The organism is Psychroflexus montanilacus (assembly GCF_020164535.1).
In the GTDB taxonomy this organism is placed as follows: Bacteria; Bacteroidota; Bacteroidia; order Flavobacteriales; family Flavobacteriaceae; genus Psychroflexus; species Psychroflexus montanilacus.
On record NZ_JAIQZC010000002.1, the window covers coordinates 57,672 to 173,014 of the forward strand.

Annotated in this window: 111 protein-coding genes, 4 tRNA genes and 2 pseudogenes (2 of these 117 cut by a window edge); 64 read left to right on the forward strand and 53 right to left on the reverse strand. The window is 36.3% G+C overall.

Annotated features, from left to right (window positions below; genetic code table 11):
• The 4 genes from LB454_RS07020 to LB454_RS07035 all read left to right on the forward strand — a co-directional run.
• On the forward strand, positions 1 to 322 hold the 3' portion of the coding sequence (locus tag LB454_RS07020) for an SRPBCC family protein (protein ID WP_224463934.1). It extends 152 nt beyond the left edge of the window; 322 of the gene's 474 nt are visible here — the last part of the coding sequence; the start codon falls outside the window, past its left edge; its stop codon occupies positions 320 to 322.
• Between the two features lie 6 nt (positions 323 to 328).
• A complete protein-coding gene (locus LB454_RS07025) occupies positions 329 to 1,027 on the forward strand; it encodes an SDR family NAD(P)-dependent oxidoreductase (protein WP_224463935.1) in 699 nt (232 codons plus the stop codon).
• An 89-nt stretch (positions 1,028 to 1,116) separates the two neighbouring features.
• Complete coding sequence (locus LB454_RS07030) at positions 1,117 to 2,424, forward strand: cryptochrome/photolyase family protein (RefSeq protein WP_224463936.1); 1,308 nt, start codon at positions 1,117 to 1,119, stop codon at positions 2,422 to 2,424.
• Positions 2,425 to 2,443: 19 nt separating this feature from the next.
• Positions 2,444 to 3,901 carry an FAD-binding domain-containing protein gene (locus LB454_RS07035; RefSeq protein WP_224463937.1) on the forward strand — a complete coding sequence of 486 codons (1,458 nt, stop codon included), beginning with the start codon at positions 2,444 to 2,446 and terminating at the stop codon, positions 3,899 to 3,901.
• Here the strand turns inward: LB454_RS07035 and kdsB are convergent.
• Together kdsB and LB454_RS07045 are read right to left on the reverse strand one after the other, a co-directional pair.
• Positions 3,898 to 4,638: a 3-deoxy-manno-octulosonate cytidylyltransferase gene (kdsB, locus tag LB454_RS07040; protein ID WP_224463938.1), complete on the reverse strand. Its 741-nt coding sequence runs from the start codon at positions 4,636 to 4,638 to the stop codon at positions 3,898 to 3,900. The two genes, LB454_RS07035 and kdsB, sit on opposite strands and share 4 nt — an antisense overlap.
• Before the next feature lie 18 nt (positions 4,639 to 4,656).
• Positions 4,657 to 6,096 (reverse strand): ATP-dependent DNA helicase, encoded by a 1,440-nt coding sequence (locus tag LB454_RS07045; RefSeq protein ID WP_224463939.1) that lies wholly within the window; start codon positions 6,094 to 6,096, stop codon positions 4,657 to 4,659.
• A 115-nt stretch (positions 6,097 to 6,211) separates the two neighbouring features.
• Between LB454_RS07045 and LB454_RS07050 the strand changes: the two genes are divergently transcribed.
• The 7 genes from LB454_RS07050 to aat all read left to right on the forward strand — a co-directional run bounded on the left by LB454_RS07050 (position 6,212) and on the right by aat (position 11,617).
• Positions 6,212 to 6,856 carry a hypothetical protein gene (locus tag LB454_RS07050; RefSeq protein WP_224463940.1) on the forward strand — a complete coding sequence of 215 codons (645 nt, stop codon included), beginning with the start codon at positions 6,212 to 6,214 and terminating at the stop codon, positions 6,854 to 6,856.
• Positions 6,856 to 7,653, forward strand: a complete 798-nt coding sequence (locus tag LB454_RS07055; protein WP_224463941.1) for a DUF3822 family protein — start codon at positions 6,856 to 6,858, stop codon at positions 7,651 to 7,653. The genes LB454_RS07050 and LB454_RS07055 overlap by 1 nt, the downstream gene beginning before the upstream one ends.
• A 3-nt stretch (positions 7,654 to 7,656) precedes the next feature.
• On the forward strand, positions 7,657 to 8,208 hold the full coding sequence (locus LB454_RS07060) for an RsmD family RNA methyltransferase (RefSeq protein ID WP_224463942.1): 552 nt from the start codon (positions 7,657 to 7,659) through the stop codon (positions 8,206 to 8,208).
• A 69-nt stretch (positions 8,209 to 8,277) separates the two neighbouring features.
• Complete coding sequence (locus LB454_RS07065) at positions 8,278 to 9,150, forward strand: flavin reductase family protein (protein ID WP_224463943.1); 873 nt, start codon at positions 8,278 to 8,280, stop codon at positions 9,148 to 9,150.
• Between the two features lie 2 nt (positions 9,151 to 9,152).
• Positions 9,153 to 9,527, forward strand: a complete 375-nt coding sequence (locus LB454_RS07070; RefSeq protein WP_224463944.1) for a DUF3127 domain-containing protein — start codon at positions 9,153 to 9,155, stop codon at positions 9,525 to 9,527.
• A gap of 86 nt (positions 9,528 to 9,613) precedes the next feature.
• Complete coding sequence (locus LB454_RS07075) at positions 9,614 to 10,966, forward strand: short-chain fatty acid transporter (protein WP_224463945.1); 1,353 nt, start codon at positions 9,614 to 9,616, stop codon at positions 10,964 to 10,966.
• A 3-nt stretch (positions 10,967 to 10,969) separates the two neighbouring features.
• Entirely contained in the window at positions 10,970 to 11,617 is a 648-nt protein-coding gene (gene aat, locus LB454_RS07080) for a leucyl/phenylalanyl-tRNA--protein transferase (protein WP_224463946.1), read from the forward strand.
• A 2-nt stretch (positions 11,618 to 11,619) separates the two neighbouring features.
• On the opposite strand, the gene LB454_RS07085 is transcribed toward aat, so the two are convergent.
• Positions 11,620 to 11,967 carry a tRNA-binding protein gene (locus LB454_RS07085; protein WP_224463947.1) on the reverse strand — a complete coding sequence of 116 codons (348 nt, stop codon included), beginning with the start codon at positions 11,965 to 11,967 and terminating at the stop codon, positions 11,620 to 11,622.
• Between the two features lie 125 nt (positions 11,968 to 12,092).
• Here LB454_RS07085 and LB454_RS07090 point away from each other — a divergent pair, with 125 nt between their 5' ends.
• The 6 genes from LB454_RS07090 (at position 12,093) to LB454_RS07115 (ending at position 17,392) form a co-directional block, all read left to right on the forward strand.
• Positions 12,093 to 13,199 carry an alkene reductase gene (locus LB454_RS07090; protein ID WP_224463948.1) on the forward strand — a complete coding sequence of 369 codons (1,107 nt, stop codon included), beginning with the start codon at positions 12,093 to 12,095 and terminating at the stop codon, positions 13,197 to 13,199.
• Between the two features lie 73 nt (positions 13,200 to 13,272).
• A complete protein-coding gene (locus LB454_RS07095) occupies positions 13,273 to 13,911 on the forward strand; it encodes a flavin reductase family protein (RefSeq protein WP_224463949.1) in 639 nt (212 codons plus the stop codon).
• Positions 13,911 to 14,048, forward strand: a complete 138-nt coding sequence (locus LB454_RS14140; protein WP_224463950.1) for a DUF2256 domain-containing protein — start codon at positions 13,911 to 13,913, stop codon at positions 14,046 to 14,048. The genes LB454_RS07095 and LB454_RS14140 overlap by 1 nt, the downstream gene beginning before the upstream one ends.
• Positions 14,027 to 15,337, forward strand: coding sequence for a DASH family cryptochrome (locus tag LB454_RS07105; protein ID WP_224463951.1), 1,311 nt, complete (start codon positions 14,027 to 14,029; stop codon positions 15,335 to 15,337). Before LB454_RS14140 ends, LB454_RS07105 begins: the two co-directional genes overlap by 22 nt.
• A 204-nt stretch (positions 15,338 to 15,541) precedes the next feature.
• The gene (locus tag LB454_RS07110) at positions 15,542 to 17,080 is read left to right on the forward strand and encodes a cryptochrome/photolyase family protein (RefSeq protein ID WP_224463952.1); all 1,539 of its coding nucleotides are present in this window, start codon (positions 15,542 to 15,544) and stop codon (positions 17,078 to 17,080) included.
• 51 nt (positions 17,081 to 17,131) lie between these two features.
• Positions 17,132 to 17,392, forward strand: coding sequence for a hypothetical protein (locus LB454_RS07115; RefSeq protein ID WP_224463953.1), 261 nt, complete (start codon positions 17,132 to 17,134; stop codon positions 17,390 to 17,392).
• 57 nt (positions 17,393 to 17,449) lie between these two features.
• Here the strand turns inward: LB454_RS07115 and pyrF are convergent, their stop codons facing one another.
• The 8 genes from pyrF to LB454_RS07155 all read right to left on the reverse strand — a co-directional run bounded on the left by pyrF (position 17,450) and on the right by LB454_RS07155 (position 27,824).
• The gene (gene pyrF, locus LB454_RS07120) at positions 17,450 to 18,262 is read right to left on the reverse strand and encodes an orotidine-5'-phosphate decarboxylase (protein WP_224463954.1); all 813 of its coding nucleotides are present in this window, start codon (positions 18,260 to 18,262) and stop codon (positions 17,450 to 17,452) included.
• Between the two features lie 7 nt (positions 18,263 to 18,269).
• Positions 18,270 to 19,346 carry a peptide chain release factor 1 gene (gene prfA, locus LB454_RS07125; protein ID WP_224463955.1) on the reverse strand — a complete coding sequence of 359 codons (1,077 nt, stop codon included), beginning with the start codon at positions 19,344 to 19,346 and terminating at the stop codon, positions 18,270 to 18,272.
• Positions 19,347 to 19,427: 81 nt separating this feature from the next.
• On the reverse strand, positions 19,428 to 20,486 hold the full coding sequence (locus LB454_RS07130) for a DUF3078 domain-containing protein (RefSeq protein WP_224463956.1): 1,059 nt from the start codon (positions 20,484 to 20,486) through the stop codon (positions 19,428 to 19,430).
• A gap of 6 nt (positions 20,487 to 20,492) precedes the next feature.
• Positions 20,493 to 21,668: an AIR synthase related protein gene (locus LB454_RS07135; protein WP_224463957.1), complete on the reverse strand. Its 1,176-nt coding sequence runs from the start codon at positions 21,666 to 21,668 to the stop codon at positions 20,493 to 20,495.
• An 86-nt stretch (positions 21,669 to 21,754) separates the two neighbouring features.
• On the reverse strand, positions 21,755 to 23,944 hold the full coding sequence (locus tag LB454_RS07140) for a glutamine synthetase III family protein (protein WP_224463958.1): 2,190 nt from the start codon (positions 23,942 to 23,944) through the stop codon (positions 21,755 to 21,757).
• Between the two features lie 107 nt (positions 23,945 to 24,051).
• Positions 24,052 to 24,999: a calcium/sodium antiporter gene (locus LB454_RS07145; RefSeq protein WP_224463959.1), complete on the reverse strand. Its 948-nt coding sequence runs from the start codon at positions 24,997 to 24,999 to the stop codon at positions 24,052 to 24,054.
• A gap of 71 nt (positions 25,000 to 25,070) precedes the next feature.
• On the reverse strand, positions 25,071 to 26,561 hold the full coding sequence (locus LB454_RS07150) for an OmpP1/FadL family transporter (RefSeq protein ID WP_224463960.1): 1,491 nt from the start codon (positions 26,559 to 26,561) through the stop codon (positions 25,071 to 25,073).
• Positions 26,562 to 26,594: 33 nt separating this feature from the next.
• Positions 26,595 to 27,824 (reverse strand): hypothetical protein, encoded by a 1,230-nt coding sequence (locus tag LB454_RS07155; RefSeq protein ID WP_224463961.1) that lies wholly within the window; start codon positions 27,822 to 27,824, stop codon positions 26,595 to 26,597.
• Between the two features lie 101 nt (positions 27,825 to 27,925).
• Between LB454_RS07155 and proS the strand changes: the two genes are divergently transcribed.
• The 7 genes from proS to LB454_RS07190 all read left to right on the forward strand — a co-directional run bounded on the left by proS (position 27,926) and on the right by LB454_RS07190 (position 33,693).
• Entirely contained in the window at positions 27,926 to 29,404 is a 1,479-nt protein-coding gene (gene proS / locus LB454_RS07160) for a proline--tRNA ligase (protein WP_224463962.1), read from the forward strand.
• A 63-nt stretch (positions 29,405 to 29,467) separates the two neighbouring features.
• Positions 29,468 to 29,539 (forward strand) — tRNA-Glu (locus tag LB454_RS07165).
• Positions 29,540 to 29,573: 34 nt separating this feature from the next.
• Positions 29,574 to 29,645: transfer RNA gene (locus tag LB454_RS07170), tRNA-Glu, on the forward strand.
• 27 nt (positions 29,646 to 29,672) lie between these two features.
• Entirely contained in the window at positions 29,673 to 29,924 is a 252-nt protein-coding gene (rpsT, locus tag LB454_RS07175) for a 30S ribosomal protein S20 (protein ID WP_224463963.1), read from the forward strand.
• A 117-nt stretch (positions 29,925 to 30,041) separates the two neighbouring features.
• On the forward strand, positions 30,042 to 31,070 hold the full coding sequence (locus LB454_RS07180; RefSeq protein WP_224463964.1) for a Fe(3+) ABC transporter substrate-binding protein: 1,029 nt from the start codon (positions 30,042 to 30,044) through the stop codon (positions 31,068 to 31,070).
• A 6-nt stretch (positions 31,071 to 31,076) separates the two neighbouring features.
• Positions 31,077 to 32,714: an ABC transporter permease gene (locus LB454_RS07185; protein WP_224463965.1), complete on the forward strand. Its 1,638-nt coding sequence runs from the start codon at positions 31,077 to 31,079 to the stop codon at positions 32,712 to 32,714.
• Positions 32,698 to 33,693 carry an ABC transporter ATP-binding protein gene (locus LB454_RS07190; RefSeq protein WP_224463966.1) on the forward strand — a complete coding sequence of 332 codons (996 nt, stop codon included), beginning with the start codon at positions 32,698 to 32,700 and terminating at the stop codon, positions 33,691 to 33,693. Before LB454_RS07185 ends, LB454_RS07190 begins: the two co-directional genes overlap by 17 nt.
• Here the strand turns inward: LB454_RS07190 and LB454_RS07195 are convergent, their stop codons facing one another.
• A complete protein-coding gene (locus LB454_RS07195; protein WP_224463967.1) occupies positions 33,694 to 35,070 on the reverse strand; it encodes a sugar transferase in 1,377 nt (458 codons plus the stop codon).
• A gap of 137 nt (positions 35,071 to 35,207) precedes the next feature.
• Between LB454_RS07195 and lnt the strand changes: the two genes are divergently transcribed.
• The gene (lnt, locus tag LB454_RS07200; RefSeq protein WP_224463968.1) at positions 35,208 to 36,785 is read left to right on the forward strand and encodes an apolipoprotein N-acyltransferase; all 1,578 of its coding nucleotides are present in this window, start codon (positions 35,208 to 35,210) and stop codon (positions 36,783 to 36,785) included.
• 1 nt (position 36,786) lies between these two features.
• Here the strand turns inward: lnt and LB454_RS07205 are convergent, their stop codons facing one another.
• Complete coding sequence (locus tag LB454_RS07205) at positions 36,787 to 37,515, reverse strand: CDP-alcohol phosphatidyltransferase family protein (protein ID WP_224463969.1); 729 nt, start codon at positions 37,513 to 37,515, stop codon at positions 36,787 to 36,789.
• An 88-nt stretch (positions 37,516 to 37,603) separates the two neighbouring features.
• Here LB454_RS07205 and LB454_RS07210 point away from each other — a divergent pair, with 88 nt between their 5' ends.
• Both LB454_RS07210 and LB454_RS07215 read left to right on the forward strand, forming a co-directional pair.
• Positions 37,604 to 38,671, forward strand: a complete 1,068-nt coding sequence (locus LB454_RS07210) for a putative type IX sorting system protein PorV2 (RefSeq protein WP_224463971.1) — start codon at positions 37,604 to 37,606, stop codon at positions 38,669 to 38,671.
• A 51-nt stretch (positions 38,672 to 38,722) separates the two neighbouring features.
• Complete coding sequence (locus tag LB454_RS07215) at positions 38,723 to 40,801, forward strand: M1 family metallopeptidase (protein WP_224463972.1); 2,079 nt, start codon at positions 38,723 to 38,725, stop codon at positions 40,799 to 40,801.
• Here the strand turns inward: LB454_RS07215 and LB454_RS07220 are convergent.
• On the reverse strand, positions 40,798 to 41,322 hold the full coding sequence (locus LB454_RS07220; RefSeq protein ID WP_224463973.1) for a DUF7935 family protein: 525 nt from the start codon (positions 41,320 to 41,322) through the stop codon (positions 40,798 to 40,800). The genes LB454_RS07215 and LB454_RS07220 overlap by 4 nt on opposite strands.
• A gap of 138 nt (positions 41,323 to 41,460) precedes the next feature.
• On the opposite strand from LB454_RS07220, the gene LB454_RS07225 reads away from it, so the two are divergent.
• The 3 genes from LB454_RS07225 to LB454_RS07235 are packed head-to-tail and all read left to right on the forward strand — an operon-like array spanning position 41,461 to position 45,069.
• A complete protein-coding gene (locus LB454_RS07225; RefSeq protein ID WP_224463974.1) occupies positions 41,461 to 43,779 on the forward strand; it encodes an ATP-dependent helicase in 2,319 nt (772 codons plus the stop codon).
• Positions 43,779 to 44,414 carry a potassium channel family protein gene (locus LB454_RS07230; protein WP_224463975.1) on the forward strand — a complete coding sequence of 212 codons (636 nt, stop codon included), beginning with the start codon at positions 43,779 to 43,781 and terminating at the stop codon, positions 44,412 to 44,414. The genes LB454_RS07225 and LB454_RS07230 overlap by 1 nt, the downstream gene beginning before the upstream one ends.
• Before the next feature lie 37 nt (positions 44,415 to 44,451).
• Positions 44,452 to 45,069, forward strand: coding sequence for an L-threonylcarbamoyladenylate synthase (locus tag LB454_RS07235; protein WP_224463976.1), 618 nt, complete (start codon positions 44,452 to 44,454; stop codon positions 45,067 to 45,069).
• Between the two features lie 59 nt (positions 45,070 to 45,128).
• On the opposite strand, the gene LB454_RS07240 is transcribed toward LB454_RS07235, so the two are convergent.
• The gene (locus LB454_RS07240; protein WP_224463977.1) at positions 45,129 to 46,142 is read right to left on the reverse strand and encodes a M20/M25/M40 family metallo-hydrolase; all 1,014 of its coding nucleotides are present in this window, start codon (positions 46,140 to 46,142) and stop codon (positions 45,129 to 45,131) included.
• Positions 46,143 to 46,546: 404 nt separating this feature from the next.
• Between LB454_RS07240 and LB454_RS07245 the strand changes: the two genes are divergently transcribed.
• The 3 genes and pseudogenes from LB454_RS07245 (at position 46,547) to LB454_RS07250 (ending at position 48,082) form a co-directional block, all read left to right on the forward strand.
• A tRNA-Ser gene (locus LB454_RS07245) sits at positions 46,547 to 46,631 on the forward strand.
• Positions 46,632 to 46,870: 239 nt separating this feature from the next.
• A pseudogene (locus LB454_RS14145) lies at positions 46,871 to 47,134 on the forward strand (Arm DNA-binding domain-containing protein); the annotation flags it as partial.
• 57 nt (positions 47,135 to 47,191) lie between these two features.
• Complete coding sequence (locus LB454_RS07250; RefSeq protein WP_322962847.1) at positions 47,192 to 48,082, forward strand: site-specific integrase; 891 nt, start codon at positions 47,192 to 47,194, stop codon at positions 48,080 to 48,082.
• Between the two features lie 83 nt (positions 48,083 to 48,165).
• Here the strand turns inward: LB454_RS07250 and LB454_RS07255 are convergent, their stop codons facing one another.
• Positions 48,166 to 48,765 (reverse strand): hypothetical protein, encoded by a 600-nt coding sequence (locus LB454_RS07255; protein ID WP_224463979.1) that lies wholly within the window; start codon positions 48,763 to 48,765, stop codon positions 48,166 to 48,168.
• 1,471 nt (positions 48,766 to 50,236) lie between these two features.
• Between LB454_RS07255 and LB454_RS07260 the strand changes: the two genes are divergently transcribed.
• The 4 genes from LB454_RS07260 to LB454_RS07275 all read left to right on the forward strand — a co-directional run bounded on the left by LB454_RS07260 (position 50,237) and on the right by LB454_RS07275 (position 54,232).
• A complete protein-coding gene (locus LB454_RS07260; protein WP_224463980.1) occupies positions 50,237 to 50,812 on the forward strand; it encodes a beta-class carbonic anhydrase in 576 nt (191 codons plus the stop codon).
• A 393-nt stretch (positions 50,813 to 51,205) separates the two neighbouring features.
• Positions 51,206 to 52,666, forward strand: a complete 1,461-nt coding sequence (locus tag LB454_RS07265) for a potassium/proton antiporter (protein WP_224463982.1) — start codon at positions 51,206 to 51,208, stop codon at positions 52,664 to 52,666.
• Positions 52,667 to 52,671: 5 nt separating this feature from the next.
• Positions 52,672 to 53,223 (forward strand): hypothetical protein, encoded by a 552-nt coding sequence (locus LB454_RS07270; protein WP_224463983.1) that lies wholly within the window; start codon positions 52,672 to 52,674, stop codon positions 53,221 to 53,223.
• A gap of 511 nt (positions 53,224 to 53,734) precedes the next feature.
• Complete coding sequence (locus tag LB454_RS07275) at positions 53,735 to 54,232, forward strand: hypothetical protein (RefSeq protein WP_224463985.1); 498 nt, start codon at positions 53,735 to 53,737, stop codon at positions 54,230 to 54,232.
• A 206-nt stretch (positions 54,233 to 54,438) separates the two neighbouring features.
• Here the strand turns inward: LB454_RS07275 and LB454_RS07280 are convergent, their stop codons facing one another.
• The gene (locus LB454_RS07280; protein WP_224463986.1) at positions 54,439 to 54,843 is read right to left on the reverse strand and encodes a hypothetical protein; all 405 of its coding nucleotides are present in this window, start codon (positions 54,841 to 54,843) and stop codon (positions 54,439 to 54,441) included.
• Between the two features lie 110 nt (positions 54,844 to 54,953).
• Here LB454_RS07280 and LB454_RS07285 point away from each other — a divergent pair, with 110 nt between their 5' ends.
• From LB454_RS07285 to LB454_RS07295, 3 genes are all read left to right on the forward strand, one after another.
• The gene (locus tag LB454_RS07285) at positions 54,954 to 55,133 is read left to right on the forward strand and encodes a hypothetical protein (protein ID WP_019037760.1); all 180 of its coding nucleotides are present in this window, start codon (positions 54,954 to 54,956) and stop codon (positions 55,131 to 55,133) included.
• 87 nt (positions 55,134 to 55,220) lie between these two features.
• Entirely contained in the window at positions 55,221 to 55,997 is a 777-nt protein-coding gene (locus tag LB454_RS07290; RefSeq protein ID WP_224463987.1) for an RNA polymerase sigma factor, read from the forward strand.
• Positions 55,998 to 55,999: 2 nt separating this feature from the next.
• Positions 56,000 to 57,097 (forward strand): hypothetical protein, encoded by a 1,098-nt coding sequence (locus tag LB454_RS07295; RefSeq protein WP_224463988.1) that lies wholly within the window; start codon positions 56,000 to 56,002, stop codon positions 57,095 to 57,097.
• A gap of 345 nt (positions 57,098 to 57,442) precedes the next feature.
• Here LB454_RS07295 and ltrA read toward each other — a convergent pair whose 3' ends face one another.
• The 3 genes from ltrA to LB454_RS07310 all read right to left on the reverse strand — a co-directional run bounded on the left by ltrA (position 57,443) and on the right by LB454_RS07310 (position 60,276).
• Entirely contained in the window at positions 57,443 to 58,705 is a 1,263-nt protein-coding gene (gene ltrA / locus LB454_RS07300) for a group II intron reverse transcriptase/maturase (RefSeq protein WP_224463990.1), read from the reverse strand.
• A 937-nt stretch (positions 58,706 to 59,642) separates the two neighbouring features.
• Positions 59,643 to 59,984 carry a HepT-like ribonuclease domain-containing protein gene (locus tag LB454_RS07305; RefSeq protein WP_224463991.1) on the reverse strand — a complete coding sequence of 114 codons (342 nt, stop codon included), beginning with the start codon at positions 59,982 to 59,984 and terminating at the stop codon, positions 59,643 to 59,645.
• Complete coding sequence (locus LB454_RS07310; RefSeq protein ID WP_224463992.1) at positions 59,974 to 60,276, reverse strand: nucleotidyltransferase domain-containing protein; 303 nt, start codon at positions 60,274 to 60,276, stop codon at positions 59,974 to 59,976. Before LB454_RS07310 ends, LB454_RS07305 begins: the two co-directional genes overlap by 11 nt.
• A gap of 235 nt (positions 60,277 to 60,511) precedes the next feature.
• On the opposite strand from LB454_RS07310, the gene LB454_RS07315 reads away from it, so the two are divergent.
• The gene (locus LB454_RS07315) at positions 60,512 to 61,567 is read left to right on the forward strand and encodes an IS110 family RNA-guided transposase (protein WP_224463993.1); all 1,056 of its coding nucleotides are present in this window, start codon (positions 60,512 to 60,514) and stop codon (positions 61,565 to 61,567) included.
• Positions 61,568 to 61,933: 366 nt separating this feature from the next.
• On the opposite strand, the gene LB454_RS07320 is transcribed toward LB454_RS07315, so the two are convergent.
• Positions 61,934 to 63,079 carry an ATP-binding protein gene (locus LB454_RS07320; RefSeq protein ID WP_224463994.1) on the reverse strand — a complete coding sequence of 382 codons (1,146 nt, stop codon included), beginning with the start codon at positions 63,077 to 63,079 and terminating at the stop codon, positions 61,934 to 61,936.
• 252 nt (positions 63,080 to 63,331) lie between these two features.
• Between LB454_RS07320 and LB454_RS07325 the strand changes: the two genes are divergently transcribed.
• Entirely contained in the window at positions 63,332 to 64,891 is a 1,560-nt protein-coding gene (locus tag LB454_RS07325; protein ID WP_224463995.1) for an IS1182 family transposase, read from the forward strand.
• 107 nt (positions 64,892 to 64,998) lie between these two features.
• Here LB454_RS07325 and LB454_RS07330 read toward each other — a convergent pair whose 3' ends face one another.
• Complete coding sequence (locus LB454_RS07330; protein WP_224463996.1) at positions 64,999 to 65,511, reverse strand: hypothetical protein; 513 nt, start codon at positions 65,509 to 65,511, stop codon at positions 64,999 to 65,001.
• A 181-nt stretch (positions 65,512 to 65,692) separates the two neighbouring features.
• Here LB454_RS07330 and LB454_RS07335 point away from each other — a divergent pair, with 181 nt between their 5' ends.
• Together LB454_RS07335 and LB454_RS07340 are read left to right on the forward strand one after the other, a co-directional pair.
• Positions 65,693 to 66,199, forward strand: coding sequence for a hypothetical protein (locus tag LB454_RS07335; protein ID WP_224463997.1), 507 nt, complete (start codon positions 65,693 to 65,695; stop codon positions 66,197 to 66,199).
• A 582-nt stretch (positions 66,200 to 66,781) separates the two neighbouring features.
• Positions 66,782 to 67,750 (forward strand): IS110 family RNA-guided transposase, encoded by a 969-nt coding sequence (locus tag LB454_RS07340; RefSeq protein WP_224463999.1) that lies wholly within the window; start codon positions 66,782 to 66,784, stop codon positions 67,748 to 67,750.
• A 129-nt stretch (positions 67,751 to 67,879) separates the two neighbouring features.
• On the opposite strand, the gene LB454_RS07345 is transcribed toward LB454_RS07340, so the two are convergent.
• From LB454_RS07345 to xerA, 7 genes and pseudogenes are all read right to left on the reverse strand, one after another.
• Positions 67,880 to 68,851, reverse strand: a complete 972-nt coding sequence (locus LB454_RS07345) for a hypothetical protein (protein ID WP_224464001.1) — start codon at positions 68,849 to 68,851, stop codon at positions 67,880 to 67,882.
• A gap of 159 nt (positions 68,852 to 69,010) precedes the next feature.
• A complete protein-coding gene (locus tag LB454_RS07350) occupies positions 69,011 to 69,868 on the reverse strand; it encodes an alpha/beta hydrolase (RefSeq protein WP_224464002.1) in 858 nt (285 codons plus the stop codon).
• A gap of 172 nt (positions 69,869 to 70,040) precedes the next feature.
• A complete protein-coding gene (locus LB454_RS07355; protein ID WP_224464004.1) occupies positions 70,041 to 70,211 on the reverse strand; it encodes a hypothetical protein in 171 nt (56 codons plus the stop codon).
• A gap of 5 nt (positions 70,212 to 70,216) precedes the next feature.
• Positions 70,217 to 71,317, reverse strand: a complete 1,101-nt coding sequence (locus LB454_RS07360) for an MBL fold metallo-hydrolase (protein WP_224464005.1) — start codon at positions 71,315 to 71,317, stop codon at positions 70,217 to 70,219.
• Complete coding sequence (locus LB454_RS07365) at positions 71,310 to 72,149, reverse strand: type 1 glutamine amidotransferase domain-containing protein (RefSeq protein ID WP_224464006.1); 840 nt, start codon at positions 72,147 to 72,149, stop codon at positions 71,310 to 71,312. Before LB454_RS07365 ends, LB454_RS07360 begins: the two co-directional genes overlap by 8 nt.
• Before the next feature lie 113 nt (positions 72,150 to 72,262).
• Positions 72,263 to 72,805 carry a Crp/Fnr family transcriptional regulator gene (locus tag LB454_RS07370; RefSeq protein ID WP_224464007.1) on the reverse strand — a complete coding sequence of 181 codons (543 nt, stop codon included), beginning with the start codon at positions 72,803 to 72,805 and terminating at the stop codon, positions 72,263 to 72,265.
• A 65-nt stretch (positions 72,806 to 72,870) separates the two neighbouring features.
• A pseudogene (xerA, locus tag LB454_RS07375) lies at positions 72,871 to 73,997 on the reverse strand (site-specific tyrosine recombinase/integron integrase).
• Between the two features lie 64 nt (positions 73,998 to 74,061).
• Between xerA and LB454_RS07380 the strand changes: the two are divergent.
• The 3 genes from LB454_RS07380 to LB454_RS07390 all read left to right on the forward strand — a co-directional run bounded on the left by LB454_RS07380 (position 74,062) and on the right by LB454_RS07390 (position 75,730).
• Positions 74,062 to 74,439, forward strand: a complete 378-nt coding sequence (locus LB454_RS07380) for a hypothetical protein (RefSeq protein WP_224464008.1) — start codon at positions 74,062 to 74,064, stop codon at positions 74,437 to 74,439.
• A 651-nt stretch (positions 74,440 to 75,090) separates the two neighbouring features.
• Positions 75,091 to 75,339 carry a hypothetical protein gene (locus tag LB454_RS07385; protein WP_224464009.1) on the forward strand — a complete coding sequence of 83 codons (249 nt, stop codon included), beginning with the start codon at positions 75,091 to 75,093 and terminating at the stop codon, positions 75,337 to 75,339.
• Positions 75,311 to 75,730, forward strand: coding sequence for a hypothetical protein (locus tag LB454_RS07390; RefSeq protein ID WP_224464010.1), 420 nt, complete (start codon positions 75,311 to 75,313; stop codon positions 75,728 to 75,730). Before LB454_RS07385 ends, LB454_RS07390 begins: the two co-directional genes overlap by 29 nt.
• A 106-nt stretch (positions 75,731 to 75,836) precedes the next feature.
• Here LB454_RS07390 and LB454_RS07395 read toward each other — a convergent pair whose 3' ends face one another.
• Positions 75,837 to 77,396, reverse strand: coding sequence for an IS1182 family transposase (locus LB454_RS07395; protein ID WP_224464012.1), 1,560 nt, complete (start codon positions 77,394 to 77,396; stop codon positions 75,837 to 75,839).
• Between the two features lie 229 nt (positions 77,397 to 77,625).
• Here LB454_RS07395 and LB454_RS07400 point away from each other — a divergent pair, with 229 nt between their 5' ends.
• The 3 genes from LB454_RS07400 to LB454_RS07410 all read left to right on the forward strand — a co-directional run bounded on the left by LB454_RS07400 (position 77,626) and on the right by LB454_RS07410 (position 79,471).
• Complete coding sequence (locus LB454_RS07400) at positions 77,626 to 78,030, forward strand: hypothetical protein (protein WP_224464014.1); 405 nt, start codon at positions 77,626 to 77,628, stop codon at positions 78,028 to 78,030.
• Between the two features lie 149 nt (positions 78,031 to 78,179).
• Entirely contained in the window at positions 78,180 to 78,863 is a 684-nt protein-coding gene (locus tag LB454_RS07405) for a hypothetical protein (protein ID WP_224464015.1), read from the forward strand.
• A gap of 182 nt (positions 78,864 to 79,045) precedes the next feature.
• Positions 79,046 to 79,471 (forward strand): hypothetical protein, encoded by a 426-nt coding sequence (locus tag LB454_RS07410; protein WP_224464017.1) that lies wholly within the window; start codon positions 79,046 to 79,048, stop codon positions 79,469 to 79,471.
• Between the two features lie 411 nt (positions 79,472 to 79,882).
• Here the strand turns inward: LB454_RS07410 and LB454_RS07415 are convergent, their stop codons facing one another.
• Positions 79,883 to 80,062 carry a hypothetical protein gene (locus LB454_RS07415; protein WP_224464019.1) on the reverse strand — a complete coding sequence of 60 codons (180 nt, stop codon included), beginning with the start codon at positions 80,060 to 80,062 and terminating at the stop codon, positions 79,883 to 79,885.
• Between the two features lie 130 nt (positions 80,063 to 80,192).
• Complete coding sequence (locus LB454_RS07420) at positions 80,193 to 80,756, reverse strand: DUF6642 family protein (RefSeq protein WP_224464020.1); 564 nt, start codon at positions 80,754 to 80,756, stop codon at positions 80,193 to 80,195.
• 199 nt (positions 80,757 to 80,955) lie between these two features.
• Between LB454_RS07420 and LB454_RS07425 the strand changes: the two genes are divergently transcribed.
• Positions 80,956 to 81,231, forward strand: coding sequence for a YciI-like protein (locus LB454_RS07425; protein WP_224464022.1), 276 nt, complete (start codon positions 80,956 to 80,958; stop codon positions 81,229 to 81,231).
• 326 nt (positions 81,232 to 81,557) lie between these two features.
• Complete coding sequence (locus tag LB454_RS07430; protein WP_224464023.1) at positions 81,558 to 82,010, forward strand: ribonuclease H-like YkuK family protein; 453 nt, start codon at positions 81,558 to 81,560, stop codon at positions 82,008 to 82,010.
• 44 nt (positions 82,011 to 82,054) lie between these two features.
• Here LB454_RS07430 and LB454_RS07435 read toward each other — a convergent pair whose 3' ends face one another.
• Positions 82,055 to 83,104 carry an endonuclease/exonuclease/phosphatase family protein gene (locus tag LB454_RS07435; RefSeq protein ID WP_224464026.1) on the reverse strand — a complete coding sequence of 350 codons (1,050 nt, stop codon included), beginning with the start codon at positions 83,102 to 83,104 and terminating at the stop codon, positions 82,055 to 82,057.
• Positions 83,105 to 83,296: 192 nt separating this feature from the next.
• Here LB454_RS07435 and LB454_RS07440 point away from each other — a divergent pair, with 192 nt between their 5' ends.
• The gene (locus LB454_RS07440) at positions 83,297 to 84,076 is read left to right on the forward strand and encodes an HAD-IIA family hydrolase (RefSeq protein ID WP_224464027.1); all 780 of its coding nucleotides are present in this window, start codon (positions 83,297 to 83,299) and stop codon (positions 84,074 to 84,076) included.
• 567 nt (positions 84,077 to 84,643) lie between these two features.
• Here LB454_RS07440 and LB454_RS14150 read toward each other — a convergent pair.
• The 8 genes from LB454_RS14150 to nusB all read right to left on the reverse strand — a co-directional run bounded on the left by LB454_RS14150 (position 84,644) and on the right by nusB (position 88,968).
• The gene (locus LB454_RS14150) at positions 84,644 to 84,874 is read right to left on the reverse strand and encodes a GIY-YIG nuclease family protein (RefSeq protein WP_224464029.1); all 231 of its coding nucleotides are present in this window, start codon (positions 84,872 to 84,874) and stop codon (positions 84,644 to 84,646) included.
• A 112-nt stretch (positions 84,875 to 84,986) separates the two neighbouring features.
• Positions 84,987 to 85,060, reverse strand: a tRNA-Asp gene (locus LB454_RS07450).
• A gap of 84 nt (positions 85,061 to 85,144) precedes the next feature.
• The gene (locus LB454_RS07455; protein ID WP_224464032.1) at positions 85,145 to 86,074 is read right to left on the reverse strand and encodes a DUF58 domain-containing protein; all 930 of its coding nucleotides are present in this window, start codon (positions 86,072 to 86,074) and stop codon (positions 85,145 to 85,147) included.
• Between the two features lie 66 nt (positions 86,075 to 86,140).
• Positions 86,141 to 86,458, reverse strand: a complete 318-nt coding sequence (gene trxA, locus LB454_RS07460) for a thioredoxin (protein ID WP_224464034.1) — start codon at positions 86,456 to 86,458, stop codon at positions 86,141 to 86,143.
• Positions 86,459 to 86,553: 95 nt separating this feature from the next.
• Positions 86,554 to 87,114: a thioredoxin family protein gene (locus tag LB454_RS07465; protein ID WP_224464036.1), complete on the reverse strand. Its 561-nt coding sequence runs from the start codon at positions 87,112 to 87,114 to the stop codon at positions 86,554 to 86,556.
• A gap of 82 nt (positions 87,115 to 87,196) precedes the next feature.
• Complete coding sequence (gene yajC / locus LB454_RS07470; protein ID WP_224464038.1) at positions 87,197 to 87,502, reverse strand: preprotein translocase subunit YajC; 306 nt, start codon at positions 87,500 to 87,502, stop codon at positions 87,197 to 87,199.
• A gap of 5 nt (positions 87,503 to 87,507) precedes the next feature.
• Entirely contained in the window at positions 87,508 to 87,981 is a 474-nt protein-coding gene (locus tag LB454_RS07475; protein ID WP_224464041.1) for a DUF1573 domain-containing protein, read from the reverse strand.
• A gap of 45 nt (positions 87,982 to 88,026) precedes the next feature.
• Complete coding sequence (gene nusB / locus LB454_RS07480; protein WP_224464042.1) at positions 88,027 to 88,968, reverse strand: transcription antitermination factor NusB; 942 nt, start codon at positions 88,966 to 88,968, stop codon at positions 88,027 to 88,029.
• 183 nt (positions 88,969 to 89,151) lie between these two features.
• Between nusB and LB454_RS07485 the strand changes: the two genes are divergently transcribed.
• Positions 89,152 to 90,912: an ABC transporter ATP-binding protein gene (locus LB454_RS07485; protein WP_224464045.1), complete on the forward strand. Its 1,761-nt coding sequence runs from the start codon at positions 89,152 to 89,154 to the stop codon at positions 90,910 to 90,912.
• Between the two features lie 75 nt (positions 90,913 to 90,987).
• Positions 90,988 to 91,383 carry a PUR family DNA/RNA-binding protein gene (locus tag LB454_RS07490; protein ID WP_224464047.1) on the forward strand — a complete coding sequence of 132 codons (396 nt, stop codon included), beginning with the start codon at positions 90,988 to 90,990 and terminating at the stop codon, positions 91,381 to 91,383.
• Between the two features lie 64 nt (positions 91,384 to 91,447).
• On the opposite strand, the gene LB454_RS07495 is transcribed toward LB454_RS07490, so the two are convergent.
• Genes LB454_RS07495 through LB454_RS07505 form a run of 3 tightly spaced genes read right to left on the reverse strand, consistent with a single transcriptional unit; the run spans position 91,448 to position 93,364 of the window.
• On the reverse strand, positions 91,448 to 91,936 hold the full coding sequence (locus tag LB454_RS07495) for a hypothetical protein (RefSeq protein WP_224464049.1): 489 nt from the start codon (positions 91,934 to 91,936) through the stop codon (positions 91,448 to 91,450).
• Positions 91,926 to 92,462, reverse strand: a complete 537-nt coding sequence (locus LB454_RS07500) for an FMN-binding protein (protein ID WP_224464050.1) — start codon at positions 92,460 to 92,462, stop codon at positions 91,926 to 91,928. The genes LB454_RS07495 and LB454_RS07500 overlap by 11 nt, the downstream gene beginning before the upstream one ends.
• 2 nt (positions 92,463 to 92,464) lie before the next feature.
• Positions 92,465 to 93,364, reverse strand: a complete 900-nt coding sequence (locus tag LB454_RS07505) for a DUF6607 family protein (protein WP_224464051.1) — start codon at positions 93,362 to 93,364, stop codon at positions 92,465 to 92,467.
• Between the two features lie 114 nt (positions 93,365 to 93,478).
• Here LB454_RS07505 and LB454_RS07510 point away from each other — a divergent pair, with 114 nt between their 5' ends.
• Positions 93,479 to 95,608 (forward strand): TonB-dependent receptor plug domain-containing protein, encoded by a 2,130-nt coding sequence (locus LB454_RS07510; protein WP_224464052.1) that lies wholly within the window; start codon positions 93,479 to 93,481, stop codon positions 95,606 to 95,608.
• Between the two features lie 5 nt (positions 95,609 to 95,613).
• Positions 95,614 to 97,026 (forward strand): HmuY family protein, encoded by a 1,413-nt coding sequence (locus LB454_RS07515; RefSeq protein WP_224464053.1) that lies wholly within the window; start codon positions 95,614 to 95,616, stop codon positions 97,024 to 97,026.
• Positions 97,027 to 97,098: 72 nt separating this feature from the next.
• Here LB454_RS07515 and LB454_RS07520 read toward each other — a convergent pair whose 3' ends face one another.
• Complete coding sequence (locus tag LB454_RS07520; RefSeq protein WP_224464054.1) at positions 97,099 to 97,824, reverse strand: energy transducer TonB; 726 nt, start codon at positions 97,822 to 97,824, stop codon at positions 97,099 to 97,101.
• A gap of 185 nt (positions 97,825 to 98,009) precedes the next feature.
• Positions 98,010 to 98,591: a LolA-like protein gene (locus tag LB454_RS07525; protein ID WP_224464055.1), complete on the reverse strand. Its 582-nt coding sequence runs from the start codon at positions 98,589 to 98,591 to the stop codon at positions 98,010 to 98,012.
• Between the two features lie 225 nt (positions 98,592 to 98,816).
• On the opposite strand from LB454_RS07525, the gene LB454_RS07530 reads away from it, so the two are divergent.
• Both LB454_RS07530 and LB454_RS07535 read left to right on the forward strand, forming a co-directional pair.
• The gene (locus tag LB454_RS07530; protein WP_224464056.1) at positions 98,817 to 99,695 is read left to right on the forward strand and encodes an AraC family transcriptional regulator; all 879 of its coding nucleotides are present in this window, start codon (positions 98,817 to 98,819) and stop codon (positions 99,693 to 99,695) included.
• Positions 99,696 to 99,837: 142 nt separating this feature from the next.
• Positions 99,838 to 99,996: a hypothetical protein gene (locus LB454_RS07535; RefSeq protein WP_224464057.1), complete on the forward strand. Its 159-nt coding sequence runs from the start codon at positions 99,838 to 99,840 to the stop codon at positions 99,994 to 99,996.
• 17 nt (positions 99,997 to 100,013) lie between these two features.
• Here the strand turns inward: LB454_RS07535 and cydB are convergent, their stop codons facing one another.
• A complete protein-coding gene (cydB, locus tag LB454_RS07540) occupies positions 100,014 to 101,051 on the reverse strand; it encodes a cytochrome d ubiquinol oxidase subunit II (RefSeq protein ID WP_224464058.1) in 1,038 nt (345 codons plus the stop codon).
• Between the two features lie 8 nt (positions 101,052 to 101,059).
• A complete protein-coding gene (locus LB454_RS07545) occupies positions 101,060 to 102,439 on the reverse strand; it encodes a cytochrome ubiquinol oxidase subunit I (RefSeq protein WP_224464059.1) in 1,380 nt (459 codons plus the stop codon).
• A 159-nt stretch (positions 102,440 to 102,598) separates the two neighbouring features.
• Here LB454_RS07545 and LB454_RS07550 point away from each other — a divergent pair, with 159 nt between their 5' ends.
• The 5 genes from LB454_RS07550 (at position 102,599) to LB454_RS07570 (ending at position 111,145) form a co-directional block, all read left to right on the forward strand.
• A complete protein-coding gene (locus tag LB454_RS07550) occupies positions 102,599 to 102,982 on the forward strand; it encodes a hypothetical protein (protein ID WP_224464060.1) in 384 nt (127 codons plus the stop codon).
• Between the two features lie 45 nt (positions 102,983 to 103,027).
• The gene (locus tag LB454_RS07555; protein ID WP_224464061.1) at positions 103,028 to 105,325 is read left to right on the forward strand and encodes a TonB-dependent receptor domain-containing protein; all 2,298 of its coding nucleotides are present in this window, start codon (positions 103,028 to 103,030) and stop codon (positions 105,323 to 105,325) included.
• Positions 105,326 to 105,520: 195 nt separating this feature from the next.
• Entirely contained in the window at positions 105,521 to 106,849 is a 1,329-nt protein-coding gene (locus LB454_RS07560; protein ID WP_224464062.1) for a TolC family protein, read from the forward strand.
• The gene (locus LB454_RS07565; protein WP_224464063.1) at positions 106,839 to 107,909 is read left to right on the forward strand and encodes an efflux RND transporter periplasmic adaptor subunit; all 1,071 of its coding nucleotides are present in this window, start codon (positions 106,839 to 106,841) and stop codon (positions 107,907 to 107,909) included. Before LB454_RS07560 ends, LB454_RS07565 begins: the two co-directional genes overlap by 11 nt.
• A 5-nt stretch (positions 107,910 to 107,914) precedes the next feature.
• A complete protein-coding gene (locus tag LB454_RS07570) occupies positions 107,915 to 111,145 on the forward strand; it encodes an efflux RND transporter permease subunit (protein WP_224464064.1) in 3,231 nt (1,076 codons plus the stop codon).
• Positions 111,146 to 111,444: 299 nt separating this feature from the next.
• Here LB454_RS07570 and LB454_RS07575 read toward each other — a convergent pair whose 3' ends face one another.
• The 5 genes from LB454_RS07575 to LB454_RS07595 form a co-directional block, all read right to left on the reverse strand.
• Positions 111,445 to 112,701: an NAD(P)/FAD-dependent oxidoreductase gene (locus tag LB454_RS07575; protein ID WP_224464065.1), complete on the reverse strand. Its 1,257-nt coding sequence runs from the start codon at positions 112,699 to 112,701 to the stop codon at positions 111,445 to 111,447.
• 115 nt (positions 112,702 to 112,816) lie between these two features.
• Positions 112,817 to 113,500 (reverse strand): aspartate/glutamate racemase family protein, encoded by a 684-nt coding sequence (locus tag LB454_RS07580; RefSeq protein ID WP_224464066.1) that lies wholly within the window; start codon positions 113,498 to 113,500, stop codon positions 112,817 to 112,819.
• A gap of 114 nt (positions 113,501 to 113,614) precedes the next feature.
• The gene (locus tag LB454_RS07585; RefSeq protein WP_322962853.1) at positions 113,615 to 113,974 is read right to left on the reverse strand and encodes a zinc ribbon domain-containing protein YjdM; all 360 of its coding nucleotides are present in this window, start codon (positions 113,972 to 113,974) and stop codon (positions 113,615 to 113,617) included.
• 90 nt (positions 113,975 to 114,064) lie between these two features.
• Complete coding sequence (locus LB454_RS07590) at positions 114,065 to 114,802, reverse strand: carbonic anhydrase (protein ID WP_224464067.1); 738 nt, start codon at positions 114,800 to 114,802, stop codon at positions 114,065 to 114,067.
• A 37-nt stretch (positions 114,803 to 114,839) separates the two neighbouring features.
• A protein-coding gene (locus LB454_RS07595; protein WP_224464068.1) for a c-type heme family protein crosses the window boundary here: on the reverse strand, positions 114,840 to 115,343 show its 3' portion. The gene runs 498 nt beyond the window's last position; the window shows 504 of its 1,002 coding nt (coding positions 499-1,002); its start codon lies beyond the right edge, outside the window; it ends in the stop codon at positions 114,840 to 114,842.

Genomic DNA, 115,343 nt, shown 5'->3' on the forward strand with positions numbered 1-115,343 from the left:
TCAACTTCTACAATACAATGTAACACCACTTCCAGGGTTCAAAACAAAATGGGTAACTGAAATTACACATGTAGAAGAGCCAAATTATTTTGTGGATATTCAACTCTACGGACCATATGCTTTATGGCATCACAAGCATTTTATACATGAAATTGAAGGTGGTGTTGAAGTAGAAGATTTAGTTCACTACAAAATACCCTTTGGTGCACTAGGCCGGTTGATGCACCCATTAGTTGTGAAACCCAAATTGAATAAAATTTTTAAAGCTAGAGAAGCTAAAATGATCGAAAAATTCGGTCATTTTGAAAATCAAAATAAATAACAAGTTATGAAAAAGAATATTTTACTTATCGGAGGATCTAAAGGTATAGGCTTAGAAATCGTAAAAGAACTAAGTCCCAACCACAATGTGATTGTGGCCTCAAGATCCGATGAAAACTTAGCAGATTATGATGTGACGTATCATAAATTTGATGCGCTTACAGATGATATTGCAGATTTAGATTTGCCAGACACACTAGATGGATTTGTATACTGTCCAGGCAGCATCAATTTGAAGCCATTCAAGATGATGAAACCAGACGTGTTTGAAGAAGACTTTCAACTTAACTTTATGAGTCTAGTGAAAACAACTCACGGGGTTCTTTCTAAATTGAAAAACTCTGAGCAAGCTAGTATTGTCTACTTCAGCACGGTTGCAGTCCAAACTGGAATGCCATTTCACACGAGTGTAGCTGCCGCCAAAGGAGCGATTGAAGGTTTTGCAAGATCCCTTGCTGCTGAATATGCTCCTTCTTTTAGGGTGAATGTCATTGCACCATCACTTGTAAATTCTCAACTAGCAGGCAAATTGTTGGGTAGTGACAAGAAGAAAGAAAAAATGGATGAAAGACACCCATTAAAGCGTGTAGGAGAACCAGCAGACATTGGTAAAATTGCCAGTTTTTTACTATCAGATGATTCTACCTGGATTACTGGACAAGTTCTTGGTGTAGACGGTGGTATGGGAAGTCTGAATGTAAGTTAGATGTCAATTAAAGTTTTAAAAAATCTTCTTGCAAGTTAACTATCTTGTAAGAAGATTTTTTATGTTTAAACAAACCTAAAGTTAATAAGATGAGTGATAAAGTAAGAGTGTTTTGGTTCCGAAGAGATATGCGTCTAGAGGATAATGTGGGTTTATATCACGCATTGTCTGGAGATTTTCCAGTTTTGCCTTTATTTATCTTCGACAAGCACATTCTCGATGAATTGCCAAAAGATGATGCTCGGGTCACGTTCATCCATGATGAATTGCAAAAAATGCGGTCCCATCTTCAGGATAATTTCGGCTCTTCGATTGCTACTTATCACGACACTCCAGAAAATGCTATCCATCAGGTTATAGAAGATTATGAGGTGGAAGCTATTTATACCAATAGAGATTACGAGCCTTATGCTTACAAGCGCGATGCAAAAATCAATGCGCTTTTAGCTGAAAAAGGAATTGAATTTCACGACTTCAAGGATCAGGTTATTTTTGAAAAAACAGAAGTCGAAAAAAATGATGGCGGCATGTATCTGGTTTTTACGCCATATATGAAACAATGGAAAAAGGAGTTTCAAAACATAGAAGTGAACCCCTTCCCTTCTGAGGATATACTCGATAATACTTATAAAAATACAAGATTACCCAATGTGTCTTTAGCTGATATGGGGTTTGAAAGGTCTTCTATAAAAGTTCCTGATTATAATTTGGATAAAGATCTTCTAAAAAATTATGAAGACACCCGCAACCTTCCTGCTGTTGAAGGAACTTCAAGGCTAAGTCCGCACCTTAGATTTGGGACTATAGGGTACAGAAAAGTCGTCAAGAAGGCCTTATCCGTAGAAAATGAAACCTTCCTGGATGAATTGATCTGGAGAGAATTTTACAAGGCGATACTACATCATTATCCAGAAACGCAAAACAGGGCGTTCAAACCCAAATACGATCGCATCCAATGGCGCAACGACGAAGCTGAGTTTGAAAAATGGAAAAAAGGGGAAACGGGCTATCCTATTGTGGATGCGGGCATGCGACAGCTCAATAAAACAGGCTGGATGCACAATCGGCTACGAATGGTCGTGGGTAGTTTTCTTTGCAAGCATTTGTTGATCGACTGGCGCTGGGGGGAAGCTTATTTTGCTGAAAAGCTTTTGGATTACGAAATGTCTTCCAACGTAGGAGGCTGGCAGTGGGTTGCAGGCTCTGGTGTTGATGCTGCTCCATACTTTAGAGTTTTCAACCCTTATTCTCAAACCGACCGTTTTGACAAAGACAAGACCTTCATAAAAAAATGGGTGCCAGAAATGGATACAGCTAAGTATCCAGAGCCAATGGTAGAACACAGACTGGCAAGAGAACGTTGTTTAGAAACCTACAAAGAGGCAGTTAAAAAATAAAAGTTATGAAGAGGTTAGGATGGTAAATGTAGTATGGCTAAAGCGAGATTTGAGAATACACGACCACGCGCCGTTATATGAGGCTCTACAAAAGCAACACCCTGTACTCCTTTTATACATTTTCGAACCCCTATTGTTGAAAGATCCGCATTATAGCGAACGTCATTTTAGATTCATCAAAGAATCTCTTCATGAACTTCAAAGTGAATTAGCAGCATATCAAACTCAGGTGCTGGTTGTAAAATCTTCTGCTGAAGAAGCCTTCCGAAAGATGCATTCGCAGTTAAAAATTAAAACGGTTTTTTCACACCAAGAAACAGGCTTACACCTCACTTTCCAAAGAGATAAAAGACTGAAGAAAATGTTTGCTTCAGAAAAAATTCAGTGGAAAGAATTCATCAATAATGGCGTAATTCGCGGATTAAAAAACCGAAAAACATGGGTGAACTCCTGGGAAACTTTCATGACCCAAGAACCAATTTCCTTTTCACCAAGTCCTGGACAATTTGTGGATTCTCAAACCATCCAAAAGCTTAAAGGTCATTTTGAAGACGAACGTCTTCATGTAGAAAGAGATACAAATTTTCAGAAAGGAGGCCGAAAGACGGCCTTACGTTACCTCAAAAGTTTCCTGGAAGAACGCTACCCCAATTATCAAAATCACATTTCAAAACCGCTTTTAGCCAGAAAATCTTGCAGCCGATTGTCGCCTTACATCGCCTGGGGTGTCTTATCCATGCGGGAAGTGATTCACGCTTCTATGGAAATTGAAAACCAGACAAAGCATAAGCAGGCTCTCAGTCAGTTTCAATCCAGGTTGCGCTGGCAGGCGCATTTCATTCAGAAATTCGAAATGGAATACAAAGCTGAATTTCAAAATTTCAATGCTGCCTTCAATGTCCTGAAACATCCTAAAAACCATACTTTGGTCCAAGCCTGGAAAAAGGGACAAACAGGTTTTCCTTTGGTAGATGCGAGCATGCGTTGTTTAACTCAAACGGGATATCTCAATTTCAGAATGCGAGCGCTTTTAGTATCATTTTTTACACACTTGCTATGGCAAAAGTGGCAGGATGCCTCAGAACATCTGGCGAGTTTATTTTTAGATTTTGAGCCTGGCATCCATTATCCACAATTGCAAATGCAGGCTGGTACTACTGGTATTCACACCTTACGAATCTACAACCCCGTCAAAAATTCCTACAAACACGATCCTGAAGGCGATTTTATTCTGAAATACGTTCCAGAACTGAATTCGATTCCTAAAGAATTTGTACACGAGCCATGGAAACTAACTAGCATGGAACAGGCCATGTATAATTTTGAATTGGGCAGGGATTACCCAGAGCCTATCGTCGATTTAGAATCTTCTCGTCAACAGGCCTCCGATGCAATCTGGAAAATCATCCAATCTGAAAGATCCAAAGTTGAAGGTAAGAAAATCCTAAAACGTCACACCATAAGAGGGAGTCATTAACTAAATCTGAGTCTAGCTTTTTCAAGATCTTCTGGGGTATCAATTCCAATACTCACTTCCTGAGTTTCTACCATTTTAATGGTTTTTCCATTTTCCAAATAACGAATGCATTCTATCTTTTCTGCAGCCTCCAACGGACTCATTGGCAAGTTATAAAATGCCATCAAGGCTTCTTTTCTGAAGGCATAAATGCCTACATGCTTAAAATAATCAACATCAAACTCTTTAGCTCTATGGAATGGAATAGCTGATCTGGAAAAGTATAGCGCAAAGTTATTCAAATCAGTGATTACTTTCACATGATTTGGATTGATAATATCTTGTTCGGTAGTTAATTTCACCTTCAATGAAGCTAAATCTATATGCTTTTCTTTGTCAGTTTCAAAAACATTCAACAACTGACTTAAAGCCTTTTTATTAATAAAAGGTTCGTCGCCTTGAACATTAATAACAATATCAACATTCATATCTTGAACAGCCTCTGCAATGCGATCGCTTCCACATTCATGCTCTTTTTGACTCATGATAGCCTGACCTCCGTGCTTTTCAATTTCAGAAAAAATGATTTTGGAGTCGGTTACGACATAAACTTCATCAAATAATTGAGTAGATCTTGCTGCTTCATAAGTACGGACAATAACAGGCTTTCCTGCTAAATCCTGCATCAGCTTCCCAGGAAACCTAGAAGCTTCGTAACGGGCAGGAATCATGGCTATAACTTTGAATGGTTTTGACATATTGAAATAAATTAATCTCTAATTCTCTAATTGTTTTTCGGTAAAAAAATCATCTTTAAAACCAATTAAATACAGTTTTTCTTTTGCTCTGGTACAAGCTGTATACAGCCATCTTAGATAATCTTTTGTGACTCCATCTGGTAAATACGGCTGCTCTACAAAAACGGTGTCCCATTGTCCCCCTTGTGATTTGTGACAGGTTATTGCATAACTGAATTTTACCTGAAGAGCATTAAAAAATGGATTTTGCTTTACTTTTTGAAACTTCTTGTATTTGGAGGTGATGTCTTCGTAATCTTTCATCACTTCCTGGTAAAGTTCATTGGACTTTTCGTAAGGAAGCGATGGTGAGTTTAAGGTTAAGGTATCCAACATAATCACCGTTTCAAAAGGCTTCATTTTAGGGTAGTCTACCATCTGGACTTTAACTTCTGCAAACCTGAATCCATAAAGCTCCTTTAAACCAAAAATCTCCAGAATTTCTACGATATCTCCGTTGGCAATAAATCCAGCATCACTTTTCGGCTTAACCCAAAAGTAATTGTTCTTGACCACCATCAAGAAATCACCAGGGGCAATTTCATCTTCCCGAAGAAGAATCCTACTTCGGATTTGTTGATTGTAAAGGTTGGCTCTTTTGTTGGATCTCACGATGATGGCAGTCTCTTCATGGCCCAGATTATCATAAGCTTCATTGATGGCATCTAGGATCTCATATCCATCCACAAGTCTCACCATATCGGCTTTTTCTGATAATTCAAATTTAAAATTTTCAAAATCTTCATCCTCGATGGTTTCCCGGATCTTGGTAGCATTCAAAAGTATGCTACTTTCCAGTTTTTGCCTGACTACCTCATCCAACTCTACAGGAATCACATCCATCTGGTAATGATTAGTTAGAGTTTTTTCATCTAGAGCTGGACTCAAATTGGATTTCACAGGGGGCAGTTGAGCGGTGTCTCCAATAAAAATCAATTTACAATTGTCTCCAGAATAGACGTATTCCATAAGATCATCCAATACAGAACCTCTATTGAAAAGCTGATCTCCGCTTGGAAAATCTGGAATCATTGAGGCTTCATCGACTATAAAAATGGTATTTTTATGCTTATTGACTTGTGGAACAAATTCAACTCCGCCGCCGCTAGTGCTTTTAGGCTGATAAATTTTACGATGAATCGTTTGTGCATATTGATTGCTATAATTGGAAATCACCTTAGCAGCTCTTCCCGTAGGCGCTGCCAAAATCACTTTCTTTTTAGCTTTCCAAATATTTTTAACCAGAGTTCCAATGATCGTGGTTTTCCCTGTTCCTGCATAACCTTTCAATAAAAAAATACGATCTACGGATGTTTCTAAGACAAATTTAGACAAAAGCTGAAGCGTAAGATCCTGCTTAGGTGTGGGTGAGTGTCCAAAATCAGTTTTGAGTGCTTTGTAAAACTCCTGGTTATCCATAAAAGGGGTTGTGATTCTTAAAATTCAAATATAAGCACGATTTTTTTGTGCTAATCTTTTGTGATTGAAAAAAAATTGTAGTTTTGCTTATATCAAAAATTCTTAATTTCAAGTTATGAAGATCGTAATACAAATTGTTCTTTGGGTTGTTATCGGCGTTTTAGGCTACTTTACATACCATGCAGTCTACGGACCAGTAGAATTCAATAAAATAAGAGACGAACGCTATATAGATGTTGTCGAAAAGATGAAGGATATTCGTGACGTGCAATTGGCTCACAAAGAAATTGTGGGGGATTTTGAAGACAATTTTCCAGATTTAATTAAATTTATTGATACTGCTCAGTACGTAATTACCCAAAGAAGAGATACAACATTTCTTGATGAAGAGTACAGAAAAACTTACGGTGTAGATCAATATATTGAAGACATTGTCATTGACACTCTAGGTTTTGCTTCTGTAAAAGACTCCATTTTTGGATCTTCAGACAGGTATAAGAATTTGATGTATATTCCAAATACAGATAATAAAGAATTTGAAATTGAGGCAGGTTTCTTAACAGATGAAGATACTAAAATTCCAGTTTTTGAAGTAAAAGCTTCCAAAGACATCATACTTGCTGACCAACCTAGGGATTTGGTTATACAGGAAAAACAAACTAAATCTGTAGATGGCGTAGATGGCGCTTACATTCAGGTTGGTTCTATGAAGCAGCCAAAAACTAACGGAAACTGGCCAAAAAACTTTGGTGATAATTAATGAGTGAAAACTTTTCATACAAAACTAATAGACTATCCATCTTCATTTTACAAGATGGATTTTCTTTTTTAGTGAAGAATGAAAATTCTACTCCCCTTGCTTTTGAAAATTTCAAACTTGGAAAGTCTGCTTCTGCTTCAGAATTGCTTAAGTTGTTGAGAAGTAAAATTCATACTGAATTTATTCAAAGAGAAGAAGTTCGGGATCTTGAAGTCCTTTATGGAAATCCACAATTCACTGTGATTCCTCAAGAATACTTCGATGAATCTCAGCTTCCTCATTATTTAAAATACAATTCCAAACTCATTGAAGGTGATGATTTCTCTTTTGATGAAATTTCGTCAATACAAGCCAATACCGTTTACATTCCTTATGTAAATATTAATAATTATCTTTTCGAAGTCTTTGGGAGCTTTGAATTTACACATGTGCTCACAGGCCTCATCAATAAGGGGTTCAAAAAAAGTCAGGATATTGATGAATATATTTACGTACATGTGAGCCATCAGATGATATATTTTACAGCATTCAAAAATCAAAAAATGCTTCTATCCAATGCTTTTTCTTTTGAAACTGCAGAGGATTTTGCTTATTACATTTTATTTACGATTGAAGAATTAAAATTCGATCGTGAAAATATGACTATAGGGTTTAGTGGTAAATTTTTCAATACCGAAAAAAATACAGCACTTACAATTCTTTCTACTTACCTTAGGCATATTTCATTTTTAAATGAAATAGCACCCGAATCCTTAGAAAATCAAGAAGGTTTTCAAGAGCATTTTAATCTTTTATAACTTATGAGAATTGTATCTGGACGTCTGAAAGGACGAAGAATTATAGCCCCAAAAAAACTTCCTGTAAGGCCTACAACCGATATGGCTAAGGAGGGTCTTTTTAACATATTGAACAACAGACTTCGCTTTCAGGAAATTGAAGTCATAGATTTATTTGCTGGCATTGGCAGTATTTCTTTTGAATTTATTTCCAGAGGAACAGAACGCATCACAGCGGTTGATACAAATTATGACTGTATCAAATTTCTTACTAAAACCTGCGATGATCTTGACTTAAGCCTTCACATCATTAAAAGTGATGTGTTTGATTTTCTAGAAAAAACTCCTCTAAAAGCTGATCTTATATTTGCAGATCCTCCATATGATTTACCGGTTGAAGAATTCGAAACAATAGAAAACACAGTAAGAGAAAGGTCACTTTTAAACGAAGATGGACTATTAATCATCGAACATTCTAAGCATATGAGTCTGGAACATATCTCTACATTTTCAGAACAACGAAGATATGGGAATTCGATATTTAGTTTTTTTAGGTTTAATGTGGTCAATAAATAACTTTTGAAGTGAACTTACTTCAGAAAAGAATTTTCAAAACAGATTAATTACCTTTGTAAAAATTCAGATATGAAAAGCTTTTTGCCTTCAGAATTGGAAACTAAACATGTCTATGGAATGCTTTCAGGCTCGGTTGGCCCACGTCCTATTGCCTTTGTGAGCAGTGTAGATGGGAATGGAAATCCAAATTTGTCACCATACAGTTTTTTCAATGTCTTTAGTGCAAACCCTCCAATTTTAATTTTTTCACCCGTAAGACGGGTTAGGGACAACTCTATAAAGCACACTCTAGAGAATGCTTTAGAAACTAAGGAAGTTGTCATCAACGTAGTAAACTGGGATCTTGTCCAACAAGTTTCTTTATCCAGTACAGAATACGAGCAAGGTGTAAATGAATTTGAAAAATCGGGTTTAACAATGCTGGAATCGGATCTGGTAAAACCTCCCCGAGTCAAGGAATCTCCTGTTCAATACGAGTGTAAAATTAACGATACGATTGCTTTAGGCGAAGAAGGAGGTGCAGGCAATCTAGTCATTGCAGAAGTAGTAAAAATCCATATTAGAGAAGATTTGTTAGACGAAGGTTTGCACATCGATCAACATAAAATAGATTTAGTATCTAGAATGGGAGGTAATTGGTACTCCAGAGCAAACCAAGGCATGTTTGAAGTAGAAAAACCTTTGCAAAGGAAAGGAATTGGTGTAGACCAATTGCCAAAAGCAATTCGGCTGAGTTCTATTTTAACCGGCAATGACTTAGGAAAACTTGGAAATATTGAAGAACTACCCAACCCTACTAAAGTTCAACAGTTTATTACTGAGCATGATTTGGGACATTTCATAGAAGAAAGCTCGGATAAACGAATCCATCTTATCGCACAAGAATACATAGAAAAAAATGAGCTTGAAAAAGCTCTGAATATATTACTCGCAAAACAATAATTATGGAAGTACAAGGAAAAATTAAAGTATTAGGAGAAACCAAGGAATTTGGTAGTAATGGTTTCAGAAAGAGAGAAATGGTCGTAACCACAGAGGAACAATATCCTCAGCATATTTTGATTGAGTTTGTTCAGGACAAAACAAACTTGCTGGACAATTTCAATGTTGGACAAAATGTAAAGGTGGGAATCAACCTGAGAGGACGTGAATGGGTAAGCCCTCAGGGAGAAACCAAATACTTCAACTCACTGAATGGTTGGAGAATAGAAAATGTAGATCAAAACAGTTCTGCAGGTTCACCTCCTGTACCACCATCCGATCAGTTTGAACCAGTTCAAGATTTAAACGATGATGACGAAGACGATTTACCCTTCTAAATGATTTCCAATTTTATAAATTCACAGCTCTAGACATGCTAGAGCTTTTTTTATTTTTACTTTACCATATTTAAAATTCAAGCTGCTTGATTTCCAAACTGGAATTATTTTTTGCCAAGGTTCTCCCCTCTCCTTTTACGCTAAGTATTGGGCTTACATTGGTTACCCTTATACTGGCGTTTCTCTTTGGTAGCTTTACTGGAGAACATTCTCAAGTGGTCGCTACACTGGAAGCTTGGCAAGCCGGGCTTTGGAATAAAAATCTATTGGTTTTTGGTTATCAAATGATGCTGATTTTAGTTCTAGGTCACGTGTTAGTCTTAAGTACACCGGTCAATAGACTCTTAGAATTTATTACTAAAGGTGCCACAAATACTAAAAGTGCTGTGGTTTTGGTAAGTATCAGTACCATGCTAATGGGATTTTTCAACTGGGGATTGGGATTGATTTTTGGAGCTATTCTGTCTAGAAAGATTGGAGAAAAATCGGCAAGAGAAAACCTGGATATCAATTATCCTTTAATTGGAGCTTTAGGTTATTCGGGGATGATGGTTTGGCACGGTGGTATTTCTGGATCTGCTCCTTTAAAAGCTGCAGAAGAAGGACACTTGCATTCGATCATGAGTAAAATTCCTTTAGACTTCCCTTCAGAATTATCTACTGCTGAAACCACCTTCAGTGTGAGCAATCTCATTATTTTTGGAGTGATTATAATAGTAGTTCCCTTTATTTTCAGAAATATTAAGCGTAGATCAGCTTTAAAATTTGATACCTTAACACTTAAAAATGAAGCAGTATCAAATTCCGAAGAAAAGAAAGTGCATCCGCTGGAAAGAAACAGAGTACTGCCATTAATCTTCGGAGGACTTCTTACGCTTTGTTTTTTCATCGTCTATTTTCAAAATATCTTGGAGCTAAATCTTACTCCCAATATGCTCAATTTTTTGATGTTGGGCCTGGGTATTTTGTTTCATCAATCTATTACCCGGTATTTAACATCTCTGGCAGAAGCCATTAAAGGCGCTTCTGGTATTTTAATTCAATTTCCTCTGTATTTTGGAATCATAGGAGTAATGAAAGAGAGTGGTCTGGCAGTAAGTTTTGCTCAGTTTTTTATTAGTATTTCTACCGAGACCACACTTCCCATTTACACATTCATTAGTTCTGGGATTGTAAATATTTTTGTGCCTAGTGGTGGCGGACAATGGGCTATACAAGGACCAATTGCACTAGAATCTGCTTTAAAACTTGGGGTACCTTTGCCAAAAATCATCATGGCATTAAGTTACGGAGATCAGGTCACAAATATGCTCCAGCCCTTTTGGGCTTTACCACTTCTCGCTATAACCAAGTTAAGGGCGAGTGACATTTTCCCATTCACTTTTTTATTATTTATCATTGGCAGTATTATCTTTATAGCTGGCTTACTTTTATTTTGAAACATGTATAAACTAACGAAAGACATTATATTTCCACATCCCAAATTTGCTGACGAAAAAGGCTTACTTGCCTTTGGAGGCGATCTGAGTTTAGAACGTATTAAAATTGCTTATGAAAATGGAATTTTTCCATGGTATGAAGAAGGACAACCTATTTTATGGTGGAGCCCGGACCCTAGAATGGTGTTGTTTCCAGAAAATTTGAAAATTTCAAAATCTATGAAGAAGCTTTTTAAGGAAAAAGCATTTAAAGTAACCTACAACAAGCATTTTGAATATGTCATGCGCAAGTGCGCAAACATAAATAGAGACAAGCAAGAGGGTACCTGGATCACAGGAGATATGATTGAAAGTTATATCAACTTACATGAAGCAGGCATGGCCAAATCTATTGAAGTCTGGAAAGATGATGAAATTGTTGGTGGACTTTATGGTATATTACTCAAGGAAAAAAAAGTATTTTGTGGCGAAAGTATGTTTACTGAAGTTGACAATGCTTCCAAATATGGCTTCATCACTTTAGTAAAAAACATGGAGAAAAACGGCATTACTTTGATCGACTGCCAGGTGTATACTAAGCATCTTGAAAGCCTTGGCGCAGAAGAGATAAGCAGGCACAATTTTCTGACTATTTTGAACTCTAAAGCTTAGAACTAAGAAATCTTTGTTCCGTTTGCAATTTTGTGGTCTGGAGATAAAAGTGAAGTTCCAACTTCTTCATCTACACCTGCGAGCACTAGACATTCGCTCATCAAGGTTGCAATTTGTTTGGGTGGGAAATTGATCACAGCTATGATTTGTTTTCCATGGAGTTTCTCTGCAGCATAAAGAGTTGTGATTTGAGCTGAAGAGCGTTTTATGCCTAATTCCCCAAAGTCAATTTCAAGCTTTAAGGAAGGCTTTCTTGCTTCTTTAAACAATTCAGCTTTGATAATTGTTCCAACACGTATATCAACCTTTTGAAAATCAGACCAACTTAAATTTGACTCAGTATTTTTCATTCTTTAACTCTGTTTTAAAGTATAGTTTTTATCTATATCGAAATCAAGTAAAAGTAATCTTCTTTTATAATTGCCTTAACGAAGTAGATTTCAATAAACATTAAGTTTACAAAAAAAAATAGATTATGAGTCAACAAGCCTTATTAAAACCCATAAAAATGGGAGATTTAGAATTGAAAAATAGAGTTATCATGGCTCCAATGACTAGAAATAGAGCCGATAATGAACACAATGCACCTACAGATTTACATGCTGAGTATTATAAGCAACGTGCAAGTGCAGGATTGATCATAAGTGAAGGATCTCAGGTTTCTTATGAAGCCAGAGGTTATATCAACACTGCTGGTATTCATCTACCAGAACAGATTGAAGGCTGGAAAAAAGTTACAGAAGCTGTTCATAATGAAGGTGGAAAGATTTTCGTTCAATTATGGCATGTAGGTAGAATTTCTCACCCAGATTTTCATGATGGAGAAAAACCAGTGGCGCCAAGTGCAATTAATGCTAACGCACAATGCTATACTGAAGAGGGTTTTAAAGACACGGTAGAGCCTAGAGCCATGACGACAGAAGAAGTCAAACTTACTGTTCAAGACTTCAAAAGAGCGGCTAAGAATGCAGTGGATGCAGGTTTTGATGGTATTGAGATTCATTCTTCAAACGGTTACCTGATCCACCAGTTTTTTAATAAATCTTCCAATCAGCGAACTGATGAATATGGAGGTTCCATTGAAAATAGAGCTAGAATTCTTTTTGAAATTATTGAAGCTACTAAAGTATATTTTCCAGAAAACAGAATTGGTTTACGTTTAAATCCTTCACTAGATGGAATTTTTGGAATGGAAGCCGATGAAGAAACGATTCCTACTTTTGAGTATATTGTTAAAAAGCTAAACGATTATGATCTGGCTTATGTTCATTTATCTGAACCATTTAATGATGTGAGTGATAAAGATTATCTTGTTAGCAATATTGCTGAACACTTCAGACCTTTATACAAAGGAAATTTAATGATTAACGCAGGGTTTGACCAAAAGAGTGGTAATAAAGTAATTGAAGAGGGTAAAGCAGATATGGTCGCTTACGGAAAATTATTTATTTCCAATCCAGACCTTCCTATCCGTTTTGAAAAAAATGCTGAACTCCAGGATTGGGATCAGGATACTTTTTATGCCCCTGGCAAAAAAGGATACACAGATTATCCAAAACTTGAAGAAGAAAAAGCTTCGTAATTTTGTTTAATTTTTAACAGTAAAAGTTTAAACAATAATTAATTTTAGGTCGATTAATCATCGACCTTTTTTTATGCCTCATTATACCAAAGACGATATCATCAATTTACCAGGATTGGAACGCATGCACCTTATTAATTCCTGTGGTGGCGTAAAATCTGCTAATCTAATAGGAACGATTTCAAAGCAAGGGATCACCAACTTAGCAGTTTTCAATTCAGTGATACACTTGGGCAGCAATCCGCCCATGTTGAGTTTTATGCTAAGACCTACAACGGTAGAAAGGCATTCTTACAACAATTTTAAAGAAAAAAGTCATTTTACAGTAAATCACATTCATGAAAGTTTTGTGGATAAAGCGCACCAAACATCAGCTAAATATGATGAAGATGTTTCAGAATTTAAAGCAGTAGGATTGACTGAAGACTACATCGATGGTTTTGAGGCCCCTTTTGTGAAAGAGTCTAAAATCAAGATGGGCTGCACATACGTGAACGAATATTTTATCAAGGAACATGGCTGTCGCCTAATCATAGGAGAGATTCAGCATCTTTTAGTGGAAGATGGCATACAGGGAAAAGATGGATTTTTAGATTTAACACAGGCAAATTCAGCAGGAATTATCGGCCTTGATGGCTATGTAAAAACTGAACTTATCGAAAGATTTGAATATGCAAGACCAAATAAGAAATTGAAACCTTTGAATAAATAATGGCACATAAAAAACCACATTTACCAGAGAAAATTTGTGCCACTTGCGGTTTACCATTTGCCTGGAGAAAAAAATGGGAGAAGAATTGGGATAACGTCAAATATTGTAGTGAAAAATGCAGAAGAAACAAGACATAAACATCGTATGGTTTAGAAACGACCTGCGTACCAAAGATCAAAAATCTCTTTACGAAGCCTGCCAGCAAGACGAACAACTTATTGGCGTCTATTGCTTCGACCCCAGACATTATGAGACTACCAAATATGGGTTCAAAAAAACTGAAAAATACAGAGCCAAGTTTTTGATAGAATCTGTTACTCAGCTTGCTTCCAACTTGGAGACGCTTAACATCAGCCTTAAGGTAGAGCATGATGAGACAGCGAAAATTTTTGAAAAATTAGCTGAAGAATACAGAATCAAAACTGTTTTTTTTCAAACCGAATGGACAGATGAAGAAAAGCAAGTAGAAACCGAAGTAAAATCAGTGTTGACCAACACAGATTTTATCGATCATTACAATCAGTTTCTGTTTCACCCAGACGATGTGCCTTACGATGACTTCAGTCAAATTCCAGAAGTGTATACCAACTTTAGGAAAAAATGCGAGAAACAAAGTCAGATTAGAGAAGAAATCCCAGTACCAGAGCCACGTTCAAAAGACAATTTGCTTGACATTACTACCACCATTCCGAGTCTCACAGAGCTTGGTTTGGAAGAATTTGAAGTCGATGAGCGCTCTGCATTTCCTTTTCAAGGAGGTGAAGATTCTGCGTGGAAGCGCTTGCAAGACTACTTCTGGGACACCAAAAAGCTGCAATATTACAAGAAAACCAGAAACGGATTATTAGGTACAGACTACAGCTCCAAATTTTCGGCCTGGTTGGCTAATGGAAGTATTTCAGCGGTTTCCATTTACCATGAGGTAAAAAGATTTGAAAAGGAAATCAAGAAAAATCAGGACACATACTGGCTTATTTTTGAGCTGATTTGGAGGGATTATTTCAAATACATTTCCTTAAAACACGGCAATAAAATCTTCCAACTCGGTGGTGTATTGAACAAAGATTACGACTGGGGAACTCATGAAAAAGCCCTGAATCAATGGATCAACGGCAATACGCCAGAGCCATTCGTCAATGCAAATATGATCGAGATTCGCGAAACGGGCTTTATGAGTAATCGCGGTCGACAGAACGTCAACAGTTATTGGGCCAAGGAATGGAAACAAGACTGGCGCATTGGCGCGGCCTATTTTGAAGCCATGCTGGTAGACTACGACGTCCACAGCAACTGGGGCAATTGGATGTACAATTCTGGCGTTGGCAATGATCCACGTGATAGAAAATTCAACATCAAAAGCCAGGCAGACCGTTACGACGCCAATGGAAAATACCAGCGCACATGGTTGCAAGACACTTTGTTTTAGAAGCCAAGAACCTGCTCTCAGCTCTATCTTGTTCTGTTAGTGGCGGCCCAACTCTGCTTGCAAAAGAGCTTCTTACCAGTCGCTTTTTGCACTGCAGTTGGCTAAGCCACTTCCAGAACAAGGATGCCGCTTCCATCAGGGCTATAGTGAGATATTAGATTTTAGACAAATAGACAAAGTTTTAGTTATAAAAAGATTTAGGTTATGAAAAAAACACTGCGATTTATATTAGGAGATCAGCTTAATCACAAGCATTCCTGGTTTCAGGAAAAAAGTGATGATGTTATCTATTTTATGGCAGAAACTCAACAGGAAACTGGATATGTCAGACATCATGTACAAAAAGTCGTGGCTTTTTTCTTATCGATGAGAAATTTTGCCAGGGAACTGGAAGAGCAAGGCCACCGAGTTATTTATTACCAAATTGATGACAAGGAAAATGAACAGGACCTACCTGACAACCTCAACAAACTTATTGATAAAGAAAATATTGAGCATTTTGAGTACCTCTATCCGGATGAGTACCGCCTGGACATGAAGCTGAAAACCTTCTGCAACAAGCTTGATATTTCTAGTAAAGCTTATGACACTGAGCATTTCTATACCCAAAGAGAAGACATTGAAACATTCTTTGAAGGTAAAAAAGAAATGACCATGGAATACTTTTACCGAGATATGCGCAAAAAGCATGGTATCATGATGCTTGATGACAAAAAACCAGAAGGTGGGGAATGGAATTACGACAAAAGCAATCGTAAAAAATGGACAGGAAAACCTCCAATCCCGAAAGCAAAAACTTTTCATAAAGACGTAGATGGAGTTTTAAAGCAGTTGGAAGCTATGAATGTCAAAACCATGGGAAGAATTGACAAAGACAAATTCCCATGGCCAACATCCAGAGAAGAATGCCTGGAGGTTTTAGACTATTTTTGTAAAAACCTGCTAGTACACTTTGGAGATTATGAAGATGCTTTACATACCGATCAAAAATTTCTCTTCCATTCCCGTTTATCCTTTGCGATGAACAGCAAAATGCTGTCTCCAAAAGAAGTCGTAGAAACCACTTTAGATTATTATTACGAACACAAAGATGATATCGATATTTCACAGATAGAAGGCTTTGTAAGGCAAATATTAGGCTGGAGAGAATTCATGAGAGGGATTTACTGGAAAGAAATGCCGGGTTATAAGTCCAAAAATGAATTGCAAAACACCAACAAACTCCCCGACTTTTACTGGACTGGTGAAACGGATATGAACTGCCTCAAACATGCTGTCAACCAAAGTCTGGATGATGCCTATGCACATCACATCCAAAGGCTTATGATTTTAGGAAATTTTGCGTTGTTAACGATGACAGACCCAGATGAAGTGGACGCCTGGTATCTAGGCGTTTATATCGATGCCATAGAATGGGTGGAATTGACAAATACAAGAGGAATGAGTCAATTTGCAGACGGTGGCATTGTAGCAACCAAACCCTATGTATCTAGCGGGAGTTACATCAACAAGATGGGAAATTATTGCAAATCCTGTAAGTATAAGGTAAGTAAAAAAGAAGGTGATGATGCCTGTCCGTTTAATAACCTATACTGGAATTTTCTTTACGAAAAACAGGAGCATTTCAAAAACAATCAACGCATGAATATGATGATGAGTCTGCTCAAGAAAATGAACAAAGAAACACTTGATAATCACATCAATCGCTCAAAAGAAATAATAAAAAACCCTAGCAATTTTTAATATATTTCAGAAATTTCAATACTTTTGGGTTTAAATCAAAAATCAAAACAAATGAAAAAGTCAATTTTATCTATCACTATGGCTGCCCTTCTAGGTCTTGGCGTAGTGAGCTGTAGAGAACAAAAAAGCGAATCTGAAAAAGCTGCTGATGAAGTAGAAGAAACAATGGAAGATGCTGGTGATGAAATGGAAGATGCAGCTGATGATGCTGGTGATGCTATGGAAGATGGCTACGAAGATACTGAAGACGCAGTTGAAGACGGAGCTGACGAAGTAGAAGACGAAGCGGAAGACACTAAAAGTGAAATGTAATTAATCCCTACATTCTTAACTTTATAAAAAGCTTATACATATTTCAGTATAAGCTTTTTATTTTATGTATTTTTTCATTTCAGACTGAAGAGCCTTTGCTTTTGACTTAGCTTTTTCTGCAAAATCGTTTTGGTTTGATGCATAAATAATTCCTCTAGCGGAATTAATAAGTAGTCCGTAATTACTATTCATTCCAAATTTGCACACCTCATCCAAAGAACCTCCCTGAGCTCCAACGCCTGGAATCAACAAGAATTGATTGGGTAAAATGCCTCTAATTGATTTTAAATGTGTTGCCTTTGTCGCACCGATGACATACATCAATTGCTCACTATTCTCCCAGGTTTGTGAAGTTTTAAGTACCTGTTCAAATAGAAATTCTGAATCTGTTTTTAAAAATTGAAAATCATCTGCGCCAGAATTGGAAGTCAGACCTAGAAGTATAGTATGCTTATCTTTGAATTCAAGAAAAGGTTCGACCGAATCTTTCCCCATATAAGGCGCAACGGTAATCGAATCAAAGTTTAAATCCTCGAAAAAAGCTTTGGCATACATTTTTGAGGTGTTACCAATATCTCCACGCTTGGCGTCTGCTATGGTAAATTGCTCTGGATAAAATGTGTTTAGATAATCAATAGTTTTTTTGAGTGCTTTCCAACCTTTAATGCCGTAAGCTTCATAAAACGCAATATTTGGCTTATAGGCTACACAATATTCCTGCGTAGCTTCAATGATAGCTTTATTAAATTCAAAAATAGGATCTTCTTGAGAAAGTAGATGTTTTGGAATTTTATCCATATCTGCATCCAGTCCAACGCAAAGCATTGATTTTTTCTTTTCAATCTGTTGAATAAGCTTTTGAATATGCATTGGCTAGCTATAGGTCGTCAGAAATATTTTTGAGCTTTTCAGTATTATCCACAAGTTTCAATTCATTGATGATCTTTTCAATATCACCGTTGATAATGTTGTCGAGGTCATAAAGCGTTAAGTTAATTCTGTGATCCGTTACTCGACTTTGGGCATAATTATAAGTTCTGATCTTAGCACTTCGGTCTCCACTAGTCACCATAGAACCTCGCTTTTCAGCATCTTCAGCTTGTTTTTTGGCAAGTTCCATTTCATAAAGTCTGGAACGTAAAACCCTAAAAGCTTTTTCCTTATTTTTATGTTGTGATTTTTGATCCTGACACTGCGCTACGATTCCGGTTGGCTCATGGGTAAGTCTTACTGCAGAATAAGTAGTATTCACTGACTGCCCACCAGGACCTGAAGAACAGAAATAATCTATCCGCACATCTTTAGGGTTTACTTCAACATCAAATTCCTCGGCTTCTGGAAACACCATCACTGTAGCCGCACTGGTGTGAACTCTGCCTTGTGTTTCTGTTTGTGGCACACGCTGCACACGGTGAACACCAGCTTCATACTTCAGCGTTCCATAGACATCTTCGCCAGAAACTTCAAATTGAATTTCTTTATACCCGCCATTAGTACCTTCACTATAATCCACAACATCCACCTTCCAGCCTTTATGCTCACAGTATTTTGAAAGCATTCTGAAGATATCTCCTGCAAAAATACTAGCCTCATCTCCTCCAGCTCCTGCTCTCACTTCTACAACAGCATTTTTAGCATCTTCAGGATCTTTAGGAATCAACATCATTCTGATCTTCTCCTCCAGTTTCGGCAATTCATCCTTGGCTTCATCGTATTGAAGTTTAGCCATATCTACCATTTCCTGATCGGACTCATTAGAGATAATTTCTTCCGCCTCTTCTAAATTGTTCTTAAGTTCAATGTAAGCCTCTCGCTCATCCATGATAGCTTTGAGGTCTTTGTATTCTTTAGAAAGTTCGATATATCGTTTTTGATCCGACATGATATCTGGCTGTATGATTAAATCACTTACCTCGTCGAATCTTTGTTTTATAAAATTTAATTTGTCTAGCATATTTCTTTAATGTGGTGCAAATTTAAATGAATTCTAAGGAAAATCTTAATACAAACTAGTATATATCTACTATACTTCAGTTTATAATTCAAGTTGAATACCTATAGCTAATTGTTGTTTCAATTGAATTCTAGGGCCGAGTTCGATTTCACTTCCATCTGGAGCCTCTCCAGTCACTTTTATATCGTCATCATAACGAATATGAGCTCCAAGATTAGCTCTCATAAAATTATTAATTTTAAAATTTAACATAAGCTCCAAGTCGATCACTATGTTCCCGAAATTATTTAAATAATCTGTGTACAAGCTTGACCTGCTTATTAAAACCGTGTTGTCAAATAATTGTTGCTCCAACTGATTTGAAACGAGAATTCCCAATTCATTTCTTATATTTTCACCTTCTTCTATGATATTACCATTTACATCTCTTGTAGCACCTCTCACTCCAAAGGAGCCACTATTGGCCAAGCGTTGATTCATTACAATTGTAGTTCTCTGTGTCAATGGGGATAAGTAAAGTTCAAACTTATCATCGGTTTCAACATATTTTGCGCCTACCCCAACAAACATATAGCCCGGAGCCAAAAATTCTGAAATGGCGGTTTCAGTATCTGGATAATTGAATCCCCTGGCGACCTGGGTTTGGAAACTAAATTTTCCTGAATAAAACCATTTGGAATTTTTTGAAACTTCGTAGCCAAAAGAAGAACTTAGCTCAAGATCATCATCTGTTTTTCTTAGCTCCTGTTCCTCCTGCTGGTTGATTCCATATCGAAATCTAAATTGATTTTGCCATCTGAATCCATCATTTCTATAGGTTCTCCCAATCCTCATCCCATATAAGCCAGAAATAGAATTTGTTCCACCAGCATTCCAGTTCACAAACGCTACTTCACTTACATCCAGAGAAAAGTTATTTACAGACTCCCAAAAACTAGTTCTCCCTGTAGTTGGTATAAGTTCATTGAAAGTAAAGCTATAAAACTCTTGGACATCAAGACTGGTAGTAATCAATGGCACAGGTCCAATTGGAAAAATCTGTTCACCAATTGATTCCACCCTTTGGATTTCACCAAATGACTGCGAATGGCTTTGTACAATAAAGCCAAATACTAAAATACTTACTAAAACTCTATTCATTAAATACTATTGATACTCAAAATGACCATGTTCCGAAGTAATTCTTAAGGATTTTCTATCTGAAGCTTCTACCCTACCAATAATCTTTGCATCTACATTAAAGCTTTTTGAAATATCTATAATTCCCTGAGCTATAGATTCGTCCAGATAAAATTCAAGCCTGTGACCCATATTGAATACTTGATACATCTCTTTCCACTCGGTCTGGCTTTCATTTTGTATGAGTTTGAATAACGGAGGAACCTCGAACATATTATCTTTTATAATATGTAAGTTTTCAATGAAATGGAGAATTTTTGTCTGAGCTCCACCACTACAATGCACCATGCCATTGATGGACTTTCTACCAAGTTTTTCAAATATCTTTTTAACTATCGGTGCATAAGTGCGAGTTGGGGACAAAATGAGTTTACCAACATCTGGAAGATCTTTTGAAATCTTATCAGTAAGTGATTTACTACCAGAATATATAAGGTCCTTCGGAACAGAGGGGTCATAAGATTCTGGATATTTTTCAGCTAGTTTAGAATATAACACATCGTGTCTTGCAGAAGTGAGTCCATTGCTACCCATACCTCCGTTGTATTCCGTCTCATAAGTAGCCTGACCAGATGAAGAAAGCCCAACAATTACATTTCCTGGTTTTATATTGGCATTATCAATGACTTCATCTTTCCTCATTCTTGCAGTGACTGTGGAATCTACAATAATTGTACGAACAAGATCTCCTACATCGGCAGTTTCACCACCAGTAGTATAAATATTTACACCGTGAGTTTTCAGGTTTTCAACAATAGATTCTGTTCCATTTATGATCTCAGCAATCACTTCACCAGGAATTAAATTCTTATTTCTCCCTATCGTTGAAGAAAGCAAAATATGATCTGTTGCTCCAACACAAAGCAAGTCATCTATATTCATAATAAGTGCATCCTGTGCTATTCCTTTCCAAACCGATAAATCACCGGTTTCTTTCCAATATAAATAAGCCAAGGAGGATTTAGTTCCTGCTCCGTCTGCATGCATAACCACACAATGCTCATCGCTTCCTGTGAGATAATCTGGTACGATCTTGCAAAAAGCTTTTGGAAATACTCCTTTATCTATATTTTTTATCGCTTTATGAACATCTTCTTTTTGAGAAGAGACACCTCTTTTTGCATATCTATCTTGATCACTCATTGTTAAAAATTTGTTGCAAATTTATAAAAAATAAACCCAGCCTTGGAACTAATCCAAAGCTGGGTATTGTAAATAATCTGTTCTTATTATTTAGTGAACAAAAGTTCTCTGTATTTAGTCAAAGGCCATATTTCGTTATCGACCAATAGCTCCAGTTTATCACAGTGATAACGGATATCATCAAAGTAAGGTTTCACTTTGTTACAATAAGCAAAAGCCTTTTCGGTTGGGTCTTCCATAACATTGGCTTTTTTCCTTTCTTCAATCATCTGCTCTACTTCTTCGTTGATTTTTTCAATGTGGTTTGAAATAGCTTCGATGATATTCATTTGTTGTTTAGCCTGATCTTTGAAATTGGTTCCGTAAATTTCCTTTAAACCCTTTACATTTTTTATCAACACGTTTTGATACTTAATGGCTGTTGGAATGATATGATTCCTGGCAATATCTCCTAAAACTCGGCCTTCAATCTGGATATGTTTAGAATAGTCTTCAATTTCAATTTCGTATCTGGCTTTGATTTCAGTCTCATTCATAATGTTCAATTCCCCAAACAAATCAATCGCTTTTTTAGAAATTTTTGGTTTAAGAGCTTCAGGAGTTGTTCTGTAGTTACTTAAGCCACGCTTTTCAGCTTCTTTTTCCCATGCATCGCCATAACCATCACCTTCAAATCTTATTTTATTAGAAGATTTGATATACTCTCTCAATACGTTGAAAATAGCATCGTCTTTTTTCATCTTTTTATCCTTTGAAATAAGACCGTCTACTTCTTTTTTAAATTCGATAAGCTGTTTGGCTACAATAGCGTTGAGCACTGTCATAGGATCCGCACAATTAGCAGTGGAACCAACTGCTCTCAATTCAAATTTATTTCCAGTAAATGCAAATGGTGATGTTCTATTCCTATCTGTATTATCTAGTAATATTTCAGGAATTTTACCAACTACATTCAATTTCAATTCTGTTTTCTCTTCTGGAGAAAGTTTGCCATTGGTGACTTTTTCTAGCTCATCCAGAACCTTAGTAAGTTGTGAACCAATAAATACAGACATAACTGCAGGAGGAGCCTCATTCGCTCCAAGTCTATGATCGTTTGATGCGGAAGCAATGGTTGCTCTTATCAATTCTTCATTTTCATAAAATGCTTTAATCGTATTGATAAAGAAAGTCAAAAATTGCATGTTTTTCATTGGAGTCTTACCTGGGCTCAATAAATTAGAACCTGTATCTGTTGCAAGTGACCAGTTGTTGTGCTTTCCACTACCATTTACCCCCTGGAAGGGCTTCTCATGAAATAATACTTTAAAATGGTGGCGTTCTGCTATTTTATCCATAACGTGCATCAACAATGAGTTGTGATCTACAGCAAGATTCACTTCTTCAAAAATCGGTGCCAGCTCAAATTGATTAGGCGCAACTTCATTGTGCCGTGTTTTCACAGGAATTCCAAGCAGCATACACTCTCTTTCCAAATCTCTCATGTAGTTTAAAACACGACTTGGTATAGATCCAAAATAGTGATCGTCAAGCTGCTGACCTTTTGCGGGAGAATGCCCAAGCAAAGTTCTTCCAGACATCATAAGGTCCGGTCGTGTAGAAGCCAAGGCAGAATCGACCAAGAAGTATTCCTGCTCCCAACCCAGCGTTGTGATTACTTTATTTACTTTCTTATCAAAATATTTAGCAACATCTGTAGCTGCTTTATCCAATGCAGAGACTGATCGCAGCAAAGGAGTTTTATAATCTAAAGCTTCTCCAGTATAAGAAACAAAGATGGTAGGAATACAAAGTGTAGGCCCCCATACAAATGCTGGAGAAGAAGGATCCCAGGCTGTATAACCTCTTGCTTCAAAGGTATTTCTGATTCCCCCATTAGGTAAGCTGGAAGCATCAGGTTCCTGCTGCACCAATTGGGAACCGCTAAATTTCTCCATAGCGGAACCATCATCTACAGTTTCAAAAAAAGCATCGTGCTTCTCTGCAGTGGATCCTGTAAGTGGCTGAAACCAGTGAGTATAGTGAGTTGCTCCTTTAGAAATCGCCCATTCTTTCATTCCAGCTGAAATGCTTTCAGCTAATGAACGGTCTATTTTTTCACCTTTATCAATGGCATTTTTTAAGCCTTCAAATGAGTCTTTTGTGAGATGTTGACGCATCGCTTTTTGGTTGAATACATTCCTTCCAAAAAGATCGGATCTGCGTTCCTTTTCTTTAATTTTTACTGGAGCTCTTCTCAGAGTCTCTTTTAAAGCATCAAATCTTAGTATAGCCATTTTAAATAAATTTTACATTTATTCAAAAGTAAATAATTTTGATATAGGATGTAAAATTAAGGGGGTGAAATTCAAAAAAATAATAATTTTATGAAATCACCCCTGTATTAGTTACGAAAAGTAAGTAAGATAAATACGATATAAGCCAAAAAGATTAAAACACCTTTGTATCGGGAAATTGAATTTTTTGGAGGCAGGAAAATAAGTGGCACCAAAACAAGTGAAAAACCTATCATCCAAAAGATATCATTTGTGAGGACTTCTTTGGATTGAAGGAAAATAGGTTTAATGACAGCTGTAAGCCCAATAACAGATCCAATGTTAAAAATATTGGAGCCAATCAAATTTCCCAAAGAAATGCCTTTTTCTTTCTTAAGTGCCGCAATAACTGAAGCTGCTAGCTCTGGAACGCTTGTTCCTATCGCAATCATCGTCACTGAAATCACTCGTTCACTTACTCCAAAAGATTCTGCAATTCCAACGGCACCGTCTACAAGCCATTCGGAGCCAAAGTATAGCCCTGCACCTCCAATTAAAAACCACAGAACAATCTTAAAACCTGAAGTCCTGGTCAAAGTCTCGTCGACTTCTTCGGCTACTTCTACTTCTCCTTTTATGGCTTTCCTTATTAAAACCAAAAGGAAAATAATAAGTACTATAAGCAGAGCTACACCTTCTATTCTTGTGATCTGTTCTCCTGTATATAAAAAGAAATACAGCAAGCCAGACAGAATCATCATCACAGGCCAGTTGAACTTTAAAAAATCCTTATCAATATCCATAGATGATATGATAGCTGTAAGTCCTAAAACCAATCCTATATTGGCAATATTTGATCCGATAACATTTCCTAATGATATGTCTGAAAAGCCAGATAATGCAGCTTGAAGACTTACTAATAATTCTGGTGCCGATGTCGCAAAAGAAACGACCGTAAGACCAATAATCATTTTTGATATATTAAATCTCAAGGATAAAGCAACTGAAGACCTGACCAAAAATTCTCCTCCAACAACCAAAAGAATAAATCCTATAATTACTAAAAAGACATCCATTGATATAATTTTTAGCGAAAATAGGATTTTGAGTAATACACGAGATTAAAAATCTCTTATAAAGTTTGTCCTTATAAATTAAAGGATAAGGTAACCATATAATTGTTTAAAAAACTTTGAATCTCAGATTCCTGAGAAAAATCAGTGAAATAAAGAAGTCCTTGTCGGTCTTGCTCGATGCGCTGATAAGAAAAATCTAAAGAAGCATTCCCAAAATTAAACCCTAAACCAAATGAATATCCATTGGCATCTCCAAGGAATCTTTCGTCCTCATAGGGCGTTTGTTGAATAAAGTAACCTGCCCTTAAACTGGTATTTTGGATGCGGTATTCCCCACCAAGATTAAATGTAGAAGCCCCGGTCATCAAATTTGAAATTTCATCATTTTGAAAACCAAACCCTCTTGTGGTAAACTCCATAGCAGAAAAATCTTTATAGCTATAATCGAAACTAATCAGACCAGAACCACCAAACACATATGCTGTACTCACAGATAAACGTCCTGGCGTTTTAAAACTATAATCAGGATAAATATTTAAGACATCAGGATCAAGAATAGCAACTTGATTATTTCCGCTTACTGTTTCTATACGTTGTAAAAGCTCTTCAGAAATACTCATCCAGGTAGGAGAATCATAAGTAAAACCGAGTCTCCAGCCATCTGTTAGTTTTGCAATTCCACCCAATTGAAAAGAAAAGCCACTTCCACGAGTTCTCAGGTCATTGTCAAAGAAGATTTCATTCACACCTGGACCAGAATTAAATTCATCAAATAACGTCTGACGTCTGTAATCCAAAAAATGGAAATTCAAATTTAAACCCAAATGAATTCTATCTCCAATCATACCACCGCCATTAATCGTATATTTACCTGAACTTCCTCTAGTGATCTCTTCGTAATTCTGGTTTGAACTTTCGCCAAAGACATTACTGACATAAGAAGTATTATCCAAATTATCTGGATCTGCAGCATTAATGACAAATGTTTCATATCCTAAAAAGGCCTGTTGCGCATTAAAATCACCGTTCCTACCAAGAAAACGGTAAAGCTGTCTTGGGGTTTCATTGGCTTGAGGAGTCAATAAATCTAAAGGAACACCTTCTGCATTATTTAAAAAATAGCCTGCTACACTTTCTTCATTAATACCACTCACAAAATATTCATTATCAAAATTATTTGTCCTATTGTATGAAAATCCTAGTGAAAGCTTTTGAAAAAGTGCATTCTTATCATTGGTAGTAAACACGAATACTGCACCTAACTGATTCATGTCGAAATCTGATTCTGTTGAATTATTAAACCCCCCACCATAGAATGCATCATTGTTTATTGTAGAGAGGTCCAAGGATCCTGAAAATTTATTATTGATAAAAACAGCAGAACTTGCAGGATTGATATTGATAGCAGAAACATCTCCACCTAAGGCACCAAAGGCACCACCCATAGCAGTAAATCTGGCGGTACCATTAACACTTTGGGTGGAAAATCGTACTGCATCAGTTATATCTTGAGCTATAACACTTGTAGTCACAAAAATAAATAGAATTATAAGTTTTTTCATGTGTGTAGGTTTAGCATATATGATTAAAAACTGTTATCGTCTTCCAGAACTTCTTCCACCTGAAGATCTACCACCTGAAGATCTGCCTCCAGATGATCTTGAACCTCCGGAACTTCTTACACCCGAACTCCTTGAACTGCTAGAACTTCTTACGCCAGAACTTCTAGAAGATCTATTTGATGAAGATCTTACTCCACTACTTCTGCTTGTTCTAGAAGATGAATTATTATATGATCTTGCTCTCGGAGATGTATTTCTGTATGTAGAATTTGATCTAGATCTAGCATCTACGTTTCTAGAATTCCTTATACCAGATCTCGAATAATTACCAGATGTCCTAGCCCCAACATTTCTTGAATTATTTATCCTGTTAGAATATCTTGAAGAGTTGGTTCTTGTACTTCTGCTAACGTTTGATCTGTTACTAGATGCTCTGGATACGTTGCTTCTGCTTGAATTTGCTCTAGAAAGATTAGACCTTGTATTTCCGCTTCTGGAAGAAACTTGAGACCTGGTGTTTCTACTATAAGCATTACCATTTCTACCGAATCTATTTGACCTGTTGTAAGCTATACCATTGTAACCCCTTCCGTAGAAACCTCCAAAACCAGCTCCGTAAAAACCGCCGTAGTAAGGATAACCAAATCCAAATCCAGGGCCATAAAAGCCACCGAAACCGAATCCGCCCCAACCCCATCTAGGGCCAAAGAATCCTCCACCAAAATAAGGGTTACCAAAACCACCCCAGCCCCAGCCAGGACCGTAGAAACCGCCTCCAATAAATGGACCGCCGAAACCAAATCCGCCGCCCCAGCCAGGACCCCAGAAACCGTTGTCAATATAATTAACTGTCACAGAGGATGGATTTGAACCCCATCCTGCATTGTTTCCATTATAAATTGGTTCTTCGTAATATTTTTCTTCTTCAGGATAGTTCCCATCATCAGAAGAATAATCGTCAATATTTGTGAATACTTCATTATTAGAATTTCTTGCTTCAGAAATCATCTGGCTTTGTTCCGAAAAGTATCTCGAGTAAGTATCAGGTTGTTGAGTTGATCTAGTAGCCTGACTAGTATTTCTCTGAGAAGTTTGTGAAGTATTTTCATTAGAAACAGACCTTCTAGCCTCCGAAGGTGCGCTAGACCCATAAATCCCATCAGAAGCAGAATTCACATTTCTATATGACGAACACGAAGTCAAGAAAACCACAGATAACATTCCTAATGCTACAGAATTGAATATTTTGTTTGATTGTATCATAACTTGTGGTTTTTATTATTACTATTATCAAATTTAGTTAGTTTTGTGCTAACAAATCGAATCATTAACACAGGTACAACATTTGTGCCAAACCGTATAGAATGGGAAAGAGCCTAACAAGTAGAAAAGAAGATTATTCCAAGTGGTATAACGAATTGGTTGTGAAAGCCGACCTAGCTGAAAACTCAGCAGTGAGGGGCTGTATGACGATAAAACCTTATGGATTTGCTATTTGGGAAAAGATGCAAGCAGAGCTTGATAAACGATTTAAAGAAACAGGACATGAAAATGCCTACTTCCCATTATTTGTTCCCAAATCTCTTTTTGAAGCAGAAGAAAAAAATGCTGAAGGTTTTGCGAAGGAGTGCGCTGTAGTCACACACTACAGATTGCAGAATGATCCCGACAAACCAGGTAAACTTAGAGTAGATCCGGAGGCAAAACTGGAAGAAGAACTGGTAGTAAGACCAACTTCTGAGGCCGTTATCTGGAACACCTTTAAAGGATGGATACAATCTTACAGAGATCTTCCTCTTAAAATTAATCAATGGGCCAACGTAGTAAGATGGGAAATGAGAACACGCCTTTTCTTAAGAACGACTGAGTTTCTATGGCAGGAAGGTCACACTGCACATGCTACCAAAAAAGAAGCGATTGAAGAAGCAGAACTCATCAATGCCTTATATGCAGATTTCGCCGAGAATTTTTTGGCAATACCGGTGATCGAAGGTGTAAAATCTGAAAGCGAAAGGTTTGCCGGAGCGCTTGAGACCTATTGTATAGAGGCGTTAATGCAGGATGGAAAAGCATTACAGGCAGGAACATCTCATTTTCTGGGAGAGAATTTCGCCAAAGCCTTTGATGTGAAGTTTACGTCAGATCAAGGGAAGCAAGAATACGTTTGGGCGACGAGCTGGGGTGTCTCTACAAGATTGATGGGAGCTTTGGTAATGACACATTCTGATGATAACGGACTGGTCTTGCCTCCAAACCTAGCACCCATACAGGTGGTAATTGTACCCATATTTAAAAATGAGGAACAACTTAATTTAGTCTCAGAAAAAGCAAATTCAATTGTAAAGATTTTAAGGTCTAAAGGAATTAGAGTCAAATTTGACGATAGAACCACACATAAACCAGGATGGAAGTTTGCAGAATACGAACTGAAAGGAATTCCGCTTAGAATCACCATTGGACCAAAAGACCTTGAAAAAGGAACAGTTGAACTTGCCAGGAGAGATACCTTATCTAAATCATTTGAAAATCAAGAAGGCTTAGAGGATTTGGTTGAAAGCTTGCTTGAAGATATTCAAAAGGAATTATTCACTAAAGCAAAAGCATTTAGAGATTCTCATATCACTGAAGCAGACACTTTTGACGAGTTCAAGGAGCTTCTCAACACAAAAGGTGGTTTTATTTCTGCACATTGGGATGGGACAGCAGAAACAGAAGAAAAAATTAAAGAATTGACAAAAGCAACTATTCGATGTATTCCATTGGAAGGTCAAAAAGAAAGCGGAAAGTGCGTATTTACTGGAAATAATTCTGCAAGACGAGTATTATTTGCAAAAGCTTATTAATTTTTCGAATAAAAGATTTGTGCAATTTAAATAATTGGTTATTTTTGCACTCGCAAATTTAATGGTCCGTTCGTCTAGGGGTTAGGACGCCAGGTTTTCATCCTGGTAACAGGGGTTCGATTCCCCTACGGACTACAAATTATAAGTTCATTAATCACATTATTAACACGGTCCGTTCGTCTAGGGGTTAGGACGCCAGGTTTTCATCCTGGTAACAGGGGTTCGATTCCCCTACGGACTACTATTAAAATTTTATATTTAGAAAGTTATGGCTAATCATAAATCAGCATTAAAAAGAATAAGAAGTAACGAAGCAAAACGCTTAAGAAATCGTTACCAACATAAGACGGCTCGTAATGCCATCAGAAGATTGAAAGCTACAGAGGATAAAACTGAAGCTACTAAAAGTCTTCCTGAGATCATCTCTATGATCGATAAGTTAGCTAAAAAGAATATTATTCATAACAATAAAGCTGCAAATCTTAAGTCTCAATTGACTAAGCATGTTGCCGCTATGTAAGTTTTATGATCGATAAATTTCATGGTCTCTTTCTAGAGGCCATTTTTTTTGTAAAAAATATTATTAATAATAAGTCTAAATAAGATTAGATGTTTAAATTTACAAAAAATTAAAACCATGAGATATATATTTTATTTGCTTGTTATTTCGGTTTCAGTGATCGGCTGTAAATCCGATAAAAAAACTGAAGATTCCAAAGAACTCACTGTTTATACTCACAGGCATTACGAATCGGATCAAGAACTTTTTAAACGATTTGAAGAAGAAACAGACATCAAACTTAATATAGTGAACGCCAGTGCTGATGAGCTCATTCAAAAAATGAGTTTAGAAGGCGAACAGTCCCCAGCAGATGTTCTTATTACTGTAGATGCTGGGCGTTTATACAGAGCCAAATCTCAAGACTTACTTCAATCGTTCTCCTCTCCACTCATAGATTCCATTGTTCCAAATCACTTAAGAGATGAGGACGGCCACTGGGTGAGTTTAACAAAAAGAGCTAGAGTTATTGCTTATGCTAAGGACAGAGTCGACTCAACTGAGTTATCAACCTACGAAAATTTAACTTCAGAAGAATGGAAGGATAAGATTCTTGTAAGGAGTTCTTCAAATATTTACAACCAATCGCTTTTAGCCTCAATTATTGCTAATGAAGGAAATGAATTTGCTGAGAATTGGGCTCAAGGAGTTGTTGACAACATGGCAAGATCTCCAAAAGGTAATGACAGAGACCAGGTAAAAGCGGTTGCTAATGGTGAAGGAGATTTGGCGATAGTAAATACTTACTACATAGGAAAACTTTTAAATTCTGAAGACGAAAATGAACTGGAAGCTGGAGAAAGTGTAGGCATATTCTTTCCCAACCAGGAAACAACTGGAACTCACATCAATGTAAGTGGTATAGGTGTAGCAAAATACTCACCAAATAAGGCCTCAGCTGTAGAATTTGTAGAGTTCTTACTTAAGGAAGATGCGCAAAATATATTTGCCGGTTCAAATTATGAATATCCCATTAATCCTAATGTGGAACCTTCAGAAATTTTAAAAGAATGGGGAGAATTCAAGGAGGATAAATTATCACTTAACGAATTAGGAAAAAATAATAAAGAGGCAGTTATCATATTTGATAAAGTTGGCTGGAAATAAATTTAATTGAACATAAAGCATAGATTTTTCAAGTTCAAAAGAGACCTCAACCGATGGTCTCTTTTGTTGTTGATAATATTAGCTGCAGTTGCAATTCCTATACTCACCATTGGCCTCAAATTATTTGATGGTCCTGGAGATAGCTGGGGGCATATTGTAGATTATGTTTTATTTGACTATTTACAAAATTCGCTATTACTGGCTATATTTTGTTCCATTATCGTCATTGTATTTGGAGTAAGCACAGCCTGGTTGGTTTCGAGATTCCATTTCCCATTTAGAAAACAATTGGAATGGCTTCTCATTTTACCTTTATCCGTTCCGGCTTACATAATGGCTTATGCCTATGCAGGTGTTTTTGGATATTCAGGCCTCTTTTCAAATATTGTTGATGCCGTAGGCTTAGACGGTTTCAGAATTGATTTCATGAATATTTATGGACTCTCATTTGTTCTAAGCATTTCACTTTTCCCTTATGTTTATGTAAGCAGCAGAACATTTTTTTTGGCACAGGCAACCAATTTACTGGAAGCATCGCGAATGCTTGGTATAAGCGAATTCAAATCCTTTTTTAAACTCATCTTCCCTCTTGCCAGACCTGCAATAATAGCCGGACTTGTATTGGTACTAATGGAGGTTTTAAATGATTATGGTGCAGCTAGTTATTATGGGGTGAGCACATTTACAACGGGGATTTTCAGATCCTGGTTCTCCTTAGGCGAACCTGAAACTGCCATCTACCTTTCTGCAATTTTATTGATTATTGTATTTGGCCTTATTCTTTTTGAAAAGTGGCAGCGACGACATATGAATTTCACCTCTGCCAAAACTTCTAAACAGAATTATAGTTCTAAACTAAGGCCTAAAAAAGGACACCAAATTTTATTCAGTCTTATTTGTTTTGTACCGGTATGTCTAGGTTTTATCTTACCCGTAATTCAACTATTGATTTGGGCAAAACAAACCTTTGCTAAAGTTTGGAATGTTGAATTTATTACGATCACTTTAGAAAGCTTTGGGATTGCATTCATAACGGCATTGATCACCGTCCTAGTAGCTTTGCTCCTGCTCTTTTTTACAAAATGGAATAAAATTGAATTACTGAAGTCAAGCTCCAAACTCGGTGTTTTGGGGTATGCCATTCCAGGAATAATAATTGCTATTGGTGTATTGGTTCCAAGCTTGTACATAGACAAATGGTTGATTGAAAAAAATATCACCTCAAAATTGATTTTGAATGCCACTTTGATTGCTTTGGTCTACGCCTATGTTGTAAGATTTCTAGCTGTAGCGTATCAACCTTTGGAATCTTCAAGCCTAAAAATTGACAGAAGTTTATCAGATTCTTCTAAAGTTTTGGGAGAAGGAAATTTTAAAACTTTTTTCAAAATTGAATTTCCTCTCATCAGGACTGGTCTTTTGAGCGCTTTTATTTTAGTTTTTATTGACATCTTGAAAGAGTTACCACTTACATTGATAATGAAACCATATGATGTAAACACGCTTGCCGTCAAGGCTTTTGAATATGCAAGTGATGAGATGGTGAGTTCTGCAGCGCTTCCCTCTCTTCTCATAATATTAACGGCTTTAGTTCCCGCAATTTTTTTAAATAAATTACTTTTGAAGAATGCAAGCAACTCTTAATATATCCAATTTATCAAAATCATACGATCAGGGAAAAGTAAAAGCCCTGGATGATGTTTCTTTTTTTGTCAATAAAGGAGACATCTGTGCAGTTGTGGGAGAAAGCGGAAGTGGTAAAACCACCTTAATCCGACTTATAGCTGGCCTGGAAGAACTAGATTCTGGTGAAATTCATATTGAAAGTCAACTTGTAGCCTCTATCAAAAAGAATATCGCTCCGGAAAAGAGAGAGGTTGGGATGGTATTTCAGGAATACGCCTTATTCCCACACTTGTCGGTTCTTGAAAATGTAGTTTACGGCATCAAAAAGTCAAAATCAAAAAAAGACGTTGCTTTAGAGACACTAAATCTTGTTGGTTTGAAAGGATACGAAAAAAGATATCCTCATGAGTTGTCTGGAGGCCAGCAACAACGTGTAGCATTGGCCAGAGCTTTAGCTCCCAAACCTTCGGTTTTAATTCTGGATGAACCCTTTAGTAATCTGGATGCAATGATGAGACACAGGCTTAGAAATGAAGTCTTCAATATCATCAAGAAAACTGGAGTTACTGCAATTTTTGTGACTCATGATACTCAGGATGCACTGGCTGTTGCAGATGAAATTTTAATTCTCCAAAATGGTAAATTGGTTCAAAAAGATGAAGCTTCTGCGTTATACAAAAAACCACAATCCATTTATGTTGCTTCATTATTTGGAAATACAGTTCAGCTCAATAAAGGTTTACAAACGGCTTTTAAATGTCCATTGAAAGAAGATTGCTGTCATGCCATAAGAAACGAAAGTCTAACAGTCAACCAAGATTGTGACTATGTCTCTGAAGCTGAAATCTTAAAACGAACATTTTTAGGCACACACTCTCAGTTACTTTTAAAACTTGATAATGGTGAACATCTCAATGTAGTAACGAATGAACCCGTTTTAGGTAAAACCATAAAAATTGGTTTCAATTCTAAAGATGTTTTAGCATTTGATGAATAATTACTGACCTCTAAAAAATATAATAGTACTAATGGTCTTGAGGATGATTCTTAAATCTAAAAAGACGCTTCTGTGTTTTATATAATACAGGTCGTACTGCAACTTCTCTATCATATCTTCGTCAGAATTGGCATACTTCGCATTTACCTGAGCCCAACCCGTTAATCCAGGTTTTATAACTTGCCTGACTTCGTAAAATGGTATTTTTTTGGATAAATCTTTTACAAATTCTGGACGTTCTGGTCGCGGACCTATTAAACTCATATCTGCTTTCAGCACATTGAAAAACTGTGGAATTTCATCCAGACGAGTTCGCCTTAAGAAGTTTCCAAATTTTGTTATTCTTACATCGCCTTTTCTGGCAAGCTGGGCGCCATCGGACTCAGCATTTTTCACCATAGTTCTAAACTTAATGATGTAGAATTCATTACCAGACTTGCCTAACCTCAATTGTTTGTAAAAAAGTTTCCCCCTATTCCCAATCAAATTACCGATTAGTATTAAAGGAAGAATAGCCAGGCCAAAGGCTAAACCTAGCAAACTCATAACTATATCAACAATTCTGTGGTAAAGTAAATACAGTCGATTTTGATTGCTCCTGCTAAAAGGAAAATAAAAGTAGAAATCATTATTAATATATTGAACTGGAACTTTACTGGTGATTTCCTCATATACATGCGCATAAGCTTTTATAGGAAATCCTGTTTTGAGGAGTGGTACCAGAGCCTGGTATAATTCTGAGCTCAATCCATCTATAGAATTTGCAACAACAATTTCTCCAACCTTATAATCATTCACCACACGTTCAAGTTCATTTAGGCTATAGGCTTGAAAACTAGTAGATGTTTTTTCCTTGGTACTTATAAAACCTTTGATCTCATAATTAGGATCATTTTTAAGTAAATCCTTACCGATTTTATCAATATCCACATCATCTCCAACAATTAGAACCCTCTTAAAGAATCTTGGCGAGGTAATTAAACCTATATAAAGAAATCTCCAAAAAAGTAAAGTTGAAAGTAGAATTCCAAAAAAATAAAGGATTTGAAATCGATTTTCTGGAAGAGGTGGCGATAAAACAGGAGTTAACAGGAAAAATAAAGTAACCAGTAAACTTGTAAGTACTACATTTTTAACGGTAGCTTTTCTGGATTCTGCCTTCTGTAAATTATAAATTTCGAAAACAGTACCAAACAACAAGAGATACGAGCCTAAAGTCGCTAACCATATCCAGACGCCAGATTTGAACGGAAAGTATGTAAACGAAAAGCTCTCTGTAGACAAATATAGGGCCAGCCAAACAAAAACTATGTCGAATACTCTTAGTAAAACCTTTCGTTCAGAGATTTCAAAATGGGTGACTTGGTTAGTTTTCATGATTTAGGATGACTGGTGTCAAATTTATAAAAAGATATCTATATGCCCCTTTTAAAATGAACATCTTTAAAAGCTTTGTTTATTAAAAATTCTTTTTGAAGCCTTGATTTTTAAAGTAAATTTGAAAAAAAATAAGTTTGAAAAATATAATTCTTGCCATTGCTTCAGGTTTACTCCTCGCCTTAAGTTGGCCTACAAATGGTTTTAGTCCTTTAAGTTTTATTGGGTTTGTTCCTCTTCTTTTTGCTGAATTTGATATTAGACAAAAACAACTCAAAAGAAAAAATTTAAGAGTCTTTGGTCACGCCTACCTGAGTTTTTTAATTTGGAATATTATCACCACTTATTGGTTGTATTTTTCTACACCTTTTGGAGGAATTTTTGCCATTCTGGCCAATTCCTTATTGATGAGCACTGTTTTTTTAATCTATCACATAATTGCCAAACGAGTCGCTTTCACAGCAGCTTCCTCCTTCTTTATCGCCCTGTGGTTAAGTTTTGAGAAAGTCCACCTGGGCTGGGAGTTCTCCTGGCCCTGGCTTAATCTGGGAAATGTGTTTGCCAATGACACCAATTTGATTCAGTGGTATGAGTACACTGGGAGCTTTGGGGGAAGTTTATGGGTTTTAATATCAAATTTTATTCTATTCAAAGGTATATTGCTTTACGTTCAGCATAAAGATTCTGGCATTTTACTTCGAACTGGTCTTCGCTTCGTTTTGATTATTGCCATACCAATCATCATAAGTCTTATCATCAAACCTGAAACGGGTTCAGAAAACAGCATAGAAACTCTAAGTCTACAACCCAATATTGATCCCTACACTGAAAAGTATAACACCAACGACGGTGGCATCTCCAAAAGTTTAGTAGATCTGTCAAAACCTCTGCTTAAGAATAAAGAACAGCTTCTTATTGCTCCAGAAACTGTTTTTGCCGAAGGCATTGAGATCAAAAATTACAAGTATTCTAAAGCGAAAGGATTTTCAAACGAACTCTTAAACTCCAATCCACAGCTCAATATTTTATTTGGTATCTCTATGTACGAAATCATAAGAGATAAAAATGAAACTTCTCCTCAAAGTAATTTTTTGAGAAAAGGCATTTGGTTCAACGATTTCAATAGTGCAGTTTTTGAAAAAAAAGACAGTGAACACGAATTTTATCACAAATCCAAACTGGTGGTCGGAGTAGAAAACTTTCCTTACCAATCTACCTTAAAACCTCTACTTGGTGACATCATGATTGATCTCGGCGGCACTGTGGCTATGAAAACCACACAAAAGGAACGCGAAGTTTTTCAGTTAAATAATGGTTTTGGTGTTGCTCCTATCATTTGTTATGAATCAGTTTATGGAGAATTTGTAAATGGTTATGTGCGAAACGGAGCCAATGCTCTGGTGATCATTACCAATGATGCGTGGTGGGGTGAGACTCAGGGACATTTGCAGCACTGGAACTATGCAAAACTAAGGGCAATAGAAACAAGAAGAGCAGTTGCCAGAAGTGCCAATACAGGAATTTCTGGTTTTATTGATAGAGATGGGTCTGTCTTGAAACATTCCAATTACGATGAAAAAACCATTTTAAGTCAGGATTTACCTCTTTACGAAGGCGAAACATTTTACGTAAAGTCTGGAGACTATATTCCAAGAATTTCTAATTTCCTGGCTTTATTCATTTTTTTATTTGCAGTCACCAAAAGGAGAAAATAAGTCAGGATTTGGCCTGAAGGCCTATGGATAGTAATATATATACTACAATAATGACAGGTATGGCTACAAACTTAAACAAGACCAATGCGGCGATAGAAAACATGACTATAAAATAGCGAAACCAGTTTTCAGAAAAGGTAAGGTTCTTGAATTTTAAAGCAAATAATTTCAATTCAGCATTGAGTAGAAAAACGCTAATTACGGAGATTAGGATAAGAAGGTAAGTATGATCTATCCAGGAAGTAATAAAGGATTCGGGATGAAAGTCCAGAATAAGGCCAAGACTCAGAATCAAAAGGGCGTTGGCTGGAGTGGGCAAACCAATAAAACTATCGGTTTGACGTTCATCAATATTAAATTTTGCCAGCCTGTAAGCAGAGCCTAAAGTAATTATAAACCCTATGTATACCATCCAATTGGATTGTGAGGTCAGTAAATTAAACTCTGTTGACGAATCTATGGATCTTGAAATAAGCTGACACATTACAATACCAGGAACAAGGCCACTTGTAACCATATCGGCAAGGGAGTCCAGCTGAAGCCCTAAATCACTTTTTACTTTGAGAGCTCGCGCCGCAAGGCCATCAAAGAAATCAAAGAAAATCCCTAAAGCAACAAATAAAGTTGCTGTACTCAACTCACCTTGAACTGCCAACACTGTAGCAACACAACCCGATAATAAATTGAGAAGTGTTATAAAATTTGGGATTTGTCTTTTAATTAAACTCATAAAGTAGTGGGTTTTGTGCAATAAGAAAAAGCAAAATAAGTTTTAATATTATTAATTATAGCATATTTGTCTTAAAATAATTGGCACATTGAAGAGGCTTACCTTCTTACTTGTATTAGCAACTGCTTGTTCTGCTTTTTCTCAAACAGCAAAGTATTCTAACGAATTCTTGAATATAGGAGTGGATGCCGCAGCATTCGGCATGGCCAATGCTGTGACAGCGACTACTAGAGACGTCAACTCAGGGTACTGGAATCCTGCGGGTCTAGTTCACCTGGAGGACAATCAGGTTTCTGCTATGCACGCCAATTACTTTGCCAATATAGCTACTTACAACTATGTGGCTGGAGCTATGCCTATTGACAGCAAAAGCGCCGTTGGGTTTAGTGTCATAAGGTTTGGGGTAGATGATATTTTGAACACCACACAACTTATCGATGAACAAGGAAATATCGACTATAATCGCATCAGCTTGTTTTCTACTGCAGACTATGCTTTTACGTTGTCCTATGCGAGAAATTTACCATTGGAAGGATTTTCTTATGGTGTAAATACGAAGGTGATCCGAAGGGTCATCGGTGATTTTGCCAATGCCTGGGGTTTTGGGTTTGACGCTGGCATTCAATTTCAAAAGAAATCCTGGTACTTTGGCGTTATGGCCAGAGATATTACAACAACTTACAATACCTGGACTTTTGATGATGATGAATTGGCAACTATCCAAAATGCCATTGACGGTCAAAATCAAGCTGCTCCTGAAGCCTCAGAAATCACTTTACCCAAACTTCAGATTGGTGTGGCAAAAACAACAACTATAAGAAGGGATTTTGACCTTACCACTTCTTTGAATCTTGACATGAGGTTTGCACAGACCAATGATATTATATCCTCTGGAGCGATGAGTGCCACCCCTGCTTTTGGATTTGAAGTGGGGTACATCAATTTAGTTTATCTCCGTGGAGGCGTAGGCAATTTCCAAAATCTGGAACAACTGGGCGGACAGGGCACCGAGATAGGTTTCCAACCCAACTTTGGAGTAGGCTTTAAGTACAAAGGGATTCAGATAGACTATGCCCTTACCGATATCGGCGACCAAAGCCTTGCCCTTTACTCCAATGTTTTTTCCTTAAAACTGGACTGGTCTGTGTTTAGGTAGGATAGTTGCTAATTTTACTAACTATTTTTATTTTAATCCTATTTTTGAGGCATGATTAGAATTTTTTTATTCCTTATTTTCTCTATCAATTTTTGCTTTAGCCAACAAACCAAAAAAGTTGACTTTTTGGAAATGAACGCTCAGGTTGAAATTGACACATTAAATTACACCGTGAATGGAAAGGTTCAAATTAAATTTAAAGCGCTTCAGAATATAGATTCTGTTTATCTAGATGGTGTCAATATGAGCATCACCCCCATAGAAAATAGTCCTTATAAAATCGTAGAAGACAATAACAAAGTCTGGATCACCAGCAATTTTAAAAAAAACAATGAATACACTGCTGAGTTTTCTTACGAATGTGAACCTAAGCAAACGGTTTATTTTGTTGGATTTAGCTCAGATATAAAAGAATACGATTCGCAAGTTTGGACCCAGGGACAGGGCAAATATACTTCGCATTGGCTACCGAGTTTGGATGACATGAATGATAAGATGATTTTTAATATCACTTATTTAGCTCCAAAAAATTACGAAGTTGTCGCCAATGGCAAGCTTTCGCGAACGCGATCTCGACTCAATCATAAATCCTGGAAGTTCGAGATGAAACGACCTATGAGCAGCTATCTCGTCGCTTTTGCTATGGGTAACTTCAGAGGAACGACTACCAAAAGTGAAAATGGCACTCCTCTTCAGTTATATCTTGAAACCAGACATACAGATAAAGTGAGTTCCACCTATAAGCATCATAACGAAATCTTTAATTTTCTCGAAAACAAAATCAATGTAAAATATCCCTGGCAAAATTTCAAGCAGGTAGCTGTGAGGGATTTCTTGTATGCTGGGATGGAAAATACCACGCTTAACACGTTTTCTGAAGAATTTGTAGTGGATGAAATTGGAGTAAATGACAAGAGTTTTGTGAACGTACAGGCACATGAGCTGGCCCACCAGTGGTTTGGAAATTTGGTGACCGAGACCTCATCCAAACACCATTGGTTACATGAAGGTTTTGCGACCTTTTATGCTTTGGAAGCGGAAAGAAAGATTTTTGGAGAGGATTATTATTTTTTTAAAATCTACAAAACTGCTGAAGAACTGAAGACACTTAGTGATACTGGAAAAGGACAGGTTTTGGTAAAAACAGGGGGTAGCTCACTTACCTATTATGAGAAAGGAGCCTGGGCGCTGATCATTTTGAGAGATATCGTAGGTGATGAAGTTTTCGACAAGGCGGTAGAGAACTATCTGACCAAACATGCCTATAAAAATGTGAATACTGAAGACTTCATAAGCGAAGTAGAATCTGAATACGGGCAGTCGCTTGTTGATTATAAAAACAGATGGCTGCATCAAAAAGCATTTCAATCTAGAGAAACGCTTCGATTTCTGAAGAAAAATGAGTTTGTCCAGGATTATATGAAATTGGCAGCCTATAGAGAAACCCGCTTAACCTTGAAAGAAGAACTAATAGATGAATCTCTGGACTTCCCTGTAAATGAATATATAGGCCAGGAAGCCGTTTACCAGTTAAACAATGAAAACCTAGAGTTGTCTCTTCCTTTGTATAAAAAAGCCCTCAAAACCAATAATTTGTACGTTAGACAAGCAGTAGCCACTTCGCTAACTTCTGTACCTAAAGCACTAAAGTCTGAATACGAAAGCTTGCTGGAGGATAAATCCTATAACACTATTGAAAATGCCTTATTGCATTTATGGATGTCATTTCCTGAAGATAAACACCGTTATCTGGACTTAACTCAAGATGTGATTGGATTTCAGGATAAAAATGTGAGGTTATTATGGTTGACACTTAATCTGGCTACTCCAGATTATCAACCTAAAAAAAAGCCCGAAGTATTTAAAGAACTCAGCCAACATACCAGTTCTGGATATCCTTACCAGGTGAGACGACATGCCTTTGGGTATTTGTACCAAATCGATACCTTCACTCAAGATAATTATAAAGACTTGATGCAAGGCGTATTTCATCCTGTGTGGCAGTTTCAAAAGTTCTGCAGAGAATTACTGGATACACTCATGAAATCAGATCGACATAAATCTGCACTTCTCAAATTAACCGATGGTTTCTCAACCAAGGAAAAAACTTTTTTTAATAACAGGTATTAAAAAAGCTTTTTGATCTCACTTTTCACGTATGCGATTCCTGTATCGCTTGGAGAAGACTTTTCAAGCAGATCTGTCAAAATAACTTCTCTCAGTTTTTGAGCATTGGTGATTTTATCACTCATACTGGTGCGGCGAATGAGAGAAATAGTTGAATTTTTTGAAGCTTTAATCGCATCCCAGCACTGCTGACTCACATAAACCTGCTGCACAAGATTGTGTTCAAACTCCTGCTCTATAGAAGCGATAAGCAGATTTTCGTAGTCGTATTTATTATCACCAACGGGTTTCACTCGTGATAAAAGCTGTCCGGGAGAAATTCGTTCTAGAAAGAGAACCAGGCGCTCAAAAGCCTGAAGTCTAAGCGGTAACACTTCACTCCTATTCTCTTTTCTCAAGGCCAGGTATTGCATTTCCTTCTGGTGTTCTATATACGTTTTGAAAAAGTAAAACCCAATAAATCCGGCAATGACCGCAGGCAAAAGGTAGGCCAGGTAATTCAATATTTCAGTGAGAGACTCCATTTCTTAGTTTTGATTCAAATATAATTATTATGGTGAACTAAAAGATTTATAGGATTAAATTTACTAAGGATAAGACAAAGAATGCTTTCAAATTCACTAATTTTGAATTGACTGTAATAATCTAAAACCTATCAACTCTTGCAGAATTATATTGAACAACTGAATGAAGCTCAGCGTGAAGCCGTTCTACAGAAAGACGGCCCTATGATTGTGATTGCCGGCGCTGGATCTGGAAAAACGAGAGTACTCACTTATAGAATTGCTTACCTGATGAGCGAAGGTGTAGATTCCTTCAATATTTTGGCCCTTACCTTCACCAATAAGGCTGCAAGGGAGATGAAACACAGGATTTCTGAAATTGTAGGTCCTGAAGCTAAAAACTTATGGATGGGGACTTTTCACTCTGTTTTTGCCAAGATATTGAGGTTTGAAGGCGATAAGCTGGGATATCCTTCCAATTTTACGATTTATGACTCTAATGACTCGCAGCAGCTCATCAGAACCATCATCAAAGAAAAAAATCTGGATAAGGACATTTATAAATACAAGCAGATTCAATCCCGAATTTCTTCTTTCAAAAACAGTTTAATCACTGTAAAAGCCTATCAGCAAAATCCAGAATTGCAGGAAGCAGATGCGATGGCCAAACGTCCGCGAATGGGCGAAATCTATCAGGAATACGTGGACCGATGTTTTAAGTCTGGTGCGATGGATTTTGACGATTTACTTTTAAGAACCAATGAGCTTCTTACGCGTTTTCCAGATGTACTGGCCAAATATCAGCAGAAATTTAAATACATCTTAGTCGATGAGTACCAGGATACCAACCATTCCCAATATTTGATCGTAAGGGCTTTGAGCGATAGATTTCAAAACATCTGTGTGGTTGGAGATGATGCCCAGAGTATTTATGCCTTTCGCGGAGCAAACATCAATAATATTTTGAATTTTCAAAAGGACTATGATGATGTGAAATCGTACCGATTGGAACAGAATTATAGATCCACTAAAAATATTGTGGAAGCGGCCAACTCTATCATTGAAAAAAATAAAACCAAACTGGATAAAGTGGTTTGGACTCAGAATACAGATGGCTCCAAGATTCATGTTAACCGATTGGTGAATGACGCCGAAGAAGGTCGATTTGTGGCCAGTTCGGTTACAGAAAAGCGCATGCAGGAAGGTGCCAAAAATGGAGATTTTGCAGTCTTGTATAGAACCAATGCCCAAAGTAGGGCGATAGAAGATGCGTTGCGTAGAAAAGATATTCCGTATAGGATTTATGGAGGACTATCCTTTTATCAACGTAAAGAAATAAAAGATGTTCTCGCCTACTTGCGACTCATTATTAATCCAAAAGACGAAGAATCTTTAAAACGCGTCATCAATTATCCATCTCGTGGAATTGGTCAGACCACCATCGATAAATTAACACTAGCCGCCAATCACTACAAGCGCACTATTTTTGAAATTATCGAAAATATTGAAAAGCTGGATCTCAAAATCAATAGAGGAACTCAGACCAAACTGACCAATTTTGTGAATATGATTAAGAGTTTTCAAATTCAAAATGAAAATTTGAACGCCTTAGAAATCACAGAAATTGTTTCCAAAAAAACAGGCTTACTTCAGGAATTCAAGAAAGACGGTACTCCAGAAGGTATTGCAAGAATTGAAAATATCGAGGAACTCTTAAATGGTATCAGTGATTTTGTGGAAGGCCAAAAAGAACTAGTTGAAGCAACGGGTTCACTTTCAGAATTTATGGAAGATGTGGCCCTGGCAACAGATCTTGATAAAGAAACTGCGGACGAAGACCGTGTAGCACTTATGACGATTCACCTGGCCAAAGGACTTGAATTTCCTTACGTGTATATCGTAGGACTTGAAGAAGACCTTTTTCCTTCTGCCATGAGCATGAACACCAGATCTGAGCTGGAGGAAGAACGCCGTTTGTTTTACGTGGCTTTAACCAGAGCAGAAAAAGAAGCCTACCTCACTTACGTTCTTTCCAGATACCGCTGGGGAAAGTTAATCGATGCAGAGCCCAGCCGATTCATTGAAGAAATCGATGATCAGTATTTGGATTACATGATCCCAAAAGATGATTATAGATACAAATCTTTAATCGACAAAGACATTTTTGATGAAGTTGATAAGAGTAAATTGAGGCAAACCAAACCTACGAATGGAACTCCTCCGCCTAGTCATAAACCTACCGAACAGCAATTAAGGCGACTCAGGAAAGTGAAGCCAGAAGGAGACGAACTTCCCGCAAAAAAAGCCAAACCTATCCAACTGGATGAAGGACAAATTGTAGAACATACCCGTTTTGGAAAAGGAGAAGTTTTGAAAGTAGAAGGTGCAGGTATGGATAAAAAAGCAGCCATTAAGTTTGAAAATGGAGGCGTCAAAAACCTTATCCTTAAATTTGCCAAACTTAAAATAATCTCCTAATGCTATCTGTCACCAAACTTATTGTTGCTTTGCTATCACTATTCAGTATTGCACTGCTGAGTTTGACTTTCTTTATTGACCAAGATTCGGAATTAAATAGATTAATTCATTATTATGATTTTGGCCTATGTATGGTATTTCTTTATGATTTTTTTGTTCAACTCTACAAGAGAAAGAAACGCTGGAGGTACTTCTATACTTATGGCTGGCTGGATTTACTTTCTTCCATCCCTGTTGTAGATCAGTTTAGATATATACGCGTGTTAAGGATTGTTAGAATATTGAGAATCGTAAAATCATTTAATATTCTGTATAATTTTATTATTTCAAATAAAAAAGCCAGTTTGTATGGACTTATTGTCTTCACCTCTACGGTTATTTTGATATTGAGCTCCTCTGTAGTTTTATATATTGAAAAAGATGTAGGAAATATAAAAACTGCGGAAGACGCCTTATGGTGGAGTTATATTACAATTACTACTGTTGGTTACGGAGACCACTATCCTGTTACAAATATGGGGCGACTCGTAGCAAGTGTGCTAATATTAAATGGCATTGCGATTTTTGGAGCCATCGTTTCCTACATCAATGACAGGGTAAATACAATCAAAAGAAAATCATCCATTGGTGAATGAATATTTTGTAAATTAGGGTTTCTTAAAACGTGAACTTATGGCAGAACTTATCAGACTTTACGAAGAAAATCCTTCAGAAAAAGAAATCAAACGCATTGCAAAAGTTTTAAAGGACGGAGGCTTGGTTATTTATCCCACAGACACCGTTTATGGACTAGGCTGTGATATTAACAATACTAAAGCTTTAGAAAAAATTGCACGTATAAAAGGAGTGAAACTAGAAAAAGCTAATTTCTCCTTTGTTTGCCAGGACCTTAGTAATCTTTCTGAGTATGTTGCTCAGCTTGATTCTGCAACTTTCAAAATTTTAAAAAGAAATTTACCCGGGCCTTATACTTTTATTCTTCCAGGAAATAATAATCTACCCACTGTTTTCAAGAAGAAGAAAACTGTGGGGATAAGAGTTCCGGACAACAAGATTGCCCAAATGCTGGTGGAACATCTTGGCAATCCAATCATTTCTACTTCCATCAAAGATGATGACGATGTCGTAGAATACACTACCGATCCAGAACTTATCCTGGAGAAATGGGACAAACTTGTAGACATCGTTATAGATGCAGGCTATGGAGACAATACAGCTTCCACTGTCATTGACCTTACGCAGGCAGAACCAGAACTCATAAGACAAGGCAAAGGCTCTGCAGATATTTAATAAAAACAAAAACGGCAACTTAAATGAGTTGCCGTTTTTTCATTCAGTAAAAATCAAAATTATTTTGTAGGCTTATCTACAAAAGGTCTTTCGTCACGATTGGCGACTTCCCAGGCTGTAAAAAATACCAGTTTAGCACGTTTTTCTAACAAATCATATTCGATTTTATCTGGAGTGTCGGTAGGTTTGTGATAATCTTCATGAACCCCGTTGAAGTAAAAAATAATAGGAATATCAAACTTCGCGAAATTATAATGATCACTTCTATAGTAAAAGCGATTAGGATCATTCTCATCGTTGTAAGTATAGTCCAGATCTAGATTCACATAATTTGAATTGGCAGCTTCAGAAATCTCATGTAAATCGGTGCTCAATTTATCACTACCAATTAAGTAAACATAGTTAGGTTTATCTTTATGAGCATCATCTATACGACCAATCATATCAATATTCAAGTTAGCCACCGTATTTTCCAGGGGATAAATAGGATTTTCAGAATAGTATTTCGAGCCTAAAAGTCCTTTTTCTTCAGCAGTCACATGAAGAAAAACCACAGAACGTTTTGGACGGTAGCCTTCAGAAACCGCTTTTTGAAAGGCTTCTGCAATTTCCATAATCGCAACAGTTCCAGAACCATCATCATCGGCGCCATTATAAATGGCTCCATCCTCACCAATACCTACGTGATCATAATGAGACGTAATGACCAGATATTCTTCCGGTAACTCACTTCCCTTGATGATAGAAATTACATTCTCGCTGGAAGGAAACCTACCGTTGAAGTATGAAGAATCGATAGTTTGGAAGTATGGCTCCTCCTCCATGGATCCACCCTGGATGTTTAGACTATTGTAGTAGTCTTTTAAGTATTGAGCTGCCTTTTTCTGGCCTTCCATGCCTGTGTCTCTACCTTCAAACTCGTCCGAAGAGAATGTATAAAGGTAGTCACTCAATTCTGAAGACGTAATCGATTTCGCAAAGCGAATGGGATCAACTTCTGTAATGTCTTTTTTTTGGGTTTTGCAACTAGCGAGAGCCAAGGTCAAAACCAGAGGTAATATTATTTTTTTCATGTGTTTGTTGTTTGCTGCTAAAATAGCAGGAAAACTTTTGACTTTCATACAAACCAGTTGAAAAATCTCTATTGAATTTGTGTAGAACAGTATTTCATTGCAGGTGATGCATTGCTTAATGCATTAAGTTGGCTTAATTATCCAGTCTGTATCCATCATCAACTGAAGGTTTTAAGTAAACTTGAAAGTTGGAAGTACAGCTCATATCGAAGGTTGGGCTCAACTGCCACCCAAAGTGTTGTGGGCAAGCTGCTCGACCTGACATCTGGATACAAATCCTAAAAACACCGAAAGCGAAAAAATTCAATAGAAATAAATTCAAAAAAACTTAGACCAATAATTTTGAGAAACCAAAAAGCTTAGTATATTTGCAACCGCTAAAGAAATCCGTGCAAATGGATTCTGGAGAAATGGCAGAGTGGTCGAATGCGGCAGTCTTGAAAACTGTTGAGGGTCACACCTCCGGGGGTTCGAATCCCTCTTTCTCCGCTGGAAGACCTACAAAAGGCACTAAAAACCCTGTAAATCGTTGATTTACAGGGTTTTTCATTTAATCCCATTTTATTTAATATCAATTATAGGCATAATAAAAGGGGCAAATTCGGTGGACTTTTTAAATTTAAAAAAGGGTCCACCAGAAGAACATAAAACTCTGTATATTAATCACTTAAACTTATTTTTGAGATAATATTATTTAGTATATTGGTGGACCTTTTAACTAAAAAAATATGTCACTATTTCTTTCACTCCTCTTTTTTATTAAAAAAAGTAAAACTAACTCCTTAGGAAAAGCTAGTATTTTTCTAAGAATAACTCTCGAAGGCAAACGCTCTGAATTCAGTATTCATCGAAAAGTTGATGTTAGTAGATGGAACTCAAAATCTCAACTTGTGCTTGGTAATTCTCCTGAGGCTAAAGAAATTAATAAACATCTGAATGTTTTGAGGAACAAAGTTTACACCATTCAACAAAATTTTGAACGCAATAACGAATCATATTCAGCTATAGACCTTAGAAACTTACTTCAAGGAAAAAACAAAAGTCAGAAAATGCTACTTGAGATTTTTCAAGAACATAATGATCAAGTTGATAGTCTAATTGGAAAAGATTTTGCAGCGGGGACAGCTGAGCGTTACCGCACATGTAAAAAGCATGTAGAAGCCTTTATAAAAACCAAATACAAAAAAAATGATATTCCTGTTCAGCAAGTAGATCATAAATTCATCACAGGATTAGAATATTATCTAAAATCAACTCGTAGGTGCGCTCATAACTCAGCGATCAAGTATATCACCAATTTTAAAAAAATCATTCGAATAGCTCATGCTAATGACTGGATAGACAAAGACCCTTTCCTCAATTGGAAAGGAAAATTGAAAATTGTGGATCGTGAGTTTCTGAATGAAGAAGAAATTCAGAAGATTATTGAGCTTGATTTAAAAATGGAACGACTTGATCAAGTAAGGGATATTTTTATTTTTTGCTGTTTTACTGGCCTTGCTTATGCTGATGTTAAAAAATTAAATCGAAACGATATTATTTCAGAGTCTGATACTGAAGAATGGATAAAGACAAAGAGATCAAAAACTGATATAAGAAGTAATATTCCTATTTTACCTATTGCAAAAAAAATTATTGAAAAATATGAAGATAATGATCTCTTAAAAGAAAAGGGATTAGTTTTACCTGTTTTGAGTAACCAAAAAATGAATGCTTACATTAAAGAAATTGCTACTCTAGCAGGCATAACAAAGAATCTTACTTTTCATTTGGCAAGACACACCTTTGCTACGACAGTTACACTAACCAATGGCGTGCCTATTGAGTCAGTGAGTAAAATGTTAGGACACACAAATTTGAAAACAACCCAGCATTATGCTAAAATTTTAGATATGAAAGTAAGTAGGGATATGAAAATTCTAAGAGAGAAGTTCAAATAATATTTTACAACATATTGATAAATATTCGATATAAACTTTATGTAAAATTCACCAAGCCAAATAATGGCTAGCTACGAAAAATTTTAAATTTTTTCAAAATTATTTTTTGAAAATTTAATTGCAGCCATTTTCCAATGTTTGATTTTTGGATCGACTTCAATTTGAAAGTTTTTAGATTTTAAGAAAGCATAAAATTTAATTCCTTCTATTTTTGGCCAATTATTTTTATTAAAAAAATTAATGACAGCCTGTTCATTTTTTGGCTTTGTCAGTTTTTTTAGTTTTAAATTATTTGTTTTAAAGAATGTACCATTTTTTGGCCTGGTTATAAGATACTGTTGGTCATTTTTTGATACGGTAGGGTTCATTACTTGTCCAGTACTTGTACCAGATTTGGACATGTTGATCCTTGACCCCCTTCTAGGACTATAAGATGGATAATATTCCAAATATCCCCACTTATCAAGATCACGGATATGATTATGATAAGTGGTCTTTGATTTAAATTTTGACATTTCCATAATTTCACTACGGTTTATCGTGATCATCTTTTTAAAAAACGAACGGTTCCATTTCTGAAAAAGTGCCATGTATAAAGCAATGTGACCTTGTCTTATACGGTGGTCATTATTAAAATGCTCTAGTATAGCATTTAAATGAAGTATATAATTAATCTTGCTCATTAGTTTTTTAAATATTTCCTCAAATCGACTTTCTATAATTACAGTTATCAGTGTACGGATCTTAGTAGATTTTCAGACATAAATGGCGTTTATACTAGAGCTTTAATCGATTCAAATATTTTACTTAGCATCACTGATCGAACAACTCTAAACACAGAAAGTTTTATCATTTTCAATGCCTTGATTGTATTTAAGAGACCATAAATTTTCAATTGAAAATAAAACTTAAGATTAAATTATTTAAGAATAAATATGCTTAGCAAAAGGAAGTTAACTATTTATAGTTAACTGTATATCAATTATTTACAAAACTATTAAAATTCATTTTTAATAGTTCAATTTGCAATAATTTGGTATATTATTTTAATCAAATTATATAGAAATTTAGTTTTAACCTTACTTCTTTTTATTTAGTATTGGATATTAAGTCATAAATTAATTTTTTTTATAAAACATAGCAAAATGATACAAGTTGAGATATTGTTTAAACTTGACCACAAACTTCTTATTGTTCCGTTTCCTATTTTGTATCCATATAATAATTTTAAATAAGTATTATTTTTTTAAAAAAACTTATCACCTTTTTAGATACACAATTTAAAATAATGCAGAAAACTAAGCATAGCTCCTGAAGAGACTTGATAGTCATATCAATTTAGGTTAAGCTCAGCCCATTCCCTTGTATTCCGCTAAAGCTCCATGTCAGGGAAATAGCTTCACTTAGGGTCTTGGACCTATCTGTTGTTTTGCTTCCTTCATGACGCTAACCTAACCGTCCCAAAACCTGGGGACTGGTTGGGACGCTTCATTTCATTACAAAAAACAGATAAGTCCGCTTCACACCAGCGCTTTGATGTTCTTAACCAGATGTTCGATGAGGACTTCTTCTGGCCTCACTTGAACATCTCTAAACATCCAAGCGCTGGCTGACCCATTTTAAGGGGTTGATAATGGATCAAGCCTTCTTTGTTTTCCGGGTCATCGAAAAACAGGTAGCGCATAACCCATTCTATGTTTATCCCTCTTATTCACCTCGCTTAACTTATCTGTACGCTCTGCTCTTAAGTGGTCTAAAAAGAATGGCTAAGGCGCTTATGGAACTTGTCAAGGCTATACGAGTTTTAGTCCACAAATAAGGTTTCTACTTCCTCGAAAACCATCCTGCCTTTGGTCAGGCTGGTTTTTCCACGTCGCAGACACTCCTGATTTATTTCCTAAAAGCCTTGACAAAACCCACTTGACCCATTGTGCTATGCACGGAAGAAAAGAACAAACACCCCTTAAAATTTAATCTGTTTTAAATGGATAGTTTTCTTAATATCTAAATAGGAATTGTAAAAAATGATCTGATAAACAAATAGAAATAATTACTTATTTTCAAGCAATAGGTTAGAGACAAACCCTATTGTTCCTTAGCTTTAGAATCAAATCCAGAAAATAAAATATAATGAATAATAATGAAAAAAGTAATGTGGTTAATGAAGTACTAACTGCCAACTCTGAATACGCCAATAATTTTGGTGAAAAAGCAAATCTTCCAATGCCTCCAGGTAGAAAGTTTTCTATCCTTACTTGCATGGATGCTCGTCTTGATCCAGCAAAATATGCTGGTTTAGCTGAAGGGGATGCACACGTTATTCGTAATGCTGGTGGAAGAGCAACAGATGATGCTATTCGTTCACTCGTAATATCATACAAGTTATTAGGTACACGTGAGTGGTTTGTTATTCATCATACAGATTGTGGGATGCTAACCTTCACCAATGAAATTATGGGTGATTTGCTATCTCAAAGCCTTAAACCTGCAAGAGTAGATGAAAACGGATGGCATGACACCAATACTAAAGAAGGAACAAACGAAGGACGATTCATTAACTGGCTCACCATTAGCGATAACGAAAAAAGTGTTGTAGAGGACGTACAACGCATTCGTGGCAATGCTATGGTGCCCAATGACATTGCCATTTATGGATATATTTTCGATTGCAGCACAGGAAAGCTTAACGAAGTCAAACTAGCTAGTGAGGCAGAAAAACCTAGCGACTAGTTGAGTTATTACAAGTTTTAAAAGTCATTGTCAAAAGAGAGACTACAACATCAGATGTTGAAATCTCTCTTTTTGTTTAAATAAATATTTTTCCAACCCTATCAAACTAAGTACTTTAATTTACACCTGATAAACTTTTTAATCACAATCAAAAGTTTTCTGTTTGTAGGTTCTGATTATATAATGCAAGAAATACCAATGTTATTAACTCATTAAAAGAAGTAGAAAAAAAGAAAAAATCAATCTACTTCGATATAAGATTCAGTTCTAAATCAAAATTCGACAAGTTGACAAAAATGATTTAAACAAAAGGAGAAAACGAATAAACAGTTTTATTAACTTTCTTACTAAGAAGCAGTACATTTGTGGAGCAATAAATGTGAAAAAAATAGAATGAATTTAACAATTGAAAACATACTATTAGTTGGTTCCCTATTACTTCTTGTAAGCATTATAGCAGGTAAGACTTCTTATAAGTTTGGAGTTCCAACTTTGTTACTGTTTTTAGTAATTGGAATGCTGGCGGGTTCTGACGGTGTCATAGGTATTCGTTTTGACGACCCAAAGCTTGCTCAATTCATAGGAATTGTTTCACTCAACTTTATATTGTTTTCAGGTGGTCTTGATACCAATTGGACATCTGTAAAACCTATACTTCGAGAAGGAATTGCTCTATCAACATTTGGTGTATTATTGACAGCAATTTCTCTTGGTAGTTTTGTATGGTTTGTTACTGACTTCACAATTTACGAAAGCCTATTACTAGGCTCTATTGTCTCATCAACTGACGCTGCCGCTGTATTCTCAATTTTACGCTCAAAAAGCCTTGCTCTAAAAAATAATCTTAGACCTACTTTAGAGTTGGAAAGTGGAAGTAATGATCCAATGGCATATGTGCTGACTATTGCATTTTTAACATTAGTACTTAACCAAGACCAAAGTTTTACATCTATAATTCCTTTATTTTTTCAACAAATGATTTTGGGTGGTATTGCAGGTTTTGGCTTTGGAATGCTCAGTAAATTAATAATTAACAAAATAAAACTTGACTTTGAAGGACTTTATCCTGTTTTAGTTATCGCTCTTATGTTCATTACATTTTCTGCTACTGATTTCTTAGGGGGAAATGGGTTTCTAGCCATTTATATTTGTGCGGTCTACCTTGGCAATCAGAATCTAATACACAAAAAAACCATTTTAAAAATGTTTGATGGATTGGCTTGGTTAATGCAAATTGTCCTATTCCTCACCTTAGGCTTACTCGTTTTTCCTTCCCAAGTCATTCCATATATAGGGGTTGGACTACTCATTTCGTTATTCTTGATAGTTATTGCAAGGCCTTTAGGTGTGTTCCTTAGTCTAATATTTTTTAAAATGAAATTAAGAAGACGATTTTACATCTCATGGGTTGGTTTACGTGGCGCTGTCCCTATTGTGTTTGCGACTTACCCTCTTCTAGCGGGTATTGATAAAGCAAATATGATTTTTAGTATTGTGTTTTTTGTCTCAGTCTCATCCGTATTAATTCAAGGAACTACGCTTTCTATCGTTGCAAAGTGGCTAAATGTTGCATTACCTGAGCAAGCAAAGAAATTAACAGCAACAGATTTACTATTATCAGAAAATCCTAAAGCTGAAATGAAAGAAATTTTAATAACTTCAGACTGTTTTGCAGTAAATAGAAAAGTAGTAGAATTAAGCTTTCCAAAAAATGCAATTATAGCTATGATTAAAAGAGATGATAGCTATATAACTCCAAATGGTTCAACAATAATTGAAGAAAAAGACACACTTATTGTTCTTGCTGACAGACCTAGCATTTTTGATGAAGTTTACAAAACACTTAAAATGTAAAAAGGATGACAGACCAAAATTTACAAATTTATATTATAGTATTTATACTTGTTTCTACTTGGTTATTATTTTTTTGGAAACAATTCAGAAAAATCACTCAAATATCCAACTCTACATCTAAAGTTAATAATGCTATAAAATACAATCGGTTAAAAAGAGTCAGTAATTATTTTTGGCTAATTTTTTCTGTTTTCGGTTTAATGGCAATTATTTATTCATTGTTCCCTGGCTTATATTTTTTATTCTTACCTCTTGACAAATTTCATCATCCAATAATAAATTCAATTGGTTTGCTTATTTTGAAAATAGCTATCATATGGATTGTAATCGCCCAAATACATATAGACAAGGAACTTTATAAATACTCAAAAAATATCGAAAGTCTGTCAGCAATGGAGTTGTTAAGGTATTCAGAGCGTATGCTAATATCAGGAATGTTGGTGCTTTTTATTGGCTTTTTAACAACAATCACCAATATAATAGGATTTTTACTCGTTGCATTGGGGATTTTTATTTACTTCAAATTATTTCATTTAATCCCAAAGCGTAAGCTTTAAAATTAAACCGATTATAAAACTACTTTTGTAAAGTGAAAAATAGTGTCAGAATTTTAGGCGTTGTAATCTTAACAGCAATCTATTGCTTTATGGCTACTGCTGTATCCAATCCGCCCGTAATTTATGGCTATGAAAATCATCAGAAAACTAATCAAGAACAGTATCTCGCCGTAATTTCAATCGACTTTTTTTGCCACACTTTACAATCAGAAAACTGGGTCAACAGTTTTAATAATTTCCCTGTAACGTATTTCAAAAACTCATATGACAAGCATTTTTCAATAACAAAATCAATTGAAAAGTTATTTGAATCAGAATTTTCTCGATACAGGAGGTTTTCAATAAATTTTCTGATAGAGCATCGAAAATCAGACATTATCTTCCCTTCCCATTATTTTTGGTAATTTATTATTAGGTAGTCGTTCTTATTAAAATAGAATGACCTGAATTTAAAAAGGCTTTGTAATACACATTGCCCAATTATTATTAAACGAATTTAAAAGACTTAAAAATGGAAATAAATTTAGGGAGCATCATTATTGGTGCTATTATTATTACAATATGTATTCTTCCGATTGTAATGTTAAGAAGGAGCAGAAAAAAAAGAGAGTCTGTATTGCTACAATCACTTTCAGAAATTGCTACCCAAAATAATTGCCAAATAAACCAATACGAAATACTTGGCAGCTTAGCAATTGGAATTGATAAAACCCAAAACTTTGTATTTTTTTACAGACAAATTGAAAACAATGAAACAAAGGAGTTTGTTAACCTTGATGAAATTCAAAGTTGTAATGTAATTAATACTGGTAAAAGCTTAAATAACAAAAACGAAAATCAAAAAGAAATTGACAGACTTGAATTGAGCTTCATTCCTACTTCAATTAACAAGTCAGAAATCAAAATGGAATTTTTCAATTCAGATATTAATGTACAACTATATGGTGAACTTCAATTAATTGAAAAATGGTCGATAATTATTAATGACCGATTGAAACACAAGAGTTAATAATTTAAGCCCTATAAAAAAACATAGGGCTTTTTCTTTTTCATCTAATACTAAGTTGTCTTTTCTATAGGGAGAAGTTATAAGAACATATAATCCAAAAAATTACTATTAAGTTTTTTTGATTCACACAGGCATAAATATTTTATTAAAAAAGATATGTCTAAATGGATATCATCAAACTATAAGCTACCATTAATTAGAACTTTTTACTTCTTTCCCTCAAGCTCTGAAATACGCTTCTGAAGTATAGATTTCGTTTCTTTTAAAGAATCATTGGCATCCACTAAAGCGTTATTTGCTGTTTCAAAAGCATCCAATTGACTTTGAAGATTAACTAATTTTTCGCGTAAAACTTCTGGATCAGTTTCTTTCAAAATTGAGTCTGCGGAATCTTTTTGTAGCATTGATCCATTACCTGTTAGTATCCATTCAGCACTATATTGGGGATAATTATCAACCAAAGCAAAGAGCCATTTCGCTTGAATGTCAGTTCCTTTGCTTATTGCTCTGGATAAAACACCTTTGCTAGCACCAATTTTCTTTTCCAAACTGGTAATACTAATCCCTTCTTTTTGGGCAATATCAGTAAAAACTTGTAAAATATTTCTCATAAGGAAGATAATTATCTTCAAAATATTAGTATAGTTGAAAATTATCAACTATATTTGGTCATGTTCCGATAATTGGAACAAACCAATGAACAGGCAAACTTACGTAATTTATGAAGAAAATTTATAACACTGGTGTAGTAAAAGCCCTCGCGTGCAAATATGAGGTAACTCCACGTTACATACGCTATTGTCTCAATGGTGATAGAACTCCTGTTTATGCGGATGAACTAAAAGCAGAATATTATAAAAAAGTGGAGCAGGTAGAGAAGGCTTTGAATTCAGATAAATAAGGAATAGAACGCTTGAATATCTCCCCTTGCTAAAAAAAAATATAGTTTTTCAATTTAATAACGGGTAAGAATTAAAAACACATTATTATGTTACAGCGTATTTACGATTTACTAAAACAAGGTGATCCACAGGCTATGGAACTGATCTATGCCAGGTATGAACGGAGTATCTTTTGGATAGGCAAACAAACCATAGATGATGAATTTGTCATCGAAAGCATCCTTCAAGATACCTTTCTCACCTTATGGCAGAAAAGGGATACTATCGAACGCCCAGAACACATGTTCTTTTTACTGCGTTATGTCATGAAAAAACAATGCATCTACTATTATTGCCGCCCTAGAAATGACTTCTATAGAAAGATCAATAGCTTAGAAAAATACGAGAACTATCAGGACCATATGCACGGTCACGATCCAGAGCAAGACGACGAGCACCTTAAGGATCATGAAGAGGATCAAAAGACCTTTAACCGCATTAAAAGTATCCTTCCTTTGCTTAGCCCCGAAAGAAAACACTTAATCGAACTCTGCTTAACTTATGGCTTTCAGTATAAAGCGATAGCCCAGGCTATGGGAACTAGCATCACCCAAACAAGCAATGACATAAAAAAAGCCATTGAGGACATCAAAACCATCATCCATACAGGAGGTAACCACCAACCAAAGCTAGCCATGACTATAAAAGTTCAGGGCCAAATGACCGAAGAACAGCAAAAAGTCTTGAAGCTCCGTAATGAAAAGCAGTATTCCTTTGCTTCCATCGCTAAAGAACTCAACCTGACCCAAAAGGAAGTCCACCTAGAATTTATGGCAGCCTACAAGCTTATGCAATTAAAACACGATCAACAACAATCTGCATAGCCATGGGAAAAGATACAATCAAACTCACCCGAAAGATCCAGCTGGTAATCGACTTGCCTACCTATGAGGAACGCAAAGAAGCCATAGGTAAACTTTACCAGTGGCAAAATCGTTGCTATAGAGTAGCCAACCTTATGGTGTCCCACCTCTATGTTCAGGAGATGATCAAGGATTTTTTCTATTTATCCGATGAGATAAAGTATAAGCTAGCCGATGAAAAGAAAGATGAGTACGGCATCTTTAATACCTCCAGGATTAACACCACCTACCAGGTGACCTCCAAACGCTTTAAAGGGGAAATGCCTACTAATATCATTTCCTGTCTAAAGGCAAGCCTCTACAGTAAATTTAAAAAGAATAGAGAAGCTTATTGGAAAGGCGAATGCTCACTACAGAACTTTAGAAGGGACATGGCTTTTCCCTTTACTACTGAGGGTATGAGCAAACTCATCTATGATCCCGAAAAGAAAGCCTTTTGTTTCAGACTCTTTCAAATCCCAGTGAAGACCTATTTAGGCAAAGACTTTACCGATAAACGCAAATTACTGGAACGAGTCGCTAAAGGAGAAATCAAACTCTGTACCTCCCACATTAAGATGAAAGCGGATAAAACTTATTGGCTGGCTGTTTTTGAAATAGAAAAAGAAAAATACAAGCTTAAACCCAATGTCATAGCTGAAGCATCACTGTCTCTGGAATACCCCATTGTGGTTAAAACTACTAATGCGAAGCTTCAAATTGGCTCCAGAGAAGAGTTTCTTTATCGAAGGCTAGCGATACAAGCCGCCCTAAAACGGGCACAGAAAGGAGCTAGTTATTGCAAATCAGGTAAAGGGAGAAAACGCAAGACAAAAGCAACTAAGAAGTTTAGAGAAAAAGAGACCAATTATGTCTACTCAAAACTACACCTGTATAGCAGAAAGCTGATTGACTTTTGTATCAAGCATCAGGCAGGAACACTTATTCTCATAAACCAACAAGAAAAAGTAAACCTGGCCAAAGAGGAAAGTTTTGTCTTTAGAAACTGGAGCTATTGTGACCTCATGACCAAAATAAAATACAAAGCTGAAAAGGCAGGTATTGAATTAATCATAGATTGAGGATCTAAAATGAGGGTGCTTGTACACCCGTAGGGTGAGGTTGAAAACTAACACTCACTAAATGCAAATAGCATATACAACGCGTGGGTTTTTCTTATATCATAAATGATATTAGCAGCCTAATTAAAAAAAGCTGAAGGCCAATTTTTAACTTTACGAATTTTACATTTTTAAAGTTTTATATCTCATTTCTAGAATTTAAATCAAAAGCCGATAGGTATGGATTTTTGTCCCCGAGGGGGACGAAAAGGAAAGTCGAGTAGGTAAAGGGGAATTTCACCCCTAAACCTCTCACAGAACCGTACGTGAATCTCTCAATTCATACGGCTCCTCTCAGCCAAGACTTTAAGGTTTAAGCCCTGAATATTGCCAATGTTCAAACAGGTAAGGCTCGAGCCTGCATATTTTCTGTAGATGTCGTAGCGCAAGGACCCACTGCTTTCGCTTAAACCTACGGTACTTATTACGTATCCATTTTGTCAAGCGAATGTGCAATGTTCTAAATAGCTTCTTAAGGCCTCCCAATCGAAATTTACCGTAGTAGTTTATCCATCCTCTGATTTTAGGCCTCAACAGAGATGCAATTTTGCTCAACGGGAACTGTACCATTTTATGAATGTTCATCCTGAAGAGCTCTTCATTTATTCTGTTGATGCTTTTCTGACTGATGGCAGGGGTGAAACCTAGTTTCATTATGCCCCTTATTTTGACTACTCTGGGTTTAAAGGTATACCCCAGAAAATCGAACTTCTGGAACTTGACTTTAAACCTTGGTCTTTTCTTCTGATTTCTGCGACAGTAAACTATTCTTGTCTTCTCCTGATTCACTTCCAGTTTACACTCTTTGAATCGTCTTTCGATTTCTTCAAGAAGTCGATTAGCTTGAGGCAAGTGGTAACAATGAACCACAATGTCATCAGCGTAACGTTCAAACTGAATATCAGGATAACGCTTTTGGATCCACTTGTCGAATACAATATCCATAAAGATATTAGCTAATACAGGACTGATTACTCCGCCCTGTGGTGTGCCTTTACCATTTGGATTATGCAGCGTTCCATCAGATAATTGCACTGGTGCCTCCAGCCACCTTTTCACATAAAGCAAAATATGCTTCTCCTGTGTATGGTGCTGAACAGCTTTCAGTAGCAGTTCATGATCAATATTGTCATAAAATCCTTTTATGTCCAAATCAATGACCCAGCTATATCGTAAACAATTTATACGACATTGGCCCAAGGCATCATGTGCAGATTTCCTGGGACGATACCCAAAACTGCTTGGACTAAAGGTGTGATCAACTATTGTGTTTAACTGCGATGCAATTACTTGTTGGGCAACCCGATCAACTACAGTGGGAATACCTAAGGGTCTCATTTTACCTTTCCCTTTTGGGATTAGTACCTGTCGAACAGGTTTAGGGAAGTAACTCCCACTGGCCATCCTGTTCCATAATGGGTACAGATATTTCCGTGGTTGACTACTTACTGTTTCAATGGATAATCCATCTACTCCAGCACTCCCTTTGTTGGCTTTTATTCTCTTAAAAGCTTCATTTACCTGCAACCTGCTAATAGGTTGCGTCTTGTGTTCTTCATTAAAAATCATCCTTAAATTTCTTTAAGTTGTAATACAATAAAATAAACATGCTTGAGTGAAGTCCTTTGCTCACAAGATGATTAATCTTGTTCTCTAGAGTATTTTCGCTACTACGACTTCATCCGTCCCAATACCTAACGTCACTACTTTCTGGTTCTTCCGCTTCGGGATTTTCACCATTTTTGCTTCTCATTTAGATATTGGTTCTCCTGTTCCTTGATAATGCCTGAGTATGGTTCTTGCCTCCTATATGCCGGGTGTCGTATGGTCAGTAATCAGGTATCCACCATACTTAATCTCTCGGAGCTGCTCTCTCCTCGATTTTGACACCGTAAAGGTCACTTTCGACACGTCCATAGAGGTTCACTTACGTTCAACTCCCATACTCTCACCAGGTCTTGTCGCTCAGTACCTGTTCTCTTAAAACAAGCACCACAAGGCGGTTTGAACAATACGCCTGAACATCTTGTTCGATAGGCCAACATTTTACGAAACGGTACCGTGAGACTTCTAACTTGCCATCTGAAATGGGATTAGCTCGTTTCTGTTTCTCCATAAAATTCTATCATCATTATCAAAGTTATGTTATCATTTCAATGAACTTTTAGGTTCTATTGTACTCCAGTGATAACTCAGGACACACAGCAAGAGGGTAACACGCGATGCGGTGTTACGGATTCCTTTTTAATTTTAAATATCTAATAATCAGATGTTTGAAAAATAATCAAAATATTCAAAATCACAGATTTGCGACAAATGCCCCGTAAACACCTATTTTTAGGAAAGGATTTGCGACAAATTTGATTTCAAGCAGAAATTATCTTTGAATCTATCTATTTGAATAAAATAATTCTTATTTATACAGTTCGGTTTTGGGGGAGGAGGTCAAAAGTTAGTAAATTCGAATTATTAAACGTCCTAATTATAGGGAAGCCTACAGTTGTGGCTAGTGCTTTTCCACTATGCTTTGGATTTCTTTCTTCAATTCAGGTAGTTCTCGAATTATTATCGTCCAAATAACTTCGTCAGAAATGCTATCGTATTCATGAGCAATTCTATTTCGAGTTCCGATTATCTTTTGAGCGTTGTTTATTTGAAAATCTGATCCTTTGTGTTTAACTATTCTATTTATTGCTTCACCGATTATTTCAATATTTCTTTCAACTGCTTTTTTGGTTTTTAAGTCTTTTTGATACTCAAAGAAATCTCTTTTTTCGGGTAGAAAGTCAAATATTTCGTCAATAGATTTAATTATGTCTTCAAACCAAGCATTAATTCTATTGTCCATAAATCAGAATTTTTGTGCTATCAAGCTCTTTTCTGAAAAATTGATTTTTTATTCCACGTTCTTCGATCAAGTCAATTTGTCGCTGAAGTATTTTTTCTAAATTCTCTTTGAGTTGAAAATATAAGTCAGTGTATTTAAAAGGATCCGTTTCTTCAAAATCTACAACAAAATCGATATCAGAATCGTCTTTAAAATCATCACGAGTCACAGAGCCAAAAGCTGAAAACGTTTTGACTTTGTATTGCTTACAAAGTTTCTTAATTCGATTAATGTTTTTTTCAGATATTTTCATAAATCAAAAATACTCAAATTTTAGTTCAAATCATTTATTCGAAGTTTTTTTCAGCATTAGCCACAACGTTGTTGTATAAGCGCAGTAAGGGGTTAATACGCTTTTACTTTCGGTTGTGACGTTATTATAATTTTGTGCCGACTTTGGGTTTGGCACGTTAACCCTTATTGCGTTTAGCATCGATGAAAAAGCAGAAAGTCCAGTATCTTTAAATTTCACCATAAAATTATAAGATATGAAAACTGAACCTACTGCCGTTTTAAAGTTATACATTGGAATTGATATCCACAAGCGAAGCTGGAAAGTTCACTGTTCCACCGATTTGTTTTCAGGCAAATCCTTTAGCATGGAACCTTCTCCAGACCAGCTTTGTGAGTATGTCATGAAGCACTATCCAGATTATGAGGTCATCACTGCTTATGAGGCAGGATGTTGTGGTTATAAAGCTCATCGTTGCTTTGTGAGCTATGGTTGGACTTCATTGGTTGTTAACCCAGCAGATATTCATCGCAAAGGTAAGGAGCGTTATACAAAGACCGATAAGATCGATGCTCAACTTATCAGCCGTGAGCTTAAGGATGGACGGCTCACCAGCATTGTAATTCCAGATAAAGAGCGTGAAGAGTTCCGAAGTTTATTTAGAAGGCGTAATGAACTGGTTCAGCATTACCGTCAAATCAAGAGCCGGTTAAAGATGAAGCTTCTATTCTATGGCATTACAATACCAAAAAAGTACGATAATAGTAATTGGAGCCATGATTTTAGGAACTGGATAGATAACCTTGAGTTTGATTACCCGACAGGCAAGGAAAGTTTTGCTAGTCTGATGCGTTACTTCAGATTCATCGATCAAGAAATTAGAGAAGTATCAAATAAGTTGAGAGCCTATTGTCGCAAACACCACAAGAAAGATTATGATCTCTTACGAAGTATCCCTGGAATTGGTCCTATAGTAGCCTGCGGCATATTATCAGAATTGGGGGATTTACGACGGTTCAACAACTTAAAACACCTGGCAGGTTATGTTGGTATTGCCCCGAGAGTTCATCAAAGCGGAGCTAATTATAAGACCTTAGGGATGACACCGCGAGCACACCGACTCATACGATCCTATTTTGTGGAAGCCTCCTGGCAAGCCATAAGGACAGACCCTGTGATGCACGAGTATTATAGAAAACATTTGGGTAAGGATACCAAGAAGATAATCATTAAGGTGGCTAGAAAGCTACTGAGTCGGACACTAGCGGTGATTAAAACGGAGATCCCTTATCAGGTTGGAGTGATACAATAGAAGCGTAAATTAGGGAATAGAGATAAACATATAAACCAATAACAAAGCTCACAATGAACTTAAAGTCCATATCACAAAACAGCGTAGGTGACAAAAGGGATAACTCGCTTTTGATCACACTTGTTTAGCAAGTGAATGGACTTTTTTAACTTATACTTCCCGCACGTGCGGGACTGGTGGCGGTAGATATCTATTGACCACACATAGGATGTGGAGCAAGTTATTATTACATTTTATAAGCTATGAAGCAAGCTTCAAACCTTATAAAACGTGATTTAAAAATTAGTAATAAATGAGATAGAGCTTAAAAAAAATATCATAAATTTGAATGAAGATCAGGACGATTGCTTTTCATAGGATGCGCTGTTAGGCACTGGCTTTTTTACTTAATTTTTTATTAAATAGTTCCATATGCTTTGTTTCGTCATCAATTAATTCAGCCAATTTTCCAATTGCATCTGATGAAAAATATACTTTTCTTCGATTAGAAACCAAATCCATAGATTCAATCCAAATATACTGACTTTTAGAGGCAATAACAGTTCCGTCTGGTGGATTCACTACTTTGAAATTCGGGTCATTCACCCAACCTAAATGATATATTGCCTTTTTGAGATGTAAATTTGTAAACTTAAATTTAGATTTCTTCTTAACTTCCTGTTCGAGACTATTTAAAATTATATGTTCTCGATTAGTTTGAATTTCTCCGACTATCTTATAAATAGGTTTTCCTTCGTCAGTTGTTATTTTTCCTATATCTCCAGCTGATATGGCATTCAAAATAATGTTGAAAACTCCATTTTGAGTTTCATCTATCTCAATGTCACTTCCTGAAAGAATTCTATCTTTACTGTTAAATCCATAAATTTTGTGCTGTGCAGGATTTATTATTAATACTTCTCTTGGATTTATATCAACCATTTCTGGCAGAAGTTTAGACCAAATTTCCATAAACTCTTTGCTCTTTTCGTTCGCCTTAATTTGTAAAAACCTATTAAAGTCAGTTGTGTTTTTATTAGCGTGTTCATTTTTACTTGAAGCACGATAGTAAATTGCACCTTTAACTATCTTTAATTCGGGAAAAACCTTTATTGGTATTAAAACTTGATTGTTCTTTTCTATTATTAATGAATAGAACTTTCTAGTACTTATTTGAAAAATTTGAAGGTCAATAGAGACACCAACTTTAGCAATGCTCTCAAATTTTTGTGTTACATCGTTAAGGTCAATTTGTTTTAAAATATCAAGGTTTTGCACGTCAAGTCCAACATCTAAATGTGTTCCGTCAGCTTTTTCTTCTATTCCTAAAAGCAAAATTCCACCATCAGAATTAGAAAACGAAAGAATATCTTTGGCAAAATTTAGCAGAAAATTCTCTAATGGTGTTTTCGTAGTAGCAATATTCAATTTTAGCTTATAGTCAATTGAATTATTTTCTTTTGGAAATCTTCCATTATCCTTTAAATCCGTAATAATGTCCTTTACCTTTTCGTTTAAATCCTTAATGCTCATAGTTTTTACGGATGTTTTTTTAGCTTGTGCCTAACGGTTTGGCTATGGTTTGTTGCGTGTCTCGGCACTATGATAGCAAAAAAACCCAGATAAAAAATCTGCGAAGATTTTCGGAAGTTGGCAACGACCTAGCAATGAACTATAGCCGGTGTGCCTGTTGCACAACTCAATTTCTTGTAAATATATATAACCTGCCCGTTCCGCAGGCGGGTTGATTGGCATTGAAAAGTTTGGAATTGATTATCTTTAGTAATGCAAGGAAAAAAGACTTATCAAGAGAAATTGTTTACTCGATTCTTACTGAGTGAACGCATCCCCGAAGAGAATTTTTATCGCAGATTAAAGTCGGTTTTGGATTTAGAGGATCTGTACAAATTAACCAAGCCTTATTACGGATCAAGCGGTCAAAAAAGTATTGATCCTGTTGTGTTTTTTAAGTTGTGCTTGGTGGGTTATTTGGAGAACATTATCAGTGATCGGAAACTGATTGAGCATTGTAGTATGCGTCTAGATATCTTGTTCTTTATAGACTACGATATAGACGATGAATTGCCCTGGCATTCTACAATAAGCAGAACCCGTCAGCTTTTTCCAGAAGAGATATTTGAAGAGGTCTTTACCAAAGTTTTAAAGATGTGTATTGATAAAGGTATGGTGAGCTGTCATACTCAAGCTATAGACTCTGCACCAGTCAAAGCCAATGCTTCTATGGACAGTCTGGAACTCAAAGTGCCTGAGCAGGACCTGGAGGGTCATCTTGCAGAAGTTCGCCATATCAGCCACCGAGATAAAGAAGTCTATAGAAAAGCTAAGGAGAATAAAGCTAGCAAAGAGCAACAAAGCATCAGTGCTAATAAACAAGAGCTGGCAGCCCTAAAGTCCAGAAATAAAAAATGGTCAAAAGATCAAGACTACCGTCCAGGGGCAAAAAACAAAGGGGCTCGCTATACCAGCAATAAGACCCACTACAGTCCAACAGATCCAGACGCTCGAATTAGTGTTAAACCAGGCAAAGCCAGAAAGCTGAATTACCTGAGTCAGTTAAGCGTAGATACTGGACACCATGTAATCACAGATATTAGAGCTTATCATGCAGATAAGAAAGACAACCAATACCTTCAGGATATTGTTGGGCGATTACAATCAAGATTACATAAAACAGGAATGCTTTGGAGAAACTGCATAGCAGATGCAGGGTATAGTAGCGGAGAGAATTATGCCTACCTAGAACAAAAAGGATTACAAAGTTTTATTCCAGCTCACGGAACCTATAGAGGTGGCCCAGTAGGCTTTAAATATAATCAGGAGCAAGATCATTACATCTGTCCCAAAGGAGAGATTATTCCCTTCAAAAAGGTGTTTAAAGATTACAGAACAGCAACTTTAAAGAAAGAATACAGAAGCTCAAGTAAACAGTGCAAAGGATGTCCGTTGCAAGCTGAATGTTTAGGACGGACAGCCAAAGAAAAAAAGTTCTCAGTGACCTACTACAAAGAAGAGTATGATCGAAACATAGAGCGAGTAGAAAGCAAACAAGGCAGATACATGAAAGCCAAACGCCAAAGTACAGTAGAGCCTGTCTTTGGGACACTCACTCAATTCATGGGCTTAAGGAAAATCAACACTATCGGACTACAGCAAGCCAACAAGGTGATGCACCTTTCAGCCATAGCTTATAATCTGAAGAAGTACCTAAAATTCACTCAAAAACGAACAAAAAGTGGAGCAAAAGCTCTGCGGTCTTTGCTTTGTGAAATAAAAACCCTGCAATACGTAATCAACTCTAATTTAAGCCCTCTAAATTTAGCGTAAAACCAACTCTGATAAAAAGACAAAAGCCCTGAAAAGGGCTTAAAATGACTTGCTTTTTGGATTTTTATTGGCTTGTGCAACGGTTACCGTTGTTGCCCACAGTTTTTTTATTCATTATCAATTATTCTATAGTTTTCGCCAGGTTTCTTTTTGACCATTAATTTTCCAATAATATGTTTAAATTCTCCATCAAATTCGATTTGGTAATCGCCGAAACTGTTTAAAATCGGTTTAGACTTACCTTTAATCCGTCCCATAATTCGGTCGCCTTTTTTGAATTGAGTTGCGTTTAATTCCAAATCGTAGGATTCAAGTTCTACGTCCAAGGTCTCTTTTCCGTTAAATTCGGCATAATCAGACCAAAGTGTGATATAGACTTTTGGTTTTTCGGTCAGGTCAATTTTTATTGCAGTAACACTTGTACCAACATTTCCGATTGTTACAATTAAAGAATCCGTTTTTTTATTGTCAAACGTACTGTATGCGTAATAATCAAAATCAGATTTTATGATTTTAATTTCAGTCGAGTCAACTTTAAAATCAGAGTTGATTTTAATATTTTGAGCCGATAAATTCAGTCCAAAATTCAGTAAGATTAATATTTGAAGCGTTTTTTTCAAATTGTGGGCAACGGTTTGTGTATAACGAAAGTGGCGGATTTTTAGCAACTTCCGTTTCGTTGTGCTGTTATTTTTAATTTGTGTACTAACTTTGGGTCTAGTCCTTAACCGCCATTTTTGTTATGCGCTGTTGTAACTAGTGTTTATTTTTGTTATGTTTGTTATTCAAATTTAGCTTATTATGTCAGATTATAGTAATATTATTTTTGATTCGAATTTACTAGATTCGGATTTTCACAAAAATAATCTTAAAATAGCTTCTTTAAACTTAAAAGAGCTTAACACCCGTCTAGATTCAAATCATAAAATTATTTACTTACAAGATGAAAGTAAAACTGAACCTTCTGATTCCATTTCCACCGATAATATTTTTATTTCTGATTCAATTAACTACTTTATAAATTGGTCAAATATTAGCAAAGAAGAAAAAGAGTTGTGGGTTGACATATACTTAAATACTGTTGAGAATAGACAATATGAACCAGTTATTCAAGTTGTAACTCCAAAATCAAAAATTAATGATAAAAACAGAAATTTAATATTTTCAAGATTTTTTGCTAAAAAAGAAAGATTTATAAAAATATTTAAAGGCTTTTATCCGCTTGGCTTTTTGGAAACCAATCAAGAAGAATTGATTTCTGATAAGCTCTCGTATTTTTGTACTGAATTAGATGATTGGGTAAAGTAGCTGAACTTGCCCATAAATTTACTTGTTCTATAAGGCTGTCAAAAAGTATCTTTTGTTCTCTGTTTAATTCACTTGTTTTTGTATTGTATTCAGCTTTTAATACTATTGGGATTCCTTTTTGATTCATTTCGTAATTTATATTAGCTACTTTTTTTACTGTGTGTGTTCCGAAAAAGTTTTTCAGTTCTTGTTTGTCCCATTTTTCGTAGTTCGATTTTTTCATATTTAGTTGTGTTATTTTTACATTAGCTACAACGGTTTGTATATGAGTATTGCGAGGCAAATACTCAATAACTTTTCGTTGTGTTAATTAATTTTTAGGTTAACATTTATTTTGCGGAGTAACCTATTCTCTCGCATTACTTATATACTTCTTAAGTTTGATTCTCATTAAATTGTTATCTAAATCAGAAAGAACAAAAGAGAGGATTAAGGTTATGATATACGTTGAAGCTCAGACTTCGTCAACATTGATAATCCCCTCTCTTTTACTATCTCAACCACGTTCAGTTCTGTGAGACCTGGATCTCGTTTTTAAGTTGTTGTGAGTAGGATAGTATGCTCTTTCATAAATCAGTTCTTATGAATAAATATAAAGAAACTTATGGAGTTGACATTAGTAAAGATGTTTTTGATGTCTATGGCAGTCTTAGCGGTCACCATCAGTTTAACAATGATGAGTATGGTTTTAAAAAGTTCCTTAAGGTACTACCAAAGAACTCATTAGTAGCCATGGAGGCTACAAGCTATTATCATTATCGTCTTGCACAGTTTCTGTACAAAAACTCAGTGGTCGTATCAGTCATCAATCCCTTGTCGATCAAGCGTTTCATACAGATGAAACTGGCTAAGGTAAAGACGGACAAGAGTGATGCTAAGGCGATATGTGAGTATGCAAAGACCAACAAGATCCCTATTTACAATGCGCTTACCGAAGTACAGAGTGAATGCCTGCAGCTGTTCAGACTGTTGGACACTTATTTAAAGCAGCGTACTGCAGTGAAGAACAAAATCCACGGAGAAGAAGCTCTGGGAGTTCCTTCGAAGTTCGTTTACAGGTCTTTAAATCGCCAAAGAAAGCAGCTGGATAAGGAAGTCAAAGCCATAGAGGAAAAGATCCTATCCTTGGTGAAAGAAGACCAAGAGCAGCAGCTCACACTTCTTACCTCAGTGCCAGGAATAGGACGGAAAACAGCCTTGTTCCTGATTGTAATTACCGATGGCTTCTCTAAGTTTGAAACGGCCTCTCAGCTTTGTAGCTATGTGGGAATAACGCCTACTACAAGAGAGTCTGGTAGTAGCGTGAGAGGTAGGGCGCGGATAAGTAAGGTAGGCAACAGGAAACTGCGGAATCTATTGTTTCTATGCGCCTTTAACGCCTGTAAGCATAACAAGGGATGCAGAGAAATTTACGAACGAATCGTAAACAAGGGCAAGAGTAAGAAGTTAGCGCTGATTGCAGTGGCCAACAAGCTACTAAAACAATGCTTTGCTATAGCCAAATCAGGGTTACCGTATGATGAAACATACGTGTCTGTATTGCCAAAGTAAATAGCACACAATGAAAGGAACAAAAAAGCTCACAGAATCCATTAATGGAATCTGTGAGCATAGAATAATAATGTCTAAAATTAATGAAGAAAAGAGTTGTTTTTTACCTCAGTTCTTTGTTACCTGCTTTTATTTCTTTTCAATTTTTGCGTTTCTCGTATATCCACTCTTCTTATATCCATCAATGAATATTATTTTGGCTTCTCTATTTTCAATTCCGTGTCTTTGAACTCTAAAGTGTCCGCTTACGCCAAATTCGCCCGTCCGAATAATTTTTGTGAAGTAAGAACTATCAATTATTTCAATGTCATTTTTTGAACTGTTGATAAACTTTTCTCCATTTAGTTTAACTCGTCTCTGTTCGCCACTATCAATTCCGTGAATGATTTTAGTTTCCGTATCAGTATAGTTGTAGAACAAAATAAATGACATTACATAATCGTGAATTTTACCATACCAACTTCTGCCTTCTTGTTCGCTATATTCCCAACCATAGATTTCATCATTACTTTGAAGTTCGTATTGTTTAGTTGCTTGAGTTGTTCCATCATTGTAAATTGGCATTATAAGCAATTCTCGGTCAATATTATTGCCCCATTCTTCTTCTCCACTTTCTAATTGTTCAATCAAATTATTCCAATTTGCTCCTTGTGGCGGTGTTTCGCCTTCACTAATTCGTTTCTTTAAGTCGCTTAAAGTGTATTCGTTGGATATTTTGTCGTGGTCATCCATATTTAACCAACTATATAAAATTGCGTTAATCGGATAATCAATTGGGTCCGCGTCCACATAATCAGGAACGTTTGTAAAGTCAGGATAAATTGTTTCTGGAAGCAGTAATAGTCCAACTGTAGCAGGTGAACCTTTTAAAAGGTCTTTTGCCTTTATGAAATTCGAAGTGTCCAGCAGTTTTTCGTGGATAGACTTTGAAATGTAGTTTATCTGAAGTCTCTTATTTACAAAAAATGGGAAACTGCTTAGCATTTCCTTTTGTTCTTTTTTGTCAGGAACTTGTCTGTCCAAAAAATCGTGAAGTTTGTCCGATAGAATATTGTTTTCTACACAACTCAAAATCGGAAATTTATCTTCTGTTAGTTTCATTCTCTGTCGTTTTTTCTAATTGCAGGTAACGGTTCTCATATTTGCGAAGGCGGGGATTTTTAGCACTAAACTTCATTAGATGCACAAAATTTGAATTTAGCACTTCACTTTCATAGAAGCACCAAACTCCCGCTTTTGCAAATATGATGTTGGCAGTAGTTATTTTTTCAAAATCTTCATAAACTTTGCAATATACTCTTCCGTGTTTTTATTTATACCTTTAATATGATCCCCGTTAATTTCCCAAAATTCAGTATTCGCCTTGTTTGAAGCATTATATAATTTTTGACCTAATTCAAAAGGTACTTGACTGTCTGAAATACTGTGAATTATAACAATTGGCTTGCTGATTTTTTTTATTTCTTCTTCAGATGGAAAATCGTTATTCATTAATGCAGGAATTAACCATTTGAATTTTTCTAAATTTAATAGATGTGCATAAACTTTTCCCATATCAGGAAATGAACTAAAAGTGCCCTCCAAAACAACACCTTTGATTTTGTCTTGCCTCTCAGCTCCATTCATTGTAGCAAAAGCACCACCTAATGATGTACCCCAAATTATTATATCAGTTTTTTTAACATTCTCAATTTCAAGAAATCTATCAAAAATAGCCAATGCATCATTTTTTAAAACGACACTATTATCATCTTTCCCATTCGATTTAGCAAATCCTCTTCTTTCATATGCAAATATTTGAAATCCATTTTCAAGTAATGGCTTATACATATTTTGTGCATTCATCAAAGTCATTCCATTTCCTAAATGATGAAATATACTACCTATCGGTTTTATTGAATCTGGTTTAAACAATACTGCGTGTATACTAATTTCATTGTCTAGTGGAATGTGAAATACTTGGTGGTTAAAATTGCTTTCAAACACTTCATAGTTATTATTTGTTTGGTAAATCATTTTATCTGTTAATCTTGAAAACCTAACAAATAAAATTCCTAAAATTAATATCGAAATGAATGAAATACTTGTCCATTTTAGTATTTTAAATAGTCTTTTCATTTTTTTTCTGTGTGTTTTTTTATAATTACTGCCAACGTTTTGCAGCTACCCGAAGGGCGGGACTTTTACCACAAAATTTGCTTTGAAAAACTAATGTTTGATTAACCACCAAACTGTCTTTGAAACACGAAACCCCGCCTTTTGGGTAGGTGCTGTTGGCTGTAGTTTTCTTTCATTTCTTCACAATTAACACAATACCCCAAATAAAAAATGCCAATTCTACTACCGTTGATAATAAAGTGACCCTATCCACATTCCCGGTGACTAAGATGGGAATCCTGCTTAGGATAAGCAATCCAAAAACTATTAGAATCGCTTTTATGTAAATCGTTTTGTTTTTCATAACGGTTACTTTAATAGTTCTTGAATTTTAATTTCATCCGAATTAATTGGCAAGCTGATTAAAGTACCATCATTTACCATGTAAATTTTTCCATCATAAACTGCTCTTGCTTCTTTGAGAAATGGTCTTATCATTAAATCACTCGGAACCGGTGGCAGAATGTGGGTAATTACTAATTGCTTGACACCTGCTTCCCTTGCCACATCTGCTGCTTCTTTGGGACTAATATGGTAGTCTTGTATATCGGTGGCGATGGCAGTTACATTTGTTTCTAAATTTTCTCCTGCATTTGCCATCATAGTGGCAAACTTTTTATTAAGTGCCTCAATAATTAATACATCCGCTTTGTTAGAGTGGTGTATCAGACTTTCGGTGTACTTGGTATCTCCAGTAATGACGATGCTTCTGCCTTTATAATTCACTCGATATCCAACGGCAGGAAATACAGGGGCATGCTCCACATTAAAAGCGATTACTTCAACCTCTCCTTGTTTGTAAACAGTTTTGCTGGACATTAAATCTGAACCCAAATCAAAGCTATGAGCCTCCCCTCCAAATCCGGATGAAGGAACTACTTTTTCACCATGATGAGCAATTCTGTATCCCTTGTCAAGTTGGTATGCAGCTTCAAAACCATTGACTACTTCATCTATTCCTGAAGGTCCATAGATGGGAAGTGGTTGTTGAGGGCTCCCTGTAGCCCATCGTTTGAGCATTAATTCTCCAATGCCTCCGATATGATCGGAATGAAAATGGGTAATAAACAGGGCATCTACAGTACCTACATCAACAGGCGATAGTTCCAGTTTAAGTGTACTTCCCGGACCAGCATCAAATACCAAAACTTGCTCACCTGCTACGACAACAGTTTGAGAACCAGTTCTATTTTTGTCTGGCATAGGTGCACCTGTGCCTGTGGTAATGACATACAAACCGTCTTTTTCAAAAAAATTTCGTGACTTATTTTGAGTGATAGCGGTTTGAAAGAGATAATTTATAACAGCATCAGGTGGATTGCGGAGAAAGACAACCAGCCCAAGGCATGCCAATAAATAAATGGATAAGATGATCCACAATCTTTTATTCTTTGTGATAATGCTATTCATTTTTGTCTTTTAACATTTTTAATAATTTCTGTGCTGTCTCGCCAGAAGAATTTTGATTTTGTCCCGTAACTATATTGCCATCAATTACCGTAAGCGTGGCAAAAAAATCTCTAAACCCTGTATTACTTTGATAGATAGCCCCATGTTTCCCTAGCTCTGTTTCAGGGTGCATAGGTGTGATGCTGATGTCCAACTCCTTAACTTGTTTGTCTGTCACTCCTGTCATTTTCTTACCTTCTACAAGAGGACGTCCAGTGGTATCTTTTGCCATGAGGAAGCCCAATACACCATGACAAACAGAACCTAGTAAAATGCCGTCTGCATGCGCCTCCGTGATTTTATTACCCAACATTTCACTTGTTCCCAAATCATAGGATGCACCCCATCCACCTGCCATGAAAATTATGTCGTAATTTAAAAAGTTGATGTCGTCTATTTTTAGCGAATGCTTGATTTTCTCTTTTGCTACATCATCTTTCAGATAACGCTTGTCTTGGTGGGATTTCATTGGAAATCTCAGGCCTATGGGCTCAATAGGAATTTCACCTCCCTTTATGCTCACAATGTCCACTTCAAGCCCTGCATCTAAAAATTCATAATAGGGAATAGTCATTTCGGAAGGGTAAACACCTGTGGGTTTGCCAGTCTCTCCCAACACTCCGTGGCTTGTGGTGATAATCAATGCTTTTTTGTTTTTGAAGTTATAGCTTACCTTATCATAGTCGGGATGGTATCCAAAACTCTTGAGGATTTGAGGTGAGAAAATTATAATAAGAGCTACAACGAATAGCAATATTCCTAATGCGACTAGTGACTTTTTTTTCCAATTCATACTATTAGTTTTTAATTTTTTCTCTATTGAATAAATATTTAGAATAAACGATGCAAATTTATACCCCCAAAGAGGATAAACTCATTAACAAAAGATAATAAATGATTTGACTACTATTTTTTCTTTGAAATACGCTGTCTTATCCTACTCAAAGAAACTGGTGTAATTCCTAACACATTTGCAATGTATTTGTCAGGCACTCGGTTTATTATATTTGGGTAATCTTTTAGATATTGTTGGTATCTTTTTTCTGGGGAAAGAAAAACAAAGGAATCTATTCTTTGAAAAGCTTGTTTTAAAATTTGTCGACCAAAAATACCATTGTCAAATTTTAAAAATTCCGTATTTGAATTACTTAAATTCTGAAATGTTTTTAAATCTGTAAAATATACCTTTGTTTTCTCCAGCGTTTCAAAAGTAAACTTGGAAGGCTCATTAAATAATATTGTATGAACATTTCCAAATATTTGCTTTTCGGCAAACAACTGAAAAGTAATTTCTTCGCCCTTGTCATTTATCAAATAGCTCCTAACCAAACCTTTTCTGATGTAGAAAACATTATTTATTTTGTTTCCTTCATAAATAACAATTTCTCCCTTTTCAAATGTCTTTGAACTAAGATTTTTCAATAATTTATAAAGGTATTGTATGTTCATTTATTTCAAATTACAGCCAACGTACGGATATGCCAACAAGTTGTGATATATCCATTTTGTGAATACTAATCTAATGGATTTTTTATTGTTTTGAAAGTATTTGTAGCAACATGTGTATAAATTTCTGTAGTTTTAGATGATTGGTGCCCCAGTAGCACCTGTATTTGCCTTAAATCTACTCCCGCTTCCAAGAGATGTGTAGCAAAACTATGCCTGAGCATATGAGGGGTCACTGGAATTTTTAATTTAGCTTTAAATGTAGCATTTTTCACAACTTTAACCACAGCCTGCCCACTATACCTACCTCCCTTCTGGCCTTCAAACAAATATTCTCTGGGTTTCCAATTTTATAATAAGAGCGTAAATCTTCTAATGCATTTTGAGACAATAAAGTAATTCTATCCTTATTCCCTTTCGCTTGCTTTACACGCACAAGCATACGTTTACTGTCTATATCTTCAATTTTAAGGTTGAGTAGTTCATTTCGACGTAAACCAGAACTGTACAGAAGTGCAACAATACATCGGTGTTTTAGATTATTGGTATTGGCAATAAGTGACTGAACATCTTCTTTCGAAATCACGTTGGGTAGTTTGTATTCTTTTCGCGGTCTTTCTACCTCGTAAAACCTGTTAGGCATACCTAATACGACTTCATAATAAAATTTAATAGCATTGATAACTTGATTGATATAAGAGTTAGATTTTTGCTGTCGGATAAGCATTTTTAGATACTCTCGTATGTGGATCTCATTTATAGCGTGCAGATCGATAGTTGAGTAGTGGTTTATAAAACGTTCAAAAAAATTAACATAGGTGCGTATGGTATTGTTTGCGTAACGTTTGAGTTCCAGCTTTGATAAATATTCCTCTGGACAACGGCGATAGCCTTTTTTTACTTCTCTAGTTCTAAACCATTCAACATCTACCTTTTCATTAGAAGTGTTAACGGGTTTATTGGTTAAAAACCGATTATAATTAATCCAGGCTACTCCTTTGAAAGTAGTAAATATAGCACTCAGATTAGTTTTGGTATTCAGAACATACGCCATATTGTGTTTAGAGCTCCACTTAGGATGATCCAAACTTTTGATAAGCGCCTGTAATACCTTATCTGGCGTAAATTTTATGCCTATCATTTTCTGATTATTGATCATCAAATGACATAAAGTGATGTTTTTGAGCGTAGTCATAAGTCAATATTAATATAGTCTATGATAATTAAACGTATATTAGTCGTATAATATACGTGTAAGAATGAGTAATCATAAAACCTGTCCTGTTTGTGAGTCATCCGTAAAAGGAAGATCGGATAAGGTGTTTTGTTCTGTAAAATGTAAATCTATACACCAGTATGAAACTCGGCAAGAAAAAGAAGCTTTCTATTTAGAAGTAGACCGACAATTGAAGATGAATCGTAAAGTATTGAAAACCTATAATTTGAGTGGATTTACCACGGTAAGAAAAGAACTACTGATCAATGATGGCTTTAATCCTAACTTTTTTACACACTATTGGAAAAATAGTAAAGGAGATATCTATCTTTTCGTTTATGATTATGGTTTTTTAGATTTGAAAAAATCAGGTAAAGAAAAATACCTAATTGTCCAGTGGCAAGAGTATATGAAAAGATAAAATTAAATTTAACCAAAAAATTTATTATAAATAATCTAAATTTAATATAATTGAATTTCATTATAAAAAATCTCGTGAATCTCAAAATATCTATTAATAATAAAAAGGCGTTTTTTTTTAGAGGTTTTTGAAGTCAACTATTAAGCTTTAGTAAACTCTTGATAAATAGATTAAATTCTTACTTTCATAGGAATTTAGTCTATTTTTTCATTAAAATAATTCAGATTGGGTTCATTTATTATGGTTTATAAGTCTTTCACGAATAAGTACCAATAATTTATAAAACTTTGTTAAAAAGGGACTAATTCGGTGTCACCAAATTTGAAGAGGCGTTTTAAGCCTCGTAAACGCTAGCAAAATTAAATTCTGGATAGTTCCTCTTTCTCCGCTTCATTGAGTTTCAAACGAAACTTCAAAAATCAAAAAACCCTTTAAAGTCAGTCTTTAAAGGGTTTTTCATTTTCTAGACATTTTCAAAAGGCACATAGAATATCAAAGTTTAGTTACCCTATTAGTTACCCTATTGAAATTTTAGGTTCGATTCCTAAAATAGGGTAACTAAATTTAAAAAATTCGGAGCGAATTCGCCGATATTACTGGAACTCGAGATGTTTTTAAATTAATCTTGCTCAAATTTAAAAACCTAAAGGGATGTTAAAAGTAATCTATTTTATTAAGTCTGATAAGGTCATGAAGAATGGCGAATGTCCAATCTATGCTAAGATTCAATATCAGCAACAGACGTTAACGATGAGTACCAAGCAAAGTATCACTTCAAAACGCTGGAATTTCACCAATAATCTTAGAAATCCACTAAAGCTTGAGAAAGAGAAAGTCATTAAGACATCTCTGGAAAGCTTTAAGCTTGCTTTTGAAAGAAAAATCAAGCGTGAATTTTAACGGAAAAGTTGGGAACGCAGTAGTTGGAGACAACAACCGTATTTCGATTAAAAATAGTCCGAAAAAACAAAAAGCAAAATATCCCGAAAATTGTATTGGATTTGATAATGTTAAAGCAAATTATATTGGACATTTAATAAAAAGAAATAATGAATATAAAGAATTCGAAGTCGGAAAAGGAAATGTAAGATATGGAGTTTTTGGCGCTCACTTAAAAAAGAAATATAAAATTGGACCAACTCGGACAATTTACAATGTTCCAATTGGAAAATTTGAGGAATTAAGCCAATATATTCAGTCAAGAATTGACGGAACAAAATTGGCTAAAGTCAAAGGAAATTCCCATAAGAATTATTCATATTTTGCCGAATTTGAAAAAGATGTCGGATAAAAAACTGTTGCCAACAATGGTAACCGTTGCACAAGCCACTAAAACTCAAAAAAATGAGTTATTTTAAGCCCTTTTCAGGGCTTTTATATTTTTAATTAGGTTTGATTTACGCTAAATTAAGTGGGCTTAAATCAAAGTTGATCAAGTGCTTAAGGGCTTTTATTTCAGAAAACAAAGACCGCAGAGCTTTTGCTCCACTTTTTACCCGCTTTTGAGTGAATTTCAGATACTTTTTCAGGTTATAAGCCATGGCTGAGAGGTGCATCACCTTGTTGGCTTGTTGTAGTCCGATGGTATTGATCTTTCTTAATCCCATAAATTGAGTAAGAGTGCCGAAGACAGGTTCTACTGTACTTTGCCGTTTGGCTTTCATGTATCTGCCTTGTTTGCTTTCTACCCGCTCTATGTTTCGATCATACTCTTCTTTGTAGTAAGTCACTGAGAACTTCTTCTCTTTGGCTGTCCGTCCTAAACATTCTGCTTGCAACGGACAGCCTTTACACTGTTTACTTGAACTTCGGTATTCTTTCTTTAAGGTAGCTGTTCGGTAATCTTTAAACACCTTTTTAAAGGGAATAATCTCTCCTTGAGGACAGATGTAATGATCTTGCTCCTGATTATATTTAAAACCTTCTGGACCGCCTCTGTAAGTCCCGTGAGCAGGAATAAAACTTTGCAATCCTGTACGTTCTAAAAATGCATAAATCTCTCCGCTACTGTAGCCTGCATCTGCAATACAATTCCTCCAAAGCAATCCTGTTTTTTGTAATTTTGGTTGTAATCGACCAACAATATCCTGAAGGTATTGGTTATCTTTCTTATCTGCATGATAAGCTCTGATATCGGTGATCACATGGTGTCCAGTATCAACGCTTAACTGACTTAGGTAATTCAGTTTTCTGGCTTTGCCTGGTTTAACACTAATGCGAGCATCTGGATCTGTTGGACTGTAGTGGGTCTTATTGCTGGTATAGCGAGCCCCTTTGTTTTTCGCCCCTGGACGGTAGTCCTGATCTTTTGACCATTTTTTGTTTCTGGACTTTAGGGCCGCCAGCTCTTGCTTATTAGCACTGATGCTTTGTTGCTCCTTACTGGCTTTGTTCTCTTTTGCCTTTCTATAAACTTCTTTATCTCGATGGCTGATGTGACGAACTTCTGCAAGATGACCCTCCAGATCCTGCTCAGGGACTTTGAGTTCCAGACTGTCCATAGAAGCATTGGCTTTTACGGGAGCCGAGTCTATGGCTTGGGTATGACCGCTCACCATACCTTTATCAATACACATCTTTAAAACTTTGGTGAAGACCTCTTCAAATATCTTTTCTGGAAAAAGCTGACGGGTTCTGCTGATAGTGGAGTGCCAAGGCAATTGATCATCAACATCGTAACCGATAAAAAACAAAATATCTAAGCGCATACTACAATGTTCAATCAGTTTACGATCACTTATAATATTCTCTAAATAACCCACTAAACACAGCTTAAAGAACACAACTGGGTCTATGCTTTTTTGTCCGCTTGAACCGTAATAAGGTTTTGTCAATTCATACAGATAGTCTAAGTCCAACACTGACTTTAGCCTGCGATAAAAATTGTGTGCTGGGACTCGCTCACTCAGTAAAAATCGAGTAAACAATTTCTCTTGATAGGTCTTTTTTCCTTGCATTACTAAAGATAATCAATTCCAAACTTTTCAATGCCAATCAATTATATATATTTACAAGGAAAACGAGTTGTGCAACAGGCACACCGGCTATAGTTCATTGCTAGGTCACTGCCGACTTACGAAAATCACTGCGTGATTTTCTACTTGTGATTTATTTGCTAAATTAGGTGCCGAGACACGCAACAAACCATAGCCAACCCGTTATGGCAAATTTAAACTGACAAAAAAGTTGAGAGAGAATAAGAACACAGAATATATTATTGAATTTGATAAAAATGGTTACGTAAAAATTACAGACTCCAAATTTGAATTTCACTGTGGAATTATAAGCGAATATGAATTTATAGTACCGATTGAAGATATCAGGAGAGTTAATTTACAAGGTGAAGGCTTATCAAATAATAAAGGCTGTAATCCTTTTTCTCTGATTTTCAATTTATTGCCAGGTTTAACAGCGGATAATTTAATTGTTTATGGAGATTCTAAAATTGGGGATAACATACTTGTAATTCGTTACAAAACTGACAAACAAGCAAGATGGGTATCTAGAGAAATTTCATGGTCAGGAATTGATACTAATAAGGTTGAAAAAATTAAGCAGATATTAAGAACTAAGAATAAAAAATTGCCATAACACAGGCTATAATTCATTGCGGTTGAATTCCTTGGCGGAATTCAACGCTATTTTGCTATCTTTCGGTTACAACGGAAAGAATCCTGCGGATTTTTCCGCAACGAAATCATAGCCAGGAACGTTGTAAGGCATTTGAAAATCGAAACTGAATGGGAGTTTGGAACACTGAAATAAAAGGAAATGATACCACATTAGATATTTACTCGAACTTTTTCGAGAAGTATAATAATGGAGGAAGTCAAGTTTGGGTTTCAAACGAAATAAAAACGGAATTTGCTGACTATTTTTCAGATTCAGACGACCGCAATAATTCATTATTCGGACTTGCTTTGGCTCAATGGGAAACAAAGTCTCTTGAACCCGAAATTTTAAAGCAGGTAAAAGAAATAATTGATAGTGGAACAGACTTGGAATTGTGGAAAGAACTTGGCGCAGATGAAAAGACGATTCAGGAAAGAAAAACTGAATTACAAAACTTTCTGAAATTAATCTCGACTGAAAAACCAAAAGCGAAAAGAAGAGTTCGACCGAAATTTGAATTTACGACAAACGAACTCGTCCGAATTTCAACTGTTGACGGAACAAAGGAATTTAAAGTCAACGAAGAATTTACGAATGGAAAATATATCCATACAAGTGGAATAATGGAATGGAATTCTGGTGGTGGAGCTGGAATAATGTACTTTAATGGAGAAGGTAAAAAAGTTTCTGCCAAATGGATTGACAATAACAACTTGGAAATAATTCACGAACCGAATTTGAATTTTGTAAAAAAGGAGAATGAATCGTTTTTCCGAGGAAACGAAGTGAAAATAGAATATAAAACTGAATAAAAAACGCCTTACAACAATGGCTATAAGTAATTGCTGGTTCTCGCCTACTTCTGAAAATCCTCGCGGATTTTCAGTTTGGTGTGTACTTGCAAAGTTAATCGCAAACCCACGCAACTACTCATAGCCGAGACCGTTGTGCGTCATTTAAGAAAACCGTTATTTGATAAATATTTTGAGTTTAAATGAAAAAATGGATTTTAATAATTGTTGGAATAATACTGATTGGAATAGTCGGAATTGGAATTAAAATTAACTCAAATTTGAACAAACTTGGAGAAGCCTTTAACTCCGAACACTCTTTAAACGAATCGAATTTGATAATTCTTTCGGAATCGATTTCACCGAACAAAAAACATAAATATTACGAATATCAATTTGACAAAGGTGGATTAGGATATTCAAGTATTTTTTGGTCTGTAATTAAGAATGACGAAAATGAAACTGACCTTGGAAAAGGATTAATTTCGAAAGGCTATAAAGTAGTTGGATGGAATGAAAAAAATGAACTGAAATTAAAAAGACGGAATCCAACATCAGAACTCAACAATATTGCGAAATTGAAAAGCGGAACGGAATTTAACGGAGTGAAAATAAATATAGTGGAATAAAAAACGAACGCACAACAGCGCATCCTATGAAAAGCAATCGTCCTGATCTTCATTCAAATTTATACTATTTTTCTTTTAAGCCCTATCTCATTTATTACTAATCTTTAAATCACGTTTTATAAGGTTTGAAGCTTGTTTCACAGCTTATAAAATGTAATAATAATAACTTGCTCCGCATCCCTTCGACGAGCTCAGGTCATCGCCTATGTGTGGTCAATAGATATCTACCGCCACCAGTACCGCACGTGCGGGAAGTATAAGTTAAAAAAGTCAATCCACTTTCTAACAAATGTGGTCTAGCTTTAATTTAAAGGCTTAGCCACCTAAGCTGTTTTATGATATGAACTTTAAGTTCACTGTGAGCTTTGTTATTGGTTTATAATTTTATCTCTATTCTTCAATTTTCATCTTTTATTGTATGACTCCTATTTCATAAGGTATTTCTGTTTTTATAACGGCTAAAGTTCTACTCAGTAGCTTTCTGGCTACTTTGACGACTATTTTCTTGGTATCCTTGCCTAAATGCTTTCTGTGATACGTTTGCATCACAGGATCTGTCATGGATTTATCTGTAATGCTGGATCTGCTCATGACGTCTTTTAAAAAGCTAAGGGATTTCTCTCGTTCCTGATCTGGAATTATAATGCTGGTGAGCCGTCCATCCTTAAGCTTACGGCTGATAATTTAAGTATTGATTTTATTGGTCACCACAATTAAAAACTTAATAATACAATCTAAAATCCAGTAACCTGCAAAGTTTATATTGCTTTTGAAACATGCTTTCAACAACCTCTTTTAAATCATCATTTTCGTAAAACAGACTAAAAAACAAACGGTCAATGGTATAGGCACTGGATACACTTTCAGAATGAAATCCATATCCAGAGATTGCTCTGGCACCAGTAACATCAATAAAATACTGACATTCTTCATCGGTAAGATCAAGAACCTTTAGGTTGGCGAAATGAATAACTTTCCCTTTCATTTGTCCTTCAAACAATTCTGCGATCTCTTCTATGCTGTAATAGTATCCGTTGATTAAAATGTTATTGGCTTCACCTGGCAGAACCAAATAAATAATTTCATAATCCTGAAAATGATGATCATCATACAATAAGAAGTTCAGACTATCTTCCAATCCTTCTATAGTATCGCAAGACTTGTATATACTGGAAATATTTTGTGTCAATGCTATGTTCTCCAGGATCTTAACTACTTCTGTTGTATCATGACGATCTGCATCTGGAACGGCTTCCAGGCAATAGATGAAATTTTCAATTTCCATAGATTAAATTTTTGTTGCGCTCTTAATTCATAACAAATTTAGTAGTTAAACTCCAGCTCCCCATATTCTCTTCTATCTTAAATTGTTTGGATCCAATTTGTCGGTAGAGGTTGTTTCTTTTGAAGATAGAATTACAATGTTAAGTTTGAAGTTGAATATGTTGTAAATTGGATGCATCTAACTTTTAATCTTTCATACGATGCATTATATCCTTTTTTACAAAGCTGTTGAAAATTATACCGAAAAGAGAGCACCCTTTAGAGAAGAACATTTAAAGCTTATTGAAGACTGTCACGCTAATGGTAGCTTGCTTATGGCTGGTGCAGTAGGTGAGCCAGCGGATGGTGGCGCTTTTATTTTTAAAAGCTACAGCCCAAAAGCTGCTGAGGAATTTGCGAAGAACGATCCGTACGTTAAAAATGGTTTGATTTCTAATTGGAATGTACAGCCATGGACTGTGGTGATTGGCGGGTAAAGTAATGTCTTCTCCAGTATTTAAGATGGTAAAAGCATATTGTGCTGACTTAACACCTTCAGTAGGTCATCGCTGCAGACTGGAGCATAAAGGCAACTATCGGCATTAAGCAATGTATTGTGAAGCATGAAATATATGAAAGGCAAAATCAAAATAAAACAAATTTGACTTGCCTCTAATTGAGTTTTTATGCTCATGTGATGTTGGTCAATTAATCGGAGATTGATACCTTCATAAAGTAAGATTAAAAGCTTTACTTTTAGTTGAATTTAATGGAGAACTAGCTGATATTCAGGGTGTCGTTTTGTAACTAACAATCTACGAAGATGGAATTTAAAAAATTGACTAGTACCGAGCCTTTTGATGTGGCGACTTATGTGAAGATGTATTACGAATTGTATAAGGGTCACGAATTGAGACTGTACCTGGGTTGTGATAGCCAGAATAAACTAAATACAACTTATGCTACTACATTGGTATTTAACGTGGCAGCTACTGGTTGTCATGTGATCTATAGAAAGGAAGTGGTTCCGCTTATTTCGGACATGTGGACCAGACTGTGGGGAGAAGCTGAGCGCTCTGTAGATACAGCGCTTTATTTGCGTGAACATGGCATTGAGATCGATACCATTGATCTGGATTACAATGTAGACCCTAAGTATAAATCCAACAAAGTAGTCACTGCCGCTGTAGGATATGTAGAATCTCTTGGGTTTAAAGCTAGAATAAAACCGGACTTGCTGCCTGCAGCCTATGCTGCAGATCATATTGTGGGATGACGTTTCTTTTAACTATTTTAAGTTGAATTTGGTGGTCCTTTCCCCTACTGGTCTGTTTTTTTAAATCTAATTATTAGCGGCAGGTGGTCGCTTAGGACTTTTAACTTTTCCTCATCTAACAGGCTGGGAACCTGAGCTGAATTTTGTACGTATTCATTTTCCATATTCCCATTATATAAAATATAATCCAGTCTTCTTGATGGATTTTCTACGGAATGTGTAAAGACCTCCTCTGGCAATGGGTCGTAAAACTTGTCTGCTGTCCCACTACCCTGCTTCAAAGCTTGAATTTCCTTGCTCCCAAGCGTGCTGTTTAAATCACCAGCAACTAGCAAATTCTGAGAGGGATTCATACTTAAAAAACGCTTGAACTGGTGCTTCAGGAAGTTAATCTGTCCCAACCTCATCGACTCATTACGCTCCCCACGTCCTGCTTTGAGGTGAAGTCCTGTTAATATAAAATCATAATCAGCTGCTGGGAATACTTCCAGAGACCACATTCTTGTGTTGAGTTGACTTTGCGTTTCTGTAAGGCCTTCTTCGTTTTTAAAATCCACAACCGGAGTCGTTACATTTCCATAAGCATACATAACGCCAAGTGGAAATTTGCTCATCACTACAACATTCATATACCAATTGTCGCTTGTGGCGCTGGCAAAGAAATCATAACCCATACCCTCTAGATGTTCTGCTGCTATTTGACGTAAAAATTTTGAACTTTCAAACTCCTGTAAAATAACCACATCTGCATCTTCGTTTTTCAAGGCCTCCACCAGATACATCACCTTTTCTTTCATTTCTGGATTTGGTTCATTCTCACGTCCTGCGTCTATGTACGGGTCATCATACTCATCTACAAAATGTTCCACATTCCAGGACAAGACTTTGAAGGTTTCCTGGTCTGTATACTCATAATCTGCAGGTAGGACTTGTGCTTCTCTTAGATCGAAAGTGGTCTGTCTACTGCTGACTGTTTTTTCTTCTTGATTTTCTTGAGAAGAGACACAGCTTTGCAAGGCCAGAATACAAATAGTTATAATCAAAAGTGAATTTGATAGATGTAAATTACGTTTTAAAACTCTAGGACTTATCATTTGAAAAAATTTAGGAATGCGAAGATAGATTAACCAGCTTTACAATTTACCTTTCACTGAAGACATAGCTGTAACTTAACTTAAAATTGAATTTAATATAGCATAGAATAAGTTCAATTTTAATTAAAAGTCTTAATTTTTACAGCAAAACTATATTCAAAATTAATTTATACAATACAAATCAAATCAATCATGAAAAAAGGGTTTTTAATCGACATGGATGGTGTAATTTATGGAAATGACACTTTGATTCCTGGTGCTGATAAATTTATAAACAAGTTGCAGGAAAAAAATGTTCCGTTTTTGTTTATGACTAATAACAGTCAACGCACCCCTTTAGATACAGTGAATAAAGTTGCAAGAATGGGTATAGACATCGAAGAGAAAAATGTCTACACCAGCGCGATGGCTACAGCCTTCTTCTTATCTTTCATGAAGCCGCAGGGATCTGCATATGTGCTTGGCGAAGGCGGATTGATAACAAGTCTTTCTCAGCATGGATACACTTTGGTTAATAATAATCCTGATTTTGTTGTCGTGGGAGAGGGAAGAAACTTCACTCTTGAGATGGTGAACAATGCGGTGGATATGATTTTATCTGGTGCCAAATTGATTGCCACCAATCTTGACCCATCACCGATGAAACCGGGGTGGACAAATTTAGGTATTAAAGCTATTGTAACTATGATAGAAGAAGCTACGGGTAAGAAGGCGTTTTCAGTTGGGAAACCCAGTCCGGTAATGATGCGAGCTGCCCGTAAACATCTAGGGCTTGAAGCAAGAGAAACCATAATCATTGGAGATACGATGGATACAGATATTTTGGGCGGTGTTCAGTTAGGCTACACTTCCATCTTGACTCTTTCAGGAGTGACCAAAAAGGAAAACCTAAATGATTATGCCTTTAAACCAGATTTAATCATCAACTCGATTAAAGACCTTAACCTGGAAGAGGTCTTGAAGATGGAGTAATTTAAAACTAGTCGTATCCGACTAAGAAATAATAACCTTTTGTTTTAGTAAATAGACATTAGATTATGACTAAAGTTTACTTGTTTTAATTTTTGAACCAAACAACAATAATTTAAACCAATAAGCGAGGGCTCTTATCTGGAAACAGATTTTAGCCCTCGTTTTTTTTACCTAATTACTATTTTTTGAAAAATAACGATCGTCATCCATCAGATGAATTGTGGCATTTTGAAGCTGCGATTTGTTTCCATGTTAATTACGACTTATAAGGTTTGAGACGAACTATATTAACTGAGAAGTCATAAGCCTTAAAACGTTCTTACCCAACCGATCCCAGATATTAAGCTAACTAGGATAAATTCAGAAACAGTTGAACATAAAAAAGCCCTTCCGTTGGGAAAGACTTCAGATGGTTTATTTTCTAAACCTTAGAATGCTTTGACACATTCACAACACAACTCCTTTAAAAAAGCGGTCTGGATAGCTTGCCCCCAATCTTTTGGTGGGAGACTCGAACTCGTCCCCAAGGCTTTGGGGATGACAGGCAGCAGTATGTTCACCAAAAATCTACCCCTCTGTCCTGAATTTATGAATTTCATTTAATTGAGACTGCATCAATCTTTCAATTTGATCCTTGCTATATTTTTTCAACTTTTTTTCACGTATCAAGGCACTTTTTTTGTCTTGAAATGACTGCAAATAAATCAACCTCCAAGGCCCCTTGTTTGAAGTGTAGCGACTTAAATTTTCATTATGAGCTACAATTAGGCTTGATCCCAAAATAAAGCATACAAACATCAAAATTAATCAAAAATAAAAAAGCCCTTCCGTTGGGAAAGACTTCAGATGGTTTATTTTCTAAACCTTAGAATGCTTTGACACATTCACAACACAACTCCTTTAAAAAAAGCGGTCTGGACGAGACTCGAACTCGCGACCCCCTGCGTGACAGGCAGGTATTCTAACCAACTGAACTACCAGACCGTTGCTTAATTGCGAGTGCAAATATAAACCCAATTTTTAATTACACAAACATGTTTGATGAAAATAATTCAACAAAAAACAGCTTCAAGACTTTAGCTTCTGTTTTTCAACTAAGTAAGTCGATAAAATTTTTTCGAAATTATTCTGTATATCCGCTTCTATGTATCTTATCTTGTATTTAGCGCAGGTGAGCTTCACTTCCTGAATAAATTCTGACATTTTTTCAACGTACTCTTTTTGTATTTGGTGAGTGTGTAAATCGATTTTGGAACCTGTCTCTAAGTCGAAAAAGCGTTTAGGAGCATCATCAAATTCAAATAGAACTTCCGTCTTGTAATCTAATGTATGGAATAAGACAACTTGATGCCTGTTATATTTCAGATGTCTTAAAGCTTCAAATAATTCAGCTCTTGGTATATCTGGCTGAAGCAAATCTGTAAACAAAAAAACCAAAGAACGACGCTTCAGTTTTTCTGCAATTTCATGCAAAAATTGATAGGTATTTGTTTTTGAACTTTCTTGTGGACTATTGATGCTTTTTTCAAGCTCATTATAAATCATATTGTAATGCAAACCACTTCCCTTCTCTGTGGCTTGAAATCTCAACACTTCATCATAAATAGACAAGCCTACGGCATCTCGTTGCTTATTGAGCAATTGCATAATGGAGGCAATGGACAAGGCTGAAAAGCTAAGTTTGTCCAACTGTGATACTGATGGCGCAGAGACTTCAGGATAATACATAGACGCCGACTGGTCTAAAATGAAATGGCACCTGAGATTGGTCTCTTCTTCAAATTTTTTAGTGTAAAGTTTATCTGTTTTAGCATAGAGTTTCCAATCTATATGTCTTGTGTTTTCTCCAGTATTGTAGAGTTTATGTTCTGCAAACTCAGCCGAGTACCCATGAAATGGGCTTTTGTGTATGCCTGAAATAAAGCCTTCTACCACTTGAGAAGCAAGTAGAGGCAAGTTTGAAAGTTTTGAATTTCTGAGTTCAGTTTTAATATCCATGAGAGTGTAAATAAAAAAGGCCTGGTACAATGACCAAGCCTTAAATATAAATATCTTTAGTTTGAACTACAAGACACTATCGATAGCTTCCTTGTAGGTTTCTTTTTGCGCTACACCTACCTGGCGATTTACCATTTCTCCGTCTTTAAACAAAAGAACAGTTGGTATGTTTCTTACTCCATATTTTGCAGCAAATTCTTGGTTTTGATCTACATCCATTTTAGCAACTACTGCTTTTCCTTCGTACTCTGTGCTCAATTCGTCAATGATTGGCCCAACCATTCTACATGGTCCGCACCAAGCTGCCCAAAAATCTACCAATACTGGTTTATCACTATTCAAAACTTTTTCCTGAAAATCCTTATCTGTTATTTCTAATGCCATAATTATAATGTTTTATGCAAAATTAAGTTTTGTGTTGAGATATTGAACTTAATTATATATTAATTAATCTTATTTAAGAATTAGAGCGGCTTATCTTAATAAGTTCTCCATTTGATATTACACCCCATGCTAGGTTTTTGCTCACTCGGAACTGGCCTGTTGTTTAGAAGCGCATCCAGAGCTTCCCTAATGCTTCTTCCAGAGGTAGGTATCCCATTTTTTGGCCTTGAGTCATCTAGCTGGCCCCTGTATACCAATCGCAATGCTTCGTCGAACACGTAGAAATCTGGTGTACAAGCCGCGTGGTAAGCTTTCGCCACCTCCTGGGTTTCGTCATATAAATAAGGGAAAGGATAATTAAGTTGTCTGGCGATTTTAAACATCAGTTCTGGGTGATCCTGCGGATATGCTTTCACATCATTACTGGAAATAGCTATAAAGCTAAATCCTAAAATTCTGTAATCATTGGCAAGTCGTACTATTTCATCATTCACGTGCTTTACATATGGGCAATGGTTACATATGAACATGATAACAGTTCCCTTTTCTCCCTTAAGTTTTGGTAAAGTGTAGGTTTCTCTGGAAACAGTATCAGGAAGTTCAAAACCTGGAGCGATTGTTCCAAGTTCCAACATATTAGATGGAGTTAAAGACATTGTCAGTTTTTTTATATTTCAAATTTAAATAAAAAAAGCTATCGTTTCCGATAGCTTTAAAATCACTTTTCATCTTCAAAATTTATTTTTTTGAAGGCTTGTTTTCTTTTGCGGGAGCATTTATCTTTTGTGTAAGCTCGTAAGATAAAGAGGACTTATCGAAAGTCATTTTACCAGAACCTGTTTCTAAGATAATAGCATCTAGCTTTTCACTCATATCTGCAACTTTTCCATGCAGGCCACTTTTGGTAACTACTTTATCTCCGCGTTTTATAGATTCAATAAAACTTTTTTCCTGCTTTTGCTTTTTCATTTGAGGCCTTATCATAAAAAAATAAAGCACAACAAATATTAAAACTAAGGGTAGTAAACTTCCTATTTGATCCATATAAATTATTTCACTGGTGAACCAGCATTAGCATTTTTGGGATTCACAAATGCTTTGATTCGTATAGTTTCCTTTCCAGACTGAGTATTTGCAGTAATTCTAACTGCTTTCATTTGTTGATTTGGCTTTCCACTTGTATTAAATTTTACTAGCATCTCACCTTCATCTCCAGGAGCAATTGATTCTTTAGTCCATGTTGGAACAGTACATCCGCAGCTTGCTGCTGCATTAGAAACTATAAGAGGAGCATCTCCTGTATTTTTGAAAACAAAAGTGTGTTCTACAACTTCTCCTTCTTCTACAGTACCAAAATCGTATTCGCTTTCTTCAAATTCCATTTTAGGAAATGATTGTTTTTGCGTATCACGCTCTTCAGCCAATTCTTTCTTGGATTGATCCACTTTTTCTGAAGCTTCATTTTTACAAGCTGTAAGGGACAATGTTGCTAAAGCAACTAGGGCAAACATTAATTTTTTCATGAGAAATAATTTAAATTTATTACAAAAATATGACAATTTCGTCAATTACATTAAGCCTCTGCCGACTTTATTAATTTTACCGTTGGTTTGGTACTCCTTGGATACAGTATCCAAAACTCCATTAATGAAAGTGCTACTCTTTGGCGTGCTGTATTCTTTGGCAAGTTCCAGATATTCATTGATAGTCACTCTCACTGGAATAGACGGGAATTTCATAAATTCACATAAAGCCATTTTCATGAGAATACTGTCTATTTCTGCAATTCTATCCTGATCCCAGTTGGGGGTTTTATTCTTTGTGATTTCAGAAAACTGCTCGTTAGCAAGAAGAGTTTTAGTGAATAATTCTCTCGCAAAATTTTCATCTTCCACGTTTTTATACAATCTTGGGATGGAAAGCACTTCATCACTTTCCTTTTGCTTCTGAAGAAATTTCAACAAGGTTGTATTGACGATTGGAAAATCATCTATCCATGTCAAATTATGATCTTCGTAATAATCATACAAATCATCATTTGGAGCAATAATAGTTTTAAACACATCAACAACAAACTCTTTATCTTCTTTGAAGCTTGAAGTCTGTGTGAATATATAATCCGCATAAATATCGGATTCCAAAATTTTGTTCCAGATCAGCTTTGGATATTCATCATCTTTGGCCCAATGATTCAGTTTACGATCTTCTATGAGTTCACTAAGTGCATTTGAGCCTGCAATTCTGTGAAGCAATTGATTGTTGATAAATTTTTTATTGGGATTCTTTTCTTCCTCGGTCGCCAGAAATTTCTTCTTGACAATTTGATAATATTCTTCCGCGTAGCTTCTCACTTTTACCAAGAGCTCGAGGTTAAGTAAAAACAAATTATACATATCTTCTGTGCTCTTTTTGAGAAATTTCTCTTCAGCCTGCATAGAGTCTTTACTGCCTTGATGAAAAGCATACAAAGATTGCATCACTTTTGCACGAATATGTCTTCTTGTTAACATGTATAAGTTCTAAAATTTTAGCGCAAAAATAATATTAAAAAGAAGAGAAGGAACCCTATTTTGAATTTTTTAAAGACAAATTGAATCCATTCAAAATTCAACACCGATGTATGTTTAAACTTTTGTTATATCAAAGGGCAATTCAGTCTTTTGATTACATTTGCAAGCCTAAAGAAATTATAGATGAAGGCCCTTCAAAGTCTTAATAAATACTTATATAAGTACCGAGGCAGGCTACTGCTAGGCTTTATCATCACTATTGGGGCACGTGTTTTTGCAGTTTTCACCCCTCAACTTATAAGAAAATCGACCAATGCCATTGAAGATTATGTCAATGGTGATATCACTAGCATAGAGGTGGTGAAGGATAAACTGCTTCTCAATATTGGTCTTATTATAGGAGCTGCCCTAGCCTCTGCCATATTCACATTCCTGATGAGACAAACTTTTATAGTAGTTTCCAGGTATATAGAATATGACCTAAAAAATGAGGTTTATACTCAGTATCAAAATTTGTCGCTAGATTTTTACAAGAGGAACCGAACCGGTGACCTAATGAACAGAATTTCCGAAGACGTTTCTAAGGTAAGAATGTACGTAGGCCCAGCATTGATGTATGGAGTACAAACGCTCACCCTATTTGTAGTTGTGATTTACTTTATGGTGAAAGCAGCGCCAACACTTACTTTATACACACTAGTTCCTTTTCCTATATTATCGTTTGCTATCTACAAATTAAGCGTTGCCATAAATAAGCGAAGTGCAGAAATCCAGCGGTTCCTTTCCTACCTCAATACGTATACCCAGGAAAGCTTTAGCGGAATTGCGGTTATAAAGTCCTACGGAATTTTAAACCGGTTCAATTCAGATTTTGAAAAATTATCTGATGAAAGCAAAGAGAAAAATGTGAATCTTGCCAAAGTTGAAGCCTTCTTTTTTCCCTTAATGATATTATTGATAGGTTTCAGTAACCTGTTTGTTATCTATTTTGGAGGAATGCAGTACATCAATGGTGAAATTGAAAGCGTAGGCGTTATTGTAGAGTTTTTGCTTTATGTAAATATGCTCACCTGGCCTGTAGCTTCTGTAGGTTGGATCACTTCAATGGTGCAAAGAGCTGAAGCCTCTCAGGAACGCATCAATGAATTTCTGAGTGAAACTCCAAATGTAAAAAACAATTCCCCAGATTCTTCTGAATCTATTTTAGGCGAAATAGAATTTAGAAATGTAAGCTTTACTTACGAAGACACTAATATTGTAGCTCTCAAAAATATTTCCTTCAAAGTAAATAAAGGAGAAACCCTGGCTATCATGGGTAAGACAGGATCTGGAAAATCAACTATTCTAGAATTGATAGGTAGATTATACGATGTAGATGAAGGTGAAATTTTAATTGATGGTAAACCCATCGAAAGCTATAATCTGGATGGATTGAGACAACAATTAGGCTATGTTCCTCAGGATGCCTTTCTCTTCAGTAGTTCTATACGTGACAATATTAAGTTTGGTAAAGCAGACGCTACTGAAGAAGACATCATCAATGCAGCAAAAAATGCAGCCGTGCATAAAAATATCATTGAATTCAATAAAGGCTACGATACCATTTTAGGAGAACGAGGCATCACTTTGTCTGGCGGTCAAAAACAACGCGTTTCTATCGCTAGGGCAATTATAAAAGATCCACAGATCGTGCTATTTGATGATTGTCTATCTGCAGTGGATACTGAAACCGAAGAAGAAATTTTTAATAAGCTCAATAAAATTTCCAACAACAAAACTTCGGTTGTGGTAAGCCACCGAGCCTCATCTGCCAAAAATGCAGACCATATCATCATTCTGGATGAAGGCAAAATCCTTGAAGAAGGCACTCACACAGAACTGATCGCTAAAAATGGTTATTACAAAGACTTGTATAACAAACAACTTTCAGAAAAAGAAAATTGAAAATTTATTTGCATTTTTAATTTTTTTTAAGACTTTTGAACAAACGTTATATTAATCTTATTTAACAAAAGCATTATGAGTGAACAAGGATCGATGAAGAATGAAGACATTTTCTCGAAAGTGATAAGAGCAGGAAGAAGGACTTACTTTTTTGATGTAAGGTCTACAAAGGCAGATGATTATTACCTCACTATTACAGAAAGTAAAAAATTCACCAATGAAGATGGCTCTTTCTTTTACAGAAAACACAAGATTTACCTCTACAAGGAAGATTTTGAAAACTTCAAAGAAGCTTTAGAAGAAACTACAAATTTTATCATCGATAAAAAAGGCGAAGAAGTGATCAGCGATCGTCATCAGAAAGATTTTACGAAACCTTCTGAACTGGAAGCCGAACACTCAGGTAATGAAGAGGCAGCACCCAAAACAAGTGCAACCGCATTTACCAATGTAAGTTTTGACGATATATAACTAGTGATAGTTACCTAAACTATAGGAAACCCCCTTTCGAAATAAATTTGAAAGGGGGTTTGTTTTATTTAGAAAAATATAATGATTGAAAAATGACAATCAAGGCGCCCATAAATGCCAGAGTCATCGCAATTCCAGACACCATGATTACGTATTTCATCCAGAGAATTCCTGACCAGAGCAAATAAATTCCTCCAAAGGTGAGAAGTATAGAGACAAATGGCTCAATCATTAAAAGCTTCCTAAGCATTGAATTAACTGAAGTTTTTGACACCAAAAGACCCGTGAGAAAAAAAATGACCGAAATAGACAAAATGTGTGTATGCACGATATTTAGGATTTCTTGCTTACTTTTTTTGAATTTCATTTCCACAGCCGCATCGTCATCCTCATTCCCAAGGTAGTTTTGCTCGATACCTGTTGGGGACTGATCAGTAGTGTCTTCTACAAATGTGATTCCAGTAAAATATCCTATGCTCAATACTATCAAAAACACAGAAATAAGATGTTTGACTTCTTTTGGCAGATCTTTTAAAGATTGATTAGTTGCCATACTTCAATTCCTCTTTGGTAAAAGCCTTCATATCTTCCAGTGAAATTTGCACTGCTTTAGTCATGGAAGTAGCAGTAATGGTAGCTCCAGAAACTGCCGAAATGTCTTTCCCATAATTAAAGCTCTCACCAGGCTTCATACCGATAAACTGTTTTAACCACCTTTGTGAGCCTACCTGTCTTCCATAGTTCTCTCTGTAAATTAAAATTTTAGACTTTTTAATCTTTACATCCTCATCATACAAAACCACAAAATCATAAACATCGTGTTTAGAATTGGCCTGAGATAAGTAAGCATAGCCCAGGAGATTCTCATTTTTTGAAATTTTGAAAATATATAACTCGTCCTTTTTTTGAATTTTAAACTGACTATAATCCACTTTAGAAATAGTCAAATTCTCATCTTCAAAAGTTGATGCAATAGCTTGTTCAAGTTTTTGCTGCAGTGCATTAGGAATCTTCAAAAGAGGACCCGCTAATGCAAAGCAGAAAAAATAAGCTAGACATAAAAAATGAACCCACTTCATACTTAAGCTTTTACTATGAATTTTTCAATGGTAGACCTAATGTCTTTTTTGGATGGTGCTTTTTCAGGTGTTAAATGCATAAACAACGGCATCCCGTCTACAGATTTCTTAAGCTCAAGCACTTCACTTTTAGCATAAATATCATCCCAAATTTTTCTCACCTTAGCCCAATATTTTTTATTGGAAGACCACCAGTCTTTTGCTATTTCACACTTCTCATCATCAACTTTTTCATAGGTGTTATAACCTTTTTCCATGACCAAAAGCTCTTCACTACCATCCTCATGTTGTATAATTTTTTTATTGTCTTGCTCATGAATCCAGCCTTCTTTGGTCAACTCCTGTCTATTACCCCTTTTCATCAAGTTATAATCGTCTCGTTTGGAATACTCACGTCTTGGGAGTGGAGAATTACTTTCATTTTCCCAGTAAGTTTTATTATCATAATGCACCCAGGTTGCACTTCCAGAATACCTTGGGCTATCATCGACCTGATACACCTTTTGAGTCCATTGTCCTTCAACTTGCTCCTTTTTTGCATCATAAAACTTCCAAGTATTACCAGTATCGTAAGAAAACATCTCATTGTTCTCAAACAACCAATCTTGCCTCCAGTGCTTTATCACTGTAGAATCATTAATTACCAGAAGATGCTGAATGGATATTTCATTCTCCTTGTCCTCAACGATCTCAGCCCATTCTAATGCATAAGCTGTGTAGTCCAGTTTCTTTTCGTAATCGATTTCTGGGGAAAAAGTCTCGGTATACTGAAAACTTACTTCGTAACATCCACACATTTCTTTGATTGCGTTTTGGTCTTTTACTTTTTTAGACTCCTGTGCTTGTAAGCTTAGTAAAGCTGTGAATAAAAAAGTGGCAATTGCTAAACCTTTGGTTTTCATCTGTTTTAAGTTTTTAGGTTAAAAATTGAAAGCAAAAATATATATTTTTATTTAGATTTAATAAAGATAATAATATATTTGCGAAAGTATTTTTATTAAGACTTAATATAAATAATGAGAAAACTAGTTTTTGCTTTCGTTGTTATAGGGTTTACTAATGGTCTGGCTCAATCCAAAAAAGGATCTGATACTTATCTTGACGGCATAAATGATCTGGATGAAGTGGTGGTCACAGGACAGATCAATCCACAGAGTGTTGATAAATCTGTTTTTGAAGTTAAAGTCATTAACAGGCAAACCATAGATAATCTAGCTGCGAATAATCTGGCTGATATCCTAAATCAGCAGCTAAATATAAACATTGTACCAAATGCTTCCACAGGTAAATCTGGTGTTCAACTCTTTGGTTTGGATGCTCAGTATTTCAAAATATTAGTAGATAACATACCTCTTGTAAGTGATGAAGGCCTTGGAAATAACGCCGACCTCACTCAAATTAACCTAGATGATATTGAAAGAATTGAAATTGTAGAAGGGGCAATGGGCGTGCAGTATGGAGCGAATGCAGTTTCTGGAATCATCAATATAATAACCAAAAAAGATTCTGAATATAAGTGGGAAATTACACCCTTTATACAAGAAGAAAGCATTGGAGATGAATACAATTTAAGCGATCAAGGAAGACATATTCAATCTTTACGGGTTGCTCATAACATCAATGATAATTGGTACGCCCAAGTGAGTGCTTTCAGAAACGATTTTAAAGGTCGATTTGGCGAAAAGCAAGGCCAAGATTATATTGAAAATGACGGTTTACGTGGATACGAGTGGTTACCAAAAGTCCAGACCAATTACAAAGCACTTTTGCGTTACAACCATAAAAACACTACTCTTTTTTACAAATTTGAATACTTTGATGAAACCGTAAGTCGCTATTCTGAAAGCGTATTTAGAAATTTCAATCCATCAACACAGACTTCCAATCCTACTGCTAACGACGACATTTTTGACACCCAGCGCCTGGTCCATCACATCAATTTGAATACTCTCATTTTTGATAAAACAAGATTGGATATTTCTACTTCATTTCAGAAGCAAACACGAAATGTTGAACAATTTACCTACAGACTATTATCTGGGAAAAAAGAAAACATTCGAAAAAATGAATATGAATCTCGTAATGTCTTCTTCTCCAGAGGTAACCTGAGTAATTTCATTTCTACTGAATCATTCGATCTACAAGCCGGCTATGAAATCAACCTCATCGATGGATATACCTCTCCTATGTCAAACCCACTTCAATCTGAGGCCGTAAGTCGAAGCTTACACTCCTACGATGCCTTTGTCACATCCAGATTTGAGTTATCGGAGAAGTTTTCCATACGCCCAGGCGCCAGACTATTATTGTCCAATAATTTTGACCCCCTGTTTGCAGTTTCATTAAGTTCAAAGTATGTGTTCAACGATGGCTTGCAAGCAAGAGCGGTAGTAGGAAGTTCACCAAGGACACCCAGCTACGATGAGCTTTTCACCTATTTTGTCGACGTCAATCATGATGTAAGGGGAAATGAAAACCTCTCTCCAGAGCAGGGATATTCCGCATTTTTTCACCTCAAAAAAGCTTATTGGAATAAGGATTATTCTTTGAAGGTGAAACCAAAATTAAGTTTCTGGTATCTCAATGTAGAAGACCGGATTGAACTCAGCATCGTCAACCCTTCTCCTCTTGCCTACCAGTACATTAATATTGACAAGTTCCAATCCATTGGCACTTCATTAACCACCTCTTTAGAATATCAAAATCTTACCGCCAACATTGGGTTGTCACTAACGGGGATTTCAAAAGTTTTAGACAGCCGTGAAAATTTTAATGACGATTTTCTATACGGACTTCAAGCCAATACCAGCTTAAGTTATCGTGTTCCAAAATTAGATATCACCAGCTCTTTGTTTTTTAAATATAATGGTCCACAGTATCAATTTGTACAACAGCAAACGGAAGCAGGGGAAACTGCTTTAGAACGCGGAAAACAAGATGGTTTTGGCCTGATGGATTTCAGCTTAAGGAAACAATTCTTAAACAAGCGGCTGGATGTCACTCTTGGCTCCAGGAACCTTCTGGATGTAGATAGAGTCAACACTACTGCAACAGAAGGCGGTGCTCATTCGGGTGCGCCATCTAACATTCTACTAGCCTATGGACGCTCCTATTTTATTAAACTTTTATATCAATTCAAATTTTAAACACCATGAAACACTTAACACTTACCTTACAATTTTTATGCATTGCTGTTCTACTAAGCTGTAGCAGCGATGATGATTCACCAGCTCAAACAGAAACTGTAGTAGCATTTGAAAACTCTGAGCTCATCTTCTCAACCTCTGTAGATGAGCGAACTATCAATTTGGTCTTTTCAAATCCTGCACAGCAAGCTGGAAATATTCAGCTAAGCTGGAGTTCTAATAATTCAAATTATAACGAAGATTTTGTAACCACTCCAGGGTCTGAAAGTGGTACTCTGGAACTTCCATTTGAAAATGGAGATGATGGAGTTTCTTTTGAACTGCAAAAACTTCAAAACCCCATTGAAGGACAAGAAAAAACTATAAACTTCAGTATTACCTCAACGTCATTATCAAATTTTATTGCAGGAGGAAATACAGATTTGGAAGTTGCATTTTCTGAAGCAGCGGCAAGCAGTGGTAACTTTGCTCCTGAAGTTGGCGGCCCTAATCAACCCAACCAAGTCTTTTTGGATTTGAGTTCACAGTCCTCAGTAACCTCTAGCAGAGAGGCCTGGGATTTGAAATTTTACAATGGAGACGACTTTAGAGTAAAACTTAACGGTTCCTTATTTATGGCAGCTGCAGAATTAGAGTTTGAAGATATCACTACTGTAACTGCTGAAGATGTAGCAGAACTTCAAAGTCAGGTTGCTGTGGGTACCTTTAATCCAGCAAACATGGCTTATGTTGATGCTCCAAATGGAGAGCTCTATGGAACTGCCATTTCAGAAATTTCTGTATCAGACTCAGAAAATAAAGTTTATTTGCTAAATCTTGGAAACGAAATTGGTACAGAAACTCCGCAACCTGGAAGCGAAGCTGTTGCTGGTGAAGCTAGAGGCTGGAAAAAAATAAGGATCCTAAGAGATGGGCAGAACTATATTCTGCAACATGCCAATTTGGACGAAACAGATTTCCAGGAAATCACCATAAATAAGACGTCACAGAATTCTTTTTCTCATGTCAAATTAGCTTCCAACGAAATTGTACAAGTTGATGAAAATATCACCTGGGATTTAAAATTCACAGTATTTACCAACGAAATTACTGGCGCAGGATCTTATGGATTCACCGATTTTATTGTCAATAACAGGCTGCAAGGAGCAAAAGCCTTCATGATGGAAACATCAAGTTTCAGTTATAACGAATTCAATATAGATAATGTTGACACTGAAAATTTCACTGAAGACCAAAGAGGAATTGGCAGCCAGTGGAGAGTTGGTGGGGGACCTAACTCTTCTCCAACTTTAAAAGAAGATGTCTTTTTTATTCTTCAGGATGGAGATGAAAATATCTATAAAATCAGGTTTACAGCTTTGACCAATGACAATGGCATAAGAGGCTATCCAGCATTTGAATACGAAAAATTGAATTAGCCTTAAATTTTAATATATTTAAAAAACCCTTGCAAATTGATTTTGCAAGGGGTTTTATATTCTCGATTAAAATTATTCTGAAACTTTGAAGGTAATGGGCAGGGCAAAAATCACATCCACAGGGTTGCCTCGCTGTTTTCCAGGCTGCATCTTGGGAAGCTTTTCAATAACGCGCTGACTTTCTTGTTTGAGCTTTGGATGTGGCGCTCTGGCATTGATGAATTCTGCTTCTCCATTGGCTTTTATTTTGAAGGAAGTATAAATTCTATTGATGCCCTTCAATCCTAGATCTGACGCCAAGCCTGTATCAAATTCTTTGTTGATAAACTTCTTGAGTTGTTCGCTCATACAAGATTTTCTATCCTTGTTATCTTTATACTGCTCACAACCTGGAAAAATAGGAACATCCTCTATCACATCAAATCCCATTTCCTTGACAGGTTCATCCTCTATGGGTTCTATGTCATCAAGGCCTAAAGGAACTGGATCTTTTGCAGGTTCTTTGGGCTCTGGTGTTTCTTCCTTTGTTTCCGGCTCATTTTCATCGATGATAAAATCATCCACATCTGGCTTAGGCTCTGGTACAGGTTCGAGTTTTTCTTCTGGTATTGTAATGCTGGGCATTTCTTCATCATCCAACATAAGGTAAGTGACAGTTTCCTGATCTACATTGGATCGCGCTTCTGTTTTCCATTCTACTAAAATTAATATGCAGACGAGCGTCGCTATAAGTCCAATTTGAAAGAATAAAGTTTTGCTTCGATTGAGGTTTTTACCTGGGTATTTTTTTGGTTTCATCATTCGTTTTTTTAAAGTGTAAAATTTCTTAACATTAAAAAGTCGAACTAACTTTTTATGCTTCAGGATCAAAACGAATTCGTGTATGTGCTAGCAGATTTGAAATACCAAGAATAATGCCATAGGGTTTAAAAACAGAAAACCCACAAACTTTCATTTGCGGGTTTTCCAGCCTCTGATATAGTTTATTCTATCGTAATATTTCTATAATAGTTTCTTCCGTTATTATTAATTGCAACAGAATAATCTCCAGATGGAACTTCAGAAAAATCTAGAGTTTTATTGAATACAGCGTCGTTATTTTTAAGGGTAATAATAAGATTTCCATTTTTATCGTACAACTTAAATTGTGTTGGTTGCATTGTAGGATTAGTAAATCCTACTCTCAGTTTTCTAGCATCAGCGTCAATTTGTTTGAAGTGAGGCTTGAATGCTACACTTGTTTCAGAAATGCTTATTCCATTTTTGGTCTTGGAAATGGATTTTGTAGAAATCATGTAATCGTCTTCTAGAGAAAGCGAATAATAGCCCTCTGGAAGATTTTCCAGACTTATATTTTTGATATAAGGCTGAAATAATGATTTGTCCTCAAAAAGGACTTCACTCCCATCACTTAAAACCAACTTATCTGCTTTATTGATGTTATTGATTTTGATGCTTAAAACTTGATTTTGATTCACTTCCACTTTAAACTCTCTTGAAGCATAAGTTGAAATACTAGTTAGAAAAACTAAAGTAATCGCTAATGTGTTAATAAACTGTTTCATAATTAAATATTTATATTAATACTCATATATCTTCGAATATCACATGACAAAGATAAGAGCCGTCATTTGCTTATTTACGCCCAAAATAAACACAAATATGTTCTATATTAACCCTTCAACAACAGTAAAGTATTCTAATAGCATTATATAAAACATATATAAATGATTAATATATTTACAAATTGTATTTTTGAATTATGATATTTCATCTAATTATGAATTTTTATGAGTAAAAATGCAAAACCAATACTTGAAAAACTAGAACCAAATTTTGGTAATTCTTTTTCCTATAAGCGATTCAATGCGGACAATCAAAATAAGAGTGACACCTTCTGGCATTACCATCCAGAACTGGAATTGGTTTACGTCAACGAAGGGTCTGGTAAACGCCTTGTTGGTAGTCATGCCTCTTATTATAGAAATGGAAATTTAATTTTAATAGGTTCGAATTTACCTCACTGTGGCTTTACAGATACCCTGGAAAAAAATCAGCGAGAAACTGTTGTTCAGATGTTACCTTCATTTCTTGGAGATTCTTTTTTTGAGATACCAGAACTTAAAAACATCAAAAAACTTTTACAACGAGCGCAGTATGGAATAGTTTTTCATGGAGATGCAAAGCGTGAAATAGGAAGTAAACTGGAAGCATTATCTAGCGTAACTCCTGTAAACAGGCTTATTGGCTTGCTCAAAATATTGAGTATGCTGGAACAAACCAAAAATTATACGCTTTTAAATGCAGATGGCTATATTTTGGAAGCAAAGCTAGAAGACAATCAGCGCATTAATATGATATTCAATTTTGTACAAAACGAATTTCAACGCAGCATTACGTTAGATGAAATTTCAGAAAAAGTAAATATGACCAAACCTGCGTTTTGTAGATATTTCAAAAAAATTACAGGAAAAACCTTTGTAGATTTTGTCAATACCTACAGGCTTACACACGCGGCTAAAATGCTTCACGAAAAGCAGGTAAGTATTTTGGATGTTTGTTTTGATAGTGGCTTCAATAACTTTAGTCATTTCAACAAGAAGTTTAAAGCCTTTACGGGACGAACTCCAACCCAATATAGAAATGAACTAGCTTATTCTGTTTCCTAAGCGTCGGTAGTCGGTAGTCGGTAGTCGGTAGTCGGTAGTCGGTAGTCGGTAGTCGGTAGTCGGTAGTCGGTAGTCGGTAGTCGAAATTTAAAAAATTTGAAATAATTAATTTGAAACTTGAAATAATTTAGCCCCGATAGCAATGAAAAGCCCGCCAGATGAGATGTTGTGCAAAAGCCAAAACCAAAAAGCGACCAAAGGAAGCTCTTTTGGTTATGCTGCTTTTTGCCAGCTGGTCGTCGCGGACTTGAAATGGATAGCGGGAATAGCTCTAAACGAAAGCTTTATGAGTGTAAAATAATAATGCTAAAATCAACATTAATACCCTTCAGCGTCTGTTTGAACCTTTCCCCAAAACGTTTTATAAACGAAATAGCTATAAAGCAGAACCAGTGGCCCACCCACAGCCACAAAGCCCATCATGATTTTGAGGGTTTTGGTGGATGCTGCTGCATTGTAAATGGTGATACTATTTTCAATATCAGAATTGGACAGTAACAATCGTGGGTATAATTCAAAAGCAACAATAACAAGGAGTAAGGCAATCGTGAGGCTGGTAAATATAAAGGCCCAGCCATATTGTTTTTTACTTGCTAAGCGGGGTACGTTGGCAATGCTTAGAAATACGAGAAATGGAACTACATACAGCGCTTTGTTATCATTAAAGACTTGAAGTAAGTGTTCTAAATTGAAAAATCCATATACTGTTGTAATGATATAGGCTATGATGAAAAAAGCGATTCCTATTTTTAAAAACTGCTGTATTCTGTTGTACAGCTTGCCTTCAGTTTTCAACAATAAATAGATGGCTCCGTGCATCATAAATAAGGCTAAACTAGTCACGCCTACGAGTATTGAAAATGGATTGAGAAATTCAAAGAAACCTCTTCCTGTGTACTCAAAATCTTGGTCTAGTGGCATCCCATTCAAAATATTGCCTAGCACAACACCAAGTAGCACGGCTAACATAATACTGGAAATGGAGTATCCCCAATCCCACATTCGTCTCCACCAAAGCATTTCCTCCATATTTCTGAATTTGATAGAGATGCCTCTAAAGATGATAAACAGAAGAAATAATATGAAAGGAGTGTACATGGCAGAAAACAGTGTACCGTAAAACACAGGAAAGCCAGCGAAAAGCGTACCTCCACCAATGACCAGCCATACTTCGTTACCATGCCAGGTGGGGTCTATGGCTTTGAGTGCGGTTTCTCTGCTTTTGTTTTGTCTAAAGAACATATGCCATGCACCAGCTCCAAAATCGAAGCCGTCTAAAATAGCATAGCCAGAAAACAATCCACCTACTACTAGAAACCACCAAGTGGGATAATCTAAACCTAAAAACGTTTCCATACCATCATTTATTTACTTGAAACTACATCAGCAATTTCTTTATTTAAACTTCCTTCGTCAAAGTCGATATCGCTATTGGGTCCACTCTTTATTTTCTTATTCATCAAATAAATAAACAATAAGAAGAGAATAAAATACACTACAAAAAACAAAATTAACGAAAATAAGACCTGATTGGCTTGAACACTCTTGGACAGGGCATCTGAAGTTCTAAGCAAACCGTACACTACCCAAGGCTGTCTGCCCATTTCTGCAGCAAACCACCCAAACTGATTGGCCAGCTGAGGGAGCAAGGCTGTAAACACAAAGGTCCAGAGCAACCATTTTTTCTCAAAGAGTTTACCTCTTTTCCATTGCCATAAAGCAAATAAACTCAAAGCAATCAAGAACATACCGATAGCTACCATAAGGTGATAAAACTGAAACACAGCATTGACCTGAGAAGGTCGATCTTCCTCAGGAAAAGCGTTAAGACCTGTTACTGGGGTTTCAAAATCTTGGTGTAACATAAAGGACAAACCTCCAGAGACTTTAAGACCTGTAACAGATTGACTTTCCTTATCTACCCATCCCAAAAGATATAAATCTGCTGCGGCTTCTTCTTCAAAATGCCCTTCCATAGCGGCTAATTTTGCAGGTTGATTTTCTGAAACACCTTCTGCGGAGCCATGCCCAGTGAATAATTGTGCAAGAGAGCTTACTGCTGCTACAACCAAGGTAATTTTGAAAGCTTTTTTGGAAAGCACCACATACTTCCCTTTTAGGATATAATAGGCATGTACGCTTAAAATCAAGAATGATCCAGCTAAAAAAGCGCCTAGCCAAACATGAGTTAACCGATCTACAGAAGAAGGGTTGAACACCATTGCCCAGAAATCAACTATTTCTGCTCTGGCCTGCATTCCCTCACCCACAATATGGTAACCCGCTGGGGTTTGCTGCCAAGAGTTGGCAATAACAATCCAGACCGCAGAAAACATTGAGCCTAAAAATACCGCCCAAGTCGCCACCAAATGCACCCAAGGCTTTACACGATTCCATCCGAATAACAACACGCCAAGTGCACTACTTTCCAAAGCAAAGGCGAAGATGCCTTCAGCTGCTAGCGCACTTCCGAAAATATCACCCACATATCTTGAATACGTGGCCCAGTTGGTTCCAAACTCAAATTCCATGACAATTCCAGTGACCACCCCAATACCAAAGGTGATGGCAAATAGTTTGGTCCAGAATTTTGCTAATACTTCATATTCTTTCTTTTTTGTTCGTATATAAATGCTTTCAAAAACGACCATCAATAACCCAATACCAATACTCAAAGGTGGATAGATATAATGAAAGGCAACAGTGAAGGCAAATTGGATACGAGATAGAATTTCTACATCCATGGTCAAAATTTTTTTACAAAAATAAAACAAACATGAAAAACAGATTGCTACAAAAGTTACTTAAAGAAAAAATGAGTCCTCCCACTTTACATAGTTTTAAAACTAAATAAGTAACAAATGTGACTGAACTTTGAAGAAAACATAACTTACTTTTGCAATGTGAAAACTATTAAACCCTATTTAGCGCTTTTATTCAGCCTTACTGTGCTCCTATTCACAGTAAAGTCTGTTTTCTGGCTATCCTATTATATAGTATTCACCGATAACTTTATAGAAAACTACTGTGAAAACACAGACAAGCCAGAACTGGAATGTGATGGTAAATGCTTTCTAAGTGATGTCCTCGACAAAAAAGAAACGGAAACTCCAAAAAACACCTCCATTTTTTTAGAGAGTGAACTTATTTTTACACCAAGTCTTTTTGATACTGATCTTATTTTAGATGCTCTTATTTCTAAAAATAAATCCAACTATTTTTACACTTCACTATACAAGTCTCTATATTTTAAAAGCAGCTTCAAGCCACCTGCAATGATTGTTTAACATCACGTTTTTTTAAAAAATTAGTTAAACATCAAATGCTTAAACATGAAATTAATACTAAGTGCCATTTGTTTTGTGGCTGGTTTTACCATGCTCAATGCGCAAACCAAAACCATAGAAGTAAAAGACGCACAAACCAAAGAAATCCTGGGCGGAGTATACGCCATTAATCAAAACAACGAAGAAGATTACCGCATCACTGAAAATAAAACTCTCAAACTGCACATCGGTGAGACCTACCTTATAAGTCATATAGGTTATACCTCTGAAAGTCTAAAAATAAATGGCTCATCTCCTGAAATTATTTTTCTCAAAGCTCAAAATACAGAACTGCCAGAAGTTCTGGTTACAGGGAAAATCTTCCAGGATCCGGTGATGAATATCAGCACACCAGACTTAACAGAAAGAGTCAGTCAGCCAAAAAATGTAGCCGATCTCTTCCGTGATATTAATGGATTTGGACTCATCAAACGAGGGAATTACGCTATAGACCCGTCTTTCAGAGCTTCTCAATATGAGCAGTTAAACATTCAATACGATGGCGGAACCAAAGTGATGCATGCCTGCCCTAACAGAATGGATCCCATCACCACTCATGTCATGCCAGAAGATATAGCTAAGATTGAGGTGGTTCGAGGCCCATACACTATGAGGTATGGTGCTACTTTTGGCGGATTGATCAATATGGTTTCCAAGCGTCCGGAGATTGGAAAATATGGCCTATCAGGAAGTGCATCTTCAGGTTTTGAGTCTAATGGCAGCTCTCAAGTCCAAATGCTTCGCCTTCAATATGCAGAGGAAAAATTTGATGTGGTGGGTATGTACGGCTACCGAGATTTTGGCAATTACAAAGATGGTGCTGGCCGAGAAATTCCTTCTTCCTTTAGAAGCATAGATTACAGTCTGAGAATGGGCTATAACTTTAGTAGTTTAGAACGTCTTCAGCTACATTGGAGACAATCCTTCGGTAGAGATGTGCTTCATGCTTCCTTACCCATGGATTCAGATTACGACGATTCTTCTATGCTGTCCCTGGATTATTTCAAAAAAAGACCAGGGAAAACCCTGCGAAACATACAGGCCAAAGCCTACTATTCTTATGTAGATCACCTAATGAGCAATAGCAGACGAAGCAATTTTAGCGTATCAGAAGCTCTTTCTCCTGTCGAAGCAACCACAGCAGGAGGTCGTTTTGAACTGGAATGGAAGCTGGATGAGTTCTGGACGCTGTTTACCGGAACCGACGCTCTGCTTATCAGCAGAGATGGAGTACGGAATCGCTTGGTCAAACAAAACCCTATGGGAATGCCTCTGGATCCTCCCGTTGCCTTTACCGACAAAATCTGGCAGGATTCGTTCATCAATGATTACGGATTTTTTGCAGAATCACGTTACAAACTCAATTCTTCAACAGTACTTAACGCTGGTGTGCGTTATGATTTGGTCCATTCAGACATTCAAGATCCTGCATCAGATTTTCAGGATTATTATCCAGGTTTAGGAAGCAGAACAGAGCACAATTTCAGTGCAACTGTATCGCTCAAGAAACTACTGGATGTAGATAATCAACTGGAGTTTGCTTTTGGTCGTGGAGTGCGTTCTGCTAACATGATAGAACGGTTCATCAATCACTTCCAGGTGGGTCAGGACCCGTTTGAATACATCGGTAATCCCTATCTGGATGCTGAGGTCAATAACCAATTTGAAGTGGCTTACACAGGTAAGAAAATACTTGATGGCGCTATTAACAGACTAGACTGGGGTGCTTCCGTATATTTTTCTCACTTCGAGAATTATATCGTTGCCATTATAGATCCTACCAAAACCAGAAAGTTTATGCCCAATCAGGAACCATTAAACCCAAAGGTCTTCAGAAATCTGGAGGATGCTTATAAAACTGGTTTTGAAGCCAATCTTGGCGTGAATTTCTTAAACAACTTTCAATTTGATGCCGAAGTTGCCTATGTCTACGCGAGAAACGAAGACCTTAGCGAATCTCTCCCACTCACGCCTCCCTTGCGCAGTAAATTCAGCTTGCAATACAATAAAAACAAATTCTGGGCTGCCACCGACCTAAGAGTCGTAAGTCAGCAAGATGAACTGGCTACATCTTTTGGAGAAAATCAGGCAACGCCAGGTTATCAGCTGGTAGATTTTCGGCTGGGTTATGAGTTAATTCCAGGTCTAAACTTAGGAGCTGCAGTGCTAAATGCATTTGACGAGCAGTATTATGACCATTTAAATTTCGCTTTTAGAAATCAGGCCAATGCCAATTTAAGCAGCATGGAACGCCTCACCGATCCAGGGCAGAATTTCACTGTCTTTGTGAAGTATGCGTTTTAATCAATTCTGACGGCATTTTTTACACGCTGTCCGTTACTAGTCCGTCCTCACCCTATAGCATAAGGGAAGGGACGGACTTTTCACTTCCATCCCAAACCCAATGACAACAAAAAGAAGAACTATTTTGAATAGAACATTTGTTACAGTAGGAAACTAATTAGCAATCTAAATTTGCATATATAAATTCAAAAGAAAATGAATACATATATAAAATTATTTACTGTTATAGTTTTTCTTTTCAGTCTAGGGCAAACACAAGCTCAGGAAAACATAGAATTGACTCTGGAAGAACTGAAGAATCAAGTGCTTGAAGACAATAGGTCGCTTCAGGTTAACGAAAGTAAATTCAGAAAAATAAGAGCACAATACAGGCAAACCAATGCTGCGTTTTTACCTCAGCTTAGTGTGTCTCATAGTTTTTACAGAACCAATAATCCTGTACAGGCGTTTGGTACTTTATTAAACCAGGGGATTTTCACAGAACAGGATTTCCAGATTGACAACCTGAACAATCCGAGCGCCATTTCCAACTTTACGACTGCCTTAAAAATAGAGCAGCCACTCATCAACCTGGATAAATGGGCGCAACGTTCTGCATTAAATGCTCAGAAGGAAGCACAAGTGCTTAAGAATAAATTTGAAGAAAAAGCACTTTTAGTAGAAGTAGAAAAACTGTATATGCAGCTTCAACTGGCTTACAAAGGCGTTGAAGTACTTGAACAAACCAGAGAAATTGCCAGGCAGAATTATGAAGATATACAGAACTTTTATGATGAAGGTTTACTGGTGATGCCCGATGTTTTGAATGCAGAAGTCAGATTAAACGAAGTCGAAAATGAGTACATCTCAGCATCCAATCAGCTTAAAAATCTATCGGATTACCTTATGTTTCTGATGAATAAAGATTCCTATGCTATCGTAAAACCAGATTCTGAACTCCAACTCAATGTAGTTGCCTTGAAAGACCAAAACCAGCTTGAAACCAGAGAAGATATCTTGGCAGTTGATTTGCAAACAGAAGCACAATCCAAAATGCAAACAGCTTCAAAGTTGTCCTTTCTTCCAACGCTTAATGCTTTTGGAAATGTCCAGTGGTTTTCTGACGAAGTTTTTACCACAGACTCAAGAAACTTTTTTGTAGGGGCATCTCTCAACTGGACTGTTTTTGAAGGAGGAAAGAAGATCGCAAAACTGCAGGAGGAAAATGCAAGTCTTGACCAGGCTCAACTGGAAGCCTCTATGAACGCCTCACAATCTTACATGGAATTGGAAAAAGCAAAACGACAATTTCGAGAAGCCGAACAGAAACTCAACAGAAACAGACTCTCTTTAGAACAAGCGGAGAAAGTTTACAAAATCAGAAAAGATAGGTTTGATGAAGGACTGGAAAGAACTACTGATTTGCTTCAGGCAGAACAGCAACAGTCTGCCATGAGACTCGCTTACAATCAATCCATATTCGAATTTAATTACGCTCAGTTATATGTTCAATTTTTAGCTAACAATTACTCCTATGAAAACTAAACTATTACCTATATTCTTTATTTCACTCTTTTCGTTCAGCTTAATGAGCTGTGGAGAAGAAACACAAAGTGAAAAATCCCAGCCAGAAGTCGTTAACGTAGAAGTTCAAAACCCCGTAACCAGCTTACCTCAGCTTTTAACTCATAAGGGGAAAATTAGGTCTTCAAAATCTGTAAATATCCAGTCCAGAGCTTCCAGCTATGTTGATAAAATTCTGGTAGAGGTGGGTGATGAAGTTAAAGAAAATCAATTGCTTGTTAAGCTGAATAGCGATGACCTTATTTCAAAACAAGCTCAGCTGTCAGCTAAACTTGAAGAGGTAAAAGCAACATTGGAAAATGCTGAAAAAGACTACGTACGCTATAAAAACTTAAGAGAGAAAAATAGCGTTTCAGAAAAAGAACTGGAGTCTATCAGACTGAAATATAACTCGGTAAAAAGCCAAAAAGCAGCAGTTGAAAGTCAGTTGAACGAAGTTGAATCCGAATTAAAATATTTCAACATCAGAGCTCCTTTTGAGGGTTTGATTACTTCAAAATCAGCTCAGGAAGGAGATTTGGCAAACCCGCAATACCCTATATTACAGATGGAAGTGGATAATGCTTTTGAATTTCACTTTTCAGTTTCAGAACGAGCAATTTCAGCGCTTAGAAAAGGGCAACTGGCTACTGTTAAAGTATCCAACGATGGACAGATAATCGATGCTCAGATTTCTGAAATAAGTTCTTCCTCTCTCAATTCAGGTGGACAATATCTTGTGAAAGCAAAACTGATTAACGAGAATAATATCGAGTTATTTTCTGGTCAGCAAGCCGAAATTCAATTGGTCACAGACGTTTTGGATCAAGGGGTTTTCATTCCTAAACCTGCACTCATGAGACGCGGCAGCTTGCAGGGGCTGTTTGTAGTAAGCCCGGACAACAAAGCCATGCTTAGATGGGTCGAAGTTGGTACAGATTACGGTGAACATATTGAGATTTTATCTGGACTTAGCGAAGCTGAACCCGTTGTCATTTCAGCCGATTCCAAGCTTTATAACGGTATAAACGTAAACTACTAGATCTTATGAAAAATGGTATTGCTGGAAAACTAGCCAACGCATTTCTAACTTCTAAAATCACCCTTTTGATGATGGTGGTGTTCATGGGAGTAGGTATTTACGCAACCATGTTGATTCCAAGAGAAGAAGAGCCTCAAATAGACGTACCGATGGCAGATATTTTTGTGAGCTATCCTGGTGCTAGCCCCAAAGAAATTGAATCTAAAGTCATTATTCCTTTAGAACGTGTTATTTCCAATATCGACGGAATTGAATATGTTCATACCACCTCTATGCAGGGACAAGGTATGCTTATTGCCCAGTTTTATGTTGGTGAAGATATCGAAAGATCTTATGTGAAACTGCATGATGAGATTATGCGGCATATGGATGAAATTCCACAAGGGGTTTCCCAGCCTCTTATCAAAACCAGATCTATCAATGATGTTCCAGTGGTAGGCCTTACGCTTTACAGCGAAAAATATGATGACTACCGCCTTAAACAAATTGCAGATGAACTGATTTTAGAAATTGAAAAGGTTGAAAATGTTGCATCTACTGAAGTGATTGGAGGGAGAAGTCGTGAACTAAAAATAAAGTTTAACCATCAGGAAGCAGCAGCTTATGATCTGGACATTTTGAGTGTCACTCAAATGATTCAGGCCAATCATTCCAAATCTAAGAGCGGTAGCATTCAGAATCAGGATGAAAACCTTCTCATTACCACAGGAAAATTCATTGAAACTGAAAAGGACCTAAAACAAATTGTCGTAGGCACTTATGACAATAGACCAGTCTATCTGCATCAAATTGCCGATGTGGAAGAAGGAGCAGAACATCCAAAAAACTATGTAGAATTTGGATTTGGTGCTGCAAGTGCTGAACAGGCTCAGATGCCTTCCTCCTATTCTGCGGTGACTTTATCTATAGCCAAGCGAGAAGGCTCAGATGCCATGCAGGTGGCCGATCAGATTATAGCTCAGAAAGAGAGCTGGGGAAACTATATTATCCCGGAAGACGTGGAGCTAGAAGTCACACGAAACTATGGAGAAACTGCCTCAAACAAAGTTTCTGATTTACTCTTTAACCTGCTAAGTGCCATTATCGCTGTGACTTTAGTAGTGATGCTATCTATGGGCTGGCGAGGCGGACTTGTGGTGTTTATTTCAGTACCGGTCACATTCGCTTTAACCATGCTTAGCTATTATTTATTCGATTATACCTTAAATAGAATTACCCTTTTTGCGCTCATTTTTATCACAGGTATTGTGGTGGATGATTCTATCATCATCACTGAAAATATGCACCGGCATTTCAAAATGAAAAAGCGATCCTTGCGAAATGCTGCTATATATGCTATTAATGAAGTTGGAAATCCCACTATTCTTGCAGCTTTTATTGTTATCGCCTCTGTATTGCCTATGGCATTCGTAAGTGGACTTATGGGACCTTATATGAGTCCTATGCCTATAGGCGCTTCTATCACTATGATTCTTTCTTTATTCATAGCGCTTACCGTTGTGCCTTATCTGGCCTTTTACTTTTTAAAAGGAGATGGCAAACCAGACGATGGCGAAGAAGATGACGAGGAGGCTATCAAGAAAGCAGATCAACTTGGTGACGAAAAATTAAAGTCTACCAGAATTTATAAGATTTATGAAAAAGTTCAAAGACCACTTCTGGAAAGCTCCAGGAAACGCTGGCTCTTTATAGCAAGTACGGTCATTCTTCTCATCGCTTCGGTGCTTTTGTTTTTAAATGAATCGGTTTTAGTGAAAATGCTTCCCTTCGATAACAAAAATGAATTTCAGATTGTGATCGACATGCCGGAAGGCACTACTTTAGAACGCACACAAGCCGTAACTTTAGAAATTGCAGAATACGTCAAAAACCGTGAGGAAGTCGTCAATTATCAAACTTACGTTGGCACAGCTTCACCAATTACTTTCAACGGTCTGGTCAGGCATTATGACCTTAGAGATGGAGAACATCTAGCAGATATTCAGGTGAATATCACCAACAAAAGTGAACGTAGTGCCCAAAGTCATGATATTGCAAAATCCTTTAGAAAAGACGTGAAAGCGATTGGAGATCGTTATGGAGCCTCTATCAAAATTGTAGAAGTTCCACCAGGACCTCCGGTGTTATCTACTATCGTAGCTGAAATTTATGGACCTGATTACGAAGAGCAAATCAAAATTGCTGAGAATGTCAAAGGCATTTTACAGGAAACTCAGGATGTTGTTGACATCGACTGGAGAGTTGAAGCCGAACAAACTGAGGTTGAGTTTGTAGTAGACACCGAACGCACTAATTTAGAAGGAGTAAGCACTCAGCAAATAGTTGAAACGATGCGATTAAGTCTTGGAAATGCTTCTATTGGCATGGCTTACAGAGAAAATGAACGCGAACAGGTGAGCATCACTTACTACACTCCCAATGCTGAAAAGTCATCTACAGAAGATTTATTAAAACTTAAAGTCAAATCACAGCAAGGCCATATGGTAAACATTGGAAATCTTGTGAATTTGGTGGAACAGCCTATAGAAAAAAGCATTTACAGAAAAAACAAACGTCGGGTTGTTTATGTCACTGCAGAAATGGCTGGAGAATTGGAAAGCCCTGTTTACGCCATTCTGGGTATGGAAGAATACCTCAAAGATATGCATTTGCCAGAAGGATATTCTATAGAAGAATTATACACCGATATCCCAGTAGATACAGAAGATTACTCGGTGAAATGGGATGGAGAATGGCAAATAACGCTGGAAGTATTTCGAGATCTCGGTATAGCATTTTTGGGAGTGATTTTCATTATTTACATGTTGATAGTTGGCTGGTTCCAAAGCTTCCGCTCTCCCATTGTGATGATGATTGCTATTCCGCTATCATTGATAGGAATAGTATTAGCGCATTGGATTTTTGACGCCTTTTTTACCGCTACTTCGTTTATCGGTATGATTGCCCTGGCGGGAATTATGGTGCGTAACTCAGTTCTGCTTATCGATTTTATAGAAATCCGTCTCAACGAAGGCATTGCTTTTAAGCAAGCTATCATTGAGGCTGGAGCTGTGAGAACCACACCAATATTATTAACCGCAGGAACCGTCGTTATTGGTTCGGTAGCTATTATATTCGATCCTATTTTTCAGGGACTAGCCCTGTCGTTAATGGGTGGAACCATCGTATCTACTTTCTTAACTTTAATTGTAGTTCCGCTTGTTTTTTATATGGTGATGAAGAGAAAGTATGCGTAACTGTAAGGGCGTTTAAACGTGCTGTCCATTTTTAGTCCGCAACACAAAAGCCAGATTTTAATAACTTAATTAGGAGCTTCTTAGGTCGCTCTGCCAGGTTTAAAAATCTAGGCTTTTGTCTTTTATGGGCTTGCCTTCCAAGGAACGCAGGTAGGCTGTCCTCTACATTCCTAACGCAAATTGAATTATACCAATTTAATTAGATAAACATAAATAGAAAATCTATTCAAATATTTAAATTGATTTAAACAAAAAACGGAACTATTTCTAGTTCCGTTTTTTACGAATTTAAACACTAATTATACAGCTTCGCCTTTCATCATTTTATTCCAGTACAGATAAGGCAGACCGTATTTTTTCAACATCCAGAGTCTCCAGTGTTCTTTTTCAGAATTGAAGACCAACATCTGTTTCAATTTAGGGTCTGGCGTAAAATTGCCTTCATAATCAAATTCTGCGAGAGCCATTTTACCGTAACCTGTTACTAACGGGCAAGAAGAATAGCCTTTATAATCGTGATTAGAGGCTGGTTTATTTTTCAGCATAAACATGAGATTTTCGACGACAACAGGCACTTGCTTTCTAATCGCTGCACCAGTTTTTGCCGTTGGTAAAGCCGCCACATCTCCTAATGCGAAAATATTAGGATAGGTATTATGTTGTAACGAATTGATATTCACGTCCACCCAACCATCTTTGTTTACTAAATTAGACTCTTTAATAAATTTCGGAGCGGTTTGAGGCGGTGCCAGATGTAGCATATCAAATGGCATATCAATAAGAGCCTCTCCAGATATGTGTTCACCAATCTCTTTACTTTCGTTGGTCACACATTGATTTTCATCATCTCCAACATATTTATAAGTAATAATTTTTTTAGTTGAATCAATTTTTACAGGCGCATAAAAGGGCTTAAAATGCATGCCGTATCTATCGACTACTTTTTGTAAAGTCTCTCGAATTTCTTTAACACCAAACAACACTGTGCCTGGTGTAGCAAATATCACTCTGGCATCAACTTTATTTTTTTTGAAATAATCGGCAGCGAGATACGCTATTTTTTGAGGAGCCCCTCCGCACTTAATTGGCGTTGTGGGCTGAGTAAACACAGCATTTCCTCCTTTGAAGTTTTGTATCACCTCCCAGGTATGTTTTGGGTCGGTATAATTACTACACACCACACCTTTATCTAAAGCTGTTTCTAAACCATCAATCAATGTCAAGTCCATCACTAAACCTGGAGCAACAACCAGATAATCGTAAGCAATCTCACCAGAATTTTGAGTTTTCACTATAGTATTGTCGGCATCAAAACCAGTCGCATAATCCTGAATCCAGTCAGCCCCGTCAGGAATTAATTCCTTCATGGGTTTTACTGTATCGTCAAAATCATATGTTCCACCACCAACGAGTGTCCATGCTGGCTGGTAATAATGTGTCTCTGCTGGGTCAATAATTCCAACTGATAAGCTGGAATCCTTTTTGAGGAGCTGAGCTGCCGTCATAATTCCTGCAGTACCTCCTCCAATAATTAATACTGAATACTTAGATTTCATAACTTAAATTTTATTAAAAATAAGTCTTTCAAGCTGATTCTATTGTAACAATAGTTACAGTCCATCTACTTTATTCTCAATTTATTGGCGGATTACTTCAATAATCGACAATAAATCAAGTTTCAGTTAAAATATAATCAATCGCCATCTGGATATGTAAATCTGTAGTCTTTAAAAAAGGAAGCCTGGTGTTTTCATTTTTAAGCAAAATAGGCAACTCTGTGCAACCCAAAATTACGGCGTCTACTTTACTTTCAAATGTGGAGATGAGTTTCATGTAAAACTGTATTGCCTCTGAAGTAAAATGTCCCTGAGTAAGTTCCTTAGAAACAAAATAATGAGACTCAGCAATATTTTCTTCATCAGGGATGAGTATTTGAAGGTCATAATTTTCGACTAAATACGATTTCAAAAAAGGCCTGGTCATTGTAGGCTTGTTCCCGAGCAACAGTAAATTTTTGTAGCCAGCATTTTTTGCTGCCACTCCAACAGCATCTGCGATATGAAGAAATGGAATCCCAATTCTTGGCTGAACAAAACTGATCGACATGTGAGGTGTATTCGCACAAATCATCAGAGCTTCTGCTCCAGCCTGCTCCAGAGTTTGAGCCACCTTTAAATAAGTTTGGTTGATTTCATTTTCATCTTGTCTTCTCATAACATCAATATTGATACTGTATAGTAAGAGCTCTGGGTTTTGAGAACTACCAATGCTATGACTTACCTTCTCATTAATTTCTCTGTAATACTCCAACGTAGAATGGTAAGAAGTACCACCTATTAAGCCTAGTAATTTCATCTGTTTATTTCTATTGTTTTTAAGCGGTCAAATGGAACACGTATAATTATTCTCCTGTGTGTAGAAAATTTGTACATGCGTGTTTCATAACAAATGCTTTAATTCATTTATAATTTATGCTTTTTTGACAAACTCAGATTTTAAAGCCATGGCTCCAAAATCTTTGATTTTACAATCTATGTTATGGTCGCCATCTGTGAGGCGAATATTTTTGACTTTGGTTCCCGCTTTTAAAGGTTTTGGAAAACCTTTCACTGGCAGGTCTTTCACGACGACCACGCTATCACCATCTTCAAGTATATTCCCATTAGCATCTTTTATGACAGGTTCCTTGCTTTCTGCTTCGTTTTCTATGGATTCCTTTTCGCCAGCATTCCATTCAAAACTACACTCTGGGCAGTTATAAATACCTTGCCCAACAGCATATCCGTAGGGGGATTTACAGTTTGGGCATTCTTTCATTTCTTCTGACATGGCAGTTTTTTTTTAAAAAAATTTTATTTCAGCCTCAAAAATGCGTTTAATCTTTTTCTTAGTAAAGAATTAATCAGACTGAATTCTTTACTAAAAGGAAGTTGAACGCACTACTCTTCCATGATGTGGCTGCTCGTTCCTATAATTGTTGATTGGCATGAGATATTTCAATAATTCTACCTGCTCCAGCGAAACTTCTATGGCTTCTTTAAACACAATCCAGGTCACTTCCTCAGAACAAGGCGGTGTCGTAAGAGAACCTTCATAAGAAAAGTAGCCTTTGTGCTGTGGTAGATTTTGAGAAATATCGAACGGCTTCTTGATCAATTTTGTTTCTCCTTTTTTGATAGGCAGGTAACTTTCTAAAAGCTCAAAAGGTTCGCTGTTTTTTCCTTCTTTGGCCATCACAGAAAGCACTACAAATTCTTTTGAATCATTTTGATGGACTAGATGGATTTCTAAAGGGTAACGAACTCCTTCGATAAGATGTTCTGCTGGCTCATGAAAATGGAATTGCTTCAAATGAAACGTGTCTTTTTCGTAGACTAAAAAATCACCTGCTTCAAAATCATACTGAATCGAATGTCCATTATTGGCTACATCATGAAGAATGGTTTCTTTTGAATAATGAATATCAACGGGTTGAAGATTGTCATCAGCTTTAAAATTCACCAAATTAATTGGGGACTGAAAATTTCCATCACAATTGGTCTGGCCTTCCAGCTCAGCCCAATGCTCAGGCCCTGTCTCTCCATCATAGCTCCAGTGAATCGAGTTATCTTTAGTTTCACTTTCGTTTTCTTGTGATTGTTTTTGGCAACTTGACATCGTAATAAGAACGCACAAAAGAATTCCGATCCGGATATTATTCATTTTTATCAAAACTAATACTCCACATACCTCTTACTTCGTTCACATCATATCCAATAGCTCTATCCTCTGGATAAAGCTGTTCTATTCTCTCTAATGTTTCGGTCTCTATCTCATGACCAGGAGTTCCATGACATTTCAAACACATGTCGTTGGTCACAATTGGATAATAAAATTTCACTTGTTGATCTGCTTCTACCACTATAGGTTCAGGCTCCTCCCCTTTTTTCAAAACCTCTTTATACACCGAGATGTATTCCAATTCCTCCGGATTAGCTTTATTATTTGGATTTCTATTTTGGTCGGACACTCGCCTTATGTTTGCATTATGCTTTGTGGCCATGGAATCTGTGAGTGGCATCGCCTGCACATTACAAAACGAAAGCGCATGAAGAACGCCCTCCTTTTGTATGGCTCCCATAAGGTTTTTCCCTAGAGTAGCTTTGGTGGACTTGGCATATTTCATCCCAATATCTGCATAGCTATCTTCAGGCTCTTT

Coding starts and splice junctions, on each gene's coding strand:
- LB454_RS07110 (WP_224463952.1), top strand. CDS start 15,542: ATGAAAAAAACACTGCGATTTATATTAGGAGATCAGCTTAATCACAAG.
- LB454_RS07570 (WP_224464064.1), top strand. CDS start 107,915: ATGAAAAATGGTATTGCTGGAAAACTAGCCAACGCATTTCTAACTTCT.
- LB454_RS07145 (WP_224463959.1), bottom strand. CDS start 24,999: ATGGATGTCTTTTTAGTAATTATAGGATTTATTCTTTTGGTTGTTGGA.
- trxA (WP_224464034.1), bottom strand. CDS start 86,458: ATGGCATTAGAAATAACAGATAAGGATTTTCAGGAAAAAGTTTTGAAT.
- prfA (WP_224463955.1), bottom strand. CDS start 19,346: ATGCTAGACAAATTAAATTTTATAAAACAAAGATTCGACGAGGTAAGT.
- LB454_RS07215 (WP_224463972.1), top strand. CDS start 38,723: ATGATTAGAATTTTTTTATTCCTTATTTTCTCTATCAATTTTTGCTTT.
- LB454_RS07545 (WP_224464059.1), bottom strand. CDS start 102,439: ATGGATGTAGAAATTCTATCTCGTATCCAATTTGCCTTCACTGTTGCC.
- LB454_RS07350 (WP_224464002.1), bottom strand. CDS start 69,868: ATGAAAAGACTATTTAAAATACTAAAATGGACAAGTATTTCATTCATT.
- rpsT (WP_224463963.1), top strand. CDS start 29,673: ATGGCTAATCATAAATCAGCATTAAAAAGAATAAGAAGTAACGAAGCA.
- LB454_RS07335 (WP_224463997.1), top strand. CDS start 65,693: ATGTCAGATTATAGTAATATTATTTTTGATTCGAATTTACTAGATTCG.
- LB454_RS07345 (WP_224464001.1), bottom strand. CDS start 68,851: ATGAAACTAACAGAAGATAAATTTCCGATTTTGAGTTGTGTAGAAAAC.
- LB454_RS07505 (WP_224464051.1), bottom strand. CDS start 93,364: ATGAAAACCAAAGGTTTAGCAATTGCCACTTTTTTATTCACAGCTTTA.
- LB454_RS07290 (WP_224463987.1), top strand. CDS start 55,221: ATGTTACAGCGTATTTACGATTTACTAAAACAAGGTGATCCACAGGCT.
- LB454_RS07490 (WP_224464047.1), top strand. CDS start 90,988: ATGAGTGAACAAGGATCGATGAAGAATGAAGACATTTTCTCGAAAGTG.
- aat (WP_224463946.1), top strand. CDS start 10,970: ATGTATAAACTAACGAAAGACATTATATTTCCACATCCCAAATTTGCT.
- LB454_RS07410 (WP_224464017.1), top strand. CDS start 79,046: ATGAAAAAATGGATTTTAATAATTGTTGGAATAATACTGATTGGAATA.
- LB454_RS07270 (WP_224463983.1), top strand. CDS start 52,672: ATGACAGACCAAAATTTACAAATTTATATTATAGTATTTATACTTGTT.
- LB454_RS07140 (WP_224463958.1), bottom strand. CDS start 23,944: ATGGCTATACTAAGATTTGATGCTTTAAAAGAGACTCTGAGAAGAGCT.
- LB454_RS07250 (WP_322962847.1), top strand. CDS start 47,192: ATGCTACTTGAGATTTTTCAAGAACATAATGATCAAGTTGATAGTCTA.
- kdsB (WP_224463938.1), bottom strand. CDS start 4,638: ATGTCAAAACCATTCAAAGTTATAGCCATGATTCCTGCCCGTTACGAA.
- LB454_RS07230 (WP_224463975.1), top strand. CDS start 43,779: ATGCTATCTGTCACCAAACTTATTGTTGCTTTGCTATCACTATTCAGT.
- LB454_RS07255 (WP_224463979.1), bottom strand. CDS start 48,765: ATGAGCAAGATTAATTATATACTTCATTTAAATGCTATACTAGAGCAT.
- LB454_RS07420 (WP_224464020.1), bottom strand. CDS start 80,756: ATGGAAATTGAAAATTTCATCTATTGCCTGGAAGCCGTTCCAGATGCA.
- LB454_RS07415 (WP_224464019.1), bottom strand. CDS start 80,062: ATGAGCAGATCCAGCATTACAGATAAATCCATGACAGATCCTGTGATG.
- LB454_RS07205 (WP_224463969.1), bottom strand. CDS start 37,515: ATGAGTTTAATTAAAAGACAAATCCCAAATTTTATAACACTTCTCAAT.
- LB454_RS07585 (WP_322962853.1), bottom strand. CDS start 113,974: ATGTCAGAAGAAATGAAAGAATGCCCAAACTGTAAATCCCCCTACGGA.
- LB454_RS07065 (WP_224463943.1), top strand. CDS start 8,278: ATGAAAAGCTTTTTGCCTTCAGAATTGGAAACTAAACATGTCTATGGA.
- LB454_RS07195 (WP_224463967.1), bottom strand. CDS start 35,070: ATGAAAACTAACCAAGTCACCCATTTTGAAATCTCTGAACGAAAGGTT.
- LB454_RS07310 (WP_224463992.1), bottom strand. CDS start 60,276: ATGAAAATATCTGAAAAAAACATTAATCGAATTAAGAAACTTTGTAAG.
- nusB (WP_224464042.1), bottom strand. CDS start 88,968: ATGTTAACAAGAAGACATATTCGTGCAAAAGTGATGCAATCTTTGTAT.
- LB454_RS07280 (WP_224463986.1), bottom strand. CDS start 54,843: ATGAGAAATATTTTACAAGTTTTTACTGATATTGCCCAAAAAGAAGGG.
- LB454_RS07380 (WP_224464008.1), top strand. CDS start 74,062: ATGAGTAATCATAAAACCTGTCCTGTTTGTGAGTCATCCGTAAAAGGA.
- LB454_RS07130 (WP_224463956.1), bottom strand. CDS start 20,486: ATGAATAGAGTTTTAGTAAGTATTTTAGTATTTGGCTTTATTGTACAA.
- LB454_RS07325 (WP_224463995.1), top strand. CDS start 63,332: ATGCAAGGAAAAAAGACTTATCAAGAGAAATTGTTTACTCGATTCTTA.
- yajC (WP_224464038.1), bottom strand. CDS start 87,502: ATGGATCAAATAGGAAGTTTACTACCCTTAGTTTTAATATTTGTTGTG.
- LB454_RS07220 (WP_224463973.1), bottom strand. CDS start 41,322: ATGGAGTCTCTCACTGAAATATTGAATTACCTGGCCTACCTTTTGCCT.
- LB454_RS07475 (WP_224464041.1), bottom strand. CDS start 87,981: ATGAAAAAATTAATGTTTGCCCTAGTTGCTTTAGCAACATTGTCCCTT.
- LB454_RS07360 (WP_224464005.1), bottom strand. CDS start 71,317: ATGAATAGCATTATCACAAAGAATAAAAGATTGTGGATCATCTTATCC.
- LB454_RS07060 (WP_224463942.1), top strand. CDS start 7,657: ATGAGAATTGTATCTGGACGTCTGAAAGGACGAAGAATTATAGCCCCA.
- LB454_RS14150 (WP_224464029.1), bottom strand. CDS start 84,874: ATGTTTGTATGCTTTATTTTGGGATCAAGCCTAATTGTAGCTCATAAT.
- LB454_RS07355 (WP_224464004.1), bottom strand. CDS start 70,211: ATGAAAAACAAAACGATTTACATAAAAGCGATTCTAATAGTTTTTGGA.
- LB454_RS07485 (WP_224464045.1), top strand. CDS start 89,152: ATGAAGGCCCTTCAAAGTCTTAATAAATACTTATATAAGTACCGAGGC.
- pyrF (WP_224463954.1), bottom strand. CDS start 18,262: ATGCATATTCAAAAGCTTATTCAACAGATTGAAAAGAAAAAATCAATG.
- LB454_RS07565 (WP_224464063.1), top strand. CDS start 106,839: ATGAAAACTAAACTATTACCTATATTCTTTATTTCACTCTTTTCGTTC.
- LB454_RS07085 (WP_224463947.1), bottom strand. CDS start 11,967: ATGAAAAATACTGAGTCAAATTTAAGTTGGTCTGATTTTCAAAAGGTT.
- ltrA (WP_224463990.1), bottom strand. CDS start 58,705: ATGATTTTTAATGAAGAACACAAGACGCAACCTATTAGCAGGTTGCAG.
- LB454_RS07265 (WP_224463982.1), top strand. CDS start 51,206: ATGAATTTAACAATTGAAAACATACTATTAGTTGGTTCCCTATTACTT.
- LB454_RS07405 (WP_224464015.1), top strand. CDS start 78,180: ATGGGAGTTTGGAACACTGAAATAAAAGGAAATGATACCACATTAGAT.
- LB454_RS07500 (WP_224464050.1), bottom strand. CDS start 92,462: ATGAAGTGGGTTCATTTTTTATGTCTAGCTTATTTTTTCTGCTTTGCA.
- LB454_RS07560 (WP_224464062.1), top strand. CDS start 105,521: ATGAATACATATATAAAATTATTTACTGTTATAGTTTTTCTTTTCAGT.
- LB454_RS07155 (WP_224463961.1), bottom strand. CDS start 27,824: ATGATACAATCAAACAAAATATTCAATTCTGTAGCATTAGGAATGTTA.
- LB454_RS07430 (WP_224464023.1), top strand. CDS start 81,558: ATGGAATTTAAAAAATTGACTAGTACCGAGCCTTTTGATGTGGCGACT.
- LB454_RS07385 (WP_224464009.1), top strand. CDS start 75,091: ATGTTAAAAGTAATCTATTTTATTAAGTCTGATAAGGTCATGAAGAAT.
- LB454_RS07370 (WP_224464007.1), bottom strand. CDS start 72,805: ATGAACATACAATACCTTTATAAATTATTGAAAAATCTTAGTTCAAAG.
- LB454_RS07510 (WP_224464052.1), top strand. CDS start 93,479: ATGAGAAAACTAGTTTTTGCTTTCGTTGTTATAGGGTTTACTAATGGT.
- LB454_RS07305 (WP_224463991.1), bottom strand. CDS start 59,984: ATGGACAATAGAATTAATGCTTGGTTTGAAGACATAATTAAATCTATT.
- proS (WP_224463962.1), top strand. CDS start 27,926: ATGGGAAAGAGCCTAACAAGTAGAAAAGAAGATTATTCCAAGTGGTAT.
- LB454_RS07235 (WP_224463976.1), top strand. CDS start 44,452: ATGGCAGAACTTATCAGACTTTACGAAGAAAATCCTTCAGAAAAAGAA.
- LB454_RS07095 (WP_224463949.1), top strand. CDS start 13,273: ATGCCTCATTATACCAAAGACGATATCATCAATTTACCAGGATTGGAA.
- LB454_RS07105 (WP_224463951.1), top strand. CDS start 14,027: ATGCAGAAGAAACAAGACATAAACATCGTATGGTTTAGAAACGACCTG.
- LB454_RS07285 (WP_019037760.1), top strand. CDS start 54,954: ATGAAGAAAATTTATAACACTGGTGTAGTAAAAGCCCTCGCGTGCAAA.
- LB454_RS07495 (WP_224464049.1), bottom strand. CDS start 91,936: ATGGCAACTAATCAATCTTTAAAAGATCTGCCAAAAGAAGTCAAACAT.
- LB454_RS07575 (WP_224464065.1), bottom strand. CDS start 112,701: ATGAAATCTAAGTATTCAGTATTAATTATTGGAGGAGGTACTGCAGGA.
- LB454_RS07340 (WP_224463999.1), top strand. CDS start 66,782: ATGAATAAATATAAAGAAACTTATGGAGTTGACATTAGTAAAGATGTT.
- LB454_RS14140 (WP_224463950.1), top strand. CDS start 13,911: ATGGCACATAAAAAACCACATTTACCAGAGAAAATTTGTGCCACTTGC.
- LB454_RS07115 (WP_224463953.1), top strand. CDS start 17,132: ATGAAAAAGTCAATTTTATCTATCACTATGGCTGCCCTTCTAGGTCTT.
- LB454_RS07530 (WP_224464056.1), top strand. CDS start 98,817: ATGAGTAAAAATGCAAAACCAATACTTGAAAAACTAGAACCAAATTTT.
- LB454_RS07025 (WP_224463935.1), top strand. CDS start 329: ATGAAAAAGAATATTTTACTTATCGGAGGATCTAAAGGTATAGGCTTA.
- LB454_RS07395 (WP_224464012.1), bottom strand. CDS start 77,396: ATGCAAGGAAAAAAGACCTATCAAGAGAAATTGTTTACTCGATTTTTA.
- LB454_RS07555 (WP_224464061.1), top strand. CDS start 103,028: ATGAAATTAATACTAAGTGCCATTTGTTTTGTGGCTGGTTTTACCATG.
- LB454_RS07515 (WP_224464053.1), top strand. CDS start 95,614: ATGAAACACTTAACACTTACCTTACAATTTTTATGCATTGCTGTTCTA.
- LB454_RS07090 (WP_224463948.1), top strand. CDS start 12,093: ATGAGTCAACAAGCCTTATTAAAACCCATAAAAATGGGAGATTTAGAA.
- LB454_RS07190 (WP_224463966.1), top strand. CDS start 32,698: ATGCAAGCAACTCTTAATATATCCAATTTATCAAAATCATACGATCAG.
- LB454_RS07070 (WP_224463944.1), top strand. CDS start 9,153: ATGGAAGTACAAGGAAAAATTAAAGTATTAGGAGAAACCAAGGAATTT.
- LB454_RS07240 (WP_224463977.1), bottom strand. CDS start 46,142: ATGAAAAAAATAATATTACCTCTGGTTTTGACCTTGGCTCTCGCTAGT.
- LB454_RS07590 (WP_224464067.1), bottom strand. CDS start 114,802: ATGTCAAGTTGCCAAAAACAATCACAAGAAAACGAAAGTGAAACTAAA.
- LB454_RS07045 (WP_224463939.1), bottom strand. CDS start 6,096: ATGGATAACCAGGAGTTTTACAAAGCACTCAAAACTGATTTTGGACAC.
- LB454_RS07030 (WP_224463936.1), top strand. CDS start 1,117: ATGAGTGATAAAGTAAGAGTGTTTTGGTTCCGAAGAGATATGCGTCTA.
- LB454_RS07580 (WP_224464066.1), bottom strand. CDS start 113,500: ATGAAATTACTAGGCTTAATAGGTGGTACTTCTTACCATTCTACGTTG.
- cydB (WP_224464058.1), bottom strand. CDS start 101,051: ATGGAAACGTTTTTAGGTTTAGATTATCCCACTTGGTGGTTTCTAGTA.
- LB454_RS07150 (WP_224463960.1), bottom strand. CDS start 26,561: ATGAAAAAACTTATAATTCTATTTATTTTTGTGACTACAAGTGTTATA.
- LB454_RS07440 (WP_224464027.1), top strand. CDS start 83,297: ATGAAAAAAGGGTTTTTAATCGACATGGATGGTGTAATTTATGGAAAT.
- LB454_RS07535 (WP_224464057.1), top strand. CDS start 99,838: ATGAAAAGCCCGCCAGATGAGATGTTGTGCAAAAGCCAAAACCAAAAA.
- LB454_RS07525 (WP_224464055.1), bottom strand. CDS start 98,591: ATGAAACAGTTTATTAACACATTAGCGATTACTTTAGTTTTTCTAACT.
- LB454_RS07035 (WP_224463937.1), top strand. CDS start 2,444: ATGGTAAATGTAGTATGGCTAAAGCGAGATTTGAGAATACACGACCAC.
- LB454_RS07315 (WP_224463993.1), top strand. CDS start 60,512: ATGAAAACTGAACCTACTGCCGTTTTAAAGTTATACATTGGAATTGAT.
- LB454_RS07465 (WP_224464036.1), bottom strand. CDS start 87,114: ATGTCTTTAACTCCATCTAATATGTTGGAACTTGGAACAATCGCTCCA.
- LB454_RS07275 (WP_224463985.1), top strand. CDS start 53,735: ATGGAAATAAATTTAGGGAGCATCATTATTGGTGCTATTATTATTACA.
- LB454_RS07055 (WP_224463941.1), top strand. CDS start 6,856: ATGAGTGAAAACTTTTCATACAAAACTAATAGACTATCCATCTTCATT.
- LB454_RS07135 (WP_224463957.1), bottom strand. CDS start 21,668: ATGAGTGATCAAGATAGATATGCAAAAAGAGGTGTCTCTTCTCAAAAA.
- LB454_RS07295 (WP_224463988.1), top strand. CDS start 56,000: ATGGGAAAAGATACAATCAAACTCACCCGAAAGATCCAGCTGGTAATC.
- LB454_RS07520 (WP_224464054.1), bottom strand. CDS start 97,824: ATGAAACCAAAAAAATACCCAGGTAAAAACCTCAATCGAAGCAAAACT.
- LB454_RS07180 (WP_224463964.1), top strand. CDS start 30,042: ATGAGATATATATTTTATTTGCTTGTTATTTCGGTTTCAGTGATCGGC.
- LB454_RS07435 (WP_224464026.1), bottom strand. CDS start 83,104: ATGATAAGTCCTAGAGTTTTAAAACGTAATTTACATCTATCAAATTCA.
- LB454_RS07425 (WP_224464022.1), top strand. CDS start 80,956: ATGCATTATATCCTTTTTTACAAAGCTGTTGAAAATTATACCGAAAAG.
- LB454_RS07320 (WP_224463994.1), bottom strand. CDS start 63,079: ATGAGCATTAAGGATTTAAACGAAAAGGTAAAGGACATTATTACGGAT.
- LB454_RS07455 (WP_224464032.1), bottom strand. CDS start 86,074: ATGGATATTAAAACTGAACTCAGAAATTCAAAACTTTCAAACTTGCCT.
- LB454_RS07365 (WP_224464006.1), bottom strand. CDS start 72,149: ATGAATTGGAAAAAAAAGTCACTAGTCGCATTAGGAATATTGCTATTC.
- LB454_RS07050 (WP_224463940.1), top strand. CDS start 6,212: ATGAAGATCGTAATACAAATTGTTCTTTGGGTTGTTATCGGCGTTTTA.